A 113,750-nucleotide genomic window follows, 5' to 3' on the forward strand; every position below is an offset into this window, starting at 1 on the left:
CAGTCCCAGTGTTGCTGATCATCCTCTAAAACCAGCTATAGATCGTAGACTTGGTAGGCCATTACCCCACCAACTATCTAATCTAACGCGGGCCAATCCCTCACCGAAATTCTTTCCCCCGAAGGGCGTATAAGGTATTACTCACCGTTTCCAGTGGCTATTCCTTAGTGAAGGGTATGTTCCCACGCGTTACTAACCCGTCCGCCGCTCACCCCGAAGGGTGCGCTCGACTTGCATGTGTTAAGCCTGCCGCCAGCGTTCGTTCTGAGCCAGGATCAAACTCTCAAGTTGAAAAGCACTTACATGCTTATCCTTGACGTTCGAACCTCTGCACATCACTTCCCGATCGGCTAAGATCGGGAATTGTCTCTGTTTGTTGTGCTTCGGGTTTCATCAGAAACCGAAAGCCGTACAAACAGTGAAGCTGACTATCCATCATCGGACCGAAATCCTAGGTAGTTGATATGTGCAGTTGTTTGTTCATCGAATGAACCAAACCGCCCACATATCTCTTCAGATACCAAATTGTCAAAGAGCGCGGACCCGAAAGTCCAGAGACAAAATCAACCGACTGCGCTAAATACTAACTAGCGCCGCCCGCTTCATAAACCTCAATAATGTGCCGCTTCGCTTCCCTCAAGAGCACCGCCCCGTCGTTCCGTCCCGCGTCCCAACCGCGCCTCAGCGCCGCCGGTGAAGTTGGCTTCTAAGGATGGTTCGGATGAGTCGCAAGTCCTTTTTACCAAATATGATATTTTTTTCCGATTTACCCCTCCCTGATCGCTCACACACATGCGTAGTCGCCTTATGAACAGTATCCGCCGCCCCTCCTTTTCCTTCGGAGTCCTGCTGTCCAGGCCAGTACGGGAACGGTGCTGGGTTCCTTTTTTCAACGTCATTTAACCGTCCGCAACTCGGTTCAATCCGGTTTGGGTGGCATCGGAGTTGATGTCAGCGTCGATCTTCTGCGCATCCGTGAACTTCGACGCTTTCATGCGTTTCATCTCCTTTTCCCAGCAGGGGATGGGTTGCAGAAAACTCTAAGCGATTGCGGTCCAGTTTTCGCGGATCACATCACCCGATAAATTCATTGCACAGTTCAGCATGTTCATTTCATAGGCCACCATTTTCGTTTCACGAAAGACAGAAATTGCTGTCTTTTTCCATGGTTGCATCAAAGCTTGCTAAATACTGCGGGCATATAATTTTCGTGAAGCTGGGTTCAGACCCCATTAATCGGGTAGCGATGACCCGCCAACTGATGCCGCGGCTTCTAGATCAGAACGGCTTGCGGCTTTTCTTCACCTGTACAAAGTCGCTTCGTCCCTCGCGACATGTCCAGCCCCACAGTGCCCGCGATCCAAAGCGGCCACTGTCGATCATACTTTTTCATCGATAGAGCAGTCACACCGTTCGCTTACAGTAGAGTTGACTTCGCCAGATACCATCCAACGATTGGGGCGTAGCTCACTTTTCATTCCGGCGACCGCTGCCTAGGGTGGATGGGACAGAAGGAGACTGGAATGGATGAACGCGCCTTCCTGACAGATTTGTTCAACGCGGCGATCCGCGCGGCCGACCCGAAAACCGCATTGCAGGCCTGCTTGCCCGACAAACCCAAAGGCCGCACCGTGGTCATCGGTGCCGGCAAGGGCGCGGCGCAATTGGCATGCGCTTTTGAAGATCTGTGGGGGGAACCAGTCGAGGGCGTTGTGGTGACGCGCTATGGCTATGGCTGCGCTTGCCGTCATGTGACCCTGCTGGAAGCCGCCCACCCGGTCCCGGATGACGCAGGAAAACGCGCTGCGAAAGCAATGGTCGAAGCCGTCTCAGGATTGGGCAAAGACGATCTGGTGGTGGCGTTGATTTGCGGCGGTGGATCCGCTTTGCTGGCCGCCCCGGCCGAAGGATTGGATCTGGCGGACGAGATCGCGCTCAACCAAGCACTTTTGGCCAGCGGCGCACCGATCGGGGCGATGAACGCGGTGCGCAAACAGATCAGCCAGATCAAGGGAGGTCGGTTGGCAGCGGCGGCATTCCCGGCCAAAGTGGTGTCGCTGATCGTATCGGATGTTCCCGGCGATGATCCGGCCCAAGTGGCCAGCGGCCCGACCGTGCCGGATCAGGTGGGCCGGGCCGAGGCGTTGGCGGCGATCCGCGATTACGGGATTGAATTGCCGCAACGGCTGGTCGATTTTTTGACCACTGCGCCCGAAGACGCCCCCGCCCCGGACGATCCGCGCTTTGCCGGTCACGAGGTGCATGTCATCGCGTCGGCCGCCAAATCTCTGGATGCTGCGGCTGCGCTGGCTGAAGCCAGAGGCGTGTCGGCGGCGGTCCTGTCGGACGCCATCGAAGGTGAAGCGCGCGATGTGGCCAAAGTCCATGCCGCCATTGCCCGCGAAGTGGAAGGCAAAGCGCGCCCATTTGCGCCACCTGTCGTGTTGCTGTCGGGGGGCGAAACCACTGTGACACTGCGCGGCACTGGCAAAGGCGGTCGCAACAGTGAATTCCTGTTGTCTCTGGCGCTGGAAATCGACGGCTGCACCGGTATCACCGCGTTGGCGGCAGATACTGACGGGATTGACGGCTCCGAAAACAATGCCGGCGCCTTTGCCGATGGCACCACAGCAAAGGCGATGCGGGTGGCGGGGGTCGATCCGGCAGGGGCATTGGCCGACAACGATGCCTATACAGCCTTTCACGCGGTCGGAGGATTGTTCGAACCCGGTCCGACGGGAACGAACGTCAATGATTTCCGGGCGATCCTGATCCGCGATGACCGGGACTGACCTTCAGGCCCGCAATATCAGTCGGTATTCAACAACACCGCTTCAACCCGACGGTTGGTATCGCGGCCCGCAGCGGTCTGATTCGGCGCGATCGGGGCGAGATAGCCCATGCCTTCGGCGCTCAATTGTCCGCGCGCCACGCTATATCGGCTGACCAGCCGTTCCAGAACCGACGCGGCACGTTTTTTAGACAACGCGATGTTTTGATCCAGATTGCCGACGGCATCGGTATGACCGACCAATGCGATACGCCGGGTTTGATCTGCGTTTAGGAACACTGAAAGCGCTTCGAGCGAGGCATAGCTGCCTTCGCCCAGCGATGACGACCCGGTTTCAAAGGCCAAATCATCCAGAACCACATGGCCTTGGGCCACGAGCAATCCGGTCATGTCAGAGGACAGCAGGCTTTTGTCGGGACTGATCCCGGGGATGATGACATTGACCCCCGTATCGGCGCCTTGATTCTGGGACAGTTCCACCACCCGGATCAACTGTATGAACCCGGCATTGGCGCTGCGACTGACCAGCAGGCCGAGGTGATCGTCAGGCCCGTGCCGCGCTGACAGAAACCGGAAATCGCCCAGATCGACATGCATCAGTGGGGCAGGCAGAACTTCGGTTTCGAAACGAAAATCGAAGCCGCCGCATCTCAGCGTATCGCATTCGAAAAGAACATCATACCCCGCCGCCAGCAACTGTTCGCGCAACGGCGCCAACAGTTGCAGCGACGTCATCCCCTGTGCCGCGACGCGCCAGCTTTGCCTTGTAACACGGCCTTCTACCGAATCTGTCCACTGAGAGTTGTCGCTGTATGGGCCAAGCGGCAGGGCGTAACTGTCCAGATCGACCTTTTCATCGGCCAGAAGATCGGCCGCGCCCGGCAGTTGCAGTTCCAAAGCCGCGGCCGGTCCCGCAAGGGACAGGCCGAAAGCCAGAAATATAACCGACCCGATCCGCATCAACGGTGGCTGGCGTGATATTCATCATTGGGGCGCATATCGATCGCGGCGGCGACCCGGTTCGACATGTTGTAGAACCCGGTCGTATTGGCGATGTCGAAAATGTCGTGATCGCTGAACCCGACGTCGCGCAGCGCCTGGCGGTGATGTTCTTCTATCGTGGCGGGCGCATTGGTCAGCAGAACCGCAAAATCCAGCATCGCCTTTTGCCGCGGCGGCAGGTCGGCGACCCGGTAATTCATCACCAGCATTTCACCCAGCTTTGCATCGCCGGACAATTCGCGCACCGCCGCGCCATGGGCGGTCAGGCAGTAAAAACATTTATTTTCTGCCGACACCGTCACCGCGATCATTTCGCGTTCCAGCTTGCTGAGCCCGCTTTTGGCCAGCATCACGTTGTTATATAGCCCCGAAAAGGCATTCAGCTTGTCGATGTCGAACGCATGAGCGGCCAGAACATTGGGCACCAGCCCCAACTTTTCCTCGCAGATATTGAAATATTTCTGCGTTGCTTCCGGCAACGGATCGACCTGCGACAGGTTTAGCGCGGTGATCTTGTTTGTGTCACTCATGACATATCTCCCTGGTGTTTTCGGTAATGGTATTGTCCACAACGGGACATGCCCAAGCTTTGATATAGCGCATTCGCAGCGGCGTTTTCTTGTGTGCAGACGACGGAAATATGGCTGGCGCCGTTATCGCGGGCCCAGAATGCCGCCAACCGCATGAACCAGCGCGCCATGCCCTGTTTGCGCTGATGCGGCAGGACTTCCAGCGCATGCAGCATCGCGATGCCGTCATGGATGGCGACAAAGGCGGTACCGGCAGGGCTGTCTTTCAGGCGGCCCAGCAAAGATGTCTTGGGATCAGCGGCACGGTACATCACCGCGATTCGGCCCGGCCCGATTCCCCCTTTGGCCCAGATGTCGATTTGAATCGCCAATGGGTCCCAGACCGAAAAGGCCGTGACCGGCGGCGGGAATTCGGTGGCGATGTCGTCCACCGGCGCGATCCAGACATTTACCGGATCGACCACCGCGTATCCGCGGTCGGCCAGCATCGCATCGAGATCGTCCTGCCCCTGACGGATCTGGAACAGTCGAGGCTGCCCCAATTCCTGCATCGCCGCTTCGGCCAGTGGAATGTCGTCGACCGTTACCGGCTGTTTGGCGGTGGTGGCCGATACCCTTTGGCCGCCACCCTGACCTTCGCGGATCAGCCAGGGACCGAGGTCACGTGCCCCGGCGGCAGGCCAGGTTGCATCGATCACCGCGTATAGCTTTTCGAGGTCTTGATTCATTGTTGTACCATCCGCGCCAATTCGGTCATCGCCACATCCACTTTGGCACCGTCTTGACCCCGGACCACGATATTGGTGCCGAACGCGCCGTTATGATTGAACGGGTAAGACCCGAAGGACAGATCGGGGAAATCCTTGGCCAACTGGCCCAGCGGCGCGGCGATTTCACCTTCCCCTCGCTCCACCCGAAGGCTTTGAGATAGCAACGGGGCACCGCCGGTCAAGGTAGGCAGAACACTGGCGACCATCGCCTCGAAAATGGTGGGGACACCGGCCATGACATGCACGTTTTCGATCGTGAAGCCGGGGGCGATGGAAATCGGATTGTCGATCAGCGTGGCCCCTGCGGGAATGCGTGCCATGCGCAGCCGAGCGTCGTTCAGTTCGGTCCCTGTGCGGGCATAATGCGCTTCCAGCAGAGCGCGGGCATCGGCGCGCACGTCGATCGATACGCCAAAAGCCGCCGCGATGCTATCGGCGGTGATGTCATCATGGGTCGGCCCGATCCCGCCCGAGGTGAAGACATGGTCGTAACCCTGCGACAGCGCCCGCACCGACGCGACGATGGCGTCGGGATCATCGGCAACAAAACGGGCTTCGGCCAGGGTGATGCCATGTTTGGTCAATTCACCGGCAAGATGATGCATGTTGCTGTCGCGGGTACGGCCGGACAAAATTTCATCGCCAATGACCAGCATGGCGGCGGTTGGATTGATCATCGCCCCTCTCCTTGCGAAAGCGTCAGTCCCGGTATAGGCGCGGGACATGCGCTTTCAAACCCCTCTTGTGCCCGCAGTGCTGATCCGCCGCTACAAACGGTTCCTGGCCGATGCCCGGCTTGAAGACGGACGGGAAATTACTGCCCATTGCGCCAATCCCGGGTCGATGATGGGGCTGGCAGAACCGGGAATGCGGATTTGGCTGGAACCCAATGACGATCCTAAAAAAAAACTGAAATATGGCTGGCGTTTGGTCGAACATGACCACGGTCATTTCACCGGCGTCGATACGTCAGTGCCGAACCGGGCGCTGAAAGCAGCGTTGCAGGCGGGCACAGTGCCGGGGTTGCAATACCCGCAAGTGCGTCCCGAGGTAAAATACGGCGAAAATAGCCGCATTGATTTCCTGCTTTCCGATGACACGTCCCGCGCCTTCGTCGAGGTGAAGTCGGTCACGCTGTGCCGCCGGGCAGGGTTTGCCGAATTTCCCGACAGCGTCACCGCACGGGGGTTGAAACATCTGGACGAATTGGCACGGGTCGCAGCAGAAGGAGACCGCGCGGTCATGTTGTATCTGGTGCAGCGCACCGATTGCGACAGGGTCGGCATCGCGGCCGATATCGATCAGGCCTATGCGGCCGGCCTGACCCGGGCGCGGGACGCTGGGGTCGAGGTGATGGCCTTCGATTGCCGGATTTCGCCCCAGGAGATCAAACTGGGCACGGCGCTTCCCTTCGTTGAGGCGTGATCAGCGCCATATCCTGCCCATGGGAAAAGGGGATGGCATTCGTCCTCTGGCACTTACTGATCATCTGTCTTAAATAGAGACCATGATTTTCAATTTCGGCAAGAAGGTGGACCCGGTGAACGAAACGCATCAGGGACGTATGACGCGCGATGGTATTCGCATCCATGAATCCGGCGATTTCGCGGGCATGCACAAGGCGGGGGCCTTGGCGGCCCAAATTCTGGACGAGATGATCGAGCATGTGTTTCCCGGTCAGACCACCGCAGAAATCGACCGTATTATCGAGGACAAGGTGAATGCGGCCGGAGCGAAATCCGCCACGATCGGCTATAAGGGCTACAAGCACGCCAGTTGCATCAGCATCAACCATGTGGTCTGCCACGGCATTCCGGGCGACAAGAAATTGAAGGATGGCGATATCCTGAATATCGACGTCACCGTGATCGTCGATGGCTGGTTCGGCGATACCAGCCGGATGTATGTCGCTGGAAAGCTGAACCGCAAGGCCGAGCGCTTGATCCAGATTACCCATGATGCCCTGTTCATGGGCATCGAGATGGTCCGCCCCGGCAACACCTTCGGCGATATCGGTCATGCGATTCAGGCTTATGTCGAAGGGCACCGGATGAGTGTAGTGCGCGATTTTTGCGGTCATGGGTTGGGTCGCGTGTTCCACGCACCGCCCAATGTGCTGCATTACGGCCGCCCCGGCACCGGACCGGTTCTGGAAGAAGGCATGTTCTTCACCATCGAACCGATGGTGAATTTGGGTCGGCCGGAAACCAAGGTTCTGGCAGATGACTGGACCGCGGTGACCCGCGATAAATCGCTGAGTGCGCAGTTCGAGCATTCGATCGGTGTGACGGCGGACGGCTATGACATTTTCACCCTGTCACCTGCGGGTAAGTTCCACCCGACCTATTCGGCGTGAAACGGGGCAAGGGGGCGCTGCCCGGCCTTTGATTGCATATAAACACTCGGATCAATGTCTGCCTTCATCTGTATCTTTCGATCGACGATGTGAGTTCAAAAATCGCACCGGGGCGGCGAGCTGAAGACACCATTGTATTTGGTTTCTGCCGCCGCAGTCATGGCCGTTCCGATTTCGTCGAATGCAACTGAACACAAGACTGAAGTTCACTGACAACGACGGCTCATCCGCTGGATTCAATAGAGCGGCGAAAAAGGACAAGGCTGATTGATAGGAAAACGGTGCCAAGCCCTGCAATTGTCAGGACTTGAGGCCAGACCACGTCGAACCCAGCGGCCCGGAACAGCACAGAATTGGCAAAGTCGAGGTAATGCCGCGAGGGCAACAACCAAGTGACATGTTGCAGGAGTTCAGGCTGGTTTTCAACTGGGCTGACGCCACCGGAAAGCTGCATGATCGGCAAGTAGGTCAGCATGAACAACATGGCGAATTGCGCCATCGAACGGGCTAGAGTGGCCAGCATGATGCCGATGGCGGCGGTGGCAAAGATGAACAGCCCCGTGCCGACAAGCAACAGCGGCACCGAGCCGACGAGAGGCACTGCCATGGCCCCCTGTACGACGAAAACAAGCGACATGGCGAAGGCCGCGATGAGGATCAACCCGTTGGCCCAGATCTTGGCGAGCGCGATGTCGAAGGAGGTGAGCGGCATGACCATCAGGTGTTCGATCGTGCCGCGTTCGCGCTCGCGGATCAGCGCGGCGCCCGTCAGCAGGATCGTCAGCATCGAAAGGTTGTCCAGCAACGCGGAGATCGGCCCAGTCCAGGAGGCGTCGCCGGTCGGGTTGAAAGCCAACCGGGTGACGAGAGTGGCACCGCCCTCCTCGCTTGGATCGGTGCGGGTGAGGAACCGCGCCACTTCGGTTTCCAGTACCAAAGCGATCATCGTTGCCCCGTCAGAGACGATGGCGGCCCGGGTGGCGTCGATGGTCAGCAAGAGTTCGGTCAGTCGGCCCCGGCGCAGATCGGCCTCGAACCCGGCAGGCAGCGACAGCGCGAACATGAATGCCCCGTTGTCAAGGCCCGCCCCGATCTCGTCGGCGCTGATATAGGTCGGAGGCAAGAAATCCGGTGCCAGGAATCCGGCGGCAATGGCGCGGCTGAGTGCCGAGTTGTCTTCGTCGACGATCGCGATAGTCATGTTGGTGGTGCCGCCGCCGCCCGGGCTGTGGTCCTCGCCACCGCCTGCCACGACCATTAGCGTGAACGCCATGATGATCATCACCACCAGGGAGACATCCGACAGCACGGCCCTCAGCTCTTTCGTGCCCAGCCAGAAGATGCGCGTCATCCTGTCCATGCTCAGCGCTCCTGCTTTTTGAGAAACAGCGTGGCGATCAACAGGAACACCGGGCCGAATACCGCCAGCCCCACCAGATCGGTCCACAAATACTCCAGATCCAGCCCCTTGGTATAGCTGCCAACGCTCAGGTTCAGGTAATAGGAAGCCGGCCAGATCGCACCGATGGTCTGGCCCGTTGCCGACATCGTCGACAGCGGTTGCACCAGCCCCGAATAGGTCACCGTTGGCAACACCGAGAGAAGCGAGGCAACGGTCACCGCCGCCACCTGATTTTTCACCATCGACGAGACGATGAGCCCGAAGCCCGTGGCCGCGAAGCCAAACAAGGCCGATCCGGCCAAAAGTGTCAGGAAGCTTCCTTTCAATGGCACGTCCAACCCGATCGTCACGATTAGCGTCAGAAGCAGGAAGTTGAACAAAGCAAGCGCAACATACGGTAATTGCTTACCCAACAGAAATTCCACCCTGTTGGTCGGGGTCACATAAAAGTTGGTGATGGTTCCCACCTCTTTTTCGCGCGCAACCGATACAGCCATAAGGATCGCCGGGAACAGCATCAACAAAATCGCCGGGACTGCGGGGCCCATTGCCATCATGATCTCGACATTCGGATTGTACAAAAACCGCGTCGAAACATCGAGTCCCACAACGGTTTGTTCGCGCACATGATAGCTTTGGCGCTGCTGATCCGCGAGCCAGGCGGTGTGGGCCTCTTCAAGACTGGCCAGCACGGTTTCACCGCGATCGACATTGCTGCCATCAACTAGGGTAAAGATATCCGTGTGGCGCCCTAGCGCCATATCCAAGCCGAAACCGGCAGGGATTTCGATACCGGCATCCACCTCCCCGGTGACCAGCCGGTCACGCAGTGCATCAAGCGTCAGCACCGGTGCAACCTCGGTGAGATCGGGCGACGCATTGAGCGCGGCGACATAGGCGCGGCTGGCCGGTGTCCGGTCGGAATCGAGCACGGCAAATTCCGCGGCTGCATCTTCACTGCCCATGCCGAACGACAGCACCACCAACAAGATAGCACTGCCGAACACGGCAAAGGCCAGCCGGATCGGATCTCGCAGCACCTCGAGCGTCTCGCGGTGGCTGAGCGCGAACAGCCTTTTCAGGCTGAAACGGCCGAGCCCGTCGATGGACGCCGCCTCGGACGTGGCCGCCCCAAGCGCAAGCACGGTAGGTTGACTGGCCGCGCTGGTGTCCGAAGCCTGCTCGATATAGTGGATGAAGGCCGCCTCCAGCGTGTGATAGCCGGACTGTTCAATGATCCTTTCGGGGGGATCACTGATCAACACTTGACCGGCATGCATCAACGATATCCGGTCACAGCGCATGGCTTCGTTCATGAAATGGGTGGAGATGAAAATCGTCACCCCGTCGTTCCGCGACAATTCTACCAGCAGTTCCCAGAACTGGTCGCGCGCCACCGGATCAACACCCGAGGTCGGCTCGTCAAGAATCAGCACTTCTGGTTCGTGCAGCACCGCCACTGCCAGCGACAGGCGCTGGCGCAGTCCAAGCGGCAGGTCGTCTGCGCGCTTGTCCATGTAGGACCCGAGCCCGAACCTGTCGCGCATGAGGTCAATCCGGGTACTTGCGTTGCCTCGTTTCAACTTGAACAGCCGGGCGTGAAGCCAGAGATTCTGACTTACCGTTAGCTCGCCGTACAGCGAAAAGGCCTGGCTCATGAAACCGACCCGGTTGCGTGTGGCCATATCATGCGCATCGACCGGCTGACCAAACAACATCGCCTCGCCCTCGGATGCCGGCAACAGCCCGGTCAGCATCTTCATGGTCGTCGTCTTGCCACAGCCGTTGGACCCCAGAAAGCCAAAGATCTCACCGGGGCGGATGTCAAAACTGACGTCGCTGACGGCGGTAAAATCCCCGAACCGTTTGGTCAGGCCCCGCGCGGTGATCGCCGGTGCGCCGCCATCGTCGCTCAGCGGTGGGATTTCCAACGGCCCTGTATCGTCGCCCGCACCGTCGGGCAACAGGCGGACAAAGGCCTCTTCCAGTGTCTTGGTGCCAGTTTGGGCCTTCAGCTCCGCTGCCGTGCCGGTGCCGATCACCCGGCCCGCATCCATCGCCACCAGCCAGTCGAACCCGTCGGCCTCGTCCATATAGGCTGTCGAGACCAAGACCGACATGCCCATCCGCTCGGCGCGGATAGCGTCGATCAACATCCAGAACTGGCGTCGCGACAGTGGATCAACGCCGGTGGTCGGTTCGTCAAGAATCAAAAGGTCCGGATCGTGCAAAAGCGAACAACACAGGCCAAGCTTCTGCTTCATCCCGCCTGAGAGTTTTCCCGCAGGACGGTCGAGAAAGGATTCCAGCCCCGTCGCACGGGTCAGCCGTTCGATCCGCGCCTCGCGTTCGTCTCTGTCCTGCCCGAAAAGCTGGCCGAAAAAGGTCAGGTTCTCATGCACCGAAAGGGTTTGATACAGGTTCTTACCCAGACCCTGCGGCATATAGGCGATGCGCGGGCCAATGCGGCGCCGATGCGCGGCATCGCACATCGGGCCGCCCAACACATCCAAGCTACCATCTTGCAAAACCCTTGCCCCGGCGATTAGGTCAAGCAGTGTCGATTTTCCTACGCCGTCCGGACCGAGTAATCCGACGATCTGTCCGGGTGGTAAATCAAGCGTGACCGCGTCGAGCGCAACAACAGATTTGTAGCGCTGGCTCAGCCCAGAGATACGAACAACCGCATCTTGCCCGCCGGGTTCGGTTGCATTGATCATGGCAAGCCTACTCCGTAACCGGCGGAATATTGACGGTCAGATAATCCGGCCACTCCGAAGGCTCGGGGCTGGTCAAGCGGACATAGACCACGGCGCGCATACCGGTCTTGATCATCTGAATTCGCTCCATCACCAGTTCCTCAGCAACCCGGACGCGAACGCGAAAGACCAACTCGGCGCGCGTATCCTCGATCTCGACTTGGCTAGGGGTAAATTGTGAAACCGGCGAGACAAACGACACCTGAGCCGGCACAACGAGATCCGGGGCAATATCAAACTTGATGCGTGCCTCGTTGCCGATGGCGATGCGGTGCGCGTCAAGCTCCGAGAGATAGAATTCGAGGTAGATATTGCCAAGGTCGACCATTGACACCACCTGACCGCCGGAAGCGACCATCTCTCCCGGTTCGGCCAGACGATAGAGCACCCGGCCAGGACGGGACGCCACGAGCGTGGCATCCTCGATATTCGTCTGCGCCTCTTCAACGGCTGCGCGTGCCACTTCGGCCAACGCCTTCTGTGCGTGCAATGACGCGATCGCGGCCTGCACGTTAGCCTCTGCCACCGCATGTTCGCTTTCGCTTGCATCAAGCTGGGCGTCTGTCGAGGTGCCGCGTTCGTTCAATTCACGGGTGCGATCTAGGCTGTGTGCGGCAAGCGCAAGCGTCGCCTCGGCCTGCACGACGTTGGCCTCGGCTGAGGCGGTCTGTGCTTCGGCACTTGCCACTTGCGCCTTGGCGCTGGCCAACTGGGTTTGAAGGAGCCTTGTGTCGATGCTGGCGACCTGCTGGCCCACCTCAACCAATTCGCCCTCAAGCACGTCAACGCTTTCGACCCGGCCCGCAATGCGTGATACGATGTCGATCTGTACGCCCTCAACCCGCCCATTACCAAGGGCGAAATCTTCGGGTAATTCCGGCCCCGTATCCAGATTCAAATAATACGCACCAGCCCCCAAGATGGCGGCAACCAGAACGGTGATCCAAACACGCATGTTCATTCTCAGAAATCCTTAATTAGCCTGACGAAACAGCAAGCATGAAGACTTTCGAACGCCCCGGCAAAGAACTATCCCCGATTGGAAGGTAATGATTTGACACATGTCAACGCTCTCGGGCGCACAGCCGGGCTCATTGCCCAATGCGGCACATCTTATGAAACGGTGCAAAGCGCCAGAAGCCACTAAACAAGCGATGGCAATCGGAACCGCAAAGCCGACATCCAATGCTATTCAATGGGTGTCAGCTTTGGGCCGATTGCTTCAGTTTGCAAAGCCCTCATCCTGCGCAAAGCTACCATTGGACTTGACCACAGTGAGGGCATCTTCCTGCCGTTGACGTCAGCGATACCATTCATCGCCGATGCGTCCGCTATCGGCACCTCTGTCTAAGTCACATGTCGAAACGGTGTCTGATTCATTATAGCTCTGAATTGCGCCGCGAGTAGCTATACGGGACTCCAACGGCGCGCCCCTAGCCCGGAGTATTTCGGCCAAGATGAGATCGTTGCACCTCAGTCCGGGAACCGGACAGCGGCACGATAAAGGTGCCAAGTGGTGTGGCCGAGGATCGGCAGCGCCAGTATCAGTCCCAGAAAGACCGGGATCGAGGCGGCTACAAGGATCGCCGCGACGGTGAGCCCCCAAAAACCAACCACGCGGGGGCTTTGCCGGGCGAGCCGAAAAGACGCAGCCACAGCAACGGGCACCCCGACCCGGCGGTCGATCAGCATCGGAAACGAAATCAGCCCGGTGATCAGCACCAGCAGCGCAAAGACAAGGCCGGTGGCGAGCCCGAGGGTCATCATTGCATAGCCCTCGGACGTGGTCATAACCTCTGTGGCGAAGCCGCGCAGCGTTGCGGGCAGATCCGGCCCGAGCGTGATCTGGTAAATCCAGGCCGCCGCCACGAGCCAAATTGCATATAGCGCCATTAAATAGAGCCCGAGCGCAAAGACCGGTCCTGCGACAGCAGGTCGAAATACGGTAATCGCCTGCGCCCAGCTTACTGTTTCTCCTGCTTCGCGGCGACGGCTGAGTTCGTAAAGACCGATGGCGACAAATGGCCCGATCAGCGCGAAACCTGCTGCCATTGGAAAAATCAGGTGCAACAGGTTTTGCTGAAATGCGGCGAAGGCCAGCAAGATGCCGATGGCGGGATAGATCAGCACCATGACAAACACGTCACTGCGGAAATGAGCGAAATCGTTTATGCCTTTATCCAGCGCCATACGGATATCAGCCAGTGTCAGCGGACGAATTTCCGGCAACACAGAATCATGACTGCCAATGTTTTCGGCCGCCGTTTCGAGAGCATGTCCCGCTTGAGAAAGCGTAGCACCCCCCCAACTGAGCGGGTTTCCAATCGTTTTGACCATTGTCTGTCCTCCCTTGATCCAAGGCAGGCCGGCGTGATCAGGCTGTGTTGGGCCTCATCTTCGGAATTGAAGGCGTGGTCGAAACACCGTCGGCCTTATCCCTACAATAGCATGAAATGAGCCATTGACGGTTCAATTTGTCTCGATTGGAGGTTTCAAAGGGCTGAAACCCCGATATCGCCCGCGCATGGGTTGCGATCCTGCCGATGCGGGATATAAGCGCCGCGAATGCGTGAACGGTCCGTTGCGGCCAGATTTGCAGATCCGAAAGAAACTGACCCACCGGTGCCCGACAGGGACGGTCGGGAACGGAGGCCCGATTGCCGATGATGTCCCTTTCTTCCTACAAACATGAATGGTTCGGAAACATCCGGCCCGATTTGCTGTCCGGGCTGGTGGTGGCGCTGGCGCTGATCCCCGAAGCCATCGCTTTTTCGATCATTGCAGGCGTCGACCCCAAGGTCGGACTGTATGCGTCCTTTTCCATCGCGGTGATCACCGCGATCGTCGGCGGGCGTCCGGGGATGATTTCGGCGGCCACGGCGGCCACGGCGGTGTTGATGGTGACGCTGGTCAAGGATCACGGTCTGCAATATCTGCTGGCCGCAACGATCTTGGCAGGTGTGTTGCAGATTGGCGCGGGGTTGCTCCGGCTGGGCTATGTGATGCGGTTCGTGTCGCGCTCGGTGATGACCGGCTTCGTTAACGCGCTGGCGATCCTGATCTTCATGGCGCAATTGCCGGAACTGATTGATGTGCCACCGCTGACCTATGTGATGGTCGCCGCCGGGCTGGCGATCATTTACATGTTCCCGCTTCTGACCAAGGCGATCCCGTCGCCGCTGGTCTGTATCGTCATTCTGACTGTTGTGTCGCTGTGGCTGGGGCTAGATCTGCGGACGGTGGGCGATATGGGTGAATTGCCTGATACCTTGCCGATTTTCCTGTTGCCGGATATTCCGCTGAACCTGGAAACGCTGATGATCATCCTGCCCTATTCGGCAGCGGTGGCCGCTGTGGGCCTGCTGGAAAGCTTGATGACCCAGAACCTGGTGGACGAGCTGACCGATACCAATTCGGACAAGAACCAGGAATGCGTCGGCCAAGGCGTTGCGAATTTATGCACTGGATTTATTGGCGGCATGGCGGGTTGTGCGATGATCGGCCAGTCGATGATCAACGTGAAATCAGGCGGGCGCGGACGGCTGTCGACCTTTGTCGCTGGGGTGGTCCTGTTGATCATGGTCGTGTTCTTGGGCGATCTGGTGGCGCGTATTCCGATGGCCGCGCTGGTGGCCATCATGATCATGGTATCGGTCGGCACCTTTAGCTGGTCCTCAATAAGATCGCTGCGCGAACATCCGACATCATCCAGCATCGTGATGGTCGCGACTGTGGTTTTCGTAGTCTTTACCCACAACCTGGCGATTGGTGTTCTGGTCGGCGTGCTGTTGTCCGGCATCTTCTTTGCCTGGAAAATCGCGCAGCTTTTCGCTGTGCGGTCCGAGCTGTCAGAGGATGGCCGCGAACGCCGGTATATCGTCGAGGGGCAGCTGTTTTTCGCTTCGTCAGATGATTTCATGAAAGCTTTCGATTTCCGTGAAGCGCTGGAAAAGGTCGTGATCGATGTCAGCCGCGCCCATATCTGGGATATTTCTTCGGTTGCGGCATTGGACATGGCTGTGCTCAAGTTCCGTCGGGATGGGGCCGAGGTGGAAATCGTCGGAATGAATGAAGCATCGAGCACCATCGTCGACAAGCTGGGCGAGCACGACAAGCCCGGCGCAATGGACAAGTTGTTGGCGCATTGAGGGGGTGGAAATGAGCAAGATCATCGCATTGGTGGACGGATCGGATTATTCCGAAAGCGTCTGCCATCATGTCGGCTGGATCGCGGGCCGGATCGGGGCTTCGGTGGACCTGTTTCATGTATTGGGGCGGCGCGAAGGCGGCAATGGAGATCTGAGCGGCAATCTGCGGCTGGGTGCGCGGAGCAAGATCATGAGCGATCTGGCGGAACTCGACGCGCAGCGGGCCAAATTGGCGCAAGCACAGGGGCGTGCGATACTGGAAGACGCCAAGGCGCTGATCGAAGGCGATGGCGTCACGGGTGTCACGCCGCATCTGCGCATCGGTGATATTGTCGAAACCGTCACCAGTCAGGAACAAGGGGCCGACTTGATCGTGGTCGGCAAGCGCGGCGAAGCGGCCGATTTCGCCAAGATGCATCTTGGATCGAATTTGGAACGGATCGTGCGGGCGGCTTCGACACCGGTTTTCGTCGCCAACCGGGCGTTCAAGCCAATTGAGAAAGTTCTGATTGCCTTTGACGGCGGTATCAGCGCGATGAAAGCGGTGGATTACGTGGCACGCGATCCGTTGTTTGCCGGGCTGGATTGTACGGTGGTGACGGTGGGAACCCCGAATGAAAGCGTCCGGCGCGGACTGGACGACGCCAAGGCAACGCTGGCGGCTGGCGGGCATCAGGCGCAGGTCAAGGTGGTCGAAGGACAGCCGGACACCGCATTGGGCAATATGGTCGACACCGAAGGTCATGACCTGCTGGTGATGGGGGCCTATGGCCATTCCCGTATCCGCACCATGATCATCGGATCGACCACCACCCAGATGATCCGCACCTGCAAGGTACCGGTGGTTTTGGTGAAGTAACGGGGGATTGGGGGCGCTGCCCCCGTCGCCGCAAACGGCGCCTCCCCCAGGATATTTTCAAACAGAAGAAGTCTTAGGCTTGCAGCAGGGTGATGGTGGTATCGCCATATTTGCGTGCGTCAAGATAAGTCAACTCTTCGGGCGGGGCAATCGTGGCGCTTTCTTCCCAGACGATCAGAGCGTCTTTGGCGATCCAGTTCTGCTTCAGTGCCTGTGTCAGGGCGGTTTCGCCCAATCCCTTGCCATAGGGTGGGTCGAGAAAGATCAGGTCATAAGGCGCACCGGGGTTTTCCGGCAGTTTGCGGGCGTCGCGGCGGATCAGTTTGGTTTGCGCCTGCGCCTCGCAAATGCCGATATTCTGCTTGATCAGGCTTGTCGATTTGGTGCCGTCATCGACAAAGGTGGCATGGGTGGCCCCGCGCGACAGCGCTTCGAGGCCAAGCGCGCCGGTCCCGGCAAACAGGTCCAGCACCCGGGCGTCAGTGATCGGGTCGCCAAAGCGCCCCCCCGACAGCATGTTAAACAGGCTTTCGCGGGTGCGGTCTGTGGTGGGGCGCAGATGGGCACCGGGATCGCCCTTGCCGACCGAGGCCAATGCACGGCCCTTGAATGCCCCCGCGACGATCCTCATGCCTTCATCAGGGCTTTCATATCCGTCGCCGGATCGGCGATCAGATCGGGCGCGGGCGATTTGCCACCTTCGATCAGGCGCTTGCCGATCATATAGGCGCGCGGATCATTGGCAGCATCGACCGCCAGCAGGTCATCACCCTTGTAATACCAGAACGAAACCGATCCATCCTTGTCGCCCGGCCGCGTGATCACCCGGTCATAGCCGGTATTGAGCCCGGCGATTTGCAGTTTGGTGTCGTATTGGTCGGACCAGAACCACGGTTTGGGCACATAGGTTTTCTGCCCACCCATTATGTTTTCAGCAATGCATTCGGCCTGATCGATCGCATTGGGCACCGATTCCAGCCGCAGCCGACCGTCTTTATAAGGGAACGAAGCACAATCGCCTGCGGCCCAGATATGCGGGTCGCTGGTTTGGCCCATTTCGTTGGTCTTGATCCCGTTCTCGATTTCGATCCCGGCGGCTTCGGCCAGCGCGGTAGCCGGGGTAATGCCGACACCGACGATGACGAAATCGACCTGAAGATCGCTGCCATCGGTGAGTTTTGCCCCCGATACGCGACCATCCCCAATCAGAGTGTCCAAACCGACGCCTTCGCGGATGTCGACGCCATGGGATTTGTGCAGGTTGCGAAAGAAATCCGACGTTTCAGGGGCTGCCACGCGTTGCAGGATACGGTCGGCCATTTCGACCAACGTCACTTTCAGACCCTTCTTGGCCGCTACAGCGGCTGCCTCCAATCCGATATAGCCACCACCGACGATCAACACCCGTGCCCCGTCGCGAAATTCCGGGGCCATCGCATCGACGTCTTTCAGATCTCGCACGACATAGACACCGTCAAGTTCGCCTCCGATCGCACCGGGCAGACGGCGCGGCACCGATCCGGTAGTCAGAACCAGATCATCATAGGCAATCTGTTGCCCCCCCGTGATCACCACCTTGTCGGACCGGTCAATCGACTGGACCACTTGGTCGAGATGCAGGGTGATGCCATTTTCGCTGTAAAAACTTTCGGGACGCAGGAACAACCGTTCCAGATCCATATCGCCAAGCAGGTATTTCTTGGATAAGGGCGGGCGCTGATAGGGGGGGACATGTTCCTCACCGATCAGGGTGATTGATCCAGTGAAGCCTTCGTTGCGCAATTTTGCCACCAGAGACGATCCCGCCTGACCTGCCCCGATTACGACGACCTTTTTCATAATTTTCCCTCTTGATCGAGATTTTTCTGGCTGGCTTTGCGGCGAACCCTATATGACCGGTTACTGAAAAAGCAATCAAGGACATTAATTGACAATGACAATTTCTATAGGGGACCACCTGCCCGAGGCCAGCTTCATCCGTATGGGGGCTGAAGGGCCGGAAACCGTATCGTTGGAAGATAAGGTCAAGGGTCGTAAAGTGGCGATTTTTGCGGTGCCAGCGGCGTTTTCAACCACGTGTCAGACGGCACATATGCCCAGCTTCATCCGCAACAAGGACCGCTTTGCCGAAAAAGGCGTAGAGGAAATCATCTGTATCGCCGTGAACGATCCTTTCGTGATGACCGAATGGGCCAAAGCGACCGGCGCGAATGAGGCCGGGATTACGATGCTGGCAGATCCCGATGGGGCCTATACCCGTGCGATTGGTATGACATTCGACGCCCCGGTGGTAGGACTTTATGGTCGGTCGAAACGCTATGCTATGCTGGTCGAGGATGGCAAGGTGACAGTATTTCAACCGGAACTCACCCGCGGTTGCGAAACCTCTTCGGGGGAAGCCTTGTTGGCGGAAATGTAACAACGCGCGATCTGGCAAATTAGAACCGCCAAGTGCCGCTGAGCAGCGCTCGCCGACCCAAATCCGGGCGCTGCACTTCGAAATTCGCAGAAATACTTGCAAATAATATAGTCGGCTATCCCCTTAAAGAGCCATGGAATTATGGCGTTTTCGGACGAGCATCGCTTGATGCAGACCGGGCGCACCCTAAACAGGCTTCGAAACCTGTCCGTTAGTTAGGGAGACAAGGTATTTAGTATTGGAGTAGACCGATGAACGTGATGTCATCGATATCCGCATCCGTGATGAGTTGGTCGTCACACAGCCAGGAAACCCAGGAATCCACACGCGGTGAAAAGCTTGTCGCGCGACTGGATCAGGATCAGGATGGCGGCATTTCGGCAGAGGAATTGAAAGACACTCGGCTGGGTCGGCGCATGAGCGTCGACACGTTTTCCAAGATCGACGACGACAACGATGGCAAGCTTACAGCCGACGAAATCGATTCCTTCAGGGCAGACAACGATCTGTCGGATCGTCGTACCGGCAGTGCGCGCCGCGGCCATCATCATCGCCCGCCCCCCCCGCCAAGCGATACCGCAGACACGGTGTCGCAACTGGCCGATCTGCAAAGTGGGTCTTCAAGCGAAACGGAAACTTCGTTTACCATCGTGTCGTTTGAATCGACAACGACCAAAAGTTCAGGCGAAACGACAACGACGAACTTCCTGGCGATTCAAGCCTATTCGAGAACGTCTTCATCGGCTGGAACCGACACGTCGAGCGATGCGACGGTGGATGCCGAGGCGATCGACGTCACCCCGGGCACCATGGCTGATGCGGGCGCAGGTGCTGAAACCGCCGTGGTCACAGAGACTGCGGATAACAGCGCGATGACCGCATCGGCCGAAACAAGCGATGCCGTCATTCTTGCCCAGACGATCAACGCGACCAACGAGCCTGACAGTGCTGCGGAAATTCTTGATGAAGTCGCTGCCGCCGAGGCCGCCGAAGCCGCAGCGGCAACAGAGGAGGTTGCGACCGCCGATGAGACCGCCAAGATTGTGACCTCATCGATCAATATGACGGCGCTGTTTGCTTATTCGAAAACCGTAGAAATGGCGACTTCGGCTTGATAACAGCTAAAAAGGCATGGTGGCGCATCAGTCGCGCCGCCAATTGTCAGCCCTGAACGATGGTCCGGGTCGGGAAGGGAATATCGACCCCGGCGGCGTCCAGTGCTTCTTTCACCTTGCGTTTCATGTCGGCCTGGTAGGTGAAATAATCTGACGAATTCACCCATGTCCGGGCCAGGAAATCGACCGAAGACGCACCCAAATTGTTGACCTGCACGAATTCGGCCGGATCTTTCAGCGTCCGCGGATCGGCCATCAGCGTCGTTCGAATGGTGTCTTCAGCCAGTTTCAGATCGGCACCATAGCCAACCCCGAATACCCATTCGGCGCGCCGGGTGCCATTGGTCGAATAATTGGTGATCGTATTGCCCCAGACATTGGCGTTGGGAATGATGACTTGCACATTGTCGGGCCGCGCCAGTTCCGTGCAATTGAGCGATATGGTCATGACCGTGCCCATTTGTCCCGAAACTTCAACGAAATCGCCCAGTTTGAAGGGGCGGAACACCACGATCATCACCCCGGCGGCGACGTTGGACAATGTCCCTTGCAGCGCCAGACCGATGGCCAGACCCGCCGCACCGATGACCGCCACGATCGATGTGGTTTGCACCCCGAATGTGTTCAGCACGAACAAAACGGCAAAGGTCAGAATCGCGTAGCGCGCCAAATTACCAAGGAAGGTAAACAACGTATCGTCCAGCTCCTTGTATTTCTGCCCCAACCGGATCAGCCGCCGTCGGACCCAGCCCGAAACGAAATAACCCAGCACCAGAAGCGCGACCGCCCCAAGCACCGATCCGACCGCCGACGCTAGGAATTCCACGGACAACAGGTCGGCGACAGTTTGGCCGTTCCAGACCTCGGTCATCATCAAATCAGTCAGGGTCATTCTGCAAGTTGATCCATTTTACGTGCCAGTTTCGCGTCCTGCGCGCTAAGCCCGCCGACGTCGTGGGTGGATAACGTGACCTGCACTCGGTTGTAAACGTTATTCCATTCCGGATGATGACCCCATTTTTCCGCCCAAAGCGCACAGCGCGTCATGAAGGCGAAAGCGCCGGTAAAATCATCGAAATCGAAGGTCTTAGTGATCGCGTCGCGGCCTTCGGCCATCGCCCATCCAGCTTTGAACAGCGGTTCCAGCATGGTCTTGCGACCGGTATCGCTGAGAAGTTCGGTCATTCTTGTTCCTCCGCTTGTGTCTTTCGAAACGGGCCATAGGCGGTGAGGATTTCGATATCCTCGGCCACTGCGGCCCGTTCGGCCTGCAAATATTGTCCGACCGCTTCGGCGAAACCGGGATCGGCGATCCAGTGTAGCGAATGAGTGGTCGCAGGCAGGTAGCCGCGCGCCAGTTTGTGTTCGCCCTGCGCGCCCGCCTCGACCCGTTGCAGACCGGTATCGATGGCGAACTCGATGGCGCGATAGTAGCACGCTTCGAAATGCAGACAGGGATGATCTTCGATACAGCCCCAATATCGGCCAAAAAGCGTGTCGGACCCGATGAAATTCAGGGCCCCGGCAACGGGTTGGCCGTTTCGTTCAGCGATCATCAGAAGGATGTCGTCGCGCATGGTTTCATGGATCAGATCAAAAAATGGCCGGGTCAGATAGGGTGTCCCCCATTTACGCGACCCGGTGTCCTGATAAAAATTCCAGAACGCCTGCCAATGATGCGGCTGGATATCATCACCGGTCAGCATGCGGATGTCGCCACCGAATGCATTGGCCGTGCGGCGTTCCTTGCGGATCGTTTTGCGCTTGCGCGAACTGAGCGAGGCAAGAAAATCATCGAAATCGGTGTAGTCTTGATTGAACCAGTGGAATTGCTGGCTGGTGCGGTGCATCAGCCCCATCTGCGCACCGGCCAAAGCTTCGGCTTCGGTACAGAACGTGACGTGCAGCGACGACAGCCCGCTATCTGATCCAATTTGCACCGCGCCTTGGATCAGGGCGCTCATTCCAACGGCATCGAAACCTGGGCGGGTCAGGAACCGCCGTCCGGTGGCGGGCGTAAACGGCACCGCAATTTGCAGTTTGGGATAATAGCGCCCACCCGCGCGTTCATAGGCTTGGGCCCAGTTGTGATCGAAGATATATTCGCCCTGACTATGCGACTTGGCATAAAGAGGCGCACAGGCGATGACCTGTCCGCCCAAGCGCGCGATCAGGTATTGCGGTTGCCAGCCAGTGCCGGGGCCGACTGAACCGCTGTCTTCCAATGCCTTGAGGAAACGGTATGTGGTAAACGGATCAGTGGCCCGTCCGGTCTGGGTGGTTCCGGGACAGGCGCAAGCATCCCAATCGACCGGATCGACTTGATCCAGCGATGCAAGCAGCTGAATTTCCACGGTTTGACCCGTCATGCCTCAATCCCTTACCCTAAGCTACTATCTGGGGTGTGGGTGGTTTGGATCAAGCCGGATTATCCGCCAGATACCCTTCGAAGGTCACATTCTGTGCGATTTTGCGCGCCTCTGCCTCGGCTTCGGGCGACCGGATCGTCCAACACAGCACAGCCGCGCCCCGCCGTTTCAAGTCGGTTACACGCGGACGATTCAAGTCGTTGGCTTCATGGCTGATAAAACAGCTGCCGGTGTGGTCATAATCGGGAATGTCGCGCAGCCGGTCGCGGATGCCCTTAGGCAGCAATTTCCAATCTTCCTGAGTGTAAGAAGAAGTGGTCAGTCCGCGCGGGATATCTGGGCAAAGGATTGCCATTTTTAGAACCGAATGGGGATTGAAAGACATCAGGGCAACCGGTCCGTCATAGCCTTGCAGCGCGGCTGCGGCCGCAGCCTCCAATTTGCCGACATTTGCCCCCATCACGCCATCCTGATCCTTGATTTCGATCAGCAGCGGCACCTGGCCTGCGACTTGATCCAAAACCTGGCGCAGGGTTGGCACAGTGTCGGTCCCGCCCAGCAGAGTGATCCGGCCCAAGTCTTCGGCGGTGCGCCGCTGTATCGGGCCGGGTTCTCCGGTCAGCCGGGTCAGGTCGTAATCGTGAAACACGATTGCCTGCCCGTCTGCCGACAGTTGCAGATCGATTTCAATGCCGTACCCGGCATTGATCGCGGCAGCAATTGCGGCCGGAGAATTTTCCGCGCGGCCTTGCACGACATCGTGCAAGGCTCGATGCGCAATCGGGCGGCGCAGAAAATCTTCGGGCAACCGGGTCATTTGATTTGAAAAATCGCTTCAATTTCCACAGCAACGCCCAGCGGCAACGAGGCGGCAGAAACCGCAGATCGTGAATGACGGCCGATATCGCCTAACGCTTCGACCAGAAAATCGGAACAGCCATTGATGACCTGCGGCTGTTCGGTGAAGTCAGCGGTCGAATTGACAAAACCGGTCAGTTTCACCACCTGTACCAGCCGGTCCAGATTGCCACCACAGGCCGACTTGCATTGCGCCAGCAAAGCAATGGCACAGGCTTTGGCTGCGGCAGCGCCGTCCGCTGTGGTCAAATCTGCCCCCAGCTTGCCGGTGATAAGCCCATCGGGACCATTGGAAATCTGGCCGGAAACGAACACCAAATCGCCGATCTGTACGAAGGGCACGTAATTGGCTGCGGGCGCCGGCGCTTCGGGCAAGCTGACACCCAATTCCGCAAGGCGGGTTTCGAGTTGTCCAGTCATGGGGTTTCTCCTTTCGTCGTGGTTTGGGCGGGACGCTAACGCCGTGAACGGCGAATGCAATGCCAAACCTCCCTGCCCCGTGGCGGCATCCTTTATTCGCGAAACGCCTTTACGAAATAGTCGGTCACCGGTTTGAGCAGATAGGCTAACGGTGTACGGTCAGCAGTACGGATAAAGGATTCCACCGGCATGCCGGGCACCAATACGACACCTTCAGGAAGCCGTTCCATTTCACCGTCCTTGATCAGGATTTCCGCCCGGTAATATGAACGCCCCGAGTTTTCATCGGTAAAGGCGTCAGCGGACACTTTGCTGACCCTGCCGAACAGTTCCGGCGTGGTCCGCTGATCCAGCGCGGGCAAGCGCAGGATCACGTCCTGACCGGGATAAACCTGATCGATGTTGATGGTTTCAACCTGGCTGGCGATCACCAACGGGCGGTCCTGTGGCACCAGAAACATCACCGGATCGGCTGGGCGGATCACAGACCGGGGGGCAAAGAACCGCATTCCGTAAACAACACCGGAAACCGGTGCGCGGATGTCGAGACGGCCAAGCCGGCTGATCAGAGACCGACGATTTTCGGCCAGTTCCAATTCGCGATATTGCAAATCGCGCAGCCGCGATACGGCTTCTTCCCGACGGGTGGTATCAAGCTTGAGAATCTCGATCTCGATCTCGGTGATCCGACCTTCGGCCTGTGCGGCCTGTGCAATCAGGTTGCCAACTTGTCCGCTAAGCCCGGCCTGTTCGCGCTGCAAACCAAGAACGCGTGACGATTGCGCCAATCCGCGCTCCAGCAGAGATTGTTGATTTTCGAGTTCTTCATCGATCAGCGCCTGCTGTTTTTCTAACGCACTTTGCTGCGCCTTGATGCCGTCGATTTGGCTGCTGATCTGCGCTTTGCGTTTCTGTAGCTGATCGATTTCCTGCGCTTCAGAGGCATCACGTGCTCGCACCAGCCGGACTTGACCTTCGATCAAATCATAAACGTCGGGGTTTTCCTTGGCAGCCTGCAGCAGCTCCGGTTCAAACTCGATATCAGACTTGCCGTCTTGTTCTGCTTCCAGACGGCCGCGCCGGGCCATCAATTCGAATAATTGCCCCTCGACGATGGACAATTCGGATTGCAGGTCGGTCGGATCAAGGCGCACCAGCAGTTGATCGGCTTCGACGAAATCGCCTTCTTCGACCAACAATTCGGAAATTACACCACCATCGGGGTGTTGCACCACCTGACGATTTTGCTCGACCTCAATCTGACCGCTGGCAACGATTGCGCCCGCGATCTGGGTCAGTGACGCCCAGACGCCGAACCCTCCGACCAGCAGCGCCAACGCGAAGACCCCAATGACAAACGGTATCCGGACGGGGTAAGGTTTGGGTCCTTGCGGCGTCATTGTACCCCCCCCTGACCAGTTGCTTTTTGCAACTGTTGCGAATTTTTAACCACTTCTCGCAATACCTCGTCCTTGGGACCAAACGCCTTGGCCGCGCCGTTTTCCAGCATCAATAGCAGATCGCATTCCTGAATCGCCGCAGGACGATGCGCCATGATGATCACTGATTTGCCTTCGGATTTTAGCGTCCGGATGGCCGAATTCAGCGCCATGGAACCTTCGTTGTCGAGGTTGGAATTGGGTTCATCCAGGACCAAAATGACCGGGGCGGAATACATCGCGCGTGCCAGCCCGATCCGTTGAATCTGACCGCCGGACAACCGCCCGCCTGATGCGGTGACGCGGGTATCATAACCATTGGGCAGTTTAAGGATCATCGCATGGGCATCGGCGCGTTTGGCGGCGGCAACGACTTTTTCAGGATCCGGGTCGGGGGACAGGCGGGCGATATTTTCGGAAATGGTACCGTCAAACAGTTCCACCCGTTGCGGCAGATAGCCGATCAACTGGCCTAGAACCGTGGGATCGTATTGGTCCAGTGTCGCCCCGTCGAGCCGTATCTTGCCGCCTGCGGGCCGCCAAAGCCCGGTGATTGCCCGCGCCAGCGAAGATTTGCCCGCACCGGACGGACCGATTACCCCCAGCGCGGTGCCTGGTGGCAGCAAGAAGTTGATCATCCGCAGCGTCGCCTGTGCTTCGCCCGGGGGTACCACGGTCATGCTTTGAACTTCCAGCTTCGCCTGTGGGGTCGGCAACGGTGTCCGTTCGGTTTCCGGCGGCACCAGGGACAGCAATTCGGCCAAGTTGCTCCAGCCTTTGCTGGCGCGCTGCACCACCGACCACTGATTGATCAGCATCTCGATCGGGGCCAAAGCCCGCCCCATCAGGATCGACCCGGCAATCATCGCGCCGGGCGATAATTCGCCCTGCAACACCAGATAGGCGCCCAGACCCAACATCGCCGATTGCAGGAATTGCCGGAAGGTTTTCGACAAAACCGAAAAACCACCACCGGAATCGGTGGCGGTGATATATTGGCTCAGCGCCCGATTTCGACTTTTCTCCCAACGATGGAAGGTGGCTTCACGCATCCCCATCGCCTGCACAGATTCAGCCTCGGCTTGCAGTTGCGATGCGAAATGCTCAGACGTCACAACTGACTGATTGGCCTGTGCCATCGGTTGTCGGGTCAAGGTCTGGTTGGCCAAAGTAATCAGAACAAGAACGACACCGCCGCTAATCGCCAAATAGCCAAGCCAAGGATGGAAGATCATGATCCCGAACAGGAAAAATGGCGTCCAGGGGATGTCGAAAAATGCGGTCAGCGCCGGTGAGCTGATCAGCCGCTGCACCGCTTCCAGATCGCGCAGACCGGTGGCGGTCAGTTGGTCGGGTTTCAGCGCTGACTTGCGGATCACCGCGTCAAAGACACGGCGGTCCAGCCGTGACTGAAACCGCGCACCGACACGCGCCATGATCCTGGTCCGGGCGACATCCAGCAATCCCATCATCAAGAACAGGAACGCCACCAGTAGGGTCAGACCAAACAGGGTTTCGACTGATCGGCTGCCTAATACGCGGTCATAAACCTGCAACATGTAAAGCGGGCTGGTCAGCATCAAAAGATTAACGAAGAAGCTGAACAGCGCGACCGCCCAATAAAGCCCTCGGCTTTCGCGCCGTGCTGCCAGCAATTCCTGCCGACCGGTTTCCATCTGTCTGGGAGTCATCCGCGTCATTCCGCCAATTTTACAAATAATGTCATTCGCGTGATAGTCCGCCTTGTATTGTCACGCTATAAGGCGCCAAAGGTGTTTCCAGTCCGCCACATCGGTTGCATATGCTTTTCGAATGGGTTGAGATGTGGGATACGCGAAGACGAGACAAACCTCAAAATTTAGAATTCGGCTGTAGATTTGACTGATCATATGAACAAATACAAGCGGACCTTTGTTGGCAGAACCATATTGATCGGCTTTGCGCTGTCTTTGACGCTGGCGGCCTGTACCCCGGTCGACCCGTCATTGATGACCAGCGGCGGCGTCTTCGACCCATACGAAGACACCAACCGCAACAATCACGAATTCAACCGGTCCATTGATCGCGCTTTACTGCGCCCGGTGGGCAAGGGCTATTCCAGCGTCATCCCCAGCGATATCCAGACAAGCATTGGAAATTTCGGGGACAACTTGTCCGAACCCAGCATGGCGGTAAACCACGTGTTGCAGGGTGACGTGGTAGGTTTTGGCGTCAATTTTTACCGATTTCTGATCAATTCCACGCTTGGTATGGCGGGCCTGTTCGATGTCGCAGCTGAATTCGGCGTGAACAAGAACGATACGGATTTTGGTGAAACTTTGCATGTCTGGGGGGCGCCGGAAGGGGCCTATGTCGAATTGCCGCTGTTAGGGCCGTCGAATGAACGCGATGCGGTGGGTAAATTTGTCGATCTGTTCACCGATCCGCTGTCCCATGCCATTCCCAGTCCCGAAAAATATTATGGCACTGCTGCGCGGGTGGCTTCCAAGGTCGGGGATCGCGGTCGTTATTCGAATACAGTTGATTCCGTTCTTTACGACAGCGCTGACAGCTACGCACAGAGCCGTTTGATATTTACACAAAATCGCCGCTTTGAACTTGGCGGGGGCGGTTCGGATACCTATTCTGATCCTTATTCCGACCCTTATTCTGATCCGTATGAGGACCCCTATGCCGAATAAATTGTCCCGCCGGTCTTTCATGTCGCATATCAGCGCCGCGGCGCTGGCTGCGGTGGTGCCAATGCCTGCTTTCGCGCTCAGCGCCTCAAGCGCCAAATCGCTGGTCGACAAATTGGTTGCTGATATCAATCGGGTAATCGATTCGGGTAAGTCCGAAAGCGCAATGCTCAAGGAATTCGAAAGAATTTTTGATCGCTACGCAGATGTCCCGACTATTGCGCGCTATGCGCTGGGGGTCGAAGCTCGCCGCGCCAGTGCAGCACAATTGCGTGAATTCACCCAAGTGTTCCAGCGCTATATTTCGATCAAATACGGCAAACGATTCCGCGAATTCATTGGCGGCAAAATCGTGGTGGATTCGGCGCGTCAGATCAAAAGCTTCATCGAGGTAAAGACCACTGCCCATCTGCGTGGCGAAGCGCCGTTCGACGTGACGTTTCTGGTGTCGGATAAAAGCGGCCAGGAAAAGTTCTTCAACTTGTTCATTGAAGGGATCAACATGTTGTTGACCGAACGTACTGAAATCGGCGCAATGCTGGATCAGCGCGGTGGCAATATTGACGCAATGATCGCGGATTTGCGCAAGGCATCTTAACGTTGGAATTCATTGATAAAAAAACGGCGCGGTCAAGCCGCGCCGTTTTTGTTACCGATCCCCCGCGCCCAGAAGATCGCGCAACAGCTTGTCGATACCGCCCCGGGTGTCGTTGCTGCCGTCATTGTTGCTGCGGGTTTTCTTTGGCGGGCTGCCATCACGCAGCATCGGTAGCGGTTTGGGATCGATCCCTTCATGTACGCGCGCCATGGTTTCATGCCAGATTTCGGCCGGAAGACCAGAACCGGTCACCCCGGACAGCGGCGTGTTATTGTCATAGCCCATCCAGACCCCGGCCACGTAATCGGCAGTGAAGCCGATAAACCATGCATCCTTGGCGTCTGATGAGGTGCCGGTTTTGCCCGCCACTTCTCGGTCAGGCAGGTTGGCGCGGCGGCCCGATCCACGGGTCGCCACATTATACATCATCCAAGTCAGTTCGCGGGCAGCGTTTTCGCTGATCACGCGCTCACGGATGCCGCCGGTGGCGGTCATCAGCGGATCGTCATCGCCCTGCATCCGCAATTCGACCAACCCGTAAGGCGTCACCGAACTGCCACCATTCAAGATCCCGGCATAAGCCCCGGTCATTTCGATCAGTGTGGTTTCCGATGCCCCAAGCGCCAGCGCCGGACCCTGCGCCAGATCGGACCGGATGCCGAATCCTTCCGCCACCCGTCGCACATTATCAAGCCCGGCCGACCGCGCCATCTTGACCGCAGGAATGTTGAGAGAACTGCGCAGCGCTTCGGTCAGGGTGACTTCGCCATGATATTTCTTGTCGTAATTCTTTGGCGACCAAGGGCCAGATCCGGGAATATTGATGGTAAGAGGTTCGTCCATCACCGTATCATTGGAGGACCAACCCAGTTCCAACGCAGTGGCATAGACGAAGGGTTTGAAGGCCGAACCCGATTGCCGTTTTGCGGTCGTGGCACGGTTGAACACCCCCGATACCCTTGTTTCACGCCCGCCGACCATGGCGCGCACTGCGCCGTCAGCCGACATCACCACAATAGCTGCCTGTGCCTCCGACCCTTGTTTGATCTTTTCACTGTAGATGTAATTCATCGCCGCTTCGGCGGCTTTCTGAATGCGCTGATCCAGAGTGGTGCGGATGACCACATCTGAGGTGCTGTTGCGGGTAAAAAACTCCGGTCCCGAAGACATCACCCAATCGGCAAAATACCCGCCTGCCCGTGCCTCAGCTGCGGGCGAAAGCTGTGCCGGATGATCCAAGGCATTCTGTGCCGCCGTATCCGACAAATAGTCCTGATCGCGCATTAGGGCGATCACCACTCCGGCGCGGTTTTGCGACCGTTGCAGATTGTTGGTTGGTGCCAGCGATGTCGGCGCAGTCAACAGCCCTGCTAGCATCGCGCCTTCAGCCGGGTCCAGCGCCGAAGCGGGTTTGCCGAAAAACCGCTGCGCGGCAGCTTCGGCACCATAAGCCCCGCCGCCCATATAGGCACGGTTCAGATAGATCGAAAGGATTTCGTCCTTGCTGTACTTGCTTTCCATCGCCAGCGCATAGACGGCTTCCTTGACTTTGCGCCACAGCGACCCTTGGCGGCAATCAGATTCATACGCGGCTTCGCTTTCCCAATCATCGGAATTGTATTCAACACCTAGGCAAAGCAGCTTGGCGGTCTGCTGGGTGATGGTCGATCCGCCATGTCCCGAAAGCGGTCCGCGCCCTTCGCGCAGGTTGATCCGCACCGCGCTGGCAACACCGCGCGGGGAAATGCCGAAATGGCGATAGAACCGTTTGTCTTCGGTCGCGACCACGGCATTTTTCAGATGCGGCGACACTGCGTCGGCCGTCACCACCCCGCCGAATTGGTCACCGCGCCAAGCGAAGACCTTGCCATCCCGGTCTGTCATCGTGACCGATCCTTTGGCGCGACCGTCCAGCAGCGTTTCGGCTGCCGGCAAGGTGGTAAAGACATAGCCCACCGCCAAAGCCAGGATCAGCGCGAAGGTCGCACCGATGCGCCAACTGAACCCCCATACAATGCGCAGGATCAGACCAATCAGCCGCTTGAAGAACCGCGTGATCGGATTGCCGACGGGTTTGGCCGATGCCTTGCGATTGGGCGAACGGCGCTTCGGTTTCGCCTTTTTTGGTGCGGCTGCCTTTTTCGGCGAAGAGGCTTTCGATTTGGCCTTGGATGTTTTGGAATAACGTCGTTCGGCCACCAAGGGCGGCTTTTTTCGACCTGAATCACTCATGTCAAATCCTGCTCGGCTTGTTTTTTTTGCATGATACATGTCGAAAACGCGAATGTTGAGGCCCTCAATGCGCGCTTAAACCGTTTTCATTTTGATTAATAATTAAGCGTATACGCATATGCGATCATTTTTTATGCAAATACGCATGAGTATTGGCGCAATTTTGGGCCAATCGCTTCTCCCAAGCACACAGGTTCGTGTTCATTAGCCCTGTAATCCAGCGGGAGTACCCGCACCATAACGACAAGGGGATCAAGGTGAAACTCATCATTGCAACGATCAAACCGTTCAAGCTGGAGGAGGTCCGTGAAGCACTGACCGACATCGGTGTGCGCGGCATGATGGTGACAGAAATCAAAGGGTTCGGTTCGCAGTCGGGTCATACGGAAATTTATCGCGGTGCTGAATACGCGGTGAATTTCGTGCCCAAAGTGAAACTGGAAATCGTAGTGGACACAGCCATGGCCGATCAGGTGGTCGAAACTATCACCAATACGGCACGCACCGGCAAGATCGGTGACGGCAAGATTTTCGTGCTGGACGTGGCGCAGGCCGTGCGCGTGCGGACCGGCGAAACGAATGACGACGCGTTGTAAGCCGCGGACAGGGGAATAAAGAAATGAAAATGAACCGTATCACGAAATTTGGCTTGGCCGCCGCGTTGATCGCGCTGCCCAGCCTGGGTCTGGCCCAAGAGGCCGATGTGACCCCGCCGAACGAAGAAATCGGCTATATCCTGAATACCTTCCTGTTCCTCGTCACTGGTTTCTTGGTGATGTGGATGGGGGCCGGCTTCTCAATGCTAGAAGCTGGTCTGGTGCGTTCCAAGAACGTTGCCATGCAGTCGCTCAAGAACGTCGCTTTGTTTTCTATCGCGGCGATCATGTATTATCTGGTCGGCTATAACTTGATGTATCCGGGCGATGGCTGGACCATCACTAACGTTCTGGGTGCTTTCAGCAGCGCATCGATGGAACCGGTTGGTCTTGCCGATACCGAAACCGATCTGACCTATGCGTCTGTTGGGTCGGACTTCTTCTTCCAGCTGATGTTCTGCGCCACAACCGCATCGATCGTTTCGGGCACCTTGGCTGAACGTATCAAGCTGTGGCCGTTCCTGATCTTCACCGTTGTTCTGACCGGTTTCATCTACCCGATCCAAGCGTCTTGGAAATGGGGCGGTGGCTTCTTGGATGCGAATTACGGTTTCCTGGATTTCGCAGGCTCGACCGTTGTGCATTCGGTTGGCGGCTGGGCGGCTCTGGCTGGCGCGCTGATCCTTGGTCCGCGTATCGGCAAGTATAAGGGCGGCAAAACCCACCCGATGCCCGGCTCGAACCTGACTCTCGCCACCTTGGGGACGTTCATCCTGTGGCTGGGTTGGTTCGGCTTCAACGGCGGTTCGCAGCTCTACATGGACACTGCGGGCAACGTTGCTGACATCAGCCGCATCTTTGCAAACACCAACACCGCTGCGGCCGGTGGTGCGATTGCCGCGCTGATCCTGACCCAGTTGCTGTACAAAAAGCCGGATATCACCATGGTGCTGAACGGTGCATTGGCCGGTCTGGTTTCGATCACCGCCGAACCGCTGACCCCGTCCTTGGGCGCCGCGACCCTGATCGGTGCTGTGGGCGGCATTCTGGTGGTCTTCGCCGTGCCGTTCCTAGACAAGCTGAAGATCGACGACGTTGTCGGCGCGATCCCGGTACACCTGATCTGCGGCATCTGGGGCACCATCGCCGTGGTCCTGACCAATGGTGACGCGACCTTTGGTGGTCAGCTGATTTCGATCATCATCGTCGGTGTCTTCACCTTCGTGGTTTCGGCAGTGGTTTGGTTTATTCTCAAAGCCACCATGGGTATCCGTGTGAGCGAAGAATCTGAAATTTCGGGTCTCGACATGGCGGAACTGGGGATGGAAGCCTATCCCGAATTCACCAAGGGCTGATATTCCTTCCTGATCAGTCTGAATGATCAGGCCCGGGCGTGCAAAGCGCCCGGGCCTTTTCTATTGCCGGAGCCGGAGCTTTCCGCCTTGCGTGGCATCAAAGGAGGGCTATGGTGTCTCTCCCTGACTTCAAGATTTCGGATCCCCATGACCAAAGCCTCTTCGCATCGTATCCTTCAAACAATCGCCCACGATATCGCGGCCCGCCCCGAACAGGTGAATGCAGCCGTGCAATTGCTGGATGACGGCGCGACGGTTCCCTTTGTGGCGCGGTATCGGAAAGAAGCAACCGGGGGGTTGGACGATTCGCAATTACGTCTGCTGTCTGAGCGCTTGACCTATCTGCGTGATCTTGAAGCGCGCCGCGAAACGATTGTGAAATCGATCAAGGATCAGGACAAGCTAACCGAGGATCTGGCCCGCGCAATTGCACAGGCCGATACCAAGGCGCAGTTGGAAGATCTCTATCTGCCTTACAAGCCCAAGCGCCGGACCCGAGCGATGATCGCGCGGGAAAACGGGTTAGGCCCGCTGGTTGAGGCAATTCTGGCCGATCGCAATGCCGATCCCGAAACCTTGGCGCAAGCTTTTGTCACCGAGACGGTGCCGAGCGTAAAAGATGCGCTGAATGGTGCCCGTGACATTGTCGCTGAATCCCTGAGCGAAAACGCGGAGCTGATCGGGCGGTTGCGCGATTTCATGCAAAAAGACGCCATTCTCAGCGCCAAGGTAATTGAAGGTCAGGAGCAGAAAGGCGCGAAATTTTCCGACTATTTTACCCATTCCGAATCTTGGGCCGATGTACCCAGTCATCGCGCCTTGGCGATGATGCGGGCCAGCAACGAAGGTGTGCTGAGCGTCGATATCGCGCCTGATCCAGAAACCGGAACCGCCCGGGCCGAAGCGATGGTCGCCGCTGTTCTGCAGACTGCGAGCGAAGGCCCCGGCGATCAATGGCTGCGCAAGGTGGCTGGCTGGACCTGGCGGGTGAAGCTTAGCCTGACGATGATGCTCGACCTGATGGGCGATCTGCGCAAACGGGCACAGGACGAAGCAATCCGGGTCTTTGCCCGCAATCTGAAGGATCTGTTGCTGGCAGCACCCGCTGGAGCAAAATGCACCATCGGGCTCGATCCTGGCATCCGTACCGGGGTCAAGGTTGCGGTGGTTGATGCCACCGGTAAGGTGCTGGAGACCGACACGATTTATCCGTTCCAGCCGAAAAACGATCTGCGCGGGGCGCAGGCCGCATTGGCCGCATTGATCGGCAAATACCCGGTCGAATTGATCGCCATCGGCAATGGCACCGCCAGCCGCGAAACTGAAAAAATGGTTGCCGATCTGTTGCAGGATATTACCGGGCCGAAACCGACCAAGGTGGTGGTGAGCGAGGCCGGTGCCTCGGTCTATTCCGCGTCAGAACTGGCGGCGCGGGAATTCCCGGACCTTGATGTATCCTTGCGAGGGGCGGTGTCGATTGCCCGCCGGTTGCAGGATCCGCTGGCCGAACTGGTCAAGATCGAACCGAAATCCATCGGCGTTGGTCAGTATCAGCACGATGTCGACCAGTATCAGCTGGGTCGCGCGTTGGAAGCGGTGGTCGAGGATGCAGTAAATGCGGTCGGTGTCGATCTGAACATGGCCTCGGCCCCGCTGCTGGCTCGGGTTTCCGGGCTGGGAGAGGCGCTGGCCGAAGCGGTGGTGGCCCACCGCAACGCCAATGGCGCATTCCGCACCCGTCGGCAGTTGCTGAATGTCGCCCGGCTTGGACCTCGTGCGTTTGAGCAATGCGCGGGATTTCTGCGCATCGCGAATGGCGATGAACCGCTCGATGCCTCGGCCGTGCATCCCGAAGCCTACGGTGTCGCACGTCGGATCGTGCAGGCCTGCGGCCGTGATTTGCGCACGTTGATGGGGGACGAACAGCGCCTGCGCAACGTGCAGGCCGAAGATTTCGTCGATGATCAGTTTGGTTTGCCGACGGTGCGCGATATCCTGTCGGAACTGGAAAAACCCGGCCGCGATCCGCGCCCCGGGTTCAAAACCGCCAGCTTTGCCGACGGGATCGAGGATATCAAAGACCTCAAGCCGGGGCTCTTGCTGGAAGGGACCGTGACCAATGTCGCGGCATTCGGGGCCTTCGTCGATATCGGGGTGCATCAGGACGGTTTGGTTCATGTCAGCCAATTGGCCGACCGCTTCGTCAAGGATCCGCATGAGGTGGTGAAAGCTGGCGACGTGGTCAAAGTCCGGGTGACTGAGATTGATATTCCGCGCAAACGCATCGGGCTATCGATGCGAAAAGACGCCGGCAAACCCGATCCCAAGCCGCGTGCCGACACCCAGAAACCCGGCAAGATCCACAAAAAAGCTCCGCAACACGGCAAGTCAACGCCTGTCGGCAACCCGAATGGCGCACTCGGCGCGGCGCTGCTGAATGCGATGAAACAACGCTGAAAGCCGGGCTTGCCCTTGCAAGCGAACTCCGCTTTGCTTGGCCGAAGCTTAAAAACAGGGGGCTGGAATGCGGATTGGCTATGTCATGACGGAAGGGCGTGGAGCAACCAACCGGCTGTTGGCGACGCTGGCGGATCAGTTGACAGCGCAAGGGCTGCGCCTGGCCGGGACGGTGCAGTTCGATCAGGAATGCGATGACGGTAATAAATGCGACATGGATCTGCGACTTCTACCCGATGGCCCGGTGATCCGCATTTCGCAAAACCTCGGTGCTGCGGCGCAAGGATGCCGGCTTGATCCGCATGCGCTGGAACAGGCCGTCGCCATGACTGATCAGCAGATTGAAAAGGGCGCCGATCTGCTGATTATCAATAAGTTCGGCAAACACGAAGCCGAAGGTCGCGGTTTTCGTAATACCATTGCTTTGGCGCTTGATGCTGATATCCCGGTCCTGATCGGTACCAATCCGACCAATTTTAACGCCTTTCAGGATTATACCAGCGGGGTGGCGGACAATGCCGGCAGCAATCTGCAATCCCTGCTCAACTGGTTGGCGCTGCCGCCTTCGGCCTAATCATTTCATCGTTCCCGAAATACTCCCGCCGGAAGCATCTGCATTACCCACACGCGCCGAAAGCGGGCGGAATTCAATCTGGCAGCAACCGCTTCATCATCCGGCTGGCCGGATCGGCCAACCCCTCGATTACATCGAAATGGTGTCGCCCCGGATCAACCACGCAGTCACAGCGCCAGGCCTCGGCCAGCGCGGTGGCCTGTTCCAGGAAAGCCGGGCGTTCCTCCGCCCCGACCCAGACCACAATATCCATGCCCGGCATTGGCAACATCAGGGTCGGGCTTTCCATTGCGGCATCGGCCATTTCCATCTTGAAATCGGCGTTCATCGAGGTTTTCACCATCGGCCTGAGATCGGCCACCGGCGAAATCGGCATGATCCGCGCCACCCGGATTGCCACATCTGCCGGCAACATGCCCGGCATCGCCATCCGCGCCACCAGATGGCCGCCCGCCGAATGACCGGCCAGCACGATCGGACCGGCAACCATCGCAGCCGCCTGCGGAATCATGTGGGCAATCTGGCGGGTGATATCGGCAATCCGCACTTCGGGGCACAGATCATATGACGGCATCGCCACCGCCCAGCCCTGTTCCAACGCACCCGCGGCCAGATGCGACCAAAAGGATTTGTCGAACCGCAACCAATAACCGCCATGTACGAAAATCATCAATCCCTTGGCTTGGCCGTCCGGCAAGAACAGATCGAACACTTCGCGCGGGCGGTCGCCATAAGAAATATCCAGTTCGGCCAAGCCCTGTTCCAACATGCCTTCCCGGAATCCGGCGGCAGCGGCGGCCCATCGGTCAGGATAGGTCGCACCGTTTTCGATATGTGTCGCATTGGCGTAAGCGTCGTCCAATTCCATCTTTGTCCCCGTACTTGCTCTAGACAACCCTAGCGCCAGATGATTTGCCTGTTCCAGCATAATTACTGGAGGGCTGTCCGATGCTGGATCAAAAAACCGATCTCAAATCCTTGTTGAAGGATCCATCACTTCTTTCCGAGCAAGCCTATATAGGCGGTGAATGGGTCGCATCGGAAACCGGCGCGACCTATGCGGTCACCAACCCCGCGCGGGGCGATGTGATCGCCAATGTCGCCGATCCGACCCGCGCCCAAGTGGCGCTGGCGATTGCCAAAGCCTCCGAGGCGCAAAAGGACTGGGCCAGCTGGACCGGCAAAGAACGCGCCAACGTGTTGCGTCGCTGGTTCGACCTGATGATGGAAAATCAGGACGATCTGGCCACCATCCTGACCGCCGAACAAGGCAAGCCGCTGGCCGAAGCGAAGGGCGAGATCGCCTATGGCGCGTCCTTCGTGGAATTCTTCGCAGAAGAAGCCAAGCGGATTTACGGCGAAACCATCCCCGGCCATCAGCGCGACAAACGCATCATGGTGCTGAAGCAGCCGATCGGGGTGGCCGCGTCGATCACACCATGGAATTTCCCCAACGCGATGATCACCCGTAAGGCCGCCCCCGCGCTGGCCGCTGGCTGTGGTTTCGTGGCGCGGCCATCGGAACTGACCCCGCTTTCTGCTTTGGCGCTTGGTGTATTGGCGGAACGCGCCGGTTTGCCGAAAGGCATTTTTTCGGTCGTACCAACGACGGATGCGCCCGGCACCGGACAGGAATTCTGCGAAAATCCGACCGTGCGGAAAATCACCTTCACCGGTTCGACCAATGTCGGTCGTATCCTGCTGCGTCAGGCTGCCGATCAGGTGATGAAATGTTCGATGGAACTGGGCGGCAATGCTCCCTTCATCGTGTTCGACGATGCCGATCTGGATGAAGCCGTCGCGGGTGCCATCATGTGCAAGTTCCGCAACAATGGTCAGACCTGCGTCTGTGCCAACCGGATTTATGTGCAGGAAGGCGTCTATGATGCCTTTGCCGAAAAGCTGAAAACGGCCGTCGAAGCGCTGAAAATTGGGGACGGGCTGGAAACCGGCACCGATCTTGGTCCGCTGATCAACGAGAACGCGATCAAGAAGGTACAAGAACATGTCGCTGACGCCACCTCCAAAGGGGCGCAAGTGATTTTGGGCGGTGGCGATCCAATGCAGGGGCCGGGCAATTTCCTGCCGCCGACCATCGTAACCGGCGCAACCCAGGACATGATCTTTGCACAGGACGAAACCTTTGGCCCGCTGGCGCCGCTGTTTGCCTTCAAGGACGAAGACGACGTGATCGCGATGGCCAATGACACCATCTTTGGTCTGGCATCCTATTTCTATGCCAAGGACCTGAGCCGCGTCTACAAGGTGGCCGAAGCTCTGGAATATGGCATCGTCGGGGTCAACACCGGTATCATTTCGACCGAGGTTGCCCCTTTCGGCGGCGTCAAGCAATCCGGGCTTGGCCGCGAAGGCAGCCATCACGGCATCGAAGAATTTCTGGAAATGAAATACGTTTGCCTGTCGGTGTGATCCGGCCAAACCGTCTAACGGTATGACTTAAAACGAAACGGGCGGGGCCAATATGGACCCCGCCCGTTTTTTATTCAGCAGCGGTACCGGTTCAGCAAACCGGCTCCAACTCGTAAATCCGGGGCGTATCGATCTGCTTCAGTGAACGCACCCTGCGACCACTGAGCAGCGGGCAAACCCGCGACCCATAGATGCCCTCGACCGCGACATCACCATTCAGTGCCGGAATCAGCTGCGGCGCTGCGATTGCGATTTCAATCTGCGCCTGCGGTCCCAGCGCCGCCAGTGCCAACGGGCCGGGCCACATGCTTTCCGCCAGCATTCCATCGGTCCAAAGCAGCGCGTGCCGCGGCAACAACAAGTGGTGATACTCCACCGATTTCGTGCCATGCGCCACGCGGAAACGCGGGTCGCGATGTTCGGCCAAATGGATCGCCCGGACCAGTCTCAGCCCGTTTTTGGTTTGGACTGGAACCGCATGCTGCGGCGACAAACGCAATTCACGATCATTGCCCAGCGCACCGCGCCGGAACACGACCGGGCGCAGACGCGGGTGCGCGTCAAGAATATCCCGGTCCAGATGTCGCCCACCGGCCCAAAGGATTGGTTGCACCGATCCGTCGGCACAGCTGACCAAATCGCCCGCTTGCAACGTTTCGACCGGCACCTCACCCCGTGGGGTAGCAATTAGGCTGCCCTTGACGAAACAAGGGACACCCATCGCATAAAGTTGCCCGGGGTTGGAAACAGATGCCGGGCTGACGCCAGACAGCAGCATGGATTCGCCATTCGGGAAGGTCAGAACCGCATTGCCCGACCCATCGTCACTGACCACCACATCCCAGGTTTCGACCGCTTCGCCATCGGCATCGATCAGTGACGAAACATCAAGCTGGTCGTTGGTGAACCCATCGCGATCGTCGTCCCCCATATTGAAATCCGAAATGGTGTCGTCACCGGAATCGTTCGTCGCCACGAAAGTGTCGTATCCAGTGCCACCCGACAGCACGTCATTGCCAGCATCACCCGATAGGGTGTCATTGCCGTCGCCACCCGACAGCGTATCATTGCCGTCGCCACCCGACAGCGTATCATGGCCGGTGCCGCCAGACAGAGCATCATCCCCGCCATCCCCTGACAGCACATCGTTGCCGTCGCCACCCGACAGCGCATCATTACCGTCGCCGCCAGACAGTGTATCATGGCCGGTGCCGCCAGACAGAACATCATTCCCGCCATCCCCTGACAGCACATCGTTGCCGTCGTCACCCGAAAGCGTATCATTACCGTCGCCACCAGACAGCGTGTCTTGGCCAGTACCACCAGACAGTACATCGTTGCCTGCGTCTCCCGACAGCACATCATCCCCATCGCCGCCTGACAGTGTATCGTCGCCAGATCCGGCATAGATCGTGTCATCCCCGGCCCCGCCATCGATCTGATCGTCATCGGTCATGCCGGTGGCGAATTCGGCATCCCAGCGGCTTTGGGCGAGGTAATCTATCGAATTGCGATCGTTGCCCGAGATCAGCGAATTCAGCGTAATGGAATCGATTGGTCCGGCTTCCAACGCGGCCTGATCACTGTTGTAATTGTATTCCGGAGCCATAAACAGATCGCCATCAACGGTCTGGAAAACGACAGCGCTGATCGTGGCGCTGGACCCGTCTGCATAAGTAAGCGTGGCATCGTAGACCAGAACCGAGTCGATGTAGGTCTGCTCGCCATTAATGAAAATGGCATCCGCTGAACCGCTGGTGCTGTCGGTGGCAACTGCCCGGACACCATGCACGTTCGCCGACGCGTTGGGGGCATCCATATCGGCGAAATGATCCGTGAGTGGATCGCTGTCTGAACCATAAGTGCCAAGTGCCGAATTAGCGTTTTCGGCACCATAGTTCGAATTGTCGCGGCTTTGATATTCGTCGGGGTCCAGGTCCCGGGCCGTGCCGAGGCTGATCACGGTGTAAGACGTGCTCTGTCCCCCGCTACCACCTGTGGTGGCGGCACCGCCACCGCCCATGATCAGATCGTTGCCGTCGCCACCATCGATGGAGTCATCGCCACCGCCACCTTGGATCGTATCGTCCTCGGCGCCGCCGCTGAGAATGTCATCGCCGTCACCACCTTCGATCGAATCGGTACCGGCACCACCTTCTATGGAATCGTCGCCTTTCCCGGCATCAATCGAGTCATTGCCGGAACCGCCATCTACGGTATCGTCCCCATCATTTGCGGTGATGGTGTCGTGCCTATCTCCGCCAACCAACGATTCGTCGCCTTCGCTGGCATACATTTCATTGGCCGCACCGGATTCGTATGTTTGGGAATCAATCTCGCGAAAGCTCGGCTCGGTGCCCGGGCCGACATCCTCGATAGACGTGACTTCATAGTGAACGCCGGGCGTTATGTGGCCATCGACGACATAGCCCTGAAAAACACCGTTAATTTCTATCGAATAAACATTGATATTGGTGCCATCAGGTGCGCTGAGGGTGATCCGATCTTCTGCATAACCTTGTCCGCGCCCGGTGAGGGTTCCGTTTTCATCGTAGACGGCCAGATACTGATTGGTGTCATCCCCCGTTTCATCGGAAGTCTGATCCCCATTGAGGAGAGCATCCTCGGAATCGTAGAAATCAAAGGTGATTGCATTCGCGGAACTGCTCCAGCCTGAATCCAACACCAGACTGTCACCGGTCGTAAAGGAACCACTTCCATCCGTATTTGCCAGCTGATCGGGGCTGAAACCTGCAAAAGAAATCTGTGCCATTCAAAAAACCTCGTTACTATACTTCCCTAGTAACAACGGTCTTCGGCGTGCTGGCCTTACTGCCCCGACCTGCGCAAAAGTCCAGATATCTTTATCATTGGTCGACGTCGCCTATACCAAAGCCAATAGACGGCAAGTGGGAGCCATCTGAATTTCGCTTGCCCATGCCAAAGGCCAGGCAATACGCCTTCTGAACTGGTAAAGTTTTCAAATTCTATTCTGCTGCCGTGACCGAGGTAGCGATGCAAAGCGTTCCACTGCCCGATAGACTCTTAAGGATTGGTCCAATTTTAACTGGATTGCCCACCTGTCGAACAGTCCCGCAGAACCCGGCCCAACCGCGTGATCCCTTCTTCGATCTGCATCGGATCTGGACTGGAAAAATTCAGCCGCATACTGTTGCGCCCCGATCCATCAGCATAAAAGGCCGCACCGGGTACGAAAGCCACGCGTTCAGTTTTTAACGCATGCTGTAACAGATCAGCGCCATCCATCCCCTTGGGCAGGGTCAACCAGACGAACATGCCACCTTCGGGCCGGGTCCAGCTGACACCGGGCGGCATATGCCGTTCCAACGCCGCCAGCATGCGGTCGCGCCGGTGGCTGTAATGTCGGCAAAGCGCGGCGATATGATCGTCGAATCCGTTCGCTGCAACTTCGGCAATCGCGACTTGATTCAAGGTCGGGGTATGCAAATCACCAGCCTGTTTCAGCAACACCAACCGGTCGATCACCGATCTGGCGGCGCAGACCCAGCCGACCCGCAGCCCGGGCGACAGGGTTTTGGAAAAAGATCCGCAATAAATCGTGCGACAAGCCTCAATATCGCCCTTGCGCGCGTATTCCAGCGCCAGAATGGGTGGCACCGGTTCACCCTCATAGCGTAATGACTGGTAAGCGGCATCTTCGATCACCGCACAATCCAGATCTTCCGCCAGTTGCAATATGTTTTCGCGTTCTGTCCGGGTCAGTGTGACTCCGGTGGGATTGGCAAAATCAGGCGACAGATAGGCAAATTTCACCCGCCCGCCCTTGGCTTCGGCCTGAGCGCGGAAGTCATTCGCCGAACGGTTTCCATTCGGGTCCAACCGGTCGAACTCAGGCTCATAAGCGTTAAACGCACCCAACGCACCCAAATAGGTCGGCCAGCCGACCAGCGCGGTATCGCACGGGGACAAAAACAATTTGCCCAGATAGTCCAGCGCCTGCTGCGATCCCGAAGTGATCTGAATGTTGTCTTCATCGCAGTCGATCCCCAGCCCACGCATATGATCCGCGATCCAGCGGCGCAGCGGTGGGTAGCCTTCGGAGGTCGAATATTGCAGCGACTGTGCCTGTTGACCGTCGCTTAACGCCCGCGTCATCGCATCTCGGAATGCCGCCGCAGGGAACATTGCCGGATCAGGAATACCACCAGCAAACGAAATGACATCTGGTTGATCCAGCAGCTTCAGAAGTTCGCGGATTTCTGATGCTATCATACGGGAGATACGGGTGGCGAAAAACTGATCCAGCGACATGGCGGGGACTCCTAGGCGCGCGAGAATGCTCGCGCCAATAGACTAAGTCAATATAGTTGACATGATTTGTGATCCCGCGACAGACGCTTAGATATCATGCCAATCTGTCAGGACCCACCCACCTCAATCCATAAAAAAATTAGATATTTCTCCGCGGTCATTGTCTGATTCCGGGCTCGCGCGGATAGGGTAAACGCCAGCGTAGCCGGGCCGGTTATGCGCGGCCGCAATCCATACAAATATGCATGAAACCCACACTGATTTCGGCAATTCACCCAAATTTCCCGAACAGGTATCTTCTGCATCAAGAATTCAGACACCAAGGAATTTATCATGAAAGCGATGACCTATCACCGTTACGGTCCAGCAGAGAACGTCCAGCCTGCCGAATTACCCCGTCCGATTCCGGGCAAATCCGACCTTCTGATCAAGGTGCATACCGCGACCGTCACCACCGCGGATTGGCGCCTGCGGGCCTCTGCCTTTCCGGGTGGTATGTGGTTGCCCGGACGTTTGATGTTCGGCCTGTTCCGCCCGCGCAAAAAGGTGCTGGGCGGCGAATTTTCCGGCACTGTGATGGAAACCGGGACGGATGTCTGTGACTTTGCTCCGGGCGATCCGGTCTTCGGCTTTGCCGGACTGGGGGCCCATGCTGAATATCTGACAATTCCAGCCAAGGGTTGCGTGACAAAAAAACCTGCGCGGCTTAGCCACGCCGAAGCGGCGGCCATGCCCTTTGGTGGGCTGTCGTCTCTGGTTTTCCTGCGCGACTTCGCGAAGCTGAAGCCGGGTCACAAAGTGCTGATCCTGGGGGCTTCGGGGGGTGTCGGTGTCTACGCTGTGCAGATCGCCAAAGCGATGGGGGCCGAAGTGACCGCCATGGCCAGCACCGCCAAGCTGGACCTGCTGCGCGATCTGGGGGCGGATCAGGTACTTGATTACACGGTTCAGCAGCTCAACGATGCGGGGCGTGATTTCGATCTGGTCTTTGATCCGGCGGGCAATGCCAAATTTCCTGAGGTCAAAGCCTTGTTGAAACCAACCGGCCTTTTCATCCCTCTGACGTTTAACTTCCGTGAGGTGTGGCAAGCACTGAGGGCCAAGTTGACAGGTGGTCCGCAAATCGGGATCGGCGTGAACGGGGATCACAAAACGGATTTGTTGGAATTAGCAAATCTGATCGAAACTGGGGCGCTCCGCCCAGTGGTCGATCAGCGTTTTGATCTCGTCAACATCGCGGCGGCCTACGGGGTAGTGGAAAGCCGCCACCGTAAAGGCAGTATCGTACTTGAGGTACTGCCAACCCATGAGGAGCTGAGCTGAAAAGGGCGGGCCTTGGCCCGCCCTTTATCCAATTTCGCGCAAGTCTCAGTTGACGGCTTTGGCGTCCACGATATCCTTTTCGACCGTTTGACCGCTGGCGATTTCAACCCGGCGCGGTTTCAGCGTTTCGGGCATTTCCCGGACCAGATCGATATGCAGCATGCCATCGGCATGGGTTGCCCCGGTCACGCGCACATGATCAGCCAGTGTGAAGCGGCGCTCAAAGGCACGGGTTGCAATACCGCGATGCAGATAGACATGCTCCTTGTCTTCCTCGGCTTTGCGGGCGGCGACGATCAGGGCACTTTCCTTCACTTCGACCGATAGGTCGACGTCCGAAAACCCTGCCACCGCGATCGAAATACGGTAAGCGTTTTCGTCAATCTTTTCTATGTTATAGGGGGGATAACTTGGCTGTGGGGCTTCGTTGGTAAAAACGCGGTCCATCATGTCGGCGATCTGGTCGAAACCGACGCTGGCGCGATAAAGCGGTGCAAAATCAAAACTACGCATAGGGCGATCCTCCATCTGAGCGATACCTGATTGGTGCCTTCCAACTGGACAGGCAAATTCAGCGGGACCCAAGGTGGCGCCCCGATAAAGATCATGTGGGGGGTTTAAATGAGCGTTTCAACCCCCGCCGGGACGGACAAAACGCGCCCCTGTGCTGTTGCGCCCGGCCCCGGGCGCCAACCGCTTGATGCGCCGGTCAGGGGCTGTGACCGGGTTGCGCCGCAATTGCGCCTTTAGTTCTGCAATCCGCTGCGGCAGCACCATGCCGAACCCCACCTTTTTGCCGTCGAAGTTCCCGCCAGCCGACACCAGCGACAGGATACGCCCACGCCCGCCCACCCGGACGAAAACCGGTGCGCCGGACGATCCAAAGGTCACGTTGCAATCAAAGGCGATGACTTCGTTTCTTTCGGCCAGCAGCGTACATTTGCGCTGCCGCGACAGGGCTTCGGCCCGATTTACCCCATAGGACGCCACCGAAATCTGATTACCGGCATTCTGACCGGAATGAATTACAAATGGATCGGCATCCCGGCTGGTAATCGGTTCGGACAACCGGATCAGCGCGACATCATAGCGAATGTTTTCAACACTCGGCGGTTGCTCCGGATCATAATCCGGATGCGCTGCGATCTGTAATCCGCGTCGTTCAGCAATCGCCACCCCGTCGCGCAATCCGGCCCGGAACATGATCTTGTCCGCAGGGCGCAAATCCCTGATATTTCCGTCATAAACGCAATGCGCCGCAGTCAGCACCAGATCGGGCGCGATCAGGGTACCGGTGCAAAACCCCCTGCCATCCAGATCCAGACGACCGACCGCTTCCCATCCCAGCAAGTCTTCGCGATCCGTCAACCGCCGCAGCCCATCCGCTGTGGCAGGCAGCACAAGCACCAGAATGATCAGAATCGCTATGATGCCGGATCGTTTCATTGTTTAAGGAATTTGGCACCCGACGCATTTCGCGCCGCGCCCACACGCACGCGCCGCGCTTGGGATAAAGTGGATTTCAATACCCCAACGCCCGCAGCAAGCTGGTTGCGCAGCAGGTCGACGGAGCCGTCTAATTGACTGCCCAGCGCCACCCGTTCGCCATCGACATGGGCCTTGGCCGAAATAACCGACACGATCTGCGTACGGCCTCCGTCAAAACTGAACACCGGCGATCCCGACGCGCCGAAATCGACATCGCAAGACATGACCAAAATCCCTTGCTGTCGCCCGGTCACCGAACAGATGTCCTGCATCGACGGGGCTTCGGCACGGTCGTGGGCATAAGACACAACGCCGACTTGGTCCCCAGCACCCACGGCGCGTGCCACATCGAACGGGATCACGCTGCCGTTTCGGATCGGTTGCGCCAGTTCCAACAACGCCAGATCATTGCGCACCCGGTCGGCCGAAACCGGACCGTCAAAATGATAGGACGGATGCACCACCGCGCGCCGGACCCAACGATAGGCTTCGGCCCGGCCATTGCGCATCCCAGCCTGAAATTCGATCCGGCTATAATCAACCTTTTCGCCGGTTTCGCGGTCAAACAGGCAATGCGCCGCAGTCAGCACCAGATCAGGCGCAATCAGCGCCCCAGTGCAAAACCCACGACCGGCCAGATCAAGCCGCCCAACCCCTTCCCAGCCTTTTCCGTCTTCTCCAGTATCCAGTCGCCGCAAAGCACTGTTTTCTGATATCGCACTTGTAGCGCTCAGGGTCAGGCACAGAAAAATCAAAACTCGCCGCAGCATGAGCGTTCCTTCCAGTCACGATCTCATGATTGGATAAACGGCAGATTTGTCGAAAATAGGGCATCATTTTTACCGGACCCCACGGAAATGCGGCACGGCAGGCGATGACACAGACCCCGCTTCGCGACATCCTGTCCCATCAGATATCTTTCAGCGCCGGAGGCTGCGGTCCTCCGGTGGCCCAGTCCAGCAATTCAACCGTATGCACCACCGGCACGTCGCTGCCCGATCCGATCTGCATCATGCAGCCGATATTGCCTGCGGCGATGATATCGGGATTCTTGGCCTGCAAGGTGCGCAGCTTGCGATCCTTCAACTGCTTGGAAATTTCCGGCTGCATCAGGTTGTAGGTCCCCGCCGACCCACAGCACAAATGACTATCAGCTGGTTCCACCACCTTGAACCCGGACCTTTTCAGCAGATCCTTGGGAAAGGTCTTGATCTTCTGCCCATGCTGCAACGAACAGGCGGCGTGGTAGGCCACGGTCAGCCCCTTATCCGCCCCTTCCGGCAGATCCAGTTGCATCAGAACTTCGGACACGTCCATTGCAATCGCCGCCACCCGTGCGGCCTGTTCGGCCAAGGGATCGTTGCGGAACATGTGACCGTAATCCTTCACCGTGGTGCCGCAGCCTGAGGTATTGATGACAATGGCGTCCAACCCATCGCCGTCCATTTCGGCCACCCAGGCGCGGATATTTTTGGCCGCCGAGGCATGGCTTTCACCGGTTTTCCCCATGTGATGGGTCAGCGCCCCACAACAGCCCGCCCCTTCGGCAATCACCACCTCGCAGCCCAGCCGTTTCAGTAGCCGGATAGTGGCATCGTTGATATCGGTATTCAGCGCCTTTTGCGCGCAACCCGTCATCAGCGCCACCCGCTTACGGCGTGGGATTTCGGCAGCAAAGCTTTGTGGATCGTCATTGCGGCTGACCGGTGGGATTCGTTTCGGCGCCATTTCCAACATTGCTTTCAGCCGCGCATCCGGCATCAAAAACGCGAAAGGCCGGCCGATCTTCGCCCCGAGAAGCGCCAACCGAAACCGGCTGGGATAGGGCAAGATACGCGCCAGTATCCAACGCAGGGCACGGTCGCTGAAGGGACGTTTGTATTTCTGTTCGATATAGTCGCGCGCGTGATCGACCAGATGCATGTAATGCACCCCCGACGGGCATGTCGTCATACAGGCCAGACAACTGAGGCAGCGGTCGATATGCATGACCGTCTTGGCATCCGGCACGCGTTCGTTTTCCAACATATCCTTAATCTGGTAGATTCGCCCACGCGGGCTGTCCAATTCGTCGCCCAGCACCTGATAGGTCGGACAGGTCGCGGTGCAAAACCCGCAATGCACACAAGCGCGCAAGATTTCATTGGCCCGTTCGATACCGGGGTCCCGCAATTGATCTTCGGTGAAATTGGTCTGCATCTCTTATCCCATCAGTCCCGGATTGAGAATCCCACGCGGATCGAATTTCGCCCGCACTCCCCGGCTCAGCGCTGCTACCGGTGCCGGTTCAGGTTGAAAGGCCGGAATTGTCGCACGGGTCGCTTCGTCGGCCCGGACCAGCGTCGCATGTCCGCCGATCCCTGCCATTGCGGGGCGAATATCGCGCCCCGGTGCGACCAGCGCCCAGATCAACCCGCCGCCCCAGTCATAAAGCATTTGCTCTGCCTGCAACGCCGCGCCGACGCGCGGACCATCAGAAGGCTTTACCGAAATGCGCCAGACATCACCGGGCTGATCGGCAAAGGCTTCAACATCGCGCAGCCACTGCCAATCCGCCGCGACCTTCTCCGCCTGCGTTTCCACTGCGATCTCGCCAAAGATCGACAGGCGTGACTTCAACTGTTCTGCCCGGTAGGTCACCGATTTCTCGAACCCCTCAATCCGGATCATGGTGATCGGTACTCCGCCCTGACCTTTCGGCATATGCGCCGCCCCGGTCACGTCAAAGGGCGATCCCAACGCCGCCGCCATCGCTTCGACAGCACGCGCATCACTCAACCCGCCAATCTGGATCACCGCGCTGGTTTCCGGCTTGGGCAGCACCTTGAAACTGACCTCGCTCAACACGCCCAGAGTCCCGAAAGACCCAGCCATCAGTTTGACCAGATCATAGCCGGTGACGTTCTTCATCACTCGGCCCCCATTTTTCAACACCCGGCCCATGCCATCGACAAAACGCACCCCCAGCATGAAATCGCGGCAGGCTCCGACTTGTATACGCCGCGATCCCGATACGTTCGCCGCCGCCATGCCGCCAACCGTCGGTGTGCCCGTAGTCCCCAGCAGAGCGCGATGATCCATCGGCTCAAACGGCAACCTCTGGCCCTCTGCGTCCAGTGCCGCCTCGACCTCGGAAAGCGGTGTACCCGCCCCGGCCACCAGCGTCAGCGCCCCGGGTTCATAAAGATGGATTCCGCGCATCCCTCCGGTTTCCAGAACTGCGCCTTCCACCGGGCCTCCGATAGGCCGGGTGCCGCCGCCATGAACGCGTAACGGCCCCGTAGCGCTTGCAATCATTTCTGCCAGTTCGGCCTCTGTCTGTGGTGTCATCATCTTCTTCTGTTCAAAAATATCCTAGGGGGAATGCACACGTCGCGCGCAGGGGACAACGCCCCCTATTCGGCCGCAATCCTGCGCCTCTCGCTTGCCGCCAAAGGAAACACTTTCGCCGGGTTCAGCAACCAGGCGGGATCGAACGCATCTTTCACCGCCATCTGGATATCCAGATCGTCAGGATCGAACTGATCCACCATTAGGTCGCGCTTTTCGATGCCGACCCCGTGTTCGCCGGTCAGGCACCCGCCCACTTCAACGCACAGTTTCAGGATATCCGCCCCGAACCGTTCGCACAGTTCCAGATCGCCGGGTTTATTGGCATCAAACAGGATCAGCGGATGCATGTTGCCGTCCCCGGCATGAAACACATTACCGACACCCAGACCGTATTGCTTGCTCATCTCGCCGATCCGGCGCAGCACATAGGGCAACTGGTTCACCGGGATGGTACCGTCGAGACACATGTAATCGTTGATTTGCCCCATCGCGCCAAAGGCCGATTTTCGACCCAGCCAGATGCGAGCGCTTTCTTCCGCGCTGGTGCTTTCGCGCAGTTCGACCGGGTTGTGGCTGCGAGCAATCGCCAGAATCTTTTCCAACTGTTCTTCGATTTCGCCCTCGGATCCTTCGACCTCGACAATCAGCAAAGCTTCACAATCGGGATAGCCCGCCCCGGCAAAGGCTTCGGTAGCGCGGATGCAGGGGCGATCCATGAATTCGATTGCCACCGGCAACAGCCCCGCCTGAATGATTTCACTAACGCATTCACCCGCGACTTCATTGCTGTCAAAGCCCATCAGGACAGGCCGTGCGCCTTCGGGTTTGTGCAGGATGCGCAGGGTGGCTTCAGTTACCACGCCAAGTTGGCCTTCGGATCCGCATATCACGCCCAACAAATCAATTCCACCGGCATCCAGATGCGCACCGCCCAGTTCGACCACCGCTCCATCCATCAAAACCATGGTCACGCCCATCAGGTTATTGGTGGTCACGCCGTATTTCAGGCAATGCGCCCCGCCTGAATTCATCGCCACATTGCCAGCGATTGCACAGGCCAACTGGGAGGACGGATCGGGAGCATAGAAGAAATCTTCTTCTTCCACCGCCCCGGTCACGCTCAGATTGGTGCGCCCTGACTGTACCTTGATGAAACGGTTGTCGTAATCGGTCTCCAACACCTCGTTCATCCGTGACACGCCTAGGATCACACAGTCGGCGGTGGGCAGCGCCCCCCCGGCAAGCGATGTACCCGATCCGCGTGGCACCACCGGAACGCCCAGTTCATGGCAGATGGACAATACCGCAGACACCTCATTAGTATTCGCGGGAAGCACAGCCACCAGCGGCGGACAGCGATACGCCGTCAGCGCGTCGCATTCATAAGCACGGGTTTCCGCCTCTTCATGAATCACTGCGACGGCAGGCAGGACCTGTAACAGACGTTTTACCAATACCGGCTTCAACGCTAGTATTTTTGCATTGGGTTCGGGCATCTGCATGACGCACCTCCTATAATTGGTAAAGTATTATAACCAAATCGATAGGGCCGCAATTCTTTTCGCAACCCCCGTCACGTCACTGACTTGCGAAAACCTGTCCGGACGGGCAGTAAGAGCACATGGACTGGATAAAAATCATACATATTCTAAGCGTCATGGGATGGATGACCAGCATCTTCGCGGTGCCGCGGGCATTGATTTTCTGGAAACGCGAATATGACCGGCTGGGCGAATTCGGACCTTTGGGCGACCTGACGATCCGGCTGTATCGGTTTTCCACCGGGTTGGCACTCATCGCGCTGGCAACCGGGCTCTGGCTGGGCTGGAACTTGGGCTTTCCCGGCTGGGTCTGGTTGAAGCTGGGACTGGTTTCGGCGCTGGCGGTTCATTACGCTTGGACCGGTAAAATGGTCATGGCCGCGCGCAAGGGGGTATTCCGCGAAAGTGACATGTTCCTGCGCATTTTCAATGAAATCAGCGTCTTTGGCGTGATCGCGGTGCTGTGGACCGTCGTCGTGCAACCGTTCTGAACCATGGCGATCACCGACAGCCTGACTCTGTTCACTGCCTTGGATTTCGCCGCAGTTACGCTGTTGTTTCTGGCTTGGATCATCATCGGCTGGCTGATCCAGAATCCAACTCGCAAACGACCGTCGGTTTCGGTGCTTATGGCGGAATACCGACGCGAATGGATGCGCCAGATGGTCACCCGACAGCCGCGCATCTTCGATGCCCAAACCCTGTCGACCCTGCGTCAGAGCACCTCTTTTTTCGCCTCCGCTTCGCTGATCGCCATCGGCGGGGCGCTGGCGGCGATCGGCAACGCCAACCAGCTTGCTGATGTGGCCAAGGATCTGACGCTCAGCGCCGATCCCAAGCTGGTCTGGGAGGTCAAGTTGTTGGTATCGCTGCTGCTGCTGACCAATGCGTTCCTGAAATTCGTCTGGTCGCACCGGTTGTTCGGCTATTGTGCGGTACTGATGGGCGCGGTGCCCAACGATGCCGAAGATTCGGTTGCCATGCCGCGTGCGATAAAGGCAGCAGAAATCAATATCACCGCCGCGCGCAGCTACAATCAGGGGCTGCGTTCGATCTATTTCGCTTTGGCCAGCTCCGCCTGGCTGCTTGGGGCGACGGCCTTAATCGTAGCGATCGTGGTAACTTTCGCGGTGTTGTGGCGGCGGGAATTCGCATCGAAATCCCGCTCGATTCTGGTACAGAACGACGATCAAATAGGGCACACGCAGTCGTGACTCCACCTGACAAAGCGCAGTGCTAAACTGGCACCATGATAAAGCTTTTCGCACTCCTGACAGCCTCGGTGCTGTCCGCCTCTGCCGCCTTGGCCGAAATCCCGGAAATCCTTGCGGTCGAAACGTCCCGCGTCGGTATGGGCTGGCGTATCGATGTGACGATGCAGCACCCGGACACCGGGTGGGATCATTTCGCCGATGCTTGGGAAGTTCTGGATGCTGACGGAAACCGGCTTGGCATTCGCAAACTGATGCATCCGCATATGGATGAACAGCCTTTCACCAGGTCGCTGATGAATGTGATGGTGCCGGACGGCACCCACGAAGTGTTCGTCCGCTCCCATTGCATGGTTCACGGTTGGTCGCAGGACACCGTTCAGGTATTGTTGGAACGCTAATCCGCCCGTTTATCGTCGGCCTTCCCGCAGCCATGCGGCCAGAATCAGACCCAGACTCAACAGCAGGACCAGCCAAGGCGGCAACAGCGGAATGCGCTTGACCGACAAGGTTTCGGACGCCGCCCGCGGCGTGATCCCGATCCAGCCGCGCCCCGACGCCGGACGGCCGACGCGCACATCCCGAAAACGCGGTACCCCGTCCGACAGGTGCAGCACGCCGCCGCGCAGGGGATCGATCACCGGACGCAGCGATTCACCACTGGCGATGGTTTCTTCGAACTCACGCGGTGCAGCGGGACCCATCCCGATCACCGTCTCGGCATCGGCCTGTTGCAGCCGGTAAAGCCCGATTTCGTCGCCATGGAATTCGGCCACGTGCTGCCCCGGTGTGGTCTGTTGCATCTGCAATGTCACAGTTTCGCCTGACGGGGTGGTGATTTCGACCGGGCCGACGGTTTCCTGCAAGGTCCGACGCAGGATATGCAAATCCTGCCCGGTCGCGGCGGCAGTCAACAGTTCCTCTTCCAGTTCGGGTTCCTTCATCATCCAATGTGCCAGCCGCCGCAGCAATTCCAGTTGAGGCCCACCACCTTCGAAGCCACGCGCCCAAAGCCACGCCTGATCCGAGGCCAACAGTGCGATCCGCCCTTCCCCAACCCGGTTCAGGATCAACAGCGGGGCGTCTTCGGCCCCTGTCATCACCACTTCGCCGTCTTCCGGTTCCAACTCGACCTGACGCATCCAGCGACCCCAGTCGGTGGGCCATTCGGCCTGTAGCCCTGCCGTGACCGGGTGGCGTTCGCCCAGGTCCGTGACTTTTGGCCGGTAGCCTTGTTCGATCACCCGCGCGGTTGGACGCGCCGGGACAATCGTTGCCAAAGGCGAATGATAGATTGAATCCGCGCTGGCGAAATCGGGACCGGCAGCGATCAGCACCGCACCGCCTTCGCTGACATAGCGGCGCACGTTTTCAAGATAGAGCGCTGGCAGAATGCCGCGCCTTTTATAGCGGTCGAAGATGATCAGATCGAAATCGTCGATCTTTTCCAGAAACAATTCGCGGGTCGGAAAGGCAATCAGCGACAATTCCGCCACCGGCACGCCGTCCTGTTTTTCCGGTGGCCGTAGGATGGTGAAATGCACTAGATCGACCGAACTGTCGGATTTCAGCAAATTACGCCAGGTGCGCCCGCCCGGATGCGGTTCACCACTGACCAACAACACCCGCAAACGATCACGCACACCGTTGATCTGTATCAACGCTGTATTGTTACGGTCGGTCAATTCGCCCGCAGCTTCGGGCACCGAAAACTGAATCACGTTGCGCCCCCCATGGGGCAGCGTCACCGGCAATTCAAAGGTTCGGCCCAGCGGCACCATGATGCGGGACGTTTCGCCACCGTTCAGAGTCAGATCCAGTGGTGCCTGATCAGCCCCGAGCGGTGCAGCCCCAGTATCTTCGATCCGGAAGGTTAGCGTCACCGGTTCGCCCAGAATGGCAAAGGCAGGGGCGGTTTCCACCACCAACCGCCGGTCCCAGTCATCGGGTTGCCCGCTCAGCAACAGATGCATCGGCGCTGGCAGGTCCGGCACCCGGTCCAGGTCATGCACCTGACCGTCGCTCAACGCGATGATCCCGGCGATCCGGGTTTGCGGTTCCTGAGCCAACGCATCGGACAACGCGCTGAGCAGCAAGGTGCCGCTATTGTCCGGCCCATCCCCCAGCGCGACCCGCCGCACTTCGGTATTGGGTCGTGCGATCAACCGCTGTGCCAACAGATCTGCCGCCGCTTTGGTCTGACCCGCCCGACCAGCCAGTTCCTGGCTGGCGGATTGATCTTCCAGCAGCACGACGATATCGCTCAGCGCAGCGCGGTCTTCCTGCCGGTAGGACGGTCCTGACAGTGCCGCAACTATCACTACCCCAGCCAACAGGCGCAGCGCCCAACCCGCCAGACCACGCCAATAGGCCAGCCACGCAGCCGCCAGCACCATTGTACCCAGCACCAGAAACACGCCCCAGGGCAGCAGCGGATCGAAAGTGATTTCCCCGTTCATTGACCCAGCCTGTCCAATAGCGCAGGCACGTGCACCTGATCGGATTTATAATTACCAGTCAGCACATGCATGACCAGATTGACCCCGAAACGATAGGCCAGTTCGCGCTGACGCTCCCCGGAATATCCGCGCCCGACCGGATAAAGAGGATTGCCCTGCGGGTCGGTGGCCCAGGCCGCCGCCCAGTCATTGCCGCCGATCACCACCGGCGTCACCCCGTCATTGAGATTGCGAAACGGCATACCGTCGACCTTTTCTGCCCCCGGCGGTGCCGCTTCAACCCAGATATCGCGCCCGCTGAACCTGCCCGGAAAATCCTGCAACAGGTAGAAGGTGCGGGTCAGCACGTGATCTCCCGGCAAGGGTTCCAGCGGCGGAATTGCCAATGGTTCGGCCAGTTGGCGCAATTTACGCCCGTTCGGGCTGGCGGTGCCAAACCCGGCGATATCGGCGTCACGGGTATCGAACACAATCATGCCGCCGGTTCTGAGATACCGATTAAGCCGCTCGTAAGCATCCACCGTCGGGACCGGCTGATCTTCGGTGATTGGCCAGTATAGCAACGGGTAAAACGCCAATTCGTCACGTTCCAGATCGACGCCGATCGGCAGGTCGGGTTCCACCGATGTGCGGAAAAACAGGGTATCGGACAGACCCGTCAACCCGGCGCGGGACACATCGTCGACCCGGGCGTTTCCGGTCAAAACATAAGCCAGCACCACTTCGGAAGTGGCGCTGAGCACGTGCCGGTCTTCTTGCGTGTCTTGCGCCCCGGCACCGGACGGAGCCAGCGCGATCAACCCCGGACCCAGCGCCAGCAACAGGACCGGCACCACGGCTTTTCCACCACGCAGCAATATCCGTCCGGAAAGGGCCAACGTCGCGATCACATCAGCCAGCAAGATCAGCACCGCCAAAGCCAAAAGATAGCCCGCCAACGGCACTTGCTCGGGCCGGTCCAGCCCCACGACCGACACCGATGCGGGCCAGGTCGTGGCAGTCAATTCACGATCGGCCGTCATGACATTTCGGGCTATCAGGCGGGCTTCACCTTGATAAAGACCCGGTTGCAGGTCGCGGCTCAATGGGGCCTGGATCAGGTCTTCACCTGCAACGCCAATCAGGTTTCCTGCATCCTGCAAACGCCCAAACCCGTCCAGCACGCGCAGCGGCTGCCAGACCGACCCGGCCAGATCCTCGGCATCGGGCTGACTTGTGACCGAAGACACCGCCAACCGGTCCAGCATGCGCATGAACAAACCCGACAAGGGCAGGCTTGACCATTCGGCATTGGCCGAGACATGGAACAGAACCACCTTGCCCTGCCCCAGCGTTTTGCGCGTGACCAACGGGGTTCCATCGGACAATTGCGCAATCACCCGTTCGGCCAGCGACGGATCGGGCTGCGCCATCACTTGCGCCGATACTGTGACATCTTCAGGGATCGCCAACCCGTAGAAAGGGCTGGTATCGGCAAAGGGGGCCAACGTCTTGGGTTCACCCCAGCTCATCGCGCCGCCTACCGTTCGACCACCTGATCGCAGCCGCACCGGCATCAGCGGATGCTCTTCGCTGCGGCTCAGATCACTGGCCGCAAGATGCGGCCCGGCGAACCGCAGCAACATACCGCCTTGGTTCACCCATTCCCGCAACGCCTTTTCTTCAGCTTCGGGTAACCCGGCGATATCGGCCAGAATGATTGCATCGGGATTGGCGGGCAGGATATCGCTCAGGCTGCCTTGCAACAGATCCGCCGAAGGCAACAATGCCTGATGCAGGTAATGCAGTGGCGACAGCAATTCCAACCCTTCACGGTCGTCCCGTTCGGTGATCAACGCCACTTCACGGCGCTGCAAGCTGTCATCGCTCAGCACCACCGCTCCGGCGCTGCGCTGTCCCAGAATATCGAACCGGCTGATCCGCGCCCGCAGCTCCGCCGGTAGGGACAGACGCGCTTCGGCGCTTTTGGCCCCAGCTTCGATCTGCACTGGCAAAGTCGCCAGCACCCGTTCCACCCCAGTCGGATCACGACCGTGAGCCCGCAGCTCCAGCGCCATGGCACCCTGCCCCCGGTTGCGTACGGCTGTCAGATGAATTTCGCCATCCTCGAAAACCGGCGGCAGCAGCGCCACCGCGCCGAGATCGTCTTCGAAAACCCGAATTTGACCCCGTTCCTGCAACGCCGCGACCAGTCGGTCATGACCGGCAAATTCCAAACCGTCCGACATCCAGATGGTGTCAAACCCGCCATGGATATCTTGCAGGATCGCCAATGCGTCTTCGATCCCGGCAGCCGTCGGTTCCCAGGCCAACGGTTGCAGACCGGGCAAATGCGCACGCAAATCGCCCGCCGGCTGAAAATTCGACGGTTCGGGGGCGCTCAGTTGCAACACTGCGGCGGTGCGCCCGGCACGATCGGCATCGGCCAGCAACCGGTCCGCCAGATCAAGTCGCGCTTCCCAATCCCCCGCCCCGGCCCAACCGCCATCCAACAGCAACAACACAGGACCGGAGCGTGCCTGTCCTTCGGCGTCTGGGTTCAGCACCGGGCCAGCCAGCCCGACAATCACCGCAGCCGCCGCCAGCATCCGCAACAGGATCAGCCACCACGGCGTTTTGTCGGTAACAGCGTCATCGTCCTTCAGCCCGAGCAACAACACGACGCCGGGAAACAGTCGGCGCAACGGTGCCGGTGGTACCGCGCGTAACAACATCCACAGCACCGGCAACACCACCAATGCCCAAAGCAGCCACGGCGTCGCAAAGCCGATTTGTGCCAACCCGGCCATCACACGGTTCCCCGGTTCAGCGCCTGCCACAGCCATAACAAAGCGACTTGGGCGCTGTCACTGCTGTGATGGGTGTGAAACTGCCAGCCTGTGATCGTGCAAAGATCAGCCAGCTCCGCCTTGCGCCGATTCAGCCGCTGGAGATACCGATCCCGCAATTCACCCGCTTTCAGGGTTTCGTGGCTGACCGTTCCACCGACGCTTTCGAAAATCGTGCGGCCCTGAAACGGGAAGGCTTCTTCGGACGGGTCCAGCACTTGCAACAGGATGCCGCGCACACCGCGATCAGCAGCCTTGGTCAGGGCCTGCCGGACCGCATCGATATCGGCCATGAAATCGGACAGGAATACGGCGCGCGCCTGCGGGATCATCGCGCGCGCTTCGGGCACGCCGTAATCGACAGGGTCATCAACGGACAAGAATTCGGCCAGCCGCAGAATCTGGTTATTGCCCCGCCGTGGTGGCAGCAAGGTCCCGGTTAGCCCGACCCGTTCACCGCCACGCACCAGCAAGATCGCTACCGCCAGCGCCAGCAATCGGGCGCGGTCGGCCTTTTCGGGCAGGTTGTTATGCGATGCAAACCGCATCGAAGCAGCCTGATCAACCCAAAGCATCACGCTTTGAGCGATCTGCCATTCGCGTTCGCGGACATATTGCGCATCGCCCCGCGCCGAACGGCGCCAGTCGATCATCCGCCTTGAATCCCCCGGCTGTACGGGCCGGTATTGCCAAAAATCATCCCCCATGCCCGAACGCCGCCGACCATGTTCACCCAACAAAACCGTCCCGGCCAGATGTTCAGCCCGGGCCAGCAGCGGCGGAAGCGACGCGGCCTGTTCTTCGGCACGCGCCCGAAGGGGCGGTGCCAGGGTCAAGCGGCGGCCTCGATTCGCATCGTGCGCGCCACAGTGGCCGCGATCAGGTCGGCCAGACTGTCACCCCGCGCCCGAGCGGCAAAATTCAACGCCATCCGGTGGCTCAGCACCGGCTGCGCCATTGCCACCACATCCTCAATAGACGGTGCCAGCCGCCCCTGTAGCATCGCCCGCGCCCGCACCGTCAGCATCAGCGCCTGCGCCGCGCGCGGCCCCGGTCCCCAAGCGACGGTCTGTTTCACCCGTTCGTCAGCGGTTTCGTCATCAGGGCGAAAGGCTCGGACCAAATCGAGGATCGCTTCAACCACGCTGTCGCCGACCGGCATTTGCCGCAACAGCGTCTGGGCACGGATCAATTCTGCGGCGGTGAAAACCTGATGCGCCTTGTCTTCTTTGACCCCGGTGGTAGCCAGCAGAATATCGCGTTCGGTCTGACGGTCGGGATAGGCAACATCGATCTGGACCAAAAACCGGTCCAGCTGTGCTTCGGGCAACGGATAGGTACCTTCCTGTTCGATCGGGTTCTGCGTCGCCAATACGTGAAACGGTTCGCCCAGCGCCCGATCTTCGCCCGCCACGGTAATGTGATGTTCCTGCATCGCTTGTAGCAGCGCCGATTGGGTCCGCGGGCTGGCGCGGTTGATTTCGTCGGCCATCAGCAACTGACAAAAAATCGGGCCGGACACGAATCGGAAAGACCGGCGGCCTTCGCTATCGGTTTCCAGAACTTCGGACCCGAGAATATCTGCGGGCATCAGATCCGGGGTGAACTGAATCCGGTTACCGTCCAACCCCATCACTGTGCTGAGCGTATCGACCAGACGGGTTTTACCCAAGCCCGGCAGGCCAATCAGCAACGCATGACCACCACACAGAAGCGCCGACAGGGTCAGATCGACGACCTGTTCCTGACCGATAAACCGCTTTGTGATCGACCCCTTCGCTTCGGCCAGTTTTTCTTCTAGCGCTTCGATCTCGACCAAAAGGTCATTGGGATCGGTCATGGTCAAACTCCGTTATCAGGGATACGTTTGGTATTGAGTGTATCGCGACAAACGCAAATGGCAAAAACTATGAGCAAACAAAAGTCCGTGAAGCCATCGTCAGAAAGCCTGACCGCCGCCGCCCGTGCCGCCTCCAAGGGCAAGGGCCTGCCGCCTGTGCATCTGTGGAATCCACCGTTTTGCGGTGATCTGGATATGCGCATTGCCCGCGATGGAACATGGTTCTATCAGGGCACCCCGATCGGGCGACCCGAACTTGTCCGTCTGTTTTCCACGATTTTGCGAAAGGATGATGACAAGTATTTTCTTGTCACACCGGTCGAAATGGTCGGCATCACGGTAGATGACGCGCCTTTCGTGGCAGTGGATTTCGAAACCGAGGGCGACGGACAGAATCAGGTTCTGACCTTTACCACCAATGTCGGCGACAAGGTCGCCGCCGGCCCCAAGGCGCCGATCCGTGTGGTCCGCGATCCGGAAACCGGGGAACCGTCACCCTATGTGCTGGTCCGTACCAATCTTGAGGCGCTGATCGACCGCAAAAGCTTCTACCGGCTGGTCGATCTATCGTTGCATCACGATGTCGACGGTGCAAGCTGGTTCGGGCTGTGGTCGGGCGGTCAGTTTTTCCCAATCATCCCGTCGGATGAACTTCCGGATTGATCGGCCCGCTGAAACACTGCTGACGGAATGCTGTCAGCAGCCCTGTGTCATAGGTTGTCCGTCAATCAATGATGCGAGGAAAAACACATGACACAGAAACCCATCGTCGTTTGGTCCGAAATCCCGGTTTCGGATATGCAGAAATCCATGGTCTTCTACCAAACCGTTTTCGGATATGACATTACATTGGATGTAACCGGGTCCAATCCCATCGCCGTTCTTGGCAACGCCATGGGAACCGTGGGTGGGCATCTGTACCCGGGTAACCCGGCCCAAACGGGTCAGGGTCCGACCCTGCATCTGGCGGTCCCTGACAAGCTGGAAGACGCAGCCAACCGCTGCGCCCAAGCAGGCGGTAGAGTGTTGAGTGAACCGATCGCGATCCCTCCGGGTCGCTTTGTCTATGCTCAAGATCTCGACGGCAATTCGGTGGGCCTGTTCGAACCGGCAGCCGCCTGATGCGCCGCGCCGACCGCTTGTTCCAGATCGTGCAATATCTGCGCGGTGGGCGGTTGGTGACGGCGGCACAGCTGGCCGAAAAGCTGGAGGTCACGCCGCGGACAATCTACCGCGACGTGGCCGATCTGATCGGCTCGGGCGTTCCAATCGAGGGTGAAGCCGGGGTCGGCTATCTGATGAGCGACGGCTATGACCTGCCACCCTTGATGTTCAGCTCGGACGAAATCGTGGCGCTGGTGACCGGGGCAAGAATGATCCGTGCGTGGGGCGGCACTGCGATGGCAGCCGCCGCCGAAGAGGCGCTGGTCAAGATCAATGCGGTTCTGCCCAAGGCGGCCCGCGACAGAGCCAAAGAGGTGCAGGTGCATGCCCTTGCTTTGCAGGGCATGACCGACGATCTGCGCGATCTGATCGACCGTGTCGAGGCCGCTGCCAACGCCCATATCCGTCTGCAAATCAACTACGAAGACGAAGCCGGCACCGCGTCCAGCCGCAGCGTCCGCCCGCTGGGGCTGTGGTTCTGGGGCAAAATCTGGACCATGGTCTGCTGGTGCGAATTGCGCGAAGATTTCCGCATGTTCCGGCTGGATAGGGTCCAAAGCCTGACCGAGAGAGAAAGATTCAAACCCCAGCCCGGTCAGACTTTGCGTGATTTCTATCGACTGAAAGCTTACAACCGTCGCAGCTAACCTCTAGGTGTCATCTGCCGGATCAACCCTTCCTGCGCGGTTGAGGCCACCAGCCGCCCGTCGCGGGTAAATATCTGGCCGCGGTTGAACCCGCGTGCACCACCGGACCAGGGACTGTCCATTGCATAAAGCAACCATTCGTCCATGCGGAAATCATCATGGAACCAAACCGCGTGATCAAGGCTTGCAAATTGCATGTCGGGATCGACGAACGCCTTGGCAAAGGGCAAAACCGATGTGCCCAGCAAACCGTAATCCGATGTATAGGCCAGCGCCGCCCGGTGCAGGTTGGGATCGTCGCCAAAAGGGCCACGCACCTTGAACCACATGTTCTGAACCGGTTCCTGCGGGTCGCGGGTAAAAGGCGCGCGCAACCCAACGGGGCGCATTTCGATCGGACGCGGGACGCGCAGCCAGTTCAGGAAGGCTTCGGGCAGTTGATCCTTCATCCGTTCGCCGATCTGTTCGTCGCTTTCCAAATCTTCCGGCATCGGCACATCGGGCATTTGCACCTGATGGCTCAAGCCGGGTTCGACAACGTGGAACGATGCTGCCAAGTTTAAAATCGGTTTGCCTGACTGGACAGCCACCACCCGGCGGGTGGCGAAACTGCGCCCGTCGCGGTCACGGTCGACCTGATAAAGCACCGGCTTGGTCGCGTCGCCCGGGCGCATGAAATAGGCGTGCAAGGAATGCACCGGACGGTCCGCCCCGACAGTACGGATCGCCGCCATCAATGCCTGGCCGATCACCTGACCGCCAAAGGATCTCCCGCGCCCCTGCGGCGTTGCGATGCCGCGGAAAAAGTTTTCCTCAACCGTTTCGACCTCAAGCACATCATGAAGCCATTTCGCCATGTTGATTTTTGGCTGATCCGCCATCTTTTTTCCCGTTACAGCACCGAATTGGCCCTCAATCGACGACAATGCGCGGGAAGTTGCAAGCCTAAACAGGAGTTTCGTGTTTGTATCCCAACGTCCGCTTTCAATGACCGATCAGTCTGGCGTCATCACAAGTTTCGCCCGCGGTTTCCAGCTCCAGAACCGCATGCACGATACTGAACTGATCCCTAAGCAGCCGTTTGACATCGCGTTTGACCACCTCGGCCGCGACCCTGCCATCCAGAACGACATGGCTTTCCAGCGCGGTTTCGTGTTCCTGCATACGCCAGACATGAAGATGGTGGATACCTTTAACCCCGTCGATACCGCGCAGCCCGGCCAGCACCAGATCGAGATCGGTATCTTCCGGTGCGCCCAACATCAGGATACGGATCACCGGCACCACACCTTGCCAGGAATGCCACAGGATATATCCCGCGATCAGCAGCGTCACGATCGGGTCCACCAACCGCCAATCGTACAGCAGGATCAGGGTCCCGCCGACAATCACCGCGACAGATCCCAAAGCGTCGGCCACGTTATGCAGGAAAGCCGCGCGCATGTTGACGCTGTCCTTGCTGAACCGCATGATCAGCAGCGCTGTCACCGTGTCGATGACCAGCGCAACAGCCGCGATCACAACCACGATCCAGCCTTCCACTTCGGCCGGGTTGAACAACCGCTGAACACCTTCCGCCGTCAGATAAAACGCCACCACGATCAGTGTGGTGTAATTGATCAGTGCCGCGACGACTTCTGCGCGGCCATAGCCGAAGGTCATTTGCGGATCGGCGGGACGCTTGCCGATGCGACGGGCGAAAAAGGCGATCACCAGAGACAGCGCATCAGACAGGTTGTGGATCGCATCCGCGATCAGTGCCAGCGATCCCGAAATTACGCCCGCCACGATCTGCACCAGTGTCAGAAGGAAATTGACCGCGACCGCCAGCGCCACGCGTTTATCCCCGAGATCGAGATCGGCCCCGTGGTGGTGGTGACCATGATGATCGTTCGGCATGTCGCCCCTCAGCCCCGCGTCAGTTCCAGGAAAATATCTTCGAGATCAGCCTCTTCGGTTTTGACATCGCGTATGCGTATCCCGGCATTGCGCACAGCGGCCAGAACCGCCTCGGCGCTGGTTTCATTGGCGTGATAATTCAATGCCAAGGCCCCATCTGGTCGGGCTTCCACGGTTATGCCTTCGGCCTGAGGCATAGAGGCGGCTGCTTCCTCGGGATGAATGACCATAGTCTTGGCGTCGATCCGGTTCAGCAGGTTCACCTTGCTGTCGCGCGCCACCACCTCGCCTTGGCTGATGATGGCGATCTCGTCGCACATTTCTTCGGCTTCTTCGAGATAATGGGTGGTCAGGATGATGGTCATGCCCTGCTCATTCAGCTTGCGGACATTCGACCACAGCATTTGGCGCAGTTCGATATCCACCCCAGCCGTTGGTTCATCCAGCACTAGAATATGCGGCGCATGAACTAACGCCTTGCCCAACAACAACCGCCGCCGCATACCGCCCGACAGGGTGCGGGCATAGGCTTCGGCTTTATCTTCCAGACCGATCAGTTTCAGAATCTCGTCGGTGCGGCGCTGCGCTTTGGGCACACCATAAAGCCCAGCCTGCACCTCCAGCGCTCCCCGAGGCGAAAAAAATGCATCCAGATTCAATTCCTGCGGCATCACCCCGATAGAAGCACGCGACTGGCGTGGATTCACATCCTGATCGAAGCCCCATATCGTCACCTGACCGCTGGTTTTGACCACCAGCCCGGCCAGAATATTGATCAGCGTCGATTTCCCGGCTCCGTTCGGTCCCAGCAGCCCAAAAACAGACCCTTGCGGAATATCCAGATCGATTCCCTTCAGCGCCAGCTTTTCCGGTTGTCCCTTGGCGCCGCGATAGGTCTTGCGCAGCCCCCGGATTTCAATGGCATTCCCGCTCATGGCCCACTTGCCCCTAGCTTTGTGATCGCTCATAACAGCACCTAGTTCTTTTGCAGCCAAAAGGAAACGTCCCAGATGACGACGCAAGCGCCCGAAACCAAAATTGTCGAGAGCTCCAAGATTGCCTGCGACGGCGGCGAAGGCGCCCTTGGCCACCCGCGCGTCTGGCTGCACATCCCGGAAGAAACGGGTTTCGTCGAATGCCCCTATTGCGACGCCAAATATATCCTGAAGGGATCAGCGGCGGATCAGGTGGGCTGAGCCACGCAGATTTTTGCGGACGGCAACCGTCCGATTTAAGTATTTATTGCAAGATGAAATGCATTCGACGTCCGGCGGTCTGGCCGTGCGGGGCTTTGCATGGCATGAAAGACCGTGCCTGATCGAACCATGGGAGAGACAGCATGACATTCGGCAAGGGGTGCCACCTGCACCTGATCGACGGATCGGCCTTCATCTTCCGCGCCTATCACGCGCTGCCGCCGCTGACGCGGAAATCCGACGGCTTGCCGATCGGCGCGGTGGCCGGGTTCTGCAACATGCTGCAACGCTATGTCGACGGCAATCACGGGTCGGACGCACCGACCCATGTGGCGGTGATTTTTGATCATTCCGGCAAAACTTTCCGCAACGATTTGTATGATCAGTACAAGGCACATCGCCCGCCCGCGCCCGAAGACCTGAAACCGCAATTTCCGCTGACCCGCGACGCCACCCGCGCCTTCAACATCGCCTGCGAAGAAATCGAAGGCTTCGAAGCCGATGACATCATCGCCACCCTGGCGGTGCAGGCGCGCGAAGCGGGCGGGCGGGTAACCATCGTCAGTTCCGACAAGGACCTGATGCAGTTGGTCGGTGACGGGGTTGAAATGCTTGACCCGATGAAGAACAAACGGATCGACCGCGACGGTGTGATGGAAAAATTCGGCGTTGGCCCGGAACGGGTGGTCGATGTGCAGGCTTTGGCGGGCGACAGTGTCGACAATGTGCCCGGTGCGCCGGGGATCGGGGTAAAAACCGCCGCCTTGCTGATCAACGAATTCGGGTCGCTAGAAGACCTGCTGGACCGGGCCGAAGAGATCAAGCAACCCAAGCGTCGCCAGACCCTGATTGAAAAGCGCGATCAGATCGAGATGTCAAAAAGGTTGGTGCAACTGGACTGCTACATGGATCTGGATTTCAGCCTCGACGATCTGGAAGTGCGCGATCCCGATCCCGAAAAACTGATGCATTTTCTGGCCGAGATGGAATTTCGCACCCTGACCAAGCGGATCGCCGATCAGCTGGGAATCGAACCGCCCGTGATCATCGATACCGATCCGCGTGGCGCCGAACCGGGCGAGGCCGATACGCCCCAAGACCTGCCCTTCAAGCCAGAAGATTATGACTGTGTACGCGATGCCACGGCATTGCTCAAATGGATCGCCCAAGCGCGTGAACGCGGCTATGTGGCGGTGGATACAGAAACCACCGGACTTGACGAAATGCGCGCCGATTTGGTCGGCATTTCGCTTTGTATTGAACCCGGGCAGGCCTGCTATATTCCTCTGACCCACAAGGACGGATCGGATGACCTGTTTGGGTCGGACAATCTGGCCGAGGGGCAGATGGGGCTGGACGAGGCGTTGCAATTGCTCAAACCCGTCTTCGAGGATGACAGCATCCTGAAGATCGGCCAGAACATGAAATATGACGCCAAGATTTTCGCCCGCTATGGCGTGAACGTCGCGCCGATCGACGACACGATGCTGATGTCTTATGCAATGAATGCCGGGCTGCACGGGCACGGGATGGACACGCTGTCGGAACGCTATCTGGGTCATACGCCGATCCCGATCAAAACCCTGTTGGGCAGCGGCAAAAGCCAGATTACTTTCGACCGGGTGCCAGTTGACGACGCTGTGAAATACGCCGCCGAAGACGCCGATATCACCCTGCGCCTGTGGCAGCTGTTCAAACCGCAACTGCACCAGACCCGCGTCACCACTGTCTATGAAACACTGGAACGGCCATTGGTGCCGGTGCTGGCGCAGATGGAAATGACCGGCATCAAGGTCGACCGTGATACGCTGTCCCGGATGTCGAACGCCTTCGCTCAGAAGATGGCCGGGTTCGAGGCCGAACTGTACCAACTTGCCGGTCACGAATTTAACGTGCAGTCCCCCGCGCAGGTCGGCGCGATCCTGTTCGAGGAAATGGGCCTTGAAGGCGGCAAGAAAACCAAAAGCGGCCAATGGTCGACCCCTGCGGACGTTCTGGAAGATCTGGCCACCGAACATGATTTCGCCGCGCGGGTGCTGGAATACCGCCAGCTGCAAAAGTTGAAGTCGACCTACACAGACGCTCTACAGGATCACATCCACCCCGACACCGGGCGGGTGCATACGTCCTACCTGCAAACCGGAGCAAATACCGGGCGCTTTTCGTCTTCCGACCCGAACCTTCAAAACATCCCGGTACGATCAGAAGAAGGGCGGCGCATCCGTGAAGCCTTTATTGCCGATGAGGGCAAGGTGCTTTTATCGCTCGACTACAGCCAGATTGAACTGCGCATCCTAGCCGAAATCGCCGGGATTGATGCCCTGAAACAGGCGTTCAAGGACGGCTTGGATATTCACGCGATGACCGCATCGGAAATGTTCGACGTGCCGATGGAAGACATGACCCCGGAAATCCGCCGCCGCGCCAAAGCCATCAATTTCGGCGTGATTTATGGCATTTCCGGCTTCGGTCTTGCCCGCAACCTGCGCATTCCGCGAGCCGAGGCGCAGGCCTTTATCAATCGTTATTTCGAACGGTTCCCCGGCATCCGCACCTATATGGATGAAACCAAATCTTTTGCCAAAGAACATGGCTTCGTCCAGACCCTGTTCGGACGCAAGATCAACACCCCGGAAATTACTGCCAAGGGACCGCGCGCGGGCTTTGCCCAACGCGCCGCGATCAACGCGCCAATTCAGGGCACGGCGGCGGATGTGATCCGCCGCGCGATGATCCGTATGCCCGCTGCAATCGCGGACCTGCCCGCCAAGATGCTGCTGCAAGTGCATGACGAATTGCTGTTTGAAGTGGATGCGAACCGCGCCGACGATGTCATCGCCCGCGCCCGCGAGGTGATGGAAACCGCCGCAGCACCAGCCGTTCATCTCTCGCTGCCGCTGACCGTCGATGCCGGGCAGGGCGCCAACTGGGCCGAAGCGCACTGAAATGGAGCGCGCCGAGAAGAAACCACGGCCCTCCTCTTGATCTTCTTCTGTTCGAAAGTATCCTGGGGGTTTGGGGGCTGGCCCCCAATCGGGCTTAACCCGCTTTTTGCACCATCCGGCCCATCCAGCGCCCACCCAGCACATGCACATGCAGATGTGGGACTTCCTGTACGCCATTTTCGCCCGAATTTGAAATCAACCGAAACCCGTCGCCGTTTTCCCCCGCCTGAACCCCGGTCAATTTACAGACCTCGCCCACCGCGCGGGTGAAATCGACGATTTCTTCGGGCGACGCTTCCAAAGCGAAGTGATCGTAGCAAACATAGGGGCCTTTGGGGATCACCAACACATGCACCGGGGCCTGCGGTTGAATGTCATGAAATGCCAGCGCATGTTCGGTTTCCAGAACCGTCTTATTCGGGATTTCGCCGCGCAAAATCTTGGCAAAGATATTTTGATCGTCGTAGCTATAGGTCATCGGCCATCTCAGTCTGAATACAAATAATCGATTCCAACGATTTCTTGCGCTTTGTCTTCGGAAATAGCAAGAAACCGCGCCACCGCATCTATGTTTTCTTCAAGTTTTCCAGATTCGCGGATGCGGGTATGGTTGTCGAAATTGGCGTCCCTGATCCGGTCGGCTTCGAACGACAGGTCGTGGCGGATCGTGGGTAACAGTCGTTGCAGCGTTTCTTGCGGGGTTTGTTCCCCGGCCAGGCCGATCCGCATCGCGTGGCCAACCAGATAGTCGTCGGTGAAATCCACATCGACCTCGAGCAACCGCGTGGTCGACCGATCGCCGCAAAAATCCTGTAACAGGTCCAACGCACCTGGATCGAGACAGATGATCAACCGGTCGGTCGCGAAATAGTCAAACAGCATCCGCATCAAGGCCCGGCGGTGGCGGTGGCGCTTGGGAATGGTTTTCTGAATCCCGCCTAGGTCGGGCAGTGGCGTTGATTCTTCGTTGAACAAATACTCGATCGCCGGGATATTGGTGGCCCGGCGGATCTGTTCCAGCAACCGCTTGGCAACATGCCATTTCTTGCAGATCACAATCAGTAATTCGCGTTCGCGGCCCAAGGTGCTTTCGCTTTCCCAAAACCGCATGCCGAAACGGCGCCCGATCCGGCCGCGACCGCTCAGAAATTTAAACAGGCTGCGGCCTTCGTTGGAAATTTTGAACGACACCCCTTCAGCGGCGTATAGCGCCCCCAGCCGCGCCTTCAATTCGCGTGCTTCGGGGCTGATCTTGCGAGCGAACAAAAAATCCTGGCTGACCAGCAGGTCGAAGTGATCGTTGTAAAACGTCACCGGCATGCCGTAATCGGAAAACATAAGAAAGGTCAGCGTGCGGGATTCGATTTCTTCTTCCGGGACCAGATGGCGCACCAAGGTCTGAAAAAAGGTTTCATCGGGAATCCAAGTGGTGCGGAAGAACCGCATCACATCTTTTCGTTTCTTGGTGAAGTCCACGATCCATTCGATGGTGCGACGGCGCAGGCACCACCATTGGCTGCCGATCTGAACCTGGATATCATGCGGGACATCCCGCTCCATCCCCAGTTTTTTCTGCAAATTATAGGCCCAGTAATAGCGTTTGGGCTGTGTCCGCTCGTTAAAATAATGCCGATAGATCAACCGGTCTTCTTTCATCCCGGTCTTGATCCAGTCACTTTCGAAGAAATCGAAGCTTTCGATGAAATCCCGATCATTATCGTCAAGGAAATCATGTGAATACTGCGCCGATTTGATCGCCATGCAGTCGCCTGACAACATGTAGAAATGAGTCGCACGTGGAAATGCTTCCAGCGCCGATTGAACCGCGTTCAAAGAAGCCTGCACCAGGCTCCATTCACCCCAGCCACATTTGATTCGCTTTTTGGCGAAAGTGACATTGGGATTATCCTTCAGCGCCGCCCTGATTTGCCGAAAATGTTCCGTTTTGGCCCGCGCATCGAAGTGAATCGACATATAGTCGCCCGCCGCAGTCAGGCGTTCGGCCTGAGAAATAATGGCCTCTGGGTCCTTGTGGCACAGAAGGATGAACGCAATTCTTGCCATCTACGGAAACGATAGCCCCTTTTTTCTGATATTGTTTACATAGATACGGCTGATCGGAGATTGAATAAACCTGAATTCTTTGGTTTTTTTAAACAAAAGCAAAAGCTCTGCGTTTATAGGGGCAATAATCGGAGGCAAAGTTTCATGGGTTTTCCCGGCACCTGGATGACGGAAAGCGAAAGCGTGGTTTACCGCGTCGTTCCGAAATGCGCTTGTTCGACCATCGGACAGATCATGTTCTATTCCGATCATGGTGAATTCTTCAACGGGGACATCCATGACGCCAAGGCCGGAATGCACAAATGGGCCTTCGAAGAAAGCCAGTCATTGATCACCCGGAATGTGCAGCATCACACCTCGTATGCGTTCACTTGCGTGCGCAACCCCTATAGCCGCATCCTGTCGAGCTTTTTTGACAAGATCTGCGGTATCCAACGCAACGGCCGGCGCTATCGCGGCAATCTGGTGCCAATGCTGATTCAGAAATACGGCATCGAGGTCGGCGGCGAGGATGGTCAGGACGACTTCGACCAGATCAAGAGTTTCCGCCGTTTCCTGCTGTTTGCCCGCGACACCATCCGGTGGCGCAAACCGATGGATCCGGACATCCATTGGTCGGCGATGTCGGGCCATATTTCCACCTTCATCGTCAATGGCGGGCTATACGACAAGATCTTCTATACCGAAAAATTCAACGAAGGCATGCAGCAGGTTCTGGACCAAATCGAAACGCCTTTTGAGGTCGATCTGGCCACGATCCCACGATTCAACGAATCCGAAGGCCACGGCCCCAAACGCGCCCATCCGATCGAGGATTATTTCGACGATCTGTCGATGCATCTGGTTTACGAAATGTACAAACGTGATTTCGACATGTTCAAATACGATTTCGAAAATCCGGGCAACAAGCTGCCGATCGGCGAAATCGATCTGGACGAGGTTCATGCCAAACTGGGGGACTGAGCGTCGGGCTCTTTAATCTTGGATTCGCCTGCGGCGGGCGGGTTTAGGGGCGCTGCCCCTCTTGGCCCATGGCCAATTCACCCCGGAGTATTTCAGCCAAGATGAAACCCCTTCGTTAACCGGGTTCGGGCTTCCATAGCTGCACAGTACAGGCTGGAAAGCCGGTGACCGCCCAAGGCGAGGCCAGCCTGTGGCGTGGGGCGCAACATGCTGCATCATCTTGGCAAAAACACCGCAGATCCAGCAAAATCCAAAGGGTCAGGCGATCAGCCCTTGCTGGCGGAACAGGTCGTTCAGATCAGCTTCGGGGCGGGCACCGAAATGGCTGATTACCTCGGCGGCGGCGATGCATCCCATGCGGCCGGCCGTTTCCAATGGCACACCGGTAGCGTAGCCATACAGGAAGCCCGCAGCGAATTGATCCCCGGCCCCGGTCGCATCGACCGGGATGATTTCAGTAACCGGCACCACCGCTTCTTCGGCGCCGCGCACCAGCACCACGTCATGGCCGGACCGGGTACAGACCACCAGACCGGAATCGCTCGCGGCCTGTTCCAAAGCCGTGCTGAGATCGGTCTGGTAGAGCGATTCCCATTCGTGCTGATTGCCGATCACGTAATCGAGTTCCTTGACCAAACGGCGGAAATCGTCGCGGTGGCGATCGACGCAGAACGGATCGCTAAGCGCGATCCCGGCCTTGCCACCCGCCGCGCGACACAGTTTCGCGGCCCGTTCGAACGCGTCTTTTCCCTTTGGCTTGTCGTAGAGGTAGCCTTCTAGGAACAGGATTTCGGCATCGCCTGCAACATCATCGGCCACATCATCAGGCCCCAGTTCCGAAGATATGCCCAGATAGGTATTCATCGAACGTTCGCCATCAGGCGACACAAAAATCATCGAGCGCGACGTCGGCAATTCCCCCCCCACCACCGGCGAGTTGACGAAATCGGTGCCGTCCTTGGCCATACCATCGGCATAGAACCGACCCAGCGCATCGTCATGCACCCGTCCGATAAAGCCGGTGGTCAGCCCCAGATTGCCCAGCCCGGCCAGTGTATTGGCCACCGATCCACCCGGTGCCTGGGTCCGGTTGGTCATCGCGCCATACAGCAATTCACCGCGATCTCGTTCAACCAACTGCATGATGCCTTTCTGAATGCCCATCAGGTCGAGGAAGCTATCATCGCTTTGGCTGATGACATCGACAATGGCATTGCCGATCCCGACAATCTGATATTTTTTCATGGGGTTTTATCCTCGTAATAGCAAAGGTCGCGGATCAAGCACGCATTGCATTTGGGTTTGCGCGCCACGCAGGTATAACGCCCGTGAAGGATCATCCAGTGATGCGCATGCAACTGGAAATCCACCGGGATATTGTCTTCGATGGCACGTTCGACGGCGACGACATCCTTGCCCACCGCCACGCCCGACCGATTGCCGAAGCGGAAAATATGGGTGTCGACCGCCTGCGCCGGATAGCGCCACCACATGTTCAGAACCACATTGGCGGTCTTGCGACCGACGCCAGGCAGGCTTTGAAGCGCGGCGCGGGAATTGGGCACCTCACCGTCATAGTCTTCGACCAGGATCCGGCTGAGTTTGATCACGTTCTTGGCCTTGTTGCGGTAAAGCCCGATGGTCTTGATATGCGCGATCAACCCATCTTCGCCCAAGTCCAGCATCTTTTGAGGCGTATCGGCGATCTTGAACAATTCGCGCGTCGCCTTGTTCACACCTTTGTCGGTCGCTTGCGCCGACAGCGCCACCGCCACCACCAGAGTATAGGCGTTGACGTGGTCGAGCTCGCCTTTAGGCGAGGCCTCGGCAGTCTGGAACCGGGTAAAAATTTCACGGATGCTGTGATAGTTGAGTTGTCTGGGCATAGGGCACGGTCTGATTGCTTTGTTCCCCCCTATCCGGGTAGGCCCCGAATTTCAACGACAAGCCGCAACGCGCAGCGTTTCCCATTCCGCTGGTGTTTCATCTCCACCCTGGACAAAGCTGGCCACGGTCACGCCTTGATCGGGAAAATGCGCCACGTGATTGGCCGAAAACGGGCCACAACCAGAATGACCAAGGATCGTCGCCCCACTTTCGACCTGCCCAATCATTAGACCCAGACCATAGCCGGTTCGTCGCCACGGTCGCCCCTCTATGCCGCCGCCGTGCATATGCAGCGCGGTCATTTGATCGACAAGGTTCGACGACAACAGCCCGCCAACCAGTATACCATGCAATATCCGGGTGGCATCGGCCGCATTGCCCATCATGCAGCCGTGATAGACCCAGCCAGGGTGGTATCCCCCACTGTCCCACACCAGCCCCGAGAAATCCCGTGGCATCCGCGCCAACCGGACGGACTGCACCCCCAATGGCAGGGCCAGACGACGCGCGACGATCGTACCCAGATCGGCACCTTCGCTGACTTCCAGCGCGAATCGTGCCTGCATGTAACCGATATTGGAATAACGCCAACCCGCGCCCGGTTCCCATAGCAGATCATCGGCACGGGCCTCTTCCAGCATCTGACCAACCGGCCAAGGGTCTTCCCCCGCCTCCACCGCCGCGTGATAGCGCCCAACGGTGCCGTAATCGCGCAATCCCGAGCTATGCGCCAACAGGTGGCGCAGGCTGTAGGGCTTGCCGGGCAGGGCCGCGTCAAGATCCAGCACACCTTCTTCAGCGCGTAGTAACAGACAAGCGGCAATCAGGGTCTTGGTAAAGCTCCACCATGGCAGCACCTCATCCGGCGCATCATCGCGCCACAGTGTCCCAGTCGCATCCACGGCTGCGGAAATGAATCTTTGGTTTGCCATAGCACAAGCGTGGTCCGAACCGGATGAAAGCGCAAGTTTCGGGTCGCTTGCAGAGGTCATGCTGCGATAAGCTATGAGCGAAAGAAGGGAACCCCTATGCTGTCTCAGACACCAGAAACCGGCTATCATTACAACGTCATGCGCCGCGCCATCGAGTTGATCGATGCGGCCGGGCCGGGGTTAAGCCTGAACGATCTGGCGACGCAGATGGGGATGAGCCCGGCGCATTTTCAGCGGCTGTTTTCACAATGGGCCGGGGTGTCGCCGAAACGGTATCAGCAATACCTTACGCTGGACCATGCCAAGACATTGTTGCGCGACAACATGACGACGCTGGATGTCAGCCATCAGGTCGGATTGTCGGGCAATGGCCGATTGCACGATCTTTTCATCCGGTGGGAAGCGATGAGCCCCGGGGAATATGCCCGCGCCGGGGATGGGTTGAACATCTTCTGGGGCTGGTTCGACAGCCCGTTCGACCAAGCGCTGGTGATGGGCACGTCAAAGGGGCTGTGCGGCCTTGCCTTTGCTGCGGAAACCGGCCCCGAGGCAGCGTTTCAGGACATGTTTTCGCGCTGGCCCAAGGCCAAATTCACCGAAGACCCGATAATGCTGAGACCTCTGGTCGACGCAGCCTTCACGCAGAAAGGCGAAACCGCGCTGCACATGATCGGCGCGCCGTTCCAGATCAAGGTGTGGGAAGCGCTGCTGCATATTCCGTCGGGCCATGTGACGACCTATTCCGAAATCGCGGGCAGCATCGGTAAACCCAAGGCGGTGCGCGCTGTGGGCACTGCGGTCGGGCGCAATCCGGTCAGTTGGCTGATTCCATGCCATCGCGCCTTGCGCAAATCCGGTGCCTTGGGTGGCTATCACTGGGGTCTGCCGGTGAAACGCGCGCTTCTGGCCTATGAATCGGCTCGCGCCGAGGCAGAAAGCAATGCCGCCTGACAAGGCAGAGAAGCCCCGATCCCACAGATACGCGGATTGCCGCCGATACTGACGCAGAGTTGTGTTTTGATACACATTGCAACAGTCTATATTGGCGGCGACCCGCACCTGCGGAGACAAACATGAGGCTAAACACCATGACACGAGCATCCAAAGTCGTTCTTTTTGTGGTTGGCGCATCGCTGCTGACCACCACTGCCTGTACCGATCCTGCGATGATGGGCGGCACCGATCCCAACCAGCGCACCAAAGAAGGTGCTGTGATCGGCGGCGTACTGGGTGCCATCACCGGGATGGCCGTCAGCAAGGACAAGGGAAAAGGCGCGATCATCGGCGGTGTTCTGGGGGGCGTGACCGGTGCCGCCATCGGCAGCGACCTGGACAAGCAAGAAGCCGAATTGCGCAACAGCTTGGACAACAATGTACAGATCACCAATACCGGCGATCGGTTGATCGTGACCATGCCGCAGGACATTCTGTTCGCCACCGACAGCACCTATGTCCAACCGGTATTGCAGGATGATTTGCGCGCCGTCGCCGCAAGCCTGAACCGCTATCCCAACAGCAGCGTTCAGGTCGTTGGCCATACCGACAATACCGGATCGGCCCAATATAATTTCGACCTCAGCAATCGCCGTGCGGCTTCGGTTTCTTCGATCCTGATCGGGGCAGGCGTTTCGGCGTCTCGGGTTCTGACCATCGGTCGCGGAGAAGATCAGCCCATCGCCTCCAACCTGACCCCGGAAGGCCGGGCGCAAAACCGACGGGTGGAAATCGTGATCCTTCCGAACTGATCGACCATAGAAGAACATGAACAGGCGGCTTGCGACAGGCCGCCTGTGCTTGAGGTTAGATCGCCCATGAAGCAGGCAGGCTGGAAAACGCCCGCTATCTTGAAACGCTGGGTCAATTGATGACCCGATTGCGGGCCGAAATCGGTTATTTCAAACAAGGTTTGAAATCTCGATCAGATTGCCATCGGGATCGCGCAGATAGATTGACAGGATCGGCCCAGTTGCACCGCTGCGTCGTACTGGCCCCAGTTCGATTTCAACACCCGCCTTGACCAGATGCCGTGCCCAATCTGCGACCCGGGTCTGGCTCAGAAAACACAGATCCGCCGATCCCGGGGCCGCGTGGCGCGCCTTTGGCAGGAATTCCGCCCCCGCCTGATGCAGGTTGATTTTCTGAGTGCCAAAATACAGCGCCCAGCGGCTGCTGTCATCGACCGCATCGAACCGGTCGGCCCGCATCCCCAGCACTTCCGAATAAAACGCGACCGTTGCCGACAGATCGGCCACCGTCAAAACCAGATGATCCAGTGCAGCAAGTTCCGGTGCCATTTTTTAATTGCCCCTCTGCTGTCTCGAATTTACCCTCTCATTATGCATGAAGACCTGCCAGAAGAAACCCGCCAGACCGATGTGATGGACCCGGCCCGTGCCGCTGCTTTGCAGATCAGCCTCGGACTGCCCGCCACAATCGAAACCGGCAGCCCTTTGCCGCCCTTCTTCCATCAAATTTATTTCTGGGATCCAGAACCCACTACCCGTTTGGGCCGCGATGGACACCCGGCGACTGGCATCGGGTTGATTCCCGACCTTGGTCTTCCGCGCCGCATGTGGGCCGGGGGCGGGCTGGAATTTCACGAACCATTGCGGGCAGGTATCACAGCACAAAAACGGGTATCCGTCGCCGAAATCAGCCGCAAGGAGGGCCGCACCGGCCCATTGGCATTCGTGACCCTGAAACATGAACTGTTTCAGAACGACCACCTGTGCGTGACAGAATATCAGGACCTCGTGTATCGTCAGGATCCATCACCGGAGGCAACCAAACCGGCAGCCCCGGTTGCCGCCACAGACGAAGACCATTGCGAACAGGCCGATTTCACGTCGACCCTATTGTTTCGCTATTCGGCACTTACCTTCAACGGCCACCGTATTCATTACGATACGGAGTATGCCCGCGATATCGAAGGCTATGCCGGCTTGGTCACCCACGGGCCGCTTCTGGCGCAGTTATTGATGCTTTTGGCCGAACGCCGGATGGGAGCCTTGAAACATTTTACCTTCCGCGCCACCGCGCCCTTGATATTGGGGGAAACGGCAACGCTATGCTGGAAAGAAAACGGTGACATGTGGATTCGCGCGCCCGATGGCCGCCAATGTATGAAGGCCAAGGCAGGCTAGAAGCGTCGTTGGTTCTTCTTGGTATAAATACTCAAATCCACCCGCGCCGCCTCGGCCTGGACCTCAGAAACTGGCCTCGGCCCGAAACCCGTCCGGAATACGATCAATCCCGTCGATCAGCAGGCCGGCCATCACCTGCGCCACGAATGGTGCCATGCCGAACCCGATCTTGAATCCACCATTCGCGATATATTGCCCGGCCTTGGTCGGATGCACGCCCAGCACCGGGGCGCGGCTGCGGCTGCGCGGGCGGATACCGGCCCAGCGTTCGATCACACCCGCCCCGGCCAAGACGGGCACGGCAGCAAAGGCGCGCGCCAGCACCGAATCCAACTGCCCGTCCACCGATGTGGGGTCGTCGTAATCGCGCTCGCTGGTCGAACCCACCGCCACGGTGCCATCGACATGCGGGACCACATGCACCGCATCGGCAAAAATCTGCGGACAATCGCGCAGATCGCGTGGCAGCCTCAGCAATGCCCCCTGCCCTTTGACCCCGTTGCCGAAGCTTCGCTTGGTTTCGCGGCTGATTTCCTCCAACCCCGCAACACCGGTGGCCCAGACAGTACGTCCCTGTGCCGTGCCCTCGGTCACTATCTCGCCGCCCTTCGCCTGGATTGCCGCCACCAAAGCGGCGCAGGCCATGCGCGGATGCAGCCGAGCGCTCAGCGTGTCCCGGATCAGCCAACCGCTCGGGCTCTCCGGTGCCCAATCTCCGGCCTCCCCGGCCTTGATCACTTCCCAGCTGGCCTTGCCCTGCCATAGCTCCGCTGCGCCCGTGTGCCGCGACCGCGCCAATTCCAGCGCCTTGTCATCCCCGACCGGCTGCAAACGGCCCAGCCGGGCATAGCCACTGCGTTGCTCGCCTGCCGCTTCTACTTCCCGCCAAAACGCGTCTGCCATGATCAGGCTTTCGAACTGAAACTGTTTCTTGTCGTTCCAGTTTTCCGGCACATGCGGTGCCAATGCACCGACCAAACCACCGCTTGCCCCTGCACCGGGGCCGTAAGGGTCGATCACCCGCACTTTGGCCCCGCGCGTCAGGCAAGTCCAGGCGATGGAAAGACCAAAAATACCGGCCCCGTGAACGGTCACATCCACCATTGCCATTGCCCGCGTCCCCTTGCATTGTCGCGTTATTCTCAACCGTTTCCTTAAGGGATCAGACCATGCATGACCAGCGTGCCGACCTGCAATGGCGCGATGACGCGATCCCGGTTTCGACCCGGTTCGACGATCCCTATTTTTCGCTGGATAACGGGTTGGCCGAAACCGCCCATGTCTTTTTGCAAGGCAACGATCTGCCGATGCGATTCCAGCCCGGTTTTCACATCGCTGAGCTGGGGTTTGGCACTGGCCTGAACCTGTTGGCAGCGCTGAAACTTTGGCGTGAAACCGGCCAACAAGGTGCGCTGCGCTTCACCTCCTTCGAAGCCTTCCCAATGACCCCGGCGGAAATGATCCGCGCCCAATCCGCATTTCCCGAAATTGCCGAAGTGGCCGGGGATCTGGCACCGCATTGGACCGATGATCTGAACCGGTTGGATCTGCCCGATCTGAAATTCGACCTGGTCCGGGGCGATGCACGCACGACCCTGCCGCAGTGGTCGGGACAAGCCGACGGTTGGTTTCTGGACGGATTTTCACCCGCCAAGAATCCCGAACTCTGGGGCCCGAATCTGATGAAAGAGGTTTTCCATCACACCGCTCCGGGTGGCACTGCCGCCACCTATACGGCAGCTGGATTTGTCCGCCGTGGATTGCAAGAGGCCGGTTTCACCGTAGACCGCCGCCCCGGTTTTGGCCGAAAGCGGCATATGACAACCGCAAGAAAGGCCCAGCAATGAGCCCGAACAATACCCGGCTAGGTATCCTGTTGATGGTCGCTACCACCTTCGTCTTTGCCATGCAGGACGGCATTTCCCGCCATCTGGCCGGGGAATATAATGTGCTGATGGTGACGATGATCCGCTACTGGTTCTTCGCTGCATTCGTGATCGCGGTCGCAGCGCGCAAAGCGGGCGGCGTACGGGCCGCGGCGCGCACCTCGCAGCCTCTGTTGCAGGGGTTTCGCGCGGTGCTTCTGGTGATCGAAATTTGTGTTACAGTCTATGGCTTTACCCTTCTTGGACTGGTGGAAAGCCACGCGGTTTTCGTCTGTTATCCGTTGCTGATCGTGGCATTGTCGGGTCCGGTTCTGGGTGAATCCGTGGGTTGGCGCCGCTGGGCTGCGATTGCGGTCGGCTTTGTCGGCGTGATGATCATCCTGCAACCGGGGTTCGGAGTGTTCAAACCACAAGCCGTCGTGCCGCTGATCGCGGCGCTGATGTTCGCGCTTTATGGATTGATGACCCGTTATGTTGCCCGCCGCGACAGTGCCGCCACCTCTTTTTTCTGGACCGGCACTATCGGGTCGGTTGCAATGACGGCGGTCGGCGCGTGGTTCTGGGAACCGATGACCGGCCCCGATTGGGGCTGGATGGCGTTGCTTTGCGTTACCGGTGCCTTGGGCCATTTCCTGTTGATCAAATGCTACGAAGTTGCCGAGGCCAGTTCGGTGCAGCCCTTTGCCTATTTGCAACTGGTGTTCGCTTCGGCGCTTGGCATTGCCGTTTTCAGTGAAACGATCCGGCTGAACGTGGCGTTCGGGGCCGGAATCATCGTGATCGCGGGACTGTTCACCCTATGGCGAGAGCGGCAAAACGCTTGACCCGATCAATTCCTTGCTGAACGGCTGCGGCAACGGATCGCGGCCCAGCCGGGCGCGGTAAACCGGCAAGGATTCTGCCACCCGCATCACGTAGTTACGAGTTTCGCGGAACGGGATGAATTCGATCCAGTCGATCACGTCCACCGCCCCGGTGCGCGGATCGCCGTAAAGGTCCATCCATCGTTCCGGCCGACCCGGTCCGGCATTGTAACCGGCTGCCACCATCAAGATGTTGCCGTTGAACCGCCCACCCAGAGACGCCAGATAGGCGCTGCCCAGCGTGGCGTTATAGCTCCAATCGCTCAGCACCTTGGCGGGGTCGTGATCAATTCCCAAATCCCGCGCCACCAGTTTGGCGGTGGCCGGCATCAGTTGCATCAACCCCTGCGCCCCGGCACCACTGACAACCCGGTGATCAAATTCGCTTTCGCGGCGCGCGATGGCCAGCGACAGCTCCATCGGGACGGGAAATTTCATTTTTTGCATCGGGTGCAATGCGTAATAAGGTTCGGCAACAGTCAACCCGCGCCTTGCTGCTTGCTTGCCGACCATCACCGCCAGATGCGGTTGCTGCATTTCGGTCAACAGATCGCCCAACTGGCCCAGTTCAACAGGGGGAAGAGTTTCGGTCAGATGGCGTAAGAACTGTTCGGTCAGATTCAATTCACCTGCGCGCAACAACAGCATCGCAGCTTCGAAAACCGATGAGTTGGCGAAACCGGCCTGACGCCAATCGGGAAAAGGGTGGGTTCCGGCCAATGTGCTGTCGAATGGCAGACCCGCCTTTTCCGCCGCCAGCAACCCGTAAAAGCTGGTCTGATACTGCGCGCCTTCGGCATAGGCATGCTGCGCTGCCTCGCTGTCGCCTGCGGCCTCTTGCGCCCGGCCGATCCAATAGCCGGCACGCCCCAACGAAATCGGGGTATCAACACCGGCGCGAAACCGTTGAAAATGATCGCGGGCCAATTCTGGATCGTTCAGGAACCGCAGCGCTAAAAACCCCGACAACCATTCCAGATCAGCATAGACCGATCCTTCGGTCAGACCGTGTGTCGACGCAACAGCATACGCAGTCTGCACTTCGCCTGCCCGCATTTTTTGTCGCGCGAGGCTGCGGCGCCAACCGCCCCATTGATCGGGTTCACCCAACGATGCGGCGGATTTGGATCGTTCCAGCAATAGCGCGATCGCATCATCGTCGCGGTTCTTCTTCAATCGCCAGCGGAACCGTTCATAGGCAAGACCCGGATCATCGGCCAGATCCTTGGGCACGGCAGCGATCAACGCGTCCACGTTGTTGCGCTGCGCTCGCAATCCCAACCGCGCGGTGGCCAGTTGGCGCCACCCATCCGGCACCAAGGGCAACATATCGGTCACGTTGCTGCTCCAGTGTTGCCATAACACCATGTCGAACCGGGCAATGTGATGCGGGGCCAGAACCTTGGGATAAGCCGCCAGCAGGGCAGCATGTTCGGCATTATCCAAAGACAACATGCGCCAACCCAGCACCAACCCGGACTCTGCTTCACCCGCACGATCCGCAGCTGTCAATGCATTGGTATGGGCCAGCAGCCCGGCACCCGTCTGCGGCGGTTGATCACGAAAAAACGCAATCACCTGTTCCGGCGATGCGTCGATCATCGCATCCTCACTGCGTTGGCGCAGCAGTTTCAACCCCGGCCAGTCGGCACGACGGTCCAGAAACGCCATGACTTCATCCGGGGTGCCACGACCGGCGCGTAACCGCATCCATTCGATGATGTCTTCGGCCGTCGGACCGCCGGCCCGTTCCGCCAATTTCGCCGCCTTGTCCCAATCACGCCCTTGGGCGGCGTCAATGGCATTTGCCAACGGCTGCGGGCCTGTGGCCTGCTCGGCACGAGCGGGAAGAATCGTCGCAGACAGCAGGAGGATGATGGGAATAAGGCGCAACATGGCTTGCTTTTTCAAAGGAACAAAGGATAGACAACTCAAGCTTAATTCCGTGTGCGCTTCGGGGCAAATCACGAAGACGAAATATCGCCTTTCCCCCCGCCTACGGTTATTCAACATCTTCGGGCCTGGGCCCGCCAAACGACAGAAGGAGCGTGTCATGTTCAAAGGATCTTTTCCTGCTTTGGTCACGCCGTTCAAGAACGGCGAGCTGGATCTGGAAACGCTCAAGAAACTGGTCGAATGGCATATCGGTGAAGGCACCAACGGGTTCGTGCCGGTTGGCACCACCGGCGAAAGCCCGACGCTGACCCACCGAGAACATGAAACCGTGGTCGAAGAAACCGTCAAGGCCGCCGCAGGCCGGGTGCCGGTGATCGCGGGCGCGGGCAGCAACAACACGCTAGAAGGCATCCGGTTGATTCAGCATGCCGAAAAGGTCGGCGCGGATGCCGCCCTCGTGGTGACGCCCTATTACAATAAGCCGACCCAGCGAGGGTTGATCGCGCATTTCACCGCGCTGCATGATTGCTGCGATCTGCCGATCATCATCTACAACATTCCGGGCCGGTCGGTGATCGACATGACCCCCGAAACCATGGGTGAACTGTCCAAGTTGCCCCGGATCATAGGGGTCAAGGACGCCACTGGCGATCTGGTCCGGGTTTCGCAGCAACGCGCAACCTGCGGCGCGGATTTCTGCCAGTTGTCGGGTGAAGATGCCACTGCGCTTGGTTTCAACGCGCATGGCGGTGTTGGCTGCATTTCGGTCACTGCCAATGTCGCGCCGAAACTTTGCGCCGAATTCCAAGCGGCGACGCTAGCGGGCGATTACACCAAGGCACTAGACTATCAGGACCGGCTGATGCCGCTGCACGAAGCGATCTTCATCGAACCCGGACTGGTCGGCGCGAAATACGCGATGGCCAAGCTGGGCCTGTGCAGCGAAGAAGTCCGCCTGCCTTTGACCGGCCTGCTGGACAGCACCAAGGTCAGCATCGACGCGGCGATGATTCATGCCGGCTTGATCTAAAGCCCCTCGAATTCAAAACAAAAACGCCCGGTCGCTGACCGGGCGTTTTTGTTTCATGAGTGGTCTTGGTGATTATTCTGCGGCACGTTTATCATCAGACTCGATATCGTCCGCCAAATCAGGGCGGGTCAGCGCCACCAATGCGTCATATTGCGACAAGTATACTTCGCCGCTCATTTCCTCAAGGAAATGACTGCGCTTCAACCGATCCATCACCGGGCCTTTCACCTCGGATAGGTGCAGTTTGATCCCGACATCGGTCAGGCGATGGTTGATTGCTTCCAGACTTTCCAGCGCCGACATGTCGATTTCATTCACCGCCGAACATTGCAGCACCACATGCTTGATCGGTTCGTCACAGGCGATGCGGTCATAGACGTAGTCTTCCAAGAACCGCGCGTTCGCGAAGTACAGGCTTTCATCGACCCGCAACGTCAGCACGTTGGGATTGGTCTGCACGTCGTGGCGCAGGATGTTGCGGAAATGCTGGGTACCCGGGACCAGACCGACCTCGGCAACATGCGGCCGCGAGGTTTTGTAGAGAAACAGCAGCACCGACAGGCCCACACCGGTCGACACGCCAATTTCCACGCCAAAGCCCAGCGTCAGGAAGATGGTCGCGGCCACGGCTGCAAAATCGACCTTGGAATATTTCCATGTGCGGCTGAGGATCGAAAAATCGACCAAGCTCAACACCGCCACGATGATGGTCGCGGCCAGCGTCGCCTTGGGCAGGAAGAACAACAAAGGCGTCAGCAGTAGCGCGGCAAACAGAATACCCACAGCGGTAAAAGCGCCCGCAGCCGGGGTTTCCGCACCGGCGTCAAAATTGACCACAGACCGGGCGAAACCGCCGGTCACCGGATAGCCGCCGGAAATCGCCGCAGCGATGTTCGACGCGCCCAGACCGACCAGTTCCTGATCCGGGGTGATGCGCTGACGTTTCTTTGCCGCCAGAGTCTGGGCCACCGACACGGATTCAACGAAACCGATGATCGAAATCAACAGCGCCGAAACGAACAGCGACGACCAGATTTCACCGTCAAACGATGGCATGGTCAGCGGCGGCAGGCCCATCGGCACATCGCCCACAATCTTCACGCCCTTGTCGGCCAAACCGAAAATCCACGTTGCCAAAGTCGTCAGCACCACTGCCCCGACCGGACCAGCCTTGGCCAGGATATCGGCCAGACGCGGTTTCAGCCCGAAGCCCAGCAAAAGCGGCTTCAGCCCTTTGCGCACCCAGAACAGAAAACCCGTCGTCGTCAGGCCGATGAACAGGGTGATGGGGTTGGTCAGGTGTTGATTTTCGAACAGCGATTTCACCAGCTCGACCAGATTGTGACCACTGGCATCAATGCCAAAGATGTGTTTCAACTGCGATGTCGCGATCAGAACCCCGGATGCGGTGATGAACCCGGCAATCACTGGGTGGGACAGAAAATTCGCCAGAAAACCCAGCCGGAAAATCCCCAAGACCAGCAGGATCACACCGGAAATAAAGGCCAGAGTGACCGCCGCCGCGGCATATTCCGCAGTCCCCTGAAGCGCCATGTTGCCAACGGCGGCAGCCGTCATCAAAGACACCACCGCGACCGGGCCAACCGCCAGCGCACGCGAGGTTCCAAAGATGGCATAGGCAACCAGCGGCAGGATCGACGCATAAAGCCCCATTTCCGCCGGCAACCCCGCCAGAAGCGCATAAGCCAAGGATTGCGGGATCAGCATGATCGTAACGATCACCGCCGCAACCAAATCGCTGGTCAAGGTGTCTTTGTCATAGGTCTTGGACCATTGCAGGATCGGTAAATGCCGCTCCAGCATCGCGCGTTTCAATAACATGGGTTTTCCTGTCGCACAGAATCTGTTCGCCCTTATATATTCAAAAAGTCGAATAAGTGAAGGGCGAAAATGGGAAAGTTCATCTTCTTGGCCTGAGCCTTGTCACAGCGCATGCGGCAAACGGACCGGATCTGAAGCCAGAAAACACGCATGCAAGCCCGATTGACCGGGCTTGCATAAAGAAGCTTGGTTCGCCAACAGCGGCGCTTGGAACACAAGATCAACCGGCTGAAACACGTTCCGGTTTGATCATCCATTCCTTGCCGCGCAGCATCGCGCGCCAATAGACCGGCGGCAGAATCTGTTCCTTCAGGATCCAAGCCGCGCGTGTCGGTTTGGTTCCGTCCAGAATGAATTTTGGGAACGACGGCAGCAATGTACCGCCATAACCGAATTCGGCCAGAACGATCTTGCCGCGCTCGACTGTCAGCGGGCACGACCCGTAACCGTTATAGATCGCGGTCGGGGATTTACCGTTGACGTCATCGACCAGATTTTCGGCCACCACCGGCGCCTGCATCCGGGCCGCAGCTGCGGTTTTGGCGTTGGGGGCGTTCATCACGTCGCCCAGCGACCATATATTGTCATATTCCTTGTGCCGCAGCGTGGCCTGATCCACATCAATCCAACCGGCCGCATCGGCCAGCGGCGACACCCGGATGAAATCGGGTGCAGTCTGTGGCGGGCAAACATGCATCATGTCGAACTCGACTTCGATCCGTTCCACCGGCGTGTCCGGCTTGGCGACGTCGAACCAAGCTTTCTTGGCTGGCCCATCGACCGCGACCAGATTGTTGAAGAAGTTCAGTTTTGCATCATAGCGTTCAATATATTTTTCCAGTGCCGGGACATAGTCCTTCACCCCAAACAACACGCCGCCCGCATTCATGAAGTTGACGTCGATATCCTTCAAAACCCCTGTCCGAAGCCAATGATCGCTGGACAGATACAGCGCCTTTTGCGGCGCGCCGGCGCATTTGATCGGCATCGGCGGCTGGGTGAACAGCGCCCGGCCCGATTTCAGACCCTTGACCAATTCCCAAGTGTATGGGGCCAGATCATAACGGTAATTCGACGTTACGCCATTTTTACCCAGCGTATCGACCAGTCCTTCAACCTTGTGCCAGTCCAGCTTCAGGCCCGGGCAGATGACCAGACGGTCGTATTTCACCACCCGGCACCCATCAAGGACCACCGCGTTATCCTTGGGTTCGAATGCCGCCACGGCGGATTTGATCCAATGCACACCCTTGGGGATCAGGCTGCCCATGGTCTTGGCCGTGGTCTCAGGATCGAAAATGCCGGCACCGACCATGGTCCAACCGGGTTGATAATAATGGATGTCAGCCGGATCGAGAATGGCAATTTCCAAATCGGGTTTGCGGGCATGGATGCTGGACGCAACGGCGATCCCGGCAGCCCCGCCGCCAACGATCACGACATCGAATTTCGCGTCCCCGGTATCGGTCGGCGTTTTGCCACCATTCACAATGCGGCGCACCACACCAGCCATATCATAGCCCGCAGCCTTGGCTGCGGCGAGGATATCTGCGGTCGGTTTTTCCTTGGCCACCGACAAGGACCACAAGGTCGTCGAACGGGTGCCGGTCCGACAATAGGCCAAAGTCGGGCCGGGCAATTCCATCAGCGCCTTGCCGAAATCATCAGCATCTTCATCGCGCACCTTGCCAGCGGTGATCGGCAGATACCGGATCTGCAACCCTTGTGCCTGAGCCGCCGCCTCGATTTCTTCAAAAGTCGGCTGGTCGGCAGCTTCGCCATCGGGCCGATTACAGATAACTGAACGGAACCCAAGTTCGGCCACGTTGACCAGATCTTCTGGTTGAATCTGGGGGGCGACAGAGAGTTCGTCGGAAATTTTCTTGGGGTCCATGATCATAGTCCTTTCATGGGATCATACGCGGCAGGTCGAAATACCAAGCAATCGATAGAGCGGGCAGAACCTGAAGACGGAACTAAGCGCGAGGGCCGCGCCGAACGCCATAACCAACAGTCGAACCGGAACCACATCCAAAACGGAAGAACCGGTCAGATAAGGCAATAGGAACAATCCCACGCCCATAACAAGACGGATCAGCCGATCCAGATTGCCGACATTGCAGATCATGATTCCTCCTCGAATACTTAACACATATACGAATACGAATATGAATTTCAACCAGAAAGAAACAACACGGGTTAAGCGTCTGAAAAAATTACATGATATGAAGAAAATCCGGGAAATTTGGAACCGGTCCTCTGGCATCAGATGCGAAGTGGTTCAGGTTCTACACGCAACAGCGGTCCAATACCCGCAAACGGAAAACCCCCGCCTTTCGGCGAGGGTAAAGGTTCAGGTTCTGGTCGAAATCAGTCCAGATCTTCAGGCAGCAGAAGATTGAGAAGGATCGACAGGCCCGCTGCGGGCAACAAACCGCTGGTCAACAGGATCTGCAACGTCTTGGGCAGATGCTGCAATGCGCCGGGTTCCAGTTGCAGGCCCAGCCCCAGCGACAGCGACACCGCGAAGATCACCATGTTGCGACGGTTCCACGTAACTTCGGACAACATGCTGACACCCGCAGCTGCGACCATGCCGAACATCACGATCACACCACCGCCCAACACATTGATCGGAATCGTCGAAACGATCGCGCCAAATTTCGGGATCAGCCCGCAAAGGATCAGGAAGATCGCGCCGATGGTGACCACATGGCGGCTCATCACGCCGGTGATCGAGATCAAACCGACATTCTGACTGAAAGACGTGTTCGGCAATCCGCCGAATACCCCGGCCACGGCCGTTCCCAGACCATCGGCAAAGGTCGCACCAGCGATTTCGCGATCAGTGGCTTCGCGGCCCGCCCCACCTTTGCAAATACCGCTGACATCGCCGACGGTTTCAATCGCCGAAATCACCGCCATGAAACACATGCCAATGATGATCGCACTGTTGAATTCAAACCCCCATTTGAACGGCATCGGCAGGGCGAAGGAGGCCGCGCGGCCGACATTGCCAAAATTCACCTGCCCCATCAGATAGGCCACGATGTACCCCGCGACGAGACCGATCAGAACGGATGCAACCGAACTAAGCCCCTTGGTGAAGAACTTGAACCCCAAGGTCACCAGAACCACCACAAGCGCCGGTGTCCACATTGCCAGCGACCCGAATTCCGGCTTGCCCATCAGCGGAACACCACCGGCGGCATATTGGATGCCGACCTTGACCAGCGACAGCCCGATCATCAGAACGATCAGCCCGGTCACAAGGGGCGGCAGGGCGAAACGGATCTTGCCGATCACAGTCCCAAGCAGGAAATGGAAGATACCGCCGATCACGATCCCGGTCATCAGACCGGCCATTCCGGCGGTACCCTGCCCAGCCACGGCCGGGATCATCACCGGCAGAAAAGCAAAGCTGGTGCCCTGCACAATCGGCAACCGCGCCCCGACCGGCCCCATGCCGATGGTTTGAAACAGCGTCGCAATGCCGGCAAACAGCATCGACATCTGAATCATGTAGATCAGATTGGGGAAATCCGGGCTATTTGAACCAAAGCCGAACCCCGCAGCCCCGGCCACGATGATCGCAGGGGTCACATTGCTGGCGAACATCGCCAACACGTGTTGAATGCCCAAAGGCACCGCCTTGGCCAAAGGCGGGGTAAAATCCGGGTCCATCATCTGGGCCGGTGTTCCAAGTGTCGTGTCAGTCATCCCTCGTTCTCCTGTTGGGAAGAGCCCCTCTTGTTGGGGGCTGCATTAAATTTGGACCACGCAAGGTGGGTCGAGCCGGACCTCCTCCAAGTTCGGTGTGTCGCCGATCCGGTCAATCACGGCGAACAGGCCGGGGGCATGCAGTGGCGTCAAAACCCCATGCCAGATGCCCCGGTGAAAATTGATCGCCTGCCCCGGTGCCGCCAGAAAGGCGTGGAAATCGGCAGGCGTGCCATTGTCGTCCGCAGCCACGATCACCAGCCAGTCATCCATCGACATCGGGATAAAAGCCTGACTGCCATCCGGATGACGTTCGACCAGATCAAGACAATAGGGCAGGCTGCGCGGTTCTGCCTTGAAGATCGAAATGCCCGCCCGCCCGTCCGGGCCAAAATCCAGCTTTGCCCGATCATGGAACCGGCCGCAGAACCCTTGATTGATGATTTTGTCCGGTGCCCCTTCGGCTTCCATCACATCACCGAAAGGGGCAAAGGCGTCGGCGGTCAGGGGTTGGAGTTTGATCACATCAGGCATGGGCGTTTCCTTTCGGACCGGCGGGGGGCTGTCTGCCCCCCGCACCCCCCGAGGATATTTTAAAACAGAAGAAGATCAGAGGCTAAGCTTCGGATGACGGTTGACGTCCTTGTAGAGAAGATAGCGGAAGGGTTCGGTTCCAGTAGCGATGCACGCCTGCGGGCAGAAGGCGCGCAGCCACATGAAATCGCCCGGACCAACTTCGACCCAGTCGGTGTTAAGCAGGTAACGGGCGGTGCCCTGTAGCACGAAAAGCCCATGTTCCATGATATGGGTTTCGGCAAAAGGAATGCGGCCACCCGGTAAGAAGTTCACAATATTGACGTGGAAATCATAGCGCAGATCGAACGGATCAGCGAACCGCTGAGTCGCCCAAGTTCCGTCGCAACCGGGCATGGGATGCGCCGTGACATCGGTTTCATGCACCACCTTGGCGTCGGGGGGCGACTGACCGGGGAGTTTTTCATAGCGTTTGCGGATCCAGAGAAACCCACATATGTCTTCCCCGCTGTTCCACAACGTCCAGACCGCGCTTGGCGGGATATAGACATAGTGTCCCGCACGCAGTTCATATTGATCGCGCCCCAGTGTCAGGCGGGCAGTGCCATGGGTGATAAACAGACCTGCCTGGGCATCCGGATCAGGTTCGGGCTCGGCGCTGCCACCACCCGGGGCCAGTTCTACCGCGTATTGGGCAAATGTTTCGGCAAACCCCGACAGCGGCCGCGCCAGAATCCAGGCCCGGGCGTTGGTCCAGCCCGGCAAGAAACTGGTGACGATGTCACGCATGGTATTGGACGGAAGCACCGCGTAGGCGGTGGTGAAGATGGCGGTTCCTTCGGGATCGTCATTCGGTCCGGGATGGCCACCGGGCGGGAAAGCGTATCTCACAACATATCCTCCAACCTCAGCCGCGCTATGCGTTCGACCTGTCGACAGGCCACGTCGAATTCGGCGTCGGTCGCGGCGGCCAGACGCTGTTCGAATGCGGACAGGATGCCAGATTTATCATGATCGCGTACCGCGATGATGAAGGGAAAACCGTGCCGGGCCACATAAGCCACGTTCAATTCTGTAAACCGGGCGCGTTCGGCATCAGTCAAGGCATCGAGGCCGGCGCTGGCTTGTTCGGCGGTGCTTTCATCGGTCAGGCGTTTTGCGGTGGCCAATTTCCCGGCCAAATCGGGATGCGCCGTCAACACGCCCAGCCGTTCGGCGGACGACGCTGATCGGAACATCCGGCACAGGGCGTTATGCAAGCCCGCCGCGCTGTCATGGGCTGGACCCAATTCCAAATCGAAAGCGCGTTCGGCGATCCAGGGCGAATGTTCGAACACCCCGCCAAAGAGATCGACGAAACGGTCCTTGGCCATCAGGCTTGGCCGTTCGGACCGCTTGTGCGGGTGGGTTTCGGTCCAGTGCCGGGCGATGTCGATCCGTCGCGGGGTCCAGACAGCTTCGAACCCCTTGATATAGTCGAGGAACCGTTTCAACCCGGCCAGTTTGCCGGGGCGCCCGATCAGGCGACAATGCAAACCGATATTCATCATCGCCGGCTTGCCCGCAGCACCTTCGGCGTACAGCACATCGAAAGCGTCTTTGAGATAGGTGAAAAACTGTTCACCGGTGATATAGCCCGGCGCGGTGGCAAACCGCATGTCATTGGCTTCCAATGTGTAGGGGATGATCAACTGATCCCGGTCCCCGAATTCCATCCAATGCGGCAGATCATCGTCATAAGTGTCACTGATATAGTCAAAGCCGCCTTCTTCGGCGACCAACCGTACGGTATTGAGCGATGATCGCCCGGTATACCATCCGCGCGGACGATCCCCCACGACTTCGGTATGCAGGCGCACCGCTTCGGCGATGGCGGCGCGTTCCTCTTCTTCGGGCATGTCCTTGTGTTCGACCCATTTCAGACCGTGGCTGGCAATTTCCCAACCGGCGTCTTTCATCGCCTCGACCTGTTCCGGGTTGCGCGCCAGCGCGGTGGCGACACCGTAGATCGTCAGCGGGATTCCGGCGCCGGTGAACAGCCGATGCAGCCGCCAGAACCCGGCCCGCGCACCGTAGTCATAGATCGATTCCATGTTCCAGTGGCGCTGCCCCGACCAAGGGGCGGCCCCGGCGATATCGGACAGAAACGCCTCGGACTGGGCATCGCCGTGTAACAGGCAGTTTTCACCGCCCTCTTCGTAATTCAGCACGAATTGAACCGCGATTTTGGCCTTGCCGGGCCAAGAAGCATCGGGACGATCTGCCCCGTATCCGGTCATATTACGTGGGTAACGCTTCATTTGTGAACTTTCCATGAGTTGTCTTGTTCTACGCCATCAAGGCCGCTTGCTTCTTTCAAAAATATTTTGAAACACTTTCACAGGTGTGTTTCCTGACCGGATGCGCCTATGGTTCCGGCATCTTCCCACCTGCGTGCCTTAAAAAGGAGCATCGCAATGTCCCAAGGCTATCTGACCACCCATGTTTTGGATACCGCCAAAGGTTGCCCGGCGGCAAATCTGGCAATTTTCCTTTATCGAATCGAAGGCGAAACCCGGTCTTTGCTGGCGCAGATGGTCACCAATGCAGATGGCCGCACCGACAGCCCGATCCTGCCCAAAGAAGAATTCGCAACCGGCGTTTACGAATTGGTGTTTCAGGCTGGGGATTATTTGGACGCCTCCGGTGTGCCACCGGAAAGCCCGCGGTTTCTGGATCTGGTGCCAATCCGCTTTGGGATTTCCGACAGCACCGCGCATTATCATGTGCCGCTGCTGATTTCCCCGTTCGGGATGAGCACCTATCGCGGTAGCTGAAAGTTCAGCCCACACCCCGAACAGATGCGGACAACGTCCTGAATTCTTCAGGCCTTTTATTCGCCATAAGGCACCCAGATCGTTTTGACCTCGGTCGCAGCGTTCAGAAAGGCACGGCCTTCGCCATCCGATGACATCCAATCCCGCGCCATCCCGTTATTGACCCAGCTTCGTTTCAGGTTGCCCGCGCTTTCGCGTTCGATCAGGCCCGATATATCAGAGGATGAGAAGCTCCAGACCGCGTCGACATCCAGATGCTGCGCCAGCGTCTTGGCCAGATCCTGAGGCGGACCGGTTAGGATATTGACCACGCCGCCGGGAACATCGGACGTATCAAGCACCTGATAGAAATCGGTCGCGGCCAAAGGCATTGACTCGCTTGCTGCCAACACAACGCGGTTGCCCATCGCAATCGCCGGGGCCATCAGTGAAACCAGCCCCAAAAGCGGCGCTTCATCGGGGCAGATCGCCCCGATCACGCCAACCGGTTCGCGCATCGACAAGGCGACACCTCGGATCGGCACCCCCTTGGCCTGGCCGTCATATTTGTCGGCCCAGGCGGCATATGTGAACAGGCGCCGGATCGACGCCTCGACCTCCTTAGCGCCGTGATGACCGGACAGGCTGTCGATCCGCTGGGCGAATTCATCCGCCCGCGCCGACAGGTTTTCGGCGATGTAATACAGGATCTGTGCCCGCAGATGGCCGGTGGTTTTCGACCACCCGGCGGCCCCGCGCGCGGCTTCGACCGCGTTGCGGATATCCTTGCGGCTGGCGATCGGCACCTCGCCCAGATGCTTGCCGGATTTCGACCAGACATCGCGGGAATAGCCGCCATCGGGCCGCGCCTGCTTGCCGCCGATATAAAGCTTGGCGGTGCGGTCGACATGTTCCGCATCGATCCGGTCGCCAGAATAAGGAAGCACCGGCTTGATCGGCTTAGCGCCGCCCTTGGCCTTGGTATAGGCTTGCAAGCCCTCCCAACCACCTTCGCGGCCATAACCGCTTTCACGCACCCCGCCAAACCCGGCGGCCGCGTCAAACAGGTTGGTGGCGTTGACCCAAACCACACCCGCAGCCAGTTTCGGCGCAATATCCAGCGCCAGATTCACGTTTTCGGTCCAGACCGTGGCGGCCAACCCGTAGCGGCTATTATTGGCCAGCGCCACCGCCTCGGCGGGGGTGCGGAAGGTGGTGGAGACCAGAACCGGGCCAAAGATTTCTTCCTGCATCAGCCGGTGCGACGGTTCCAATCCGGTGATCAGGGTCGGCGGATAAAAACAACCTTCAGCAGGCAATTGCGCGTTCACCCGGTGGATTTCACCATCCTGACAGCCTTCGACCATGTCGCGCACGGTCTGCAATTGCACTGGATCGGCCAGCGCCCCCATATCGATGCATTTGTCCATCGGATTGCCGATGCGCAGCTTGTCCATCCGCACCTTCAGCTTGTCATAGAACCGCCCCGCGATACCTTCCTGCACCAACAGGCGCGATCCTGCGCAACAGACCTGCCCTTGATTGAACCAAATCGCATCGACCAGACCTTCGATGGCAGAATCCAGATCGGCGTCGTCGAACACGATATAGGGCGACTTGCCGCCCAGCTCCAAGGTCAGAGCCTTGCCGCTGCCTGCGGTCGCTTGGCGGATTTTCCGACCCACCTCTGTCGAGCCGGTGAAGGCGATCTTGTCGATGTCCGGGTGTTCCACGATCATTTCGCCCACCGCGCCGTCGCCGGTGACGACGTTGACCACCCCTTTCGGCAACCCAGCCTTGCGGCAGATATCGGCGAATAAAAGGGCGGTGAGCGAGGTATATTCGGCCGGTTTCAGAACCACCGTGTTGCCCATCGCCAGCGCCGGCGCGACCTTCCAGGCCAGCATCAGAAGCGGGAAATTCCATGGGATGATCTGACCGCAGACGCCCACGGCTTCGCGGTCGGGCAGTTCGGAATCCATCAGCTGCGCCATGCCGGCGTGGAAATAGAAATGCCGCTGCACCAAAGGCACATCGATATCGCGCGATTCCCGGATCGGCTTGCCGTTATCCAGCGTTTCCAGCACCGCGAACAGGCGCGCATGCTTCTGCAACAGTCGTGCGATCGCATAGAGGTGCTTCGCCCGGCCATGGCCCCCCAGCTTTTCCCACTTAGGCTGCGCCTTGCGGGCGGCGGTGACGGCGGCATTCACGTCGCCCTGCGTCGCCTGCGTCAGCGTCGCCAGCACCTCGCCATTGGCGGGGTTCTTCGATGTGAACCCGTCGCCCGGCGCGGTGAAGTGACCATCAATGAAATGGCCGAACCGATCCCCCTGATCGACCAGCCAAGCCAGCGCCTCGGCGGCGCTTTCGGGGGCGGGGCCGTACTCCATCGTTTCGAAAATGTCCTTTACGGTCATGCAGGTAAGCTCCTGTTGCAGCACCCCTTCGAGCGCCTTACCCCATTGCGTGGCGGTAGCTGGCCGAATAGGCCCCGGTGACATGGTGTTCCAGCTGCCGTTCGATATCGCCCAGCAGCGACGAGGCACCGAAGCGGAACAGGTCGGGTTGCAACCAGCGGTCGCCCAGCTCCTCTTTGATCAGCGCCAGATAGGTCAGCGCGTCCTTGGCTTTTGAAATCCCGCCGGCGGGCTTGTAGCCGACGCGGTAGCCGGTGCGTTCGTGATAGTCGCGGATCGCCCGGATCATCACCAAGGACACCGGCAGGGTCGCGTTGATGTTTTCCTTGCCGGTCGAGGTCTTGATGAAATCCGCCCCCGCCATCATGCAGATCAATGAGGCGCGCGCCACGTTGCGCAGGCTGCCCAATTCGCCGGTCGCCAGGATCGTTTTCATATGCGCATCGCCACAGGCCTGGCGAAAAGTACTTACTTCGTCGTAAAGCGCCTGCCAATTGCCGGTCAGCACGTGGCGCCGCGAAATCACGATATCGATTTCATGTGCCCCGGCGGTCACGCTTTCGCAGATTTCGGCCACGCGCAGGTTGAACGGCGACAAACCGGCAGGGAAACCGGTAGATACCGCAGCCACCGGAACACCGCTGCCGTCCAGTGCCGACACAGCTGGCGCGATCATGTCGTGATAGACGCAGACCGCACCGGTGGTGATCCCCGAAACACCCAGATGGTCAAGGATATCGGCCCGTACCGGGTGCCGCGCCTTGGCACAAAGCCTTGCGACCCGGCCCACCGTATCGTCGCCCGCCAATGTGGTCAGGTCGATGCAGGTAATTGCCTTCAGCAGCCATGCCGCCTGATAGTCTTTCTTGACCGATCGCCGCCCCGGCAGGGACGCCGCGCGCCGTTCGATGGCCGAAGTATTTGCCTGCGCCCGCATCACCCAATCCAGATCCAGCGCCATACCCGGATTGCGCGGCTCGGTCACTTGCGGCAAATGCGCAAACGCGGTCTTGGTTTCGCTCTGCACCGGATCCTCCCTGAGGGTTGAAGGGGATAATTTTTCGGCCATTTGGTCAAAAAGTTACACGGCGCGCCGATCTTGGCAAGCGGACTGTGCCCTCAGGCGCTGTCTTTTCCATCGCGCTGCCGCAGCGCGGTCCGCCCGGTATCTGCCAATTCGCCCGCTTCAAACCCTTCGACCGTTACGCCTTGAGCCGCCAAGGCCGCGCGATACGCCTCGACCCAACGCGCCACCCCGATCAGCGCCACTCGCTGGCCCAGCCAATAGGGCCGGGCCGCCGCCAATTCCGCCCCGATCAGATGACCCAGGATAGCGGGACCATCGCCGGACAGATCGGCCGAACTCAGCTGTGTCGCCAACCGTTCGGGCTGCGACAGGCTGTCGCCAGCCGCCTCGGCATCCGCACGCGCAGCGTCGGGTGCAAGAACCGCCGCCAGACGCGGCGTCAGAAAACTTTGGAAACTCACCGCCTCGTCGGCGCTGATCTGCACCCAATGGCTGCGCTCAGCCCCGATCACGCAGGCGACACCGTCCCAATTTTGTTGCACCCGGGTCAATCCGATCAACAGCAACCGCTCGGGGGCTGGCAACAGCCCCAAAGGTGCGGTCTGCTCGAGATCTTTCAGATCGTCATTTTCGGGCAACAAACGAGCCGGGACCGTTTCCGTGCCAATACCCTTGCGCCGCGCCATGCCGATCCGCCTTAAGTCGTTGCCGTCCGATCAGGGAATCCCCCAACCGCCAAGTCCGCTGTGTCAGTGTTTCATCTTGGCAAAAAATACTCCGGGGGAGTCGCCCAGCGGGCGACGGGGGCAGCGCCCCCATCCCCGGCAGGGTATCAGATGCCGCAATCGATGATCGCCTGGGCCAGAACAGGTACCGAATCCTTATTCAGACCGGCAATGTTCAGACGCGAATCGCCGACCATGTAGATCGCGTGGTCTTCGCGCAAACGGTCGACCATTTCCGACGTTGTACCAAGCCGCGAAAACATGCCGCGATGCTGTGCAAGAAAGGCGAAACGATCCGACCCGGACAGCCGCTGCAATTCACCAGCCAACTGTTCGCGCAGCCCCAGCATCGACAACCGGACCTGTTCCAATTCTGCCGCCCAATCGGCGCGCAATTCGGGGTCTTGCAGGATCATCGTCACCACCCGCGCACCATGGTCGGGCGGGAAAGAATAATTCTGCCGGTTCAGATAATTCAGCGTCCCCTGGGTCAAGCCGCGTAAACTGCTGTCCTGCGCCACCGCCATAAGGATGCCGGTACGTTCGCGGTAGACGCCGAAATTCTTCGAACAACTGGCCGCAATCAGGCATTCCGGAACGCTGGAAGCCACCAGCCGGGTGGCGGCCGCATCGTCTTCCAACCCGTCGCCAAAGCCCTGATAGGCGATGTCTATCATCGGGGTTGCGCCGGTTTTCAACAGCGAATCAACGACCATCTGCCATTGGATCAGGTTCAGGTTGGCCCCGGTGGGATTGTGGCAACAACCATGCAACAACACCAGATCGCCCGGCTTGGCCTGTGCCAGATCCGCCAGCATGCCGTCGAAATCGACACCGCCGGTATTGCTGTCGAAATAGCGGTATTCGACCACCGGCATCTTCATGAAACTCAGGATGCTGAGATGGTTCGGCCAGGTCGGATTCGAAACAAAGACACGCGCATCCGGATTGGCCATACGGATCATCTCAAAGGCCTGACGGCACGCCCCGGTGCCCCCCGGTGTTGCGGCTGCGGCAACGTTTTCGCGCGCCACCATGTCGCCCAGCACAAGGCTGATCATCGCGTCGGCAAAGGCCGGGTCACCGGCCAGCCCGACATAGGACTTGGTTTCCTGAGTTTCCCACAGCTGCTTTTCGGCGGCCTTCACGGCGCGCATCACCGGGGTGATGCCTTCGGCGTTCTTGTAAACGCCAACGCCCAGATCGATTTTCTGTGGTCGCGGATCGTCCTTGAACAGCTGCATCAGCGCAAGGATCTTGTCCGCGGGTTGTTCTTTCAAATTGCTGAACATGTTCAGGCTTCTCCAGTGGCGACAGGCAAGGTAGGGAACGCGCCCCATTCGGTCCAAGACCCGTCATAAAGCGCGTGATCGGTTTTTCCCATCCGTTCCAGCGCAAGGCAAAGGATGGCAGCAGTCACACCGGTGCCGCAGGTGGTGATGATCGGCTTGTCCAGATCGACGCCGGCGGCATCGAATACGGCGCGAATCGCATCGCGCGATTTCATCGTACCGTCGGTTTCCAGCAATTCGGTGAACGGCACATTCTTCGATCCCGGAACATGGCCGCGGCGCAATCCGGCACGGGGTTCGTCGACATCACCCCGGAACCGTTCGGCCGAACGCGCATCGACGATTTCGTAATCACCCAGCTTGGAGGCCGATGAAACCTGCGTCACATCCTTGACCAGATGGGCCTGACGCCGCACCGTCATGTGGCGATCACGCACGATCGGTGGCAGGTCTTCGAGGTCGCGCCCTTCGGCAATCCACTTCTTCAACCCGCCATCCAGCACCGCGATATTGTCCTGCCCCATCAGCCGGAACAGCCACCAGACGCGGGCAGCGGAATAAAGCCCGGCGGAATCGTAAACCACCACCTGATGACCGTCGCCGACGCCCATAGCGCGCAATCGGCTCATGAATTTTTCCACCGGCGGCACCATATGCGGCAAATCTGAGCGGTGATCGCTGATTTCATCGATATGGAAGAACCGTGCGTTGGGGATATGAGCCTTTTCATATTCCGCCAGGGTATCGCGCGTTTCGCCCACGAACGGCGTGCTCGCATCCAGAATGCGCAAATCCGGATCTTTCAGATGCGCCGCCAGCCAGTCGGTTGAAACCAGTGTCTTGGGATCGTCAATTGCCATGAGGGCCCCCTTCGATAACTCACTTGTTTGCCTACAATGCAACGGCCAAGCTGACAAGAGCGGGCACCCTTCGGATACCCGCTCTTACACGTTATTTTGCCATGCAAAGACAGGACCTACCGCGTTTCCGGGTATCGGGCAGAATCAAACAAAGGTGGCTTATTCGCCGTGGCGCAGCAGGCGTTGCTTCTGACGTCCCCAATCGCGCTTGGCTTCGGTTTCACGCTTGTCATGCGATTTCTTACCCTTGGCGACGCCGATCTTCAGCTTCACCAATCCTTTGTGGTTGAAATACAGCACCAGCGGAACCAACGTCATTCCCTTGCGCTGTGTCGCGCTCCACATTTTGGCCAACTCTTTCCGAGACACCAGCAGCTTGCGCCGGCGGCGTTCCTCGTGCCCCCAAGTCTTGGCCGGATCATAAGGCGCGATATAGGAATTGATCAGCCACAATTCGCCGTCTTCGACATTGGCATAGCTTTCGGCGATATTGGCAGAATTTTCGCGCAGTGATTTGACTTCGGAGCCTTGCAGGATGATGCCGCATTCGACATCTTCCTCAATGGCATAATCATACCGTGCGCGCCGATTTTCGGCGATGACTTTGTAATTGGGGTCTGACTTTGTCTGGGCCATTGAAGCTGTCTATCGGGCCTTGCCCTATCTGTCCATCTGAAGGCTGTATTTAGGTGCGATTGGCTTAAAAACCAAGCCCGCCGCAGCGCCGGATCAAATCGCGCCTCAGGCTTTCACGAAGACCCTGCTCGGATGCAGTTCGCCTGCCTTGTAAACGCCCACAGCCACGGCTTCACCTTCGAAAGAGGCCCAGCATTCTTCGCCAAATTCCACGTTATGGGCGATCACCATGCCGGGATTGCCATTGCGCATCCGGGTCGCCCCTTCGGCGGTGGCCTTGACCTCGGGCAGATCGGCCAAACCCTGTTCCAATGGGCGCAGGTAAGCGTCCAATTCGGGTGTTCGGGCCATCGATTCCAACTGGTCCCAAGTGATGCCATCTTCGGCATCGAACGGCCCCGACCAGATCCGGCGCAGTCGCTGCACATGACCATAGCAGCCCAGCTTTTCACCCAAATCGCGGGCGATGGCGCGGACATAACCACCCTTGCCACAGACCATTTCCAATTCTACATGATTGGCATCTGGGCGGTCGTTCAAGATCAGTTCCTCGACCCACAAAGGCCGGGCAGCGATTTCGAACTCTTCGTCCGCTCGGGCCAGTTTATAGGCGCGCTGACCGTCGATTTTCACCGCTGAAAACTTCGGCGGTACCTGCATGATATCGCCCAGAAAACCGCTCAGCGCTTCTTTGATGTCGTCATCCGTCGGGCGCATATCGCTGGTCGCGATCACTTCGCCTTCGGCATCGTCGGTGTTGGTGGCCTGTCCCAATCGCACGGTAAACCGATAGGCTTTCAGCGCATCGGTGATGAAAGGTACAGTCTTGGTGGCCTCGCCCAAGGCGATGGCCAGAACGCCCGTTGCTTCCGGGTCCAGCGTACCGGCATGTCCCGCCTTGTTCGCGTTCAGCGCCCAGCGCGCCTTGTTGACCACGGCGGACGAGGTCACCCCGGCGGGTTTGTCCACGACCAGCCAACCCGAAATGTCCCGTCCCTTACGTCTGCGCGCCATGATGTGTCCTGACTGATACAATGGGCGGGCGACCTAACCCATGGCCGCCAGCCTGTCAATTTTACTCTGTCTGCTTTGGGACAACGATTCCGACAATCGGGCCTAGCGGCAGGCCGGGATCATGCCGCTGCAATGCTGGTGCATAAAGCCGCGAAACTTTGCCATCGAAATACAGTGCCTGCGGCAATTTCAGCCCATCGCGAAACAGTCGTCCGAAGTCGTGAAACGTGACCCGCTCATTGGAAATCGCGAACACCACGCGATCACCAGAGTCAGACGTACCCACCCCGTTGCGGATAAAACGTGACGTGCTGTCGATCAGGAATCTTGGATGCAGTGCGCCGTCGATCACCAGCATCGGCCCGGATTGAGTGGCAAAACGGCAATCGGGACGGTCCGCCAAATAGCGATGCGTTTCGTAAACGCGCGCCACCCGATCACCGATGCAGAACACCCCGTTGGGAAGCAGGCCGAAATTGCCCGGACTGGCGCCTTCGATCACCGGCTTCTGTCGAATACCGTTTTCCAGATAATGGCCGACGGGCTGCCGGTCGAAATGATACATCCCCGCATTCATCGCAAAAATCAGGGTTTCGCCACTTTGTTCCAGCGTCGCATCGACCCGGCTGAACTGTCCCAGAATCTGGTCCTGATCATCGCGCAAGAACAACCGCAGGTCTTCGCGCGCCGAATCGGTTTCGCAGATCGTATAGGACTGGCCGTCAAATTCCATGTCTTGGCAATCGACCGCGCCAGCGACAGAACCGAACAAAGACAGCGCAACCGCCAGAACCGGGATCACCCGGGCCGCATTCATTCTTTGTCCAGATCGCGGCGCACGTCCTCGCGGTCAAGCAGACGGCGGGTTTCATCCATCCGATCAAAAGTGTCATCCAGCAGAAAGCGCAGTTCGGGTGCATGTTTCAGCCCGCATTTGCGGCCGATGATCCGGCGCAATTCCCATTGGTTGCGTGCCAGTGCCTTGATCGCTTCGTCGCCGTTCTTGCCGCCAAGCGGTAGCACGAAACAAGTCGCTACCCGCAGATCGGGCGACGTGCGCACCTCGCCCACGGTGATCGACATGCGGTTCAGGTCAGTGTCGTGGATATCACCACGCATAAGCACTTCGGACATCGTCCGGCGGATCAGTTCCCCGACCCTGAGCTGCCGCGTGCTGGGACCGCCGCCATGAGAATAGTTACCTTTTGCCATGCCCCGCACTTAAGCCTTCCGGCTCCCTTTGCCAAGCGGGCAATGCTTCGCTATGCAGGCGCAAAGCAGTTATCGGAGCAGAGCCATGACCAATTTGCCGGGGATCGTCATTACCGGAGCATCGGGCCGGATGGGCCAGATGCTGATCAAGACCGTGCAGGACAGCGACAAGGCCCGGCTGGTGGGCGTGGTGGAACGCCCCGGTCATGACTGGATCGGCCGTGACGTGGGCACCTGCATGGGCGGTGCCGCAGTTGGCGTTGCGGTCAGTGATGATCCGCTTGAATTGTTTGCGCATGCGCAGGCGGTGATCGATTTCACCTCACCTGCAGCAACGGTGGGATTCGCAGCCCTCGCTGCGCAAGCACGCGCGGTACATGTGATCGGCACCACAGGATTGTCCGACGAAGACCTGTTGAAAATCAACGCTGCCGCCCGCCATGCGCCGATAATCCGCGCCGGGAACATGTCACTAGGCGTGAACCTGCTGGTACAGCTGACCAAGACCGTGGCCGCCGCGCTGGACGAAGATTTCGATATCGAGGTGATCGAAGCCCATCACAACAAGAAGGTCGATGCGCCATCGGGCACCGCGCTGATGCTGGGCGAAGCCGCCGCAGAAGGCCGTGGCGTATCCTTGGACAATGTTGCCGACCGGGGTCGCGACGGCATCACCGGTGCACGTGAACAAGGCCATATCGGGTTCAGCGCGATTCGGGGCGGCGACATTGTCGGCGAACACGACGTGCTATTCGCGGCCGCCGGCGAACGCATCGTGTTGCGCCATGTCGCCACCGATCGTGCCATCTTTGCCCGTGGCGCGTTGAAGGCGGCGCTTTGGGGACAGGCCCAAGGCCCGGGCGAATATGACATGATGGATGTGTTGGGCCTATAAGGTCAGGGGGCGGTCGGCACGGGGCTTGCATGCCCGTCTGTGACGTCGCTCAATTCACCTAAGGCCCATGATACGTACTTCCGTCTTTATTGCTGCATTTCTGTGTACACTGCCGACATTCGCGTCCGGCTTCAGTACGCTGAACACCCGCGATAGTTTTTTGCAAATGGTCGAAGGCCGGAAACTGCGGCAATTCCTCGTCTGGATCAGGTTCGACGATCTGGGTCAGATCAAGGGCCGCGCCTGGGGCCGCCCGGTTCTTGGCAACTGGTATTGGCAAGACGAAAAGCTGTGCCAGCGGATGTTCTGGGGCACCGCCGACAAGGGGAAATCCTGCGTCAAGGTCCGGATCGGCGCGGAACGGGTGCTGTTCATCCCCGACAAAGGCGGAGGTCAGATTGAGGAATATATTCTGGACTGATCTGGGGCACTTCCTGAGCGATCTAAATACTTCTCCCCTTCACCCTCAAAAATCGATGGCGATGCCTTTTTTTTCCCAATCGCCATAGCGCACCGGCTCCGGCCCGTCGCGCCCGCCCAACTCCTTGGGCATGTTTTTCGCCTCGGCTTCTGCTTTCTTGCGGCGGTCTTCGGCTTCGGCCAGCGCGCGGATGGCAGCGGCGGGCAAGTCTTTGCGGTCTTCGCTCATTGGGTCTCTTCCTCTTGGCGTCCCCCCTTGATATACGCCCCCATCCTAAAAGAGCAAAGAGACCCATGTCGCCCCAACCCAAACAAACCGCCCGCAGCGCCGCCTTGACCCTGTTGAACGAGGTGCTGGGTGAAAACCGGTTGATGTCCGAATTGCTGGGACAAGGGGTTTTGCAGGGGTTGGACCCCGCCGACAGGGCACGGGCGCAGCGTTTGGCACTGGAAACGATGCGGGGTTTGGAACGGGCCGACCGGTTGTTGCAGAAACATCTGCGCAAGAACCCGCCGTTGAGCGTGCGCAATATCCTGCGGCTGGCAACGGTAGAACTTTGTCAGGGTGGCGATGCCCACGGCGTGGTCAACGAGGCGGTCAATCTGACCGCACAGGACAAACGCACCCAGCCGATGAAAGGCATGGTCAATGCGGTGCTGCGCAAGATCGCGGCGACCGGGCCCGAAGCCTGGACCCATTTGCGTGCGCCCAGATTGCCAAAATGGCTGCGCGATCCTTTGGTCATGGCCTATAGCGGCGATGTGGTGGCAGGGTTCGAATTGGCCCATTTCGCCGGTGCGCCGTTGGATCTGACCGCTAAAAACGATGCCACAGCGGTGGCGAAGGCCACCGGTGGCACCCTGACGTCGACCGGTTCGATCCGGTTGCAGCAGGCCGGTCAGGTTTCGGCCCTGCCGGGATTTGATGCCGGGGATTGGTGGGTTCAGGATGCCGCCGCTGCCCTGCCCGCCAAGGTGCTGAATGCGCAGCCCGGCGAAATCGTTCTCGACATGTGCGCCGCCCCGGGTGGCAAGACCATGCAACTGGCCGCGACCGGAGCCGATGTGACCGCGATTGACCTGTCGGAATCGCGGATCGCCCGGGTGACAGAAAACCTGACCCGCACCGGGTTGCAGGCGCGGCTGATTGCCGGCGACGCTTTGGACCATCAGGGGCGGTATGACGCGATCTTGCTTGATGCACCTTGTTCGGCCACCGGTACAATCCGGCGCCACCCCGATCTGCCGCTGGCCAAGGACGGATCGGATTTCGGTGCTTTGATCGATTTGCAGGAACAGATGATTGATCACGCCCTGACCTTGCTGAAACCGGGGGGACGGTTGGTTTTCTGTACCTGTTCGCTGCTACCGGACGAAGGCGAATGCCAGATCGAAGACGCACTGGCCCGCCATCCTGACCTGAAAGCCGACCGCAACAGCCTGAACCTGCCCGGTATCGATCCGGCATGGATCACCGAAGAAGGCGGATTGCGTCTGCGTCCTGATTACTGGGCCGATCAGGGTGGGATGGACGGGTTCTATATGGCCTGCCTGACGACCTGACCGGGTCGAATTCCCGCCATTCCGGTTTTCATCGGTGACAGACGCCATGTTGCGGGCTATCCTCGCGCCAATTCCGCCGTCAGAGCGCAAGAGGCAGAGCAGATGTCCCATAGCGAAGGTTTATCGGCGCGCATGACGCGCTGGATGCACCGCCTGCATGCGCGGTGGAGCAGCCTTGCACGTCCGGCTACCGGGTTCGTCAGCCAACCGGAACCGCGCACCATCGGATCCTTTGCCCGAGGGCGACAATTGCTGGCAGGCAACTACCTGTTCGCCGGTCACCTGATCGAAGCCAAGGATGTGCAATTGTGGGATATTGCCGCTCCTGATGCGATGTTTGATGCAGAAACCCAGGGCTTTGTCTGGCTTGACGATCTGGCCGCTGTCGGCGATCCGCAAACCCGCAAACTTGCCGCTGACTGGCTGTGGTCATGGGTCGACCGCTATGGCACCGGCAAGGGTCCGGGCTGGACCCCCGACCTGACCGGCCGCCGCATCATCCGCTGGATTCATCACGCCCTGTTCGTGCTGCGTGGACAGGACAAAGAAGCGGCTGACGCCTTCTACCGAAGCCTTGCGCATCAGACGATTTTCCTCAGTCGCCGCTGGCACAAAACAACGCCCGGCCTGCCCCGGTTCGAGGCGCTGACCGGGTTGATCTATGCCGGGCTGGCGTTGCAGGGCATGGAAAAACATGTCACCCCCGCCGTTAAGGCACTGGCCCGGGAATGCCGGTCCCAGATCGATGATCAGGGTGGCATTCCGACCCGCAATCCCGAAGAGTTGCTGGAAGTCTTCACCCTGCTAACCTGGGCGGCAGCGGCATTGCAGGACACCGATCACGATATCGAAGCCGATCACGCTGCCGCGATCAACCGGATCGCGCCGACATTGCGCACATTGCGCCATGCCGATGGCGGGCTGGCGCGGTTCCATGGCGGCGGGCGCGGCATTGAAGGACGGCTTGATGCCGCCTTGGCGGCCTCGGGGGTGAAGGATCGGCATTTCGATGGCCTGGCGATGGGCTATGCAAGGCTCAGCGCCGGGCGCACCAGCATCCTTATCGACGCCTCGGCCCCGCCCGGGGCCCGGGCTTCGGGCAATGCCCATGCTTCTACCTTGGCGTTCGAATTAACTTCGGGTCGTCGCCCGTTGGTGGTCAATTGCGGATCTGGCGCGGTGTTCGGGGCCGAATGGCGTCGGGCCGGGCGCGCCACGCCAAGCCATTCCACCCTGTCCATCGAGGGCTATTCCAGTTCCCGCTTCGGAGCCAGCGCTTCGAAGGTCGATATGCTGCTCGACATACCGAAAAAAGTGCCGGTGCAAATGTCGCAGGCCTCGGATGGGGTCCGATTTGAAGGTGGTCATGACGGCTATGCCAAAACCCACGGCTTGACCCATGCCCGGACGCTGGAACTGACTTTCGACGGGCGCGGCATGGTAGGCGAAGATCTGCTGGTCGCCATCGAACCGTCCGAGCGGCAAAGATTCGACAAAGCGATGACACGGTCGCAATTGCAAGGTGTGCCGTTTCAGGTCCGTTTTCATTTGCACCCCGAAGTCGATGCCACCATCGACATGGGCGGGGCTGCAATTTCGCTGGCGCTGAAAAGCGGTGAACTGTGGGTGTTCCGGCACGACGCCAAGATGAAAATGACGTTGGAACCGTCGGTTTATCTGGAAAAAGGCCGTTTACGGCCCCGTGCGACCAAACAAATCGTTTTATCCGGCCGCGCGATGGACTATGCGACGCGCACCCGGTGGTCGCTTGCCAAGGCGCAAGACACGCCAATCAGCATCCGCGACCTGAACCGGGACGAGCCGGACCTGACCTGAACCAAGCAGAGAGCTGCCCCATGACCGACCTATATCCCGTGCGCCGCGCGCTGATTTCCGTATCTGATAAAACAGGCCTGATCGACCTGGCCAAAGCCTTGTCGACCCGCGGGGTGGAATTGCTGTCCACTGGCGGCAGCGCCAAGGCGATGCGCGAAGCAGGTCTGAACGTCAAAGACGTGGCCGAGGTTACCGGGTTCCCGGAAATGATGGATGGGCGGGTCAAGACGCTGCATCCCAAAGTGCATGGTGGTTTGCTGGCGCTGCGCGACAATGACGATCATGTCGCTGCGATGGAAGAACATGACATCGGCGGTATCGACCTGCTGGTCGTCAACCTCTACCCGTTCGAAGAAACCGTTGCCAAGGGGGCGGATTACGACACCTGTATCGAAAACATCGATATCGGCGGTCCGGCAATGATCCGCGCGGCGGCCAAGAATCATGGTTTCGTCGCCACCGTGGTCGATGTCGAAGACTATGACACCCTGCTGGCCGAACTGGATGCCAATGATGGCCAGACCAGCCGCGCCTTCCGGCAGAAACTGGCGCAGATCGCTTATGCCCGCACCGGTGCCTACGACGCCGCCGTCAGCACCTGGATGGCCGATGCGATCGGTGAAAAACAACCGCGCCGCCGCGTCTTTGCCGGAACGTTCGCGCAGTCGCTGCGCTATGGCGAAAATTCGCACCAGAACGCGGCCTTCTACACCGACGGGTCGAATCGCCCCGGCGTGGCAGCAGCCAAGCAATTGCAGGGCAAAGAACTCAGCTACAACAACATCAACGACACCGATGCGGCCTTTGAACTGGTGTCGGAATTTCTACCCAAGGACGGCCCGGCCTGCGCCATCATCAAACACGCCAATCCTTGCGGCGTGGCGCGTGGTGCGACGCTGGAAGACGCTTATTCCAGCGCATTCGATTGCGACCGCACCTCGGCCTTCGGCGGTATCGTGGCGCTGAATCAGCCGTTGGACGCGGCCACCGCTACCAAGATCACCGAGATTTTCACCGAAGTCGTGATTGCGCCGGGCGCAGATGAAGCCGCACAGGAAATCTTTGCCAAGAAAAAGAACCTGCGCCTGTTGATCACCCCGCAGCTGGCGGATACCTCCGCCCCGGGCCTGACTTATCGCCAAGTGTCGGGCGGAATGCTGGTGCAGGACCGCGATAACGGCTTCATCGGGTTGGACGATCTGAAGGTGGTGACCAAGATCGCCCCGACCGACGAACAGATGAAAGACCTTCTGTTCGCCTGGAAAGTGGCGAAACACGTCAAATCGAACGCCATCGTCTATGTAAAAGACGGGGCCACCGTCGGTGTCGGAGCAGGTCAGATGAGCCGGGTCGATTCGGCCCTGATCGCCGCCAAGAAGGCCGAACGAATGGCCGACGCGCTTGGATTGGCCGAACCGCTGACCAAAGGGTCTGCCGTGGCCTCCGACGCGTTCTTCCCCTTCGCCGATGGCCTGCTGGAAGCCGCCGCCGCTGGCGCGTCCTGCGTCATTCAGCCGGGTGGATCAATGCGCGACGATGAAGTCATCAAAGCCGCCGATGAAGCCGGTTTGGCAATGGTGCTGACTGGCATGCGCCATTTCCGCCACTGAGTGGAAAAGAAAAAAACAATGGTTTCCGGTGGGTTTGTGCTAAACTCGCCGGAAACAACAATGAAAAGAGGCGCATCAGCGCCCGGCATTGAGGACGAGCAGATGATCACAGTGTTCTGGGCAGGGTTCTGGACCTTTCTGGCCGACCAGGCCAGTAAATATATTGTCGTGCATATGCTGGATCTGCGTGTGCGCGGTGAAATCGACGTTCTTCCGCCGATTCTCAATCTACGCATGGCGTGGAATTATGGCGTCAATTTCGGGCTGTTTTCCCAAAATTCCGATCTGGCACGGTGGGGGCTGATCGCGTTGGCGCTGATCATTTGCCTAGTGGTTCTTTGGTGGGTTGGCCGCGATCGGCCCGGACGGATCGGGTTGCTATCCGCTGGCCTGCTGATCGGGGGCGCCTTGGGCAATGTGGTGGACCGCTTGCTTTACGGGGCCGTTGCCGATTTCATCAACATGTCGTGTTGCGGAATTTCCAACCCCTACGCCTTTAATGTGGCCGACATCGCCATCTTTGTCGGCGCTTTTGGGCTGGTTCTGTGGGGTGGGACCAAAAAGGCCGCGTGACGGGGCCGAAACAATCAGCTAAGACGGGTTCGGATGTTTCTGGAGGGTGGCAATGCCGCGCGCGTGGTTGTTGATCGCAGGTCTGGTTCTGGCGGCCTGTTCGGGGGAAGAACGGGATATTTCCCTGCGCGATCTGCGCTCTTTCACCGACGGACCTGATGAATTTTCGATCATTCCGGGTAAGGAATTGCAGGCCCCGAAGGATTACTCAGCTTTACCGACACCGACACCGGGTGGCAGCAACCTGACCGATCAGGATCCGATTGGTGATGGCATCGCGGCCCTTGGTGGTCGCGCATCGGCCCGGCAACTTGGGACGGGCATTCCTGCCGCCGACGGCGCATTGGTCACCCATGCAAGCCGCAAGGGTGTTCCGTCCGACATCCGCGAATCCCTTGCCGCTGAGGACGAAGATTTCCGCCGCCGCAAGTCGCGCTTCACCAAAATCCGCATCGTCAAGGTCGACCGCTACTCAGAAGCCTATCAGCGTGAAAAGCTGAATGCCCATGCGGTACAGGAATGGTGGCGTCGCCGTGGTGTCGCCACTCCAACCGCGCCGCCCGACGACCGCTAAGCGATTTCCATTCGGACGAATTGACAAGCTGCGCCGCGCACAGTGTCCCTGTGCATGCGGTCGCAATGGGTCTTCACATCCTCGTCACCGCCCTTGCAGCCCCCCGATCAGCGCGTATCTTGCTGTTGATCGACAGGAGAACCGACATGATCCGTTTCGTTTTGGGATTTGCCGCATTTATCGCGACCAGTTTACCGGCATTGGCTGACGATCAGGTCAGCAACTTTACACTGAACAACGGGATGGAGGTTGTGGTCATCGAAGACCACCGCGCGCCCGTCGTCGTTCAGATGGTTTGGTACCGAGCCGGGTCAGCGGATGAACCGGTCGGTCAATCCGGGGTGGCCCATTTCTTGGAACACCTGCTGTTCAAAGGCACCGAAACACTTGAACCCGGCGAATTTTCCGCCACCGTCGCCAAGAATGGCGGTCGTGACAACGCCTTCACCAGCTATGATTACACCGCCTATCATCAACGCGTTGCCGCCGACCGGCTGGAATTGATGATGCAGATGGAAAGCGACCGGATGGTGAACCTGCGGCTGACCGAAACCGAAATCGCCACCGAACGCGATGTGATTCTTGAAGAACGCAACATGCGTACCGAAAACAACCCCTCCGCGTTGTTTCGGGAACAGAAATCGGCCGTGCAATATCTGAACCATCGCTATGGCGTACCCGTGATCGGTTGGCGCCACGAAATGGAAGACCTGAGCCTTGCAGATGCGCTGTCTTTCTATGGAACCTATTATTCTCCCAATAACGCCATTCTTGTTGTAGCGGGTGATGTGGACCCCGAAGAAGTCAGAACCCTCGCCACGAAATATTACGGCGCAATCCCGGCCAATCCCGACTTGCCGGACACACGTTATCGCAGCCAGGAACCACCGCAGACTGCCGAACGGCGGCTGACCTATCGTGATGCGCGGGTGGCTCAACCCTATGTCAGCCGGTCCTATCTGGCCCCCGAACGCGATCACGGCGCCCAGGAAAAGGCCGCCGCCCTGACCGTGCTGGCCGAAATTCTGGGAGGCGGCCAGACCTCGGTTCTGGCAGAAAAACTGCAATTTGAAAGCCAGACAGCGGTTTATGTCGGGGCCTATTACGGCGGCACGTCGCTGGATGACACAACCTTCGATCTGGTCGTGGTCCCCGCCCCCGGCGTGTCACTGCAACAGGCCGAAGATGCGATGGACCAGACCCTGGCCGAGTTTCTGGAAACCGGAATCGACACGGAACAACTGACGCGGATCAAGACACAGATCCGGGCTTCGGAAATCTATGCCCGCGACGATGTTGAAGGATTGGCCAACCGCTATGGCCGTGCGTTAACCCAGGGCCTGACGGTCAAGGATGTGCAGGAGTGGCCCGATATTTTGCAGGCCGTCAGCGCCGATGACATCGTGGCTGCCGCCAAGGACGTTCTGGACCGCCGCCAATCCGTCACCGGCTGGATGATGGCCGAAGAGGTGACCCAATGATGTTGCGTCTTGTCGCGCTTATTTTCACGGTTTTCGCCGCTTTTCCGGCGGCGGCGGCAGTCGAGATTCAGACCGTCACGTCCAAGGGTGGTTTCAACGGTTGGCTGGTGGAAAACCATTCCATTCCCTTCGTGTCGCTGGAAATCCGCTTCAAGGGTGGCGCGTCTCTGGACCTGCCAGGAAAGAACGGTGCGACCAACCTGATGGTTGGCCTGCTGGAAGAAGGTGCCGGGGATATGGACGCGCGCGCCTTCGCCCGCGCCACGGAATCTTTGGCGGCCAGTTTCGGGTTTGACCAAAGCGACGATGCGGTATCGGTATCGGCGCGGTTCCTGACCGAAAACCGTGATCAGGCAGTGGCGCTGCTGCGCGCGGCACTGATCCATCCCCGGTTCGATCCCGACGCGGTCGAACGCGTACGTACGCAGGTTCTGTCCAACATCAAGTCGGATCTGAAAAGCCCCCGAGACATTGCCGGGCGGGCGTTCGAAACGCTGGTCTTTGGCGACCACCCCTATGGTCAGCCGGAAAGCGGCACTTTGGAAAGCGTCGCCGCGCTGACCCGCGACGATCTGATCGCAGCGCATCAAGCCGCGCTGGCAAAGGATCGGGTTGCGATCTCGGCGGTGGGCGATATCGATGCGGACCAGCTTGCGGCACTGATGGATGATCTGCTGGCCGGGTTGCCCGAAAAAGGGGTGCCTTTGGCCGGGCCCGCAACGCTGAATTTCCCCGGCGGGGTCAAGGTGGTTCCATTCGACACACCGCAATCGGTTGCGATTTTCGGTCAGAAGGGCATCGACCGCGCTGATCCCGATTTCTTTGCTGCCTTCGTTCTGGATAATATCCTGGGCGGCGGGTCGTTCGAAAGCCGCTTGATGCAGGAAGTGCGCGAAAAACGCGGGCTGACCTATGGCATCTACAGTTTCCTGGCCGACAAGGATCAGGCCAAGCTTTGGATGGGATCGGTTGCATCGGCCAATGACCGGATTGCACAGGCGATTCAGGTGATCCGCAATGAATGGGTCCGGCTGGCCGAAAACGGCGTGACACAGCAGGAACTGGATGACGCAAAGACTTTTCTGACCGGGTCCTATCCGCTGCGTTTTGACAGCAATTCCGCCATCGCCAATATCATGGTGGCGATGCAGATGAGCGATATGCCGATCGACTATATCGCCACCCGCAACGACATGGTGAATGCGGTGACGCTTGAAGATGTGAACCGGGTGGCCAAGCGGCTGCTCGACCCTGAACATCTGAGCTTTGTCGTAGTGGGGCAGCCTGAAGGTTTGGCCGCGACCGACTAAGAGCAAGACCGCCCCCCTTTTTGGGCACACCGACTAGGAACTACACCCGACCGTCGCATGGCCGGGCGTTGTTCGGCATTGCTGCGCACCGTGTTTTCTGAATTTGGGTAAATGCCTCGCGGCCGCGCCTTAGGAAATTTCGCCGATCACGTCCTGCAAGGCCCGGGCACAGAGGATGATATCGGCGGCTTCGCCGTCTTCTGCGGTCATCGCGTTGCCTTCGACATCCAACCAAACCGGCGCACCGGAGCCGCTCACATCGTCGTAAAAGGCGATGCTCAGATCGGTCTGGTCGCCATTCATCGCCACCACTTCTTCGCCATCGATTTCGATCACGGTAGTGTCGGTTTCTTCGTCATAGCTGCTCAGCAAACCGTTGATCGCATCTTCGGTGGTGAAATCTTCGGTGTAATAGCCTTCATGCACCGGGAAATCGATTTCCAACTGGTCTTCGCCGGCAGTGAAATCGGTGATCTCGGCGGCATCTGCGCCTTGCGGGTAAGTCGCGCCAAAGACATGGAACAGATCGTCCCCTTCGCCGCCGGTGGCCACAGTGCCCTGCCCCAGCCACAGCTCGTCATTGCCCGCGCCACCATTCAGAACGTCACCGGCATCATCCACCCGGGTCAGTTCGCCGGGATAATGGTTCCAGTCGTCGCTGTAGGATGCGTCATTGCCGCTGAACAGCGCGTCGTCACCAGCGCCGCCTTCGATCGTGTCGGCCCCTTCGCCACCAAAGATGCTGTCATCGCCATTGGTACCGGTCAGATCGTCGGCACCATTGCCGCCGGTCAGCCATTCACCTGCTTCGACCTGCTCTTCCACGACGAATTCTTCTTCTGCGTCAGCCGCTTCGATATGCGCCTCTTCGACCGACTCTTCCTCGAACAACGCAATGTCGAGCATCATATCCTGCTCGTCCTCGATCAACTCGTCTTCGTGGCTGGAGGCGATCATGTCTTCATCGCTACTGTCGTCAGCGCCATCAACAAGTGCAAACGACCCAACCAACAGAGTACCGAGCATCAAAAGGAAAGACATGTTAGAACCTCAAGCATACATACGTTTCAACTTAGGACATGTTGTACCACTACTTTCGAGTCTCCTTGAGTCATCTAACTGACGACGAAAGCCGGAATCCCAACAGGACCAAAGTGCGGTTTTCCTCCGCTCGGCCGATACATGGGTCGGGGATTCAGGGCGTATTCTCTGGGATTTTCGGGGTTATCCGATCGTCTGGTCCGTATTAGGTCAGCCGTTCGGCGGTTCGGGACTTCCCTTCAGGGTCCCGCCGTACGCTTTTGTGTCCCGCTGATTCCCCCGCCAGCAGTTTCAGAAAGGCCAGCTTGACCCTGTTTTTGTAAGAAACAGGGCTCCGTTGCGACCGCAGATATTGCGCAAGCCCGACAAATCCGGTCAAACAGGACCCATGATTTCGCGCAATTTTCAAAAGGGCGACGCCCAGTCGACCGCCATTTATTCTGATTGCGAACGCTATCGCTATCGGTTGACGCGGGTCTGGGACCGGAGCGGGCGAAAGGCGCTTTTCATCATGCTGAACCCATCCACCGCCACCGAAATGCAAAACGACCCCACCGTGGAACGCTGTGAACGCCGCGCCCGCACGCTTGGCTTCGGGGCCTTTGCAGTCATCAATATCTTTGCTTGGCGCGACACGGATCCCAAACACATGCGCGCCGCGAAACACCCGGTCGGGCCGGAAAACGACCGCATCCTGACCGAAAGCTGTGACTGGGCCGATCAAATCATTGCCGGTTGGGGTAGCCATGGCGACCATATGAACCGTGGCGCACAGGTGGCGCATCTGCTGCGCGAACTGGGACAGCCTGTTTACCATCTTGGCCTGACCAAAGCCGGTCATCCAAAGCACCCGCTTTACATCGCTTACAGTCAACAACCGCAATTATGGGATATCCTGTCGTGACCCAAACGCCTGACACACCCGGCCAAAGCGATCAGCAAGAGGCAACCGCCGCGATCCAACAACTGACCAGCGAGGTCAAAACATTCAATAACCATAGGTTTATAAAGATACAAAATTCGGTATCGCGGCTGATCCTGATGCAATTCGCCCGTGGTCTGGCCTTTGGTTTGGGATCGGTTTTGGGGGCGTCCCTGCTGGTGTCGATCCTGACCTGGTGGCTGTCGCAGTTCGAATTTCTGCCGATCATCGGCGACTGGATGGCGGTGCTGGCCACCGAATTCGAACGGGCTACAGGGAATGGTTCGAACGTTAACCAGTAGACTCATTAGGTTTTGACCGACCCTCCCCGGCGGCGTCATAGTAATGCCGGGGCGAAAGGTTGGACTGCAAATGTTTATGCTTACAGGGCTGCTTGGCGCGATGCTGGCAGGGGTCGCCATTGTTGGTCTGGTTGCCGACTTTGATTCAACAGATGACGACATGCTGGACGAAGATCCGACCGATGAGGGTTCAGATGATACCGTCGTCGATATTGGCACTTTTTTCGGCGTTGAAGCGGCCCCTGCAGAGGCTGAAGCAATCGACGCCCCGAACGACGGTGAAAGCGACACCATTTTAGCAGGAACCGAGGTCAGCGACGTTCTCACGGGTGGGACTGGTGACGATCAGATCGGCGGCTATGGTGGCGAAGACAGCGTTCTGGGTGGCGACGGGTCCGACGATCTGCACGGTGCCGAAGGCAACGATCTGATACTGGGTAACGACGGTGATGACGTTGTGCATGGCGAAGCGGGTGATGATCAACTGTTCGGTGGCGCTGGCGATGATCAACTCTATGGTCACGAAGGGGACGACAGTCTTGACGGGGAATCCGGCGATGACAGCCTCGTCGGTGGCGGCGGCAATGACGCCCTGATAGGTGGCAGCGGAAGTGACGCCCTGCATGGCGGGTTAAACGATGATAGCCTGACCGGCGGGACCGGGGCCGACACGCTGTTCGGTGGTTGGGGCAATGACGACATAAATGGCAACGACGATACCGATGCCGATTTCCTCAACGGTGGCGGTGGCGATGACACAATCAACGCCGGCAGCGCAGATATCGTCAGTCTGGGCGATGGATCGGATACGGTTCTGATCGGCGAATGGATCGAGGATCCGGTAACTGTGACCGATTTCGACATGGGCGAAGACATCATGCTGCTTATCTATGATGATTCAAACGGGATCGATCCCGTTTTGGAACTGGAACCATCGCAAACCACACCCGGCGATATGGTGCTGACCATGAACGGCGAAGCGATTGCGACGCTGAACAATGTCACCACTGTCAACGACGCCAACTTTGTGCTGATGCCTCAATCCAGCCTAGAAAGCCTCAGCGCCGCGTAAAATGGCGTTTTCACTTCCCTTTCGCTGAAATTTTTCATATACGCCCGCATCTGCCACGGATTCGCCGGGGTGGTGCATTTATGGACCTTGCTGGACGACATCCCGGCTTGTGCCCTCACCTTTTGTTCAAAGGAGATCCCGATGTCGATCACTGTCGAAGAAAAAGCCCGCGTCATGAAAGAATTCGCAACCAAAGAAGGCGACACCGGTTCGCCCGAAGTTCAGGTTGCCATTCTGTCTTCGCGCATCGCGACCCTGACCGAGCACTTCAAGACTCACAAGAAAGACAACCACGGTCGCCGTGGCCTGCTGAAGATGGTTGCCCAGCGCCGCAAGCTGCTGGACTATCTGAAAGGCAAGGAAGAAGCGCGTTATCAGGACCTGATCAAACGTCTGGGCCTGCGCCGCTAAGCGCACACCGAGTTTTCGAATTCAGAAAGCCCGCTCCGACCCGGAGCGGGCTTTCTTTTTTACCTATGGTCGATCAGCTAGGCCAGCCCGATAAACCTCTGGCCTCAGCTGCGAAAAAGTACAAAGCCGCCCCCGCACTCAATCGGTCGACGGCAAGTCACAAACGATTCAGAATGGCCGCGCCGCAAATTTTTCAAGCCAATAATCCCGCCGCTCTTTCCGCATTCGCCGTTGTGCCAGATCGATCAGGTCCGCATCGAACCGTTCCAGTTCTTCAAACTCGAACCCATCTTCGCCCTGTGAATTCCAAGCCCGTTGCAAATCCTTTTGCGGGGTAGTCCCCATGCGCAATGTGAACCAAATCCGATTTTTGATCTTGTCTAGATCCTTGGTCGACCCAACCCATATCACCCCCTCGGAGGGGCAGCGAATAGCGAAAATTCCCTGCGCTGGATCACGGTCCTTATAAGCATTGATCGCCGCTTTTCTGTCTTCGTGTTTCATGATTTTCTCTTTTCACCCGGATTAAATTGACTTTTATATTTTTATCCGGGTAATTACAAATAAATGTCACGGAACCTCTGATGGACACGCGCAACACGCATACAGCATTCGCCGGGATGACCCGGATCGCAGCCGGGCCGCTGACCGAGGTCGCGTTGGTGGTCAAGCATG

106 protein-coding genes and 1 rRNA gene (2 of these 107 running past the window's edge) are annotated in these 113,750 nt (G+C 58.5%); 45 read left to right on the forward strand and 62 right to left on the reverse strand.

Annotated elements, in window-relative coordinates; genetic code table 11:
* A 16S ribosomal RNA gene (locus tag TG4357_RS02510) occupies nt 1–291 on the reverse strand; it reaches 1,173 nt to the left of the window's first position.
* A gap of 1,232 nt (nt 292–1,523) precedes the next feature.
* Between TG4357_RS02510 and TG4357_RS02515 the strand changes: the two genes are divergently transcribed.
* On the forward strand, nt 1,524–2,792 hold the full coding sequence (locus tag TG4357_RS02515; protein WP_058261303.1) for a glycerate kinase type-2 family protein: 1,269 nt from the start codon (nt 1,524–1,526) through the stop codon (nt 2,790–2,792).
* A gap of 17 nt (nt 2,793–2,809) precedes the next feature.
* On the opposite strand, the gene TG4357_RS02520 is transcribed toward TG4357_RS02515, so the two are convergent.
* From TG4357_RS02520 to TG4357_RS02535, 4 genes are all read right to left on the reverse strand, one after another.
* The gene (locus TG4357_RS02520; RefSeq protein WP_233487415.1) at nt 2,810–3,688 is read right to left on the reverse strand and encodes an OmpA family protein; all 879 of its coding nucleotides are present in this window, start codon (nt 3,686–3,688) and stop codon (nt 2,810–2,812) included.
* Between the two features lie 62 nt (nt 3,689–3,750).
* Nucleotides 3,751–4,323 (reverse strand): peroxidase-related enzyme, encoded by a 573-nt coding sequence (locus TG4357_RS02525; protein WP_058261305.1) that lies wholly within the window; start codon nt 4,321–4,323, stop codon nt 3,751–3,753.
* On the reverse strand, nt 4,320–5,051 hold the full coding sequence (locus TG4357_RS02530; protein WP_058261306.1) for a GNAT family N-acetyltransferase: 732 nt from the start codon (nt 5,049–5,051) through the stop codon (nt 4,320–4,322). Before TG4357_RS02530 ends, TG4357_RS02525 begins: the two co-directional genes overlap by 4 nt.
* Nucleotides 5,048–5,770, reverse strand: coding sequence for a competence/damage-inducible protein A (locus TG4357_RS02535; RefSeq protein ID WP_058261307.1), 723 nt, complete (start codon nt 5,768–5,770; stop codon nt 5,048–5,050). The genes TG4357_RS02530 and TG4357_RS02535 overlap by 4 nt, the downstream gene beginning before the upstream one ends.
* Nucleotides 5,771–5,816: 46 nt before the next feature.
* Here TG4357_RS02535 and sfsA point away from each other — a divergent pair, with 46 nt between their 5' ends.
* Together sfsA and map are read left to right on the forward strand one after the other, a co-directional pair.
* Nucleotides 5,817–6,518, forward strand: coding sequence for a DNA/RNA nuclease SfsA (sfsA, locus tag TG4357_RS02540; protein ID WP_058261308.1), 702 nt, complete (start codon nt 5,817–5,819; stop codon nt 6,516–6,518).
* 82 nt (nt 6,519–6,600) lie between these two features.
* A complete protein-coding gene (map, locus tag TG4357_RS02545) occupies nt 6,601–7,449 on the forward strand; it encodes a type I methionyl aminopeptidase (protein WP_058261309.1) in 849 nt (282 codons plus the stop codon).
* Nucleotides 7,450–7,672: 223 nt separating this feature from the next.
* On the opposite strand, the gene TG4357_RS02550 is transcribed toward map, so the two are convergent.
* The 4 genes from TG4357_RS02550 to TG4357_RS02565 all read right to left on the reverse strand — a co-directional run bounded on the left by TG4357_RS02550 (nt 7,673) and on the right by TG4357_RS02565 (nt 13,947).
* Nucleotides 7,673–8,809, reverse strand: coding sequence for an ABC transporter permease (locus TG4357_RS02550; protein ID WP_058261310.1), 1,137 nt, complete (start codon nt 8,807–8,809; stop codon nt 7,673–7,675).
* 2 nt (nt 8,810–8,811) lie between these two features.
* Nucleotides 8,812–11,571: a ribosome-associated ATPase/putative transporter RbbA gene (gene rbbA / locus TG4357_RS02555; protein ID WP_058261311.1), complete on the reverse strand. Its 2,760-nt coding sequence runs from the start codon at nt 11,569–11,571 to the stop codon at nt 8,812–8,814.
* Nucleotides 11,572–11,578: 7 nt separating this feature from the next.
* The gene (locus tag TG4357_RS02560; RefSeq protein ID WP_058261312.1) at nt 11,579–12,571 is read right to left on the reverse strand and encodes an HlyD family secretion protein; all 993 of its coding nucleotides are present in this window, start codon (nt 12,569–12,571) and stop codon (nt 11,579–11,581) included.
* A gap of 512 nt (nt 12,572–13,083) precedes the next feature.
* Nucleotides 13,084–13,947, reverse strand: coding sequence for a DUF2189 domain-containing protein (locus tag TG4357_RS02565; RefSeq protein WP_058261313.1), 864 nt, complete (start codon nt 13,945–13,947; stop codon nt 13,084–13,086).
* Nucleotides 13,948–14,273: 326 nt separating this feature from the next.
* Here TG4357_RS02565 and TG4357_RS02570 point away from each other — a divergent pair, with 326 nt between their 5' ends.
* Entirely contained in the window at nt 14,274–15,758 is a 1,485-nt protein-coding gene (locus tag TG4357_RS02570) for a SulP family inorganic anion transporter (RefSeq protein ID WP_058261314.1), read from the forward strand.
* 10 nt (nt 15,759–15,768) lie between these two features.
* Complete coding sequence (locus TG4357_RS02575; RefSeq protein WP_058261315.1) at nt 15,769–16,617, forward strand: universal stress protein; 849 nt, start codon at nt 15,769–15,771, stop codon at nt 16,615–16,617.
* A gap of 73 nt (nt 16,618–16,690) precedes the next feature.
* Here the strand turns inward: TG4357_RS02575 and rsmD are convergent, their stop codons facing one another.
* The gene (gene rsmD / locus TG4357_RS02580) at nt 16,691–17,248 is read right to left on the reverse strand and encodes a 16S rRNA (guanine(966)-N(2))-methyltransferase RsmD (protein WP_058261316.1); all 558 of its coding nucleotides are present in this window, start codon (nt 17,246–17,248) and stop codon (nt 16,691–16,693) included.
* Nucleotides 17,245–18,456 carry an NAD(P)/FAD-dependent oxidoreductase gene (locus TG4357_RS02585; RefSeq protein ID WP_058261317.1) on the reverse strand — a complete coding sequence of 404 codons (1,212 nt, stop codon included), beginning with the start codon at nt 18,454–18,456 and terminating at the stop codon, nt 17,245–17,247. Before TG4357_RS02585 ends, rsmD begins: the two co-directional genes overlap by 4 nt.
* A 94-nt stretch (nt 18,457–18,550) precedes the next feature.
* Here TG4357_RS02585 and TG4357_RS02590 point away from each other — a divergent pair, with 94 nt between their 5' ends.
* Together TG4357_RS02590 and TG4357_RS02595 are read left to right on the forward strand one after the other, a co-directional pair.
* Complete coding sequence (locus TG4357_RS02590) at nt 18,551–19,036, forward strand: peroxiredoxin (protein ID WP_058261318.1); 486 nt, start codon at nt 18,551–18,553, stop codon at nt 19,034–19,036.
* A 251-nt stretch (nt 19,037–19,287) separates the two neighbouring features.
* Nucleotides 19,288–20,151 (forward strand): EF-hand domain-containing protein, encoded by an 864-nt coding sequence (locus TG4357_RS02595; RefSeq protein WP_058261319.1) that lies wholly within the window; start codon nt 19,288–19,290, stop codon nt 20,149–20,151.
* Between the two features lie 46 nt (nt 20,152–20,197).
* Here the strand turns inward: TG4357_RS02595 and TG4357_RS02600 are convergent, their stop codons facing one another.
* The 7 genes from TG4357_RS02600 to TG4357_RS02630 form a co-directional block, all read right to left on the reverse strand.
* On the reverse strand, nt 20,198–21,043 hold the full coding sequence (locus tag TG4357_RS02600; RefSeq protein ID WP_058261320.1) for a mechanosensitive ion channel family protein: 846 nt from the start codon (nt 21,041–21,043) through the stop codon (nt 20,198–20,200).
* Nucleotides 21,040–21,336 (reverse strand): 4a-hydroxytetrahydrobiopterin dehydratase, encoded by a 297-nt coding sequence (locus TG4357_RS02605; protein WP_058261321.1) that lies wholly within the window; start codon nt 21,334–21,336, stop codon nt 21,040–21,042. Before TG4357_RS02605 ends, TG4357_RS02600 begins: the two co-directional genes overlap by 4 nt.
* A complete protein-coding gene (locus tag TG4357_RS02610) occupies nt 21,333–22,520 on the reverse strand; it encodes a GNAT family N-acetyltransferase (RefSeq protein WP_058261322.1) in 1,188 nt (395 codons plus the stop codon). The genes TG4357_RS02605 and TG4357_RS02610 overlap by 4 nt, the downstream gene beginning before the upstream one ends.
* A 49-nt stretch (nt 22,521–22,569) precedes the next feature.
* On the reverse strand, nt 22,570–23,337 hold the full coding sequence (locus tag TG4357_RS02615) for a glycerophosphodiester phosphodiesterase family protein (RefSeq protein ID WP_058261323.1): 768 nt from the start codon (nt 23,335–23,337) through the stop codon (nt 22,570–22,572).
* Nucleotides 23,334–23,798, reverse strand: coding sequence for a RidA family protein (locus TG4357_RS02620; RefSeq protein ID WP_058261324.1), 465 nt, complete (start codon nt 23,796–23,798; stop codon nt 23,334–23,336). Before TG4357_RS02620 ends, TG4357_RS02615 begins: the two co-directional genes overlap by 4 nt.
* 92 nt (nt 23,799–23,890) lie before the next feature.
* Complete coding sequence (locus TG4357_RS02625) at nt 23,891–25,198, reverse strand: HlyD family type I secretion periplasmic adaptor subunit (protein ID WP_058261325.1); 1,308 nt, start codon at nt 25,196–25,198, stop codon at nt 23,891–23,893.
* Nucleotides 25,195–26,928, reverse strand: coding sequence for a type I secretion system permease/ATPase (locus TG4357_RS02630; RefSeq protein ID WP_058261525.1), 1,734 nt, complete (start codon nt 26,926–26,928; stop codon nt 25,195–25,197). The genes TG4357_RS02625 and TG4357_RS02630 overlap by 4 nt, the downstream gene beginning before the upstream one ends.
* A 198-nt stretch (nt 26,929–27,126) precedes the next feature.
* Here TG4357_RS02630 and TG4357_RS02635 point away from each other — a divergent pair, with 198 nt between their 5' ends.
* Together TG4357_RS02635 and TG4357_RS02640 are read left to right on the forward strand one after the other, a co-directional pair.
* Nucleotides 27,127–27,918, forward strand: a complete 792-nt coding sequence (locus TG4357_RS02635) for an MlaA family lipoprotein (RefSeq protein WP_058261326.1) — start codon at nt 27,127–27,129, stop codon at nt 27,916–27,918.
* On the forward strand, nt 27,908–28,513 hold the full coding sequence (locus TG4357_RS02640; RefSeq protein WP_058261327.1) for an ABC transporter substrate-binding protein: 606 nt from the start codon (nt 27,908–27,910) through the stop codon (nt 28,511–28,513). Before TG4357_RS02635 ends, TG4357_RS02640 begins: the two co-directional genes overlap by 11 nt.
* 51 nt (nt 28,514–28,564) lie before the next feature.
* Here TG4357_RS02640 and TG4357_RS02645 read toward each other — a convergent pair whose 3' ends face one another.
* Nucleotides 28,565–30,745 (reverse strand): transglycosylase domain-containing protein, encoded by a 2,181-nt coding sequence (locus TG4357_RS02645; RefSeq protein WP_058261328.1) that lies wholly within the window; start codon nt 30,743–30,745, stop codon nt 28,565–28,567.
* 257 nt (nt 30,746–31,002) lie between these two features.
* Here TG4357_RS02645 and TG4357_RS02650 point away from each other — a divergent pair, with 257 nt between their 5' ends.
* The 4 genes from TG4357_RS02650 (at nt 31,003) to TG4357_RS02665 (ending at nt 35,727) form a co-directional block, all read left to right on the forward strand.
* Complete coding sequence (locus TG4357_RS02650) at nt 31,003–31,341, forward strand: P-II family nitrogen regulator (RefSeq protein ID WP_058261329.1); 339 nt, start codon at nt 31,003–31,005, stop codon at nt 31,339–31,341.
* Nucleotides 31,342–31,370: 29 nt separating this feature from the next.
* Nucleotides 31,371–32,696 carry an ammonium transporter gene (locus tag TG4357_RS02655; RefSeq protein ID WP_058261526.1) on the forward strand — a complete coding sequence of 442 codons (1,326 nt, stop codon included), beginning with the start codon at nt 31,371–31,373 and terminating at the stop codon, nt 32,694–32,696.
* 147 nt (nt 32,697–32,843) lie between these two features.
* The gene (locus tag TG4357_RS02660) at nt 32,844–35,153 is read left to right on the forward strand and encodes a Tex family protein (protein ID WP_058261330.1); all 2,310 of its coding nucleotides are present in this window, start codon (nt 32,844–32,846) and stop codon (nt 35,151–35,153) included.
* A gap of 67 nt (nt 35,154–35,220) precedes the next feature.
* Nucleotides 35,221–35,727 carry a DUF2478 domain-containing protein gene (locus tag TG4357_RS02665; protein ID WP_058261331.1) on the forward strand — a complete coding sequence of 169 codons (507 nt, stop codon included), beginning with the start codon at nt 35,221–35,223 and terminating at the stop codon, nt 35,725–35,727.
* A gap of 73 nt (nt 35,728–35,800) precedes the next feature.
* Here TG4357_RS02665 and TG4357_RS02670 read toward each other — a convergent pair whose 3' ends face one another.
* Nucleotides 35,801–36,595 carry a hormone-sensitive lipase gene (locus TG4357_RS02670; protein ID WP_058261332.1) on the reverse strand — a complete coding sequence of 265 codons (795 nt, stop codon included), beginning with the start codon at nt 36,593–36,595 and terminating at the stop codon, nt 35,801–35,803.
* Between the two features lie 80 nt (nt 36,596–36,675).
* On the opposite strand from TG4357_RS02670, the gene TG4357_RS02675 reads away from it, so the two are divergent.
* Complete coding sequence (locus tag TG4357_RS02675) at nt 36,676–38,157, forward strand: NAD-dependent succinate-semialdehyde dehydrogenase (protein ID WP_058261333.1); 1,482 nt, start codon at nt 36,676–36,678, stop codon at nt 38,155–38,157.
* Between the two features lie 91 nt (nt 38,158–38,248).
* Here the strand turns inward: TG4357_RS02675 and TG4357_RS19910 are convergent, their stop codons facing one another.
* Nucleotides 38,249–40,930 carry a Hint domain-containing protein gene (locus TG4357_RS19910; RefSeq protein ID WP_058261334.1) on the reverse strand — a complete coding sequence of 894 codons (2,682 nt, stop codon included), beginning with the start codon at nt 40,928–40,930 and terminating at the stop codon, nt 38,249–38,251.
* Nucleotides 40,931–41,220: 290 nt separating this feature from the next.
* Nucleotides 41,221–42,450 carry an aminotransferase-like domain-containing protein gene (locus TG4357_RS02685; RefSeq protein ID WP_058261335.1) on the reverse strand — a complete coding sequence of 410 codons (1,230 nt, stop codon included), beginning with the start codon at nt 42,448–42,450 and terminating at the stop codon, nt 41,221–41,223.
* 333 nt (nt 42,451–42,783) lie between these two features.
* On the opposite strand from TG4357_RS02685, the gene TG4357_RS02690 reads away from it, so the two are divergent.
* On the forward strand, nt 42,784–43,773 hold the full coding sequence (locus TG4357_RS02690; RefSeq protein WP_058261336.1) for an NAD(P)-dependent alcohol dehydrogenase: 990 nt from the start codon (nt 42,784–42,786) through the stop codon (nt 43,771–43,773).
* Between the two features lie 45 nt (nt 43,774–43,818).
* Here the strand turns inward: TG4357_RS02690 and TG4357_RS02695 are convergent, their stop codons facing one another.
* From TG4357_RS02695 to TG4357_RS02720, 6 genes are all read right to left on the reverse strand, one after another.
* On the reverse strand, nt 43,819–44,286 hold the full coding sequence (locus TG4357_RS02695; protein ID WP_058261337.1) for an Hsp20 family protein: 468 nt from the start codon (nt 44,284–44,286) through the stop codon (nt 43,819–43,821).
* A 117-nt stretch (nt 44,287–44,403) separates the two neighbouring features.
* A complete protein-coding gene (locus TG4357_RS02700) occupies nt 44,404–45,219 on the reverse strand; it encodes a trypsin-like serine peptidase (protein ID WP_058261338.1) in 816 nt (271 codons plus the stop codon).
* Nucleotides 45,216–46,031 (reverse strand): trypsin-like serine peptidase, encoded by an 816-nt coding sequence (locus tag TG4357_RS02705; RefSeq protein ID WP_175473934.1) that lies wholly within the window; start codon nt 46,029–46,031, stop codon nt 45,216–45,218. Before TG4357_RS02705 ends, TG4357_RS02700 begins: the two co-directional genes overlap by 4 nt.
* Nucleotides 46,032–46,170: 139 nt before the next feature.
* Nucleotides 46,171–47,460: a glycolate oxidase subunit GlcF gene (gene glcF / locus TG4357_RS02710; protein ID WP_058261339.1), complete on the reverse strand. Its 1,290-nt coding sequence runs from the start codon at nt 47,458–47,460 to the stop codon at nt 46,171–46,173.
* 3 nt (nt 47,461–47,463) lie between these two features.
* Complete coding sequence (locus TG4357_RS02715; protein ID WP_058261528.1) at nt 47,464–48,591, reverse strand: FAD-binding protein; 1,128 nt, start codon at nt 48,589–48,591, stop codon at nt 47,464–47,466.
* Nucleotides 48,592–48,656: 65 nt separating this feature from the next.
* Nucleotides 48,657–50,096 (reverse strand): FAD-linked oxidase C-terminal domain-containing protein, encoded by a 1,440-nt coding sequence (locus TG4357_RS02720; RefSeq protein ID WP_058261340.1) that lies wholly within the window; start codon nt 50,094–50,096, stop codon nt 48,657–48,659.
* A 119-nt stretch (nt 50,097–50,215) separates the two neighbouring features.
* On the opposite strand from TG4357_RS02720, the gene TG4357_RS02725 reads away from it, so the two are divergent.
* Genes TG4357_RS02725 through TG4357_RS02735 form a run of 3 tightly spaced genes read left to right on the forward strand, consistent with a single transcriptional unit; the run spans nt 50,216 to nt 51,747 of the window.
* On the forward strand, nt 50,216–50,626 hold the full coding sequence (locus TG4357_RS02725; protein WP_058261341.1) for a CopD family protein: 411 nt from the start codon (nt 50,216–50,218) through the stop codon (nt 50,624–50,626).
* 3 nt (nt 50,627–50,629) lie between these two features.
* The gene (locus TG4357_RS02730) at nt 50,630–51,349 is read left to right on the forward strand and encodes a DUF599 domain-containing protein (RefSeq protein ID WP_058261342.1); all 720 of its coding nucleotides are present in this window, start codon (nt 50,630–50,632) and stop codon (nt 51,347–51,349) included.
* Between the two features lie 35 nt (nt 51,350–51,384).
* On the forward strand, nt 51,385–51,747 hold the full coding sequence (locus TG4357_RS02735; RefSeq protein ID WP_058261343.1) for a hypothetical protein: 363 nt from the start codon (nt 51,385–51,387) through the stop codon (nt 51,745–51,747).
* A gap of 9 nt (nt 51,748–51,756) precedes the next feature.
* Here TG4357_RS02735 and TG4357_RS02740 read toward each other — a convergent pair whose 3' ends face one another.
* From TG4357_RS02740 to TG4357_RS02755, 4 genes are read right to left on the reverse strand one after another with little or no spacing between them, the layout of a single operon-like run.
* Nucleotides 51,757–53,805: a glutamine amidotransferase gene (locus TG4357_RS02740; RefSeq protein WP_058261344.1), complete on the reverse strand. Its 2,049-nt coding sequence runs from the start codon at nt 53,803–53,805 to the stop codon at nt 51,757–51,759.
* Nucleotides 53,802–56,594, reverse strand: coding sequence for a DUF4159 domain-containing protein (locus TG4357_RS02745; protein WP_058261529.1), 2,793 nt, complete (start codon nt 56,592–56,594; stop codon nt 53,802–53,804). Before TG4357_RS02745 ends, TG4357_RS02740 begins: the two co-directional genes overlap by 4 nt.
* Complete coding sequence (locus TG4357_RS02750) at nt 56,594–57,469, reverse strand: DUF58 domain-containing protein (protein ID WP_139193635.1); 876 nt, start codon at nt 57,467–57,469, stop codon at nt 56,594–56,596. Before TG4357_RS02750 ends, TG4357_RS02745 begins: the two co-directional genes overlap by 1 nt.
* On the reverse strand, nt 57,466–58,473 hold the full coding sequence (locus TG4357_RS02755) for an AAA family ATPase (protein WP_058261345.1): 1,008 nt from the start codon (nt 58,471–58,473) through the stop codon (nt 57,466–57,468). Before TG4357_RS02755 ends, TG4357_RS02750 begins: the two co-directional genes overlap by 4 nt.
* Before the next feature lie 69 nt (nt 58,474–58,542).
* Here TG4357_RS02755 and TG4357_RS02760 point away from each other — a divergent pair, with 69 nt between their 5' ends.
* From TG4357_RS02760 to TG4357_RS02770, 3 genes are all read left to right on the forward strand, one after another.
* Nucleotides 58,543–59,136 (forward strand): DUF1285 domain-containing protein, encoded by a 594-nt coding sequence (locus TG4357_RS02760; protein ID WP_058261346.1) that lies wholly within the window; start codon nt 58,543–58,545, stop codon nt 59,134–59,136.
* 87 nt (nt 59,137–59,223) lie between these two features.
* Nucleotides 59,224–59,595, forward strand: a complete 372-nt coding sequence (locus tag TG4357_RS02765; protein ID WP_058261347.1) for a VOC family protein — start codon at nt 59,224–59,226, stop codon at nt 59,593–59,595.
* Nucleotides 59,595–60,284: a helix-turn-helix transcriptional regulator gene (locus TG4357_RS02770; protein WP_058261348.1), complete on the forward strand. Its 690-nt coding sequence runs from the start codon at nt 59,595–59,597 to the stop codon at nt 60,282–60,284. Before TG4357_RS02765 ends, TG4357_RS02770 begins: the two co-directional genes overlap by 1 nt.
* Here TG4357_RS02770 and TG4357_RS02775 read toward each other — a convergent pair.
* The 3 genes from TG4357_RS02775 to TG4357_RS02785 form a co-directional block, all read right to left on the reverse strand.
* Nucleotides 60,281–61,165 (reverse strand): acyl-CoA thioesterase, encoded by an 885-nt coding sequence (locus TG4357_RS02775; protein ID WP_058261349.1) that lies wholly within the window; start codon nt 61,163–61,165, stop codon nt 60,281–60,283. The two genes, TG4357_RS02770 and TG4357_RS02775, sit on opposite strands and share 4 nt — an antisense overlap.
* Nucleotides 61,166–61,268: 103 nt before the next feature.
* Nucleotides 61,269–62,183 carry a cation diffusion facilitator family transporter gene (locus tag TG4357_RS02780; protein ID WP_058261350.1) on the reverse strand — a complete coding sequence of 305 codons (915 nt, stop codon included), beginning with the start codon at nt 62,181–62,183 and terminating at the stop codon, nt 61,269–61,271.
* An 8-nt stretch (nt 62,184–62,191) separates the two neighbouring features.
* On the reverse strand, nt 62,192–63,118 hold the full coding sequence (locus TG4357_RS02785; protein ID WP_058261351.1) for an ABC transporter ATP-binding protein: 927 nt from the start codon (nt 63,116–63,118) through the stop codon (nt 62,192–62,194).
* Between the two features lie 75 nt (nt 63,119–63,193).
* Here TG4357_RS02785 and TG4357_RS02790 point away from each other — a divergent pair, with 75 nt between their 5' ends.
* Both TG4357_RS02790 and polA read left to right on the forward strand, forming a co-directional pair.
* Nucleotides 63,194–63,379 carry a zinc-finger domain-containing protein gene (locus tag TG4357_RS02790; protein WP_058261352.1) on the forward strand — a complete coding sequence of 62 codons (186 nt, stop codon included), beginning with the start codon at nt 63,194–63,196 and terminating at the stop codon, nt 63,377–63,379.
* Nucleotides 63,380–63,522: 143 nt separating this feature from the next.
* Entirely contained in the window at nt 63,523–66,324 is a 2,802-nt protein-coding gene (gene polA / locus TG4357_RS02795) for a DNA polymerase I (RefSeq protein WP_058261353.1), read from the forward strand.
* A gap of 94 nt (nt 66,325–66,418) precedes the next feature.
* Here the strand turns inward: polA and TG4357_RS02800 are convergent, their stop codons facing one another.
* Together TG4357_RS02800 and TG4357_RS02805 are read right to left on the reverse strand one after the other, a co-directional pair.
* On the reverse strand, nt 66,419–66,802 hold the full coding sequence (locus TG4357_RS02800) for a histidine triad nucleotide-binding protein (RefSeq protein WP_058261354.1): 384 nt from the start codon (nt 66,800–66,802) through the stop codon (nt 66,419–66,421).
* Nucleotides 66,803–66,810: 8 nt separating this feature from the next.
* The gene (locus TG4357_RS02805; protein WP_058261355.1) at nt 66,811–68,388 is read right to left on the reverse strand and encodes a DUF5928 domain-containing protein; all 1,578 of its coding nucleotides are present in this window, start codon (nt 68,386–68,388) and stop codon (nt 66,811–66,813) included.
* 144 nt (nt 68,389–68,532) lie between these two features.
* On the opposite strand from TG4357_RS02805, the gene TG4357_RS02810 reads away from it, so the two are divergent.
* The gene (locus tag TG4357_RS02810; RefSeq protein WP_058261356.1) at nt 68,533–69,351 is read left to right on the forward strand and encodes a sulfotransferase family protein; all 819 of its coding nucleotides are present in this window, start codon (nt 68,533–68,535) and stop codon (nt 69,349–69,351) included.
* A 258-nt stretch (nt 69,352–69,609) separates the two neighbouring features.
* On the opposite strand, the gene TG4357_RS02815 is transcribed toward TG4357_RS02810, so the two are convergent.
* Genes TG4357_RS02815 through TG4357_RS02825 form a run of 3 tightly spaced genes read right to left on the reverse strand, consistent with a single transcriptional unit; the run spans nt 69,610 to nt 72,170 of the window.
* A complete protein-coding gene (locus tag TG4357_RS02815; RefSeq protein ID WP_058261357.1) occupies nt 69,610–70,596 on the reverse strand; it encodes an adenosine kinase in 987 nt (328 codons plus the stop codon).
* Complete coding sequence (nth, locus tag TG4357_RS02820) at nt 70,593–71,237, reverse strand: endonuclease III (protein WP_058261358.1); 645 nt, start codon at nt 71,235–71,237, stop codon at nt 70,593–70,595. Before nth ends, TG4357_RS02815 begins: the two co-directional genes overlap by 4 nt.
* A 51-nt stretch (nt 71,238–71,288) precedes the next feature.
* The gene (locus TG4357_RS02825; protein WP_058261359.1) at nt 71,289–72,170 is read right to left on the reverse strand and encodes a serine hydrolase domain-containing protein; all 882 of its coding nucleotides are present in this window, start codon (nt 72,168–72,170) and stop codon (nt 71,289–71,291) included.
* Nucleotides 72,171–72,266: 96 nt separating this feature from the next.
* Here TG4357_RS02825 and TG4357_RS02830 point away from each other — a divergent pair, with 96 nt between their 5' ends.
* The gene (locus tag TG4357_RS02830) at nt 72,267–73,121 is read left to right on the forward strand and encodes a methylated-DNA--[protein]-cysteine S-methyltransferase (protein ID WP_058261360.1); all 855 of its coding nucleotides are present in this window, start codon (nt 72,267–72,269) and stop codon (nt 73,119–73,121) included.
* Nucleotides 73,122–73,258: 137 nt separating this feature from the next.
* Nucleotides 73,259–73,915, forward strand: a complete 657-nt coding sequence (locus TG4357_RS02835) for a YiaD family glycine zipper/OmpA-like lipoprotein (protein ID WP_058261361.1) — start codon at nt 73,259–73,261, stop codon at nt 73,913–73,915.
* Nucleotides 73,916–74,065: 150 nt separating this feature from the next.
* On the opposite strand, the gene TG4357_RS02840 is transcribed toward TG4357_RS02835, so the two are convergent.
* Entirely contained in the window at nt 74,066–74,464 is a 399-nt protein-coding gene (locus TG4357_RS02840; RefSeq protein ID WP_058261362.1) for a VOC family protein, read from the reverse strand.
* A 42-nt stretch (nt 74,465–74,506) separates the two neighbouring features.
* On the opposite strand from TG4357_RS02840, the gene TG4357_RS02845 reads away from it, so the two are divergent.
* Nucleotides 74,507–75,313, forward strand: coding sequence for an HTD2 family dehydratase (locus TG4357_RS02845; protein WP_058261363.1), 807 nt, complete (start codon nt 74,507–74,509; stop codon nt 75,311–75,313).
* A gap of 63 nt (nt 75,314–75,376) precedes the next feature.
* Here TG4357_RS02845 and TG4357_RS02850 read toward each other — a convergent pair whose 3' ends face one another.
* Entirely contained in the window at nt 75,377–76,417 is a 1,041-nt protein-coding gene (locus tag TG4357_RS02850) for an NAD(P)/FAD-dependent oxidoreductase (protein WP_058261531.1), read from the reverse strand.
* A 65-nt stretch (nt 76,418–76,482) separates the two neighbouring features.
* On the opposite strand from TG4357_RS02850, the gene mnmC2 reads away from it, so the two are divergent.
* Both mnmC2 and TG4357_RS02860 read left to right on the forward strand, forming a co-directional pair.
* Entirely contained in the window at nt 76,483–77,160 is a 678-nt protein-coding gene (gene mnmC2 / locus TG4357_RS02855) for a tRNA (5-methylaminomethyl-2-thiouridine)(34)-methyltransferase MnmC2 (RefSeq protein WP_058261364.1), read from the forward strand.
* Nucleotides 77,157–78,023 (forward strand): DMT family transporter, encoded by an 867-nt coding sequence (locus TG4357_RS02860; protein ID WP_058261365.1) that lies wholly within the window; start codon nt 77,157–77,159, stop codon nt 78,021–78,023. Before mnmC2 ends, TG4357_RS02860 begins: the two co-directional genes overlap by 4 nt.
* Here TG4357_RS02860 and TG4357_RS02865 read toward each other — a convergent pair.
* Nucleotides 77,997–79,958, reverse strand: coding sequence for a lytic transglycosylase domain-containing protein (locus tag TG4357_RS02865; protein WP_058261366.1), 1,962 nt, complete (start codon nt 79,956–79,958; stop codon nt 77,997–77,999). The two genes, TG4357_RS02860 and TG4357_RS02865, sit on opposite strands and share 27 nt — an antisense overlap.
* Before the next feature lie 157 nt (nt 79,959–80,115).
* On the opposite strand from TG4357_RS02865, the gene dapA reads away from it, so the two are divergent.
* Nucleotides 80,116–80,988 carry a 4-hydroxy-tetrahydrodipicolinate synthase gene (dapA, locus tag TG4357_RS02870; protein WP_058261367.1) on the forward strand — a complete coding sequence of 291 codons (873 nt, stop codon included), beginning with the start codon at nt 80,116–80,118 and terminating at the stop codon, nt 80,986–80,988.
* Nucleotides 80,989–81,060: 72 nt separating this feature from the next.
* On the opposite strand, the gene TG4357_RS02875 is transcribed toward dapA, so the two are convergent.
* From TG4357_RS02875 to puuE, 7 genes are all read right to left on the reverse strand, one after another.
* Nucleotides 81,061–82,830 (reverse strand): SulP family inorganic anion transporter, encoded by a 1,770-nt coding sequence (locus tag TG4357_RS02875; protein ID WP_058261368.1) that lies wholly within the window; start codon nt 82,828–82,830, stop codon nt 81,061–81,063.
* Between the two features lie 220 nt (nt 82,831–83,050).
* The gene (locus TG4357_RS02880) at nt 83,051–84,724 is read right to left on the reverse strand and encodes a bifunctional protein tyrosine phosphatase family protein/NAD(P)/FAD-dependent oxidoreductase (protein WP_058261532.1); all 1,674 of its coding nucleotides are present in this window, start codon (nt 84,722–84,724) and stop codon (nt 83,051–83,053) included.
* A gap of 21 nt (nt 84,725–84,745) precedes the next feature.
* On the reverse strand, nt 84,746–84,958 hold the full coding sequence (locus TG4357_RS02885) for a YgaP family membrane protein (RefSeq protein ID WP_058261369.1): 213 nt from the start codon (nt 84,956–84,958) through the stop codon (nt 84,746–84,748).
* Between the two features lie 242 nt (nt 84,959–85,200).
* Complete coding sequence (locus tag TG4357_RS02890; protein ID WP_058261370.1) at nt 85,201–86,550, reverse strand: uracil-xanthine permease family protein; 1,350 nt, start codon at nt 86,548–86,550, stop codon at nt 85,201–85,203.
* A 45-nt stretch (nt 86,551–86,595) separates the two neighbouring features.
* Complete coding sequence (locus tag TG4357_RS02895; protein ID WP_058261371.1) at nt 86,596–87,084, reverse strand: ureidoglycolate lyase; 489 nt, start codon at nt 87,082–87,084, stop codon at nt 86,596–86,598.
* A gap of 75 nt (nt 87,085–87,159) precedes the next feature.
* On the reverse strand, nt 87,160–87,975 hold the full coding sequence (locus TG4357_RS02900; protein ID WP_058261372.1) for a bifunctional allantoicase/(S)-ureidoglycine aminohydrolase: 816 nt from the start codon (nt 87,973–87,975) through the stop codon (nt 87,160–87,162).
* A complete protein-coding gene (gene puuE / locus TG4357_RS02905; RefSeq protein ID WP_058261373.1) occupies nt 87,972–89,384 on the reverse strand; it encodes an allantoinase PuuE in 1,413 nt (470 codons plus the stop codon). Before puuE ends, TG4357_RS02900 begins: the two co-directional genes overlap by 4 nt.
* 156 nt (nt 89,385–89,540) lie before the next feature.
* Between puuE and uraH the strand changes: the two genes are divergently transcribed.
* Nucleotides 89,541–89,900 (forward strand): hydroxyisourate hydrolase, encoded by a 360-nt coding sequence (gene uraH / locus TG4357_RS02910; protein ID WP_058261374.1) that lies wholly within the window; start codon nt 89,541–89,543, stop codon nt 89,898–89,900.
* A 56-nt stretch (nt 89,901–89,956) separates the two neighbouring features.
* Here the strand turns inward: uraH and TG4357_RS02915 are convergent, their stop codons facing one another.
* The 9 genes from TG4357_RS02915 to rbfA all read right to left on the reverse strand — a co-directional run bounded on the left by TG4357_RS02915 (nt 89,957) and on the right by rbfA (nt 99,065).
* Nucleotides 89,957–92,299, reverse strand: a complete 2,343-nt coding sequence (locus TG4357_RS02915; protein ID WP_058261375.1) for an aldehyde dehydrogenase family protein — start codon at nt 92,297–92,299, stop codon at nt 89,957–89,959.
* 37 nt (nt 92,300–92,336) lie between these two features.
* On the reverse strand, nt 92,337–93,326 hold the full coding sequence (gene deoC / locus TG4357_RS02920; RefSeq protein ID WP_058261376.1) for a deoxyribose-phosphate aldolase: 990 nt from the start codon (nt 93,324–93,326) through the stop codon (nt 92,337–92,339).
* A gap of 92 nt (nt 93,327–93,418) precedes the next feature.
* Nucleotides 93,419–94,012, reverse strand: coding sequence for a 2-dehydro-3-deoxygalactonokinase (locus TG4357_RS02925; protein ID WP_058261377.1), 594 nt, complete (start codon nt 94,010–94,012; stop codon nt 93,419–93,421).
* Nucleotides 94,013–94,158: 146 nt separating this feature from the next.
* A complete protein-coding gene (locus TG4357_RS02930; RefSeq protein ID WP_058261378.1) occupies nt 94,159–95,343 on the reverse strand; it encodes an amino acid aminotransferase in 1,185 nt (394 codons plus the stop codon).
* Nucleotides 95,344–95,345: 2 nt separating this feature from the next.
* A complete protein-coding gene (gene sseA, locus TG4357_RS02935) occupies nt 95,346–96,203 on the reverse strand; it encodes a 3-mercaptopyruvate sulfurtransferase (RefSeq protein ID WP_175473935.1) in 858 nt (285 codons plus the stop codon).
* 159 nt (nt 96,204–96,362) lie between these two features.
* On the reverse strand, nt 96,363–96,839 hold the full coding sequence (gene smpB / locus TG4357_RS02940) for an SsrA-binding protein SmpB (protein WP_058261379.1): 477 nt from the start codon (nt 96,837–96,839) through the stop codon (nt 96,363–96,365).
* 105 nt (nt 96,840–96,944) lie between these two features.
* The gene (gene truB, locus TG4357_RS02945; protein WP_058261380.1) at nt 96,945–97,853 is read right to left on the reverse strand and encodes a tRNA pseudouridine(55) synthase TruB; all 909 of its coding nucleotides are present in this window, start codon (nt 97,851–97,853) and stop codon (nt 96,945–96,947) included.
* A 61-nt stretch (nt 97,854–97,914) separates the two neighbouring features.
* Nucleotides 97,915–98,670 carry a phosphodiester glycosidase family protein gene (locus tag TG4357_RS02950; protein WP_058261381.1) on the reverse strand — a complete coding sequence of 252 codons (756 nt, stop codon included), beginning with the start codon at nt 98,668–98,670 and terminating at the stop codon, nt 97,915–97,917.
* Entirely contained in the window at nt 98,667–99,065 is a 399-nt protein-coding gene (gene rbfA / locus TG4357_RS02955) for a 30S ribosome-binding factor RbfA (protein ID WP_058261382.1), read from the reverse strand. The genes TG4357_RS02950 and rbfA overlap by 4 nt, the downstream gene beginning before the upstream one ends.
* 85 nt (nt 99,066–99,150) lie before the next feature.
* Between rbfA and dapB the strand changes: the two genes are divergently transcribed.
* Nucleotides 99,151–99,960, forward strand: a complete 810-nt coding sequence (gene dapB, locus TG4357_RS02960; protein ID WP_058261383.1) for a 4-hydroxy-tetrahydrodipicolinate reductase — start codon at nt 99,151–99,153, stop codon at nt 99,958–99,960.
* A gap of 67 nt (nt 99,961–100,027) precedes the next feature.
* Nucleotides 100,028–100,381 carry a hypothetical protein gene (locus TG4357_RS02965; RefSeq protein ID WP_074646963.1) on the forward strand — a complete coding sequence of 118 codons (354 nt, stop codon included), beginning with the start codon at nt 100,028–100,030 and terminating at the stop codon, nt 100,379–100,381.
* Between the two features lie 45 nt (nt 100,382–100,426).
* On the opposite strand, the gene TG4357_RS02970 is transcribed toward TG4357_RS02965, so the two are convergent.
* A complete protein-coding gene (locus tag TG4357_RS02970) occupies nt 100,427–100,609 on the reverse strand; it encodes a DUF1674 domain-containing protein (protein ID WP_058261385.1) in 183 nt (60 codons plus the stop codon).
* 65 nt (nt 100,610–100,674) lie between these two features.
* Between TG4357_RS02970 and TG4357_RS02975 the strand changes: the two genes are divergently transcribed.
* The 7 genes from TG4357_RS02975 (at nt 100,675) to TG4357_RS03005 (ending at nt 109,327) form a co-directional block, all read left to right on the forward strand.
* A complete protein-coding gene (locus TG4357_RS02975; protein ID WP_058261386.1) occupies nt 100,675–101,943 on the forward strand; it encodes an RsmB/NOP family class I SAM-dependent RNA methyltransferase in 1,269 nt (422 codons plus the stop codon).
* Nucleotides 101,944–102,045: 102 nt separating this feature from the next.
* Nucleotides 102,046–103,779, forward strand: coding sequence for a heparinase II/III family protein (locus TG4357_RS02980; protein ID WP_058261387.1), 1,734 nt, complete (start codon nt 102,046–102,048; stop codon nt 103,777–103,779).
* Between the two features lie 20 nt (nt 103,780–103,799).
* Nucleotides 103,800–105,389, forward strand: coding sequence for a bifunctional phosphoribosylaminoimidazolecarboxamide formyltransferase/IMP cyclohydrolase (gene purH / locus TG4357_RS02985; RefSeq protein ID WP_058261388.1), 1,590 nt, complete (start codon nt 103,800–103,802; stop codon nt 105,387–105,389).
* A 102-nt stretch (nt 105,390–105,491) separates the two neighbouring features.
* The gene (gene lspA, locus TG4357_RS02990) at nt 105,492–105,962 is read left to right on the forward strand and encodes a signal peptidase II (protein ID WP_058261534.1); all 471 of its coding nucleotides are present in this window, start codon (nt 105,492–105,494) and stop codon (nt 105,960–105,962) included.
* Between the two features lie 52 nt (nt 105,963–106,014).
* Nucleotides 106,015–106,536 carry a DUF3035 domain-containing protein gene (locus tag TG4357_RS02995; protein WP_058261389.1) on the forward strand — a complete coding sequence of 174 codons (522 nt, stop codon included), beginning with the start codon at nt 106,015–106,017 and terminating at the stop codon, nt 106,534–106,536.
* 146 nt (nt 106,537–106,682) lie between these two features.
* Complete coding sequence (locus tag TG4357_RS03000; protein ID WP_058261390.1) at nt 106,683–108,017, forward strand: M16 family metallopeptidase; 1,335 nt, start codon at nt 106,683–106,685, stop codon at nt 108,015–108,017.
* Nucleotides 108,017–109,327: a M16 family metallopeptidase gene (locus TG4357_RS03005; RefSeq protein WP_058261535.1), complete on the forward strand. Its 1,311-nt coding sequence runs from the start codon at nt 108,017–108,019 to the stop codon at nt 109,325–109,327. Before TG4357_RS03000 ends, TG4357_RS03005 begins: the two co-directional genes overlap by 1 nt.
* Nucleotides 109,328–109,456: 129 nt before the next feature.
* On the opposite strand, the gene TG4357_RS03010 is transcribed toward TG4357_RS03005, so the two are convergent.
* Complete coding sequence (locus tag TG4357_RS03010; RefSeq protein WP_058261391.1) at nt 109,457–110,368, reverse strand: M10 family metallopeptidase C-terminal domain-containing protein; 912 nt, start codon at nt 110,366–110,368, stop codon at nt 109,457–109,459.
* 388 nt (nt 110,369–110,756) lie between these two features.
* On the opposite strand from TG4357_RS03010, the gene TG4357_RS03015 reads away from it, so the two are divergent.
* From TG4357_RS03015 to rpsO, 4 genes are all read left to right on the forward strand, one after another.
* A complete protein-coding gene (locus TG4357_RS03015) occupies nt 110,757–111,272 on the forward strand; it encodes a DUF1643 domain-containing protein (RefSeq protein ID WP_058261392.1) in 516 nt (171 codons plus the stop codon).
* The gene (locus tag TG4357_RS03020) at nt 111,269–111,592 is read left to right on the forward strand and encodes a DUF5665 domain-containing protein (protein WP_233487417.1); all 324 of its coding nucleotides are present in this window, start codon (nt 111,269–111,271) and stop codon (nt 111,590–111,592) included. The genes TG4357_RS03015 and TG4357_RS03020 overlap by 4 nt, the downstream gene beginning before the upstream one ends.
* Nucleotides 111,593–111,662: 70 nt before the next feature.
* A complete protein-coding gene (locus TG4357_RS03025) occupies nt 111,663–112,664 on the forward strand; it encodes a calcium-binding protein (RefSeq protein WP_074646965.1) in 1,002 nt (333 codons plus the stop codon).
* A 141-nt stretch (nt 112,665–112,805) separates the two neighbouring features.
* The gene (gene rpsO / locus TG4357_RS03030; RefSeq protein WP_058261394.1) at nt 112,806–113,075 is read left to right on the forward strand and encodes a 30S ribosomal protein S15; all 270 of its coding nucleotides are present in this window, start codon (nt 112,806–112,808) and stop codon (nt 113,073–113,075) included.
* 168 nt (nt 113,076–113,243) lie between these two features.
* On the opposite strand, the gene TG4357_RS03035 is transcribed toward rpsO, so the two are convergent.
* A complete protein-coding gene (locus TG4357_RS03035) occupies nt 113,244–113,579 on the reverse strand; it encodes a GIY-YIG nuclease family protein (protein ID WP_058261395.1) in 336 nt (111 codons plus the stop codon).
* Between the two features lie 80 nt (nt 113,580–113,659).
* Between TG4357_RS03035 and TG4357_RS03040 the strand changes: the two genes are divergently transcribed.
* On the forward strand, nt 113,660–113,750 hold the 5' end (the start) of the coding sequence (locus TG4357_RS03040; RefSeq protein WP_058261396.1) for a DUF2239 family protein. It continues 500 nt past the right edge of the window; only the first 91 of its 591 coding nucleotides appear in the window; it begins with the start codon at nt 113,660–113,662; the stop codon falls past the right edge of the window.

This window comes from Thalassovita gelatinovora (assembly GCF_001458355.1).
Lineage (GTDB): Bacteria > Pseudomonadota > Alphaproteobacteria > Rhodobacterales > Rhodobacteraceae > Thalassobius > Thalassobius gelatinovorus.

What these genes read in the sequence shown, in the direction of transcription:
- TG4357_RS02515 (WP_058261303.1), top strand. Translation starts at nt 1,524, where the DNA reads ATGGATGAACGCGCCTTCCTGACAGATTTGTTCAACGCGGCGATCCGC.
- TG4357_RS02525 (WP_058261305.1), bottom strand. Translation starts at nt 4,323, where the DNA reads ATGAGTGACACAAACAAGATCACCGCGCTAAACCTGTCGCAGGTCGAT.
- TG4357_RS02530 (WP_058261306.1), bottom strand. Translation starts at nt 5,051, where the DNA reads ATGAATCAAGACCTCGAAAAGCTATACGCGGTGATCGATGCAACCTGG.
- TG4357_RS02535 (WP_058261307.1), bottom strand. Translation starts at nt 5,770, where the DNA reads ATGATCAATCCAACCGCCGCCATGCTGGTCATTGGCGATGAAATTTTG.
- sfsA (WP_058261308.1), top strand. Translation starts at nt 5,817, where the DNA reads ATGCGCTTTCAAACCCCTCTTGTGCCCGCAGTGCTGATCCGCCGCTAC.
- map (WP_058261309.1), top strand. Translation starts at nt 6,601, where the DNA reads ATGATTTTCAATTTCGGCAAGAAGGTGGACCCGGTGAACGAAACGCAT.
- TG4357_RS02550 (WP_058261310.1), bottom strand. Translation starts at nt 8,809, where the DNA reads ATGGACAGGATGACGCGCATCTTCTGGCTGGGCACGAAAGAGCTGAGG.
- rbbA (WP_058261311.1), bottom strand. Translation starts at nt 11,571, where the DNA reads ATGATCAATGCAACCGAACCCGGCGGGCAAGATGCGGTTGTTCGTATC.
- TG4357_RS02560 (WP_058261312.1), bottom strand. Translation starts at nt 12,571, where the DNA reads ATGAACATGCGTGTTTGGATCACCGTTCTGGTTGCCGCCATCTTGGGG.
- TG4357_RS02565 (WP_058261313.1), bottom strand. Translation starts at nt 13,947, where the DNA reads ATGGTCAAAACGATTGGAAACCCGCTCAGTTGGGGGGGTGCTACGCTT.
- TG4357_RS02570 (WP_058261314.1), top strand. Translation starts at nt 14,274, where the DNA reads ATGATGTCCCTTTCTTCCTACAAACATGAATGGTTCGGAAACATCCGG.
- TG4357_RS02575 (WP_058261315.1), top strand. Translation starts at nt 15,769, where the DNA reads ATGAGCAAGATCATCGCATTGGTGGACGGATCGGATTATTCCGAAAGC.
- rsmD (WP_058261316.1), bottom strand. Translation starts at nt 17,248, where the DNA reads ATGAGGATCGTCGCGGGGGCATTCAAGGGCCGTGCATTGGCCTCGGTC.
- TG4357_RS02585 (WP_058261317.1), bottom strand. Translation starts at nt 18,456, where the DNA reads ATGAAAAAGGTCGTCGTAATCGGGGCAGGTCAGGCGGGATCGTCTCTG.
- TG4357_RS02590 (WP_058261318.1), top strand. Translation starts at nt 18,551, where the DNA reads ATGACAATTTCTATAGGGGACCACCTGCCCGAGGCCAGCTTCATCCGT.
- TG4357_RS02595 (WP_058261319.1), top strand. Translation starts at nt 19,288, where the DNA reads ATGAACGTGATGTCATCGATATCCGCATCCGTGATGAGTTGGTCGTCA.
- TG4357_RS02600 (WP_058261320.1), bottom strand. Translation starts at nt 21,043, where the DNA reads ATGACCCTGACTGATTTGATGATGACCGAGGTCTGGAACGGCCAAACT.
- TG4357_RS02605 (WP_058261321.1), bottom strand. Translation starts at nt 21,336, where the DNA reads ATGACCGAACTTCTCAGCGATACCGGTCGCAAGACCATGCTGGAACCG.
- TG4357_RS02610 (WP_058261322.1), bottom strand. Translation starts at nt 22,520, where the DNA reads ATGACGGGTCAAACCGTGGAAATTCAGCTGCTTGCATCGCTGGATCAA.
- TG4357_RS02615 (WP_058261323.1), bottom strand. Translation starts at nt 23,337, where the DNA reads ATGACCCGGTTGCCCGAAGATTTTCTGCGCCGCCCGATTGCGCATCGA.
- TG4357_RS02620 (WP_058261324.1), bottom strand. Translation starts at nt 23,798, where the DNA reads ATGACTGGACAACTCGAAACCCGCCTTGCGGAATTGGGTGTCAGCTTG.
- TG4357_RS02625 (WP_058261325.1), bottom strand. Translation starts at nt 25,198, where the DNA reads ATGACGCCGCAAGGACCCAAACCTTACCCCGTCCGGATACCGTTTGTC.
- TG4357_RS02630 (WP_058261525.1), bottom strand. Translation starts at nt 26,928, where the DNA reads ATGACTCCCAGACAGATGGAAACCGGTCGGCAGGAATTGCTGGCAGCA.
- TG4357_RS02635 (WP_058261326.1), top strand. Translation starts at nt 27,127, where the DNA reads ATGAACAAATACAAGCGGACCTTTGTTGGCAGAACCATATTGATCGGC.
- TG4357_RS02640 (WP_058261327.1), top strand. Translation starts at nt 27,908, where the DNA reads ATGCCGAATAAATTGTCCCGCCGGTCTTTCATGTCGCATATCAGCGCC.
- TG4357_RS02645 (WP_058261328.1), bottom strand. Translation starts at nt 30,745, where the DNA reads ATGAGTGATTCAGGTCGAAAAAAGCCGCCCTTGGTGGCCGAACGACGT.
- TG4357_RS02655 (WP_058261526.1), top strand. Translation starts at nt 31,371, where the DNA reads ATGAACCGTATCACGAAATTTGGCTTGGCCGCCGCGTTGATCGCGCTG.
- TG4357_RS02660 (WP_058261330.1), top strand. Translation starts at nt 32,844, where the DNA reads ATGACCAAAGCCTCTTCGCATCGTATCCTTCAAACAATCGCCCACGAT.
- TG4357_RS02665 (WP_058261331.1), top strand. Translation starts at nt 35,221, where the DNA reads ATGCGGATTGGCTATGTCATGACGGAAGGGCGTGGAGCAACCAACCGG.
- TG4357_RS02670 (WP_058261332.1), bottom strand. Translation starts at nt 36,595, where the DNA reads ATGGAATTGGACGACGCTTACGCCAATGCGACACATATCGAAAACGGT.
- TG4357_RS02675 (WP_058261333.1), top strand. Translation starts at nt 36,676, where the DNA reads ATGCTGGATCAAAAAACCGATCTCAAATCCTTGTTGAAGGATCCATCA.
- TG4357_RS19910 (WP_058261334.1), bottom strand. Translation starts at nt 40,930, where the DNA reads ATGGCACAGATTTCTTTTGCAGGTTTCAGCCCCGATCAGCTGGCAAAT.
- TG4357_RS02685 (WP_058261335.1), bottom strand. Translation starts at nt 42,450, where the DNA reads ATGTCGCTGGATCAGTTTTTCGCCACCCGTATCTCCCGTATGATAGCA.
- TG4357_RS02690 (WP_058261336.1), top strand. Translation starts at nt 42,784, where the DNA reads ATGAAAGCGATGACCTATCACCGTTACGGTCCAGCAGAGAACGTCCAG.
- TG4357_RS02695 (WP_058261337.1), bottom strand. Translation starts at nt 44,286, where the DNA reads ATGCGTAGTTTTGATTTTGCACCGCTTTATCGCGCCAGCGTCGGTTTC.
- TG4357_RS02700 (WP_058261338.1), bottom strand. Translation starts at nt 45,219, where the DNA reads ATGAAACGATCCGGCATCATAGCGATTCTGATCATTCTGGTGCTTGTG.
- TG4357_RS02705 (WP_175473934.1), bottom strand. Translation starts at nt 46,031, where the DNA reads ATGCTGCGGCGAGTTTTGATTTTTCTGTGCCTGACCCTGAGCGCTACA.
- glcF (WP_058261339.1), bottom strand. Translation starts at nt 47,460, where the DNA reads ATGCAGACCAATTTCACCGAAGATCAATTGCGGGACCCCGGTATCGAA.
- TG4357_RS02715 (WP_058261528.1), bottom strand. Translation starts at nt 48,591, where the DNA reads ATGACACCACAGACAGAGGCCGAACTGGCAGAAATGATTGCAAGCGCT.
- TG4357_RS02720 (WP_058261340.1), bottom strand. Translation starts at nt 50,096, where the DNA reads ATGCAGATGCCCGAACCCAATGCAAAAATACTAGCGTTGAAGCCGGTA.
- TG4357_RS02725 (WP_058261341.1), top strand. Translation starts at nt 50,216, where the DNA reads ATGGACTGGATAAAAATCATACATATTCTAAGCGTCATGGGATGGATG.
- TG4357_RS02730 (WP_058261342.1), top strand. Translation starts at nt 50,630, where the DNA reads ATGGCGATCACCGACAGCCTGACTCTGTTCACTGCCTTGGATTTCGCC.
- TG4357_RS02735 (WP_058261343.1), top strand. Translation starts at nt 51,385, where the DNA reads ATGATAAAGCTTTTCGCACTCCTGACAGCCTCGGTGCTGTCCGCCTCT.
- TG4357_RS02740 (WP_058261344.1), bottom strand. Translation starts at nt 53,805, where the DNA reads ATGAACGGGGAAATCACTTTCGATCCGCTGCTGCCCTGGGGCGTGTTT.
- TG4357_RS02745 (WP_058261529.1), bottom strand. Translation starts at nt 56,594, where the DNA reads ATGGCCGGGTTGGCACAAATCGGCTTTGCGACGCCGTGGCTGCTTTGG.
- TG4357_RS02755 (WP_058261345.1), bottom strand. Translation starts at nt 58,473, where the DNA reads ATGACCGATCCCAATGACCTTTTGGTCGAGATCGAAGCGCTAGAAGAA.
- TG4357_RS02760 (WP_058261346.1), top strand. Translation starts at nt 58,543, where the DNA reads ATGAGCAAACAAAAGTCCGTGAAGCCATCGTCAGAAAGCCTGACCGCC.
- TG4357_RS02765 (WP_058261347.1), top strand. Translation starts at nt 59,224, where the DNA reads ATGACACAGAAACCCATCGTCGTTTGGTCCGAAATCCCGGTTTCGGAT.
- TG4357_RS02770 (WP_058261348.1), top strand. Translation starts at nt 59,595, where the DNA reads ATGCGCCGCGCCGACCGCTTGTTCCAGATCGTGCAATATCTGCGCGGT.
- TG4357_RS02775 (WP_058261349.1), bottom strand. Translation starts at nt 61,165, where the DNA reads ATGGCGGATCAGCCAAAAATCAACATGGCGAAATGGCTTCATGATGTG.
- TG4357_RS02780 (WP_058261350.1), bottom strand. Translation starts at nt 62,183, where the DNA reads ATGCCGAACGATCATCATGGTCACCACCACCACGGGGCCGATCTCGAT.
- TG4357_RS02785 (WP_058261351.1), bottom strand. Translation starts at nt 63,118, where the DNA reads ATGAGCGGGAATGCCATTGAAATCCGGGGGCTGCGCAAGACCTATCGC.
- TG4357_RS02790 (WP_058261352.1), top strand. Translation starts at nt 63,194, where the DNA reads ATGACGACGCAAGCGCCCGAAACCAAAATTGTCGAGAGCTCCAAGATT.
- polA (WP_058261353.1), top strand. Translation starts at nt 63,523, where the DNA reads ATGACATTCGGCAAGGGGTGCCACCTGCACCTGATCGACGGATCGGCC.
- TG4357_RS02800 (WP_058261354.1), bottom strand. Translation starts at nt 66,802, where the DNA reads ATGACCTATAGCTACGACGATCAAAATATCTTTGCCAAGATTTTGCGC.
- TG4357_RS02805 (WP_058261355.1), bottom strand. Translation starts at nt 68,388, where the DNA reads ATGGCAAGAATTGCGTTCATCCTTCTGTGCCACAAGGACCCAGAGGCC.
- TG4357_RS02810 (WP_058261356.1), top strand. Translation starts at nt 68,533, where the DNA reads ATGGGTTTTCCCGGCACCTGGATGACGGAAAGCGAAAGCGTGGTTTAC.
- TG4357_RS02815 (WP_058261357.1), bottom strand. Translation starts at nt 70,596, where the DNA reads ATGAAAAAATATCAGATTGTCGGGATCGGCAATGCCATTGTCGATGTC.
- nth (WP_058261358.1), bottom strand. Translation starts at nt 71,237, where the DNA reads ATGCCCAGACAACTCAACTATCACAGCATCCGTGAAATTTTTACCCGG.
- TG4357_RS02825 (WP_058261359.1), bottom strand. Translation starts at nt 72,170, where the DNA reads ATGGCAAACCAAAGATTCATTTCCGCAGCCGTGGATGCGACTGGGACA.
- TG4357_RS02830 (WP_058261360.1), top strand. Translation starts at nt 72,267, where the DNA reads ATGCTGTCTCAGACACCAGAAACCGGCTATCATTACAACGTCATGCGC.
- TG4357_RS02835 (WP_058261361.1), top strand. Translation starts at nt 73,259, where the DNA reads ATGACACGAGCATCCAAAGTCGTTCTTTTTGTGGTTGGCGCATCGCTG.
- TG4357_RS02840 (WP_058261362.1), bottom strand. Translation starts at nt 74,464, where the DNA reads ATGGCACCGGAACTTGCTGCACTGGATCATCTGGTTTTGACGGTGGCC.
- TG4357_RS02845 (WP_058261363.1), top strand. Translation starts at nt 74,507, where the DNA reads ATGCATGAAGACCTGCCAGAAGAAACCCGCCAGACCGATGTGATGGAC.
- TG4357_RS02850 (WP_058261531.1), bottom strand. Translation starts at nt 76,417, where the DNA reads ATGGTGGATGTGACCGTTCACGGGGCCGGTATTTTTGGTCTTTCCATC.
- mnmC2 (WP_058261364.1), top strand. Translation starts at nt 76,483, where the DNA reads ATGCATGACCAGCGTGCCGACCTGCAATGGCGCGATGACGCGATCCCG.
- TG4357_RS02860 (WP_058261365.1), top strand. Translation starts at nt 77,157, where the DNA reads ATGAGCCCGAACAATACCCGGCTAGGTATCCTGTTGATGGTCGCTACC.
- TG4357_RS02865 (WP_058261366.1), bottom strand. Translation starts at nt 79,958, where the DNA reads ATGTTGCGCCTTATTCCCATCATCCTCCTGCTGTCTGCGACGATTCTT.
- dapA (WP_058261367.1), top strand. Translation starts at nt 80,116, where the DNA reads ATGTTCAAAGGATCTTTTCCTGCTTTGGTCACGCCGTTCAAGAACGGC.
- TG4357_RS02875 (WP_058261368.1), bottom strand. Translation starts at nt 82,830, where the DNA reads ATGTTATTGAAACGCGCGATGCTGGAGCGGCATTTACCGATCCTGCAA.
- TG4357_RS02880 (WP_058261532.1), bottom strand. Translation starts at nt 84,724, where the DNA reads ATGGACCCCAAGAAAATTTCCGACGAACTCTCTGTCGCCCCCCAGATT.
- TG4357_RS02885 (WP_058261369.1), bottom strand. Translation starts at nt 84,958, where the DNA reads ATGATCTGCAATGTCGGCAATCTGGATCGGCTGATCCGTCTTGTTATG.
- TG4357_RS02890 (WP_058261370.1), bottom strand. Translation starts at nt 86,550, where the DNA reads ATGACTGACACGACACTTGGAACACCGGCCCAGATGATGGACCCGGAT.
- TG4357_RS02895 (WP_058261371.1), bottom strand. Translation starts at nt 87,084, where the DNA reads ATGCCTGATGTGATCAAACTCCAACCCCTGACCGCCGACGCCTTTGCC.
- puuE (WP_058261373.1), bottom strand. Translation starts at nt 89,384, where the DNA reads ATGAAGCGTTACCCACGTAATATGACCGGATACGGGGCAGATCGTCCC.
- uraH (WP_058261374.1), top strand. Translation starts at nt 89,541, where the DNA reads ATGTCCCAAGGCTATCTGACCACCCATGTTTTGGATACCGCCAAAGGT.
- TG4357_RS02915 (WP_058261375.1), bottom strand. Translation starts at nt 92,299, where the DNA reads ATGACCGTAAAGGACATTTTCGAAACGATGGAGTACGGCCCCGCCCCC.
- TG4357_RS02925 (WP_058261377.1), bottom strand. Translation starts at nt 94,012, where the DNA reads ATGGCGCGGCGCAAGGGTATTGGCACGGAAACGGTCCCGGCTCGTTTG.
- TG4357_RS02930 (WP_058261378.1), bottom strand. Translation starts at nt 95,343, where the DNA reads ATGTTCAGCAATTTGAAAGAACAACCCGCGGACAAGATCCTTGCGCTG.
- sseA (WP_175473935.1), bottom strand. Translation starts at nt 96,203, where the DNA reads ATGGCAATTGACGATCCCAAGACACTGGTTTCAACCGACTGGCTGGCG.
- smpB (WP_058261379.1), bottom strand. Translation starts at nt 96,839, where the DNA reads ATGGCCCAGACAAAGTCAGACCCCAATTACAAAGTCATCGCCGAAAAT.
- truB (WP_058261380.1), bottom strand. Translation starts at nt 97,853, where the DNA reads ATGGCGCGCAGACGTAAGGGACGGGACATTTCGGGTTGGCTGGTCGTG.
- TG4357_RS02950 (WP_058261381.1), bottom strand. Translation starts at nt 98,670, where the DNA reads ATGAATGCGGCCCGGGTGATCCCGGTTCTGGCGGTTGCGCTGTCTTTG.
- rbfA (WP_058261382.1), bottom strand. Translation starts at nt 99,065, where the DNA reads ATGGCAAAAGGTAACTATTCTCATGGCGGCGGTCCCAGCACGCGGCAG.
- dapB (WP_058261383.1), top strand. Translation starts at nt 99,151, where the DNA reads ATGACCAATTTGCCGGGGATCGTCATTACCGGAGCATCGGGCCGGATG.
- TG4357_RS02965 (WP_074646963.1), top strand. Translation starts at nt 100,028, where the DNA reads ATGATACGTACTTCCGTCTTTATTGCTGCATTTCTGTGTACACTGCCG.
- TG4357_RS02970 (WP_058261385.1), bottom strand. Translation starts at nt 100,609, where the DNA reads ATGAGCGAAGACCGCAAAGACTTGCCCGCCGCTGCCATCCGCGCGCTG.
- TG4357_RS02975 (WP_058261386.1), top strand. Translation starts at nt 100,675, where the DNA reads ATGTCGCCCCAACCCAAACAAACCGCCCGCAGCGCCGCCTTGACCCTG.
- TG4357_RS02980 (WP_058261387.1), top strand. Translation starts at nt 102,046, where the DNA reads ATGTCCCATAGCGAAGGTTTATCGGCGCGCATGACGCGCTGGATGCAC.
- purH (WP_058261388.1), top strand. Translation starts at nt 103,800, where the DNA reads ATGACCGACCTATATCCCGTGCGCCGCGCGCTGATTTCCGTATCTGAT.
- lspA (WP_058261534.1), top strand. Translation starts at nt 105,492, where the DNA reads ATGATCACAGTGTTCTGGGCAGGGTTCTGGACCTTTCTGGCCGACCAG.
- TG4357_RS02995 (WP_058261389.1), top strand. Translation starts at nt 106,015, where the DNA reads ATGCCGCGCGCGTGGTTGTTGATCGCAGGTCTGGTTCTGGCGGCCTGT.
- TG4357_RS03000 (WP_058261390.1), top strand. Translation starts at nt 106,683, where the DNA reads ATGATCCGTTTCGTTTTGGGATTTGCCGCATTTATCGCGACCAGTTTA.
- TG4357_RS03005 (WP_058261535.1), top strand. Translation starts at nt 108,017, where the DNA reads ATGTTGCGTCTTGTCGCGCTTATTTTCACGGTTTTCGCCGCTTTTCCG.
- TG4357_RS03010 (WP_058261391.1), bottom strand. Translation starts at nt 110,368, where the DNA reads ATGTCTTTCCTTTTGATGCTCGGTACTCTGTTGGTTGGGTCGTTTGCA.
- TG4357_RS03015 (WP_058261392.1), top strand. Translation starts at nt 110,757, where the DNA reads ATGATTTCGCGCAATTTTCAAAAGGGCGACGCCCAGTCGACCGCCATT.
- TG4357_RS03025 (WP_074646965.1), top strand. Translation starts at nt 111,663, where the DNA reads ATGTTTATGCTTACAGGGCTGCTTGGCGCGATGCTGGCAGGGGTCGCC.
- rpsO (WP_058261394.1), top strand. Translation starts at nt 112,806, where the DNA reads ATGTCGATCACTGTCGAAGAAAAAGCCCGCGTCATGAAAGAATTCGCA.
- TG4357_RS03035 (WP_058261395.1), bottom strand. Translation starts at nt 113,579, where the DNA reads ATGAAACACGAAGACAGAAAAGCGGCGATCAATGCTTATAAGGACCGT.